This window comes from Ruegeria sp. C9, assembly GCF_056537585.1.
This window is the reverse complement of sequence record NZ_JBQFRU010000006.1, coordinates 54454-164800: the sequence shown is the minus strand read 5'-3', so window position 1 is coordinate 164800 and position 110347 is coordinate 54454. Positions and strand designations below refer to the sequence as shown.

The following is a 110347-nucleotide window of genomic DNA, read 5'->3' as shown; positions in this document are numbered from 1 at the left end:
CGAAGAATGTCAGTCGCTCTGCGGGCGAGCGGGGAACAAACACTGCGTCGATGGTTCGGCGTGAATGCACAAGAGGCAGTAGCCAAGTTCGAAAGATGCGAAAATAGCGCTCGAACTTGCCGACGCCACCGATGCCGTGTTTTTCGACTTCCGTGATCAGAGTCCGCCAGAAAGCGCGCGTTTCGGCATCTGTGGCTTCCAAAACCTGGTTCAGCAATGCGCCCCGTCGGGTACTTCGCCGCGAGCCGGTGAGTTCAATGAATTCGGGATGGGTCAGCACCTTATAGGCCGCGATCCTGAGCTTAAGGCAGGCCAGCTGGGCCGGTGAAAGATCCAGAACGACAATGCGCGCGGGATCGAGTGTCAGCATTGCCAGCGCATTATCCCCGGCAGAGCAGATGGAGACTAATGTCTTGTTCGCACAATCGCCCAGGGCGGAGGTGAGAACATCCGCGTCTTCCCACAGTTGGGCATAGCGGATATGGTCGAAATCCGCCTTTTTCTCAATCTCACTGCTACCCATCGCAGCGTTCCACCGCACCGCTTGCCCCGTCGACCCGGATCATCTCGCCATCTTCGATCCAGTTTGTGGCGCCTTTCAGGCCAACCACGCAAGGGATACCCAGTTCGCGCGCGACAATCGCAGAATGTGACAACAGAGACCCCCGTTCGACGACGATGGCGGATGCGTTCGAGAATACGGCGATCCAGCCCGGATCGGTGTGGCGCGCCACGAGTATATCTCCGGGGTTTAAGGCCTCGGTGCGCGGGTCGCGGATCACGCGCGCGCGCGCCTTGATCTGACCTGCAGAACAACCTGTGCCGTGCTTCATCCGTGCAGTGTCCGCCTCCGCTTCTGCGTTCTCGGACCAAACCGGGGCGATGGCGGGGCCACGGATTTCGATGCGTTCCGGCGGATCTGGGCGTCGGGACGAGGCTTCGTCTTCCAGTTTGCGCTGCGCAACGATGCCTTTCAGATCAGGTGACAGGCTATAACCTTCGACTGCTCCGAGAACTTCATGTGTTGTCAGGAAGAATACATCCTTTGGCGATGAAAGCAGGTCACGCGCAGCGAATTCGCGGCCGATGCCCAGAAACACGCGCCGCGCATAACCAAATATGCGCGTGCGTTCAAAGCGCAGGTTTTCACGGTCGCGCACCCGCGCCTTGGTCCAGCCTAAAATCCATTTGGCGAAGTACCTTTTGAGTGGGTTTGACGGAAACAGAGCCTTCCAGTCCGGTTCATCGCCGTCCTGACGCCCGGCAGGTGGACGTTCAGCGCTGGCTGCAATGGCCAGCAACAGACTGGACGGGTCATCGCGTAACGGAACGCTTTCCAGCTTGAGCTCTTCCGTACACCGGTCGCCGAACTTTTCAAGATACGCATCAACCTCGGCTTCGATTTGCCGGTGTCCTGACAAAACCGACAGATGTGCATTGGCCTTCAAAGGAGCGGCAAGCCCTGCCTGCCGAACCAACTCTCCCATCCGGGCGATGCGTTGCGCGGGTTCCGCCGAAACGATATCACCTTGCCCGATCATGAGGTCGTTGTGCAGGGTCAACCCGGCCTCGCCCAGCCACTTTTGCAGCAGGTTGCGCGAGCCGCCAAAGGCAATCATGCACAGGAAATCGTTGATCAGCGGGGCATCCCACCGATCCAGCAGAGTGCTTTCAATGCGCCGGTATTCCGCAGCCAGTTGGGTCGCGTTAGAGGCATCCACGTTCAGCCCCGTCTGTAATATGTCGTTCAGCCTGCGGTAAAAATCACGCCGGGTCTGCGGTAGGCGGATGGCCTGCCAGATCAGGCCGCCCGCAACCTTGGCCAGTTTCGCGTACTCCACGAACTTGCGCCAGCCGGTGGTGGGGGGTGGGGCAAGAGCATCCGTGACCTCACGCGGCATCGGTTCAGAAACGCCCATCATCGTTTCCATATAGTCGCGGTTCAGTGAAAACCCGGGCAACAGTGCCAGCGCGCGATACCAGTTGATCAGATTGTAATAGGCGCGCCCGTCCACCCGCCCCAGTAAATTGTCAAACACAGTGGGGTTCAGCGCGACCGTGTGCCGGGACACGCCCAGCAGCCTAACGAAAGCTCGATATACCTGAGAATACACGTGCAGGGCAAAGGAATAAGTCAGCGGACTGACGATGCCCGGATAGCTTTCGACGATATTGGAATTGTCGAAAATGGTAAGCGTCTGATCTTCGAGCGGGGCAGGGCGCAGGGCCGTGGTGATCGGGCGGGCCTGCAGAATATGCAGCCCTTGCGCATCAATGGCCCATTCGATGTCCTGAGGAGAACCGAATAACGCCTCGGCCTTTCGGGCGAGGGCCGCGATGGATCGCGCCTCCGTGACGGTCAAATGTGCAGGGGCGTCAGGAGCGCTTTCCGGTACGCCATCTGCATCGATGACCCAGTCTTCCCCGTCCGCTTCCCCTGACACAAGCTGCTCTGCAAGCCCGTCAATCGCTGAGATCACGACCACATCGCGCCGGCCACTGACCGGATCGGCGGAAAAGGCTACCCCGGCCGCTTTGGCATCGATCATGCGTTGCACGATGATCGCGGGGGCCTCGGCCTCGCCGCCGGATTTGACCGCGCGGTAGGTTTCGACCGTTGATGAGAAACCGGATTGCCAAACCTGCTTGGCCGCCGCGACCACACTCTTGCCGGGAGCATTCAGGACCGTTGCGAACTGTCCTGCATGGCTGTGGTCCACGCCATCTTCGGACTGGCCAGAACTGCGTACCGCGTAAGGCCCGGACCCGAGTGTTTCAAGCGCGGTGGACACAGCCAGTCGCAGGCCTTTTTGCGCGATCGGGCCCGATTGCCCCATACGAAACGCGTCATTTGTGATGACAAAGAATGCGGGCGGGGAAAACCCGTGCTGTGTCAGATGCGACAGGGCTGCCGCTTTGCCTCCAACCACAGAGATGTCGTTGGCATCCATTTGGTCGACGATGAAAGTCATGCTACGGCTCCGATCAGGTAGGGTAGGAAACCAGCCGTGGCATAGCAGAAAAATACCCACAGACCGGAAACAGTGTCCATCCTGTTTTGTGCTTTCACAGTGGGTGTCTGACTGTAGTGGAATGCAGCAACCCCGCAGGAGACCAGCGCCAGCGCGCCGATCAGGGCGCTTGGCCAGCCAACTCCGGTGGCGCGTCCTGTGCCGACGAGAAGCGCGTAGGATAGCAGAACGCAGCCGATCCAGATAAGTCCTGCTAGGCGCGGACCCCATAGGGAGGAATAGGTGTCGACCCCTTCAATCTCGTTTTCGGGCGCCCACAATTTCCGCCCGATCTCAAGGACGCAGCCATTCACAAAGGACAACGCCAGGAACAGCCATAGTGAGGGTGCCGCGCCGCCTGCCGGCAGCCATTCGAGGCCAGTCAGCAATAGATCGATCAAGGGCATGATTGCCATGTGGCTTAGCAGGTACAGAACCGGCCGGGCCTTCAGCCAGGCCGGGACACCGAATTCAACTGTCATCGCAGCGAGCCAGATCCAAACCGCGCCCAACAGCCACAAAACCGACGGGTGCCAGAACCAGGAAGCCGCAAGTGCAAGTGGAATGGTCAATAAGCCCAAGCTCAAAACTTCGCCTGGTGAGACCAATCCGCGTGGGATTGGCCTGTTGGGTCGGTAACGTCGGTCATCCTCGGCGTCCTTGAACTCGTCACAGACCCGCATCTGGAAGAACAGCGCCATGGCCAGCACAAAACCGGCGGCAAAGGCAGGCCACTCGGGCAAAGGGCGGTCTGCCAGACGGGCAGACACACAAATGCTGGCCGAGGAAAACACCAGCAGCAGGGGGACGGTTTTCTTAAGCGGAAAGCGCTCGGATTGGTAAATCCAAATTCGTCTCTGAAAGCTCATCTGTGGCGGGCCAGACTCTCATGGGCGCGGGTGAAATGACCGGCAGCAATCGCGGCGACTATGGAGATTTCGCCGCATAAGCACGTGGCCGCAGCAACTTCGGCTAAAGCCGTGCCACACCCGCTGCCCCGTAGACCGAGTATGTTCAGCGCTGCTGCCTGGCTTGGCAAACCGGTTCCGCCGCCGACCGAGCCGACAAGGATATTCGGAAGCGTGACCGAGCAGAATAGATCGCCGCCCCTAGGTTCCATACGCGTGACGCCCATTGCACTTTCGGCAACGCAGGCCGCGTCCTGTCCGGTTGCGATATAGAACGCAGCCAGCCCGTTGGCATAATGCGCCTGTGCGCCAAACTGGCCAGACAAATGTGCGCCCAGATTGGCGATACGGCCATAGTCCAGCATCGCCTCGACCGTCGTTCCCAGTGTCTTTTCGACAATCTCAGCCGGAAGCGTAACCGAGGCGCTGACTTTCCGCCCGCGCCCCGTCACCAACCCCAGCGCCGAGGCCTTCTTGTCGCCCGAGAAATTACCTTCGACATACCAGTTCTCAATCGCAACAGGACAGCTATCCGCGATTGCGTGGCAAAGGGCGTCGGTGGCGATGGTCACCATGTTCTGACCTGCAGCATCACCAGTGGTATAGCGGCAAATCAGGAAAACGACGTTGGTGTCAATGAATGGCTCCAGCGATACAAGCTTGCCATGACGGGTCGTCGCTTCGGCCGCAGATTTGAGCCTGTCAACATTGGTCACCACCCAATCCACAAATTGCCCCGCTCTTAGCAGGCTATCGAACACAAAGGCCGGGGTCCGCAGCACGCCTTCGTATAAAACAGCGGTACTGATACCGCCCGACCGAGTGGCGGCGTAGGCGCCCCGGGCATAAGATGCGACCAGCGCTGCCTCGGTTGTTGCGAGGGGGACATGAAAGTCGCCGTTGGCGTTCATTCCGTTCAGGCGTAAGGGGCCAATAACCCCGACTGGAAGCTTAACCGTCCCGATGAAATTCTCGATATTGGCGCCATAGGTTTCGGCATCTTCGATAGCCGCCAAATCTGCAATTTGTGCCTGATCCTTGTCGCTGGCCGTTGGTTTCAACTTTTCCCAGAATCGTGCGACCATCTCCTTGGTCGGCTTGCGAGATGGGCGTAAGGTTGAAAACTCAGCATCGCTTGGCGCCATCTGCTGAGGTATCTGGTCAGCATCAAATCGTGCTTTTATGCGTTGAAGCATTTCCCGGACATGAAACGGAATTACCAATGGCGCGCTCCAATAGATTTTCTGTGCAACGCTGTTGCAATCAAAAACCGCTGCGAGGCAAGTTATCAGTCGTTTGATCGAAATCCAGTCAAATGTTCATCGATCAAGTGTTTGATCCTAAAGGGTCTCGCATTTGTCGCAGTTGAAATTACCGGTAGGCCTGAGGACGATGATCTTGGCACGACACGCATCGCCAATGCGGGCCCCCAACTCACGCGGGGCCGGCACGTTTAGTGAACATCTCAGTCGCAGCAAAAAGGACGCGGAAAACCTACATTCGCAGCAATTTTAAATAATGTATTTCAATCCTGATAGGGGCCGGATTTGTCAAAAACGAAACAATTCAAAGAATTATCGGAAGCTCAAGCGTAACGCTCGCTCCTCTTTCGACCTGGTTGATTAAGACTGATCCGTCGTGGCGCTGCGCCACCGCAGAGACGATTGACAAACCCAGACCACTGCCTTCGGAATATTCCAACTGGGAGAACCGACTAAATGCAGCTTCGCTTTGGTCGGGCGAAAGGCCAGCGCCGTCATCAGCGACAGTAAGCCTAACGTTTCCGCCGTCAGAACGCAGCACGACTGAAATGCGGCTCAGTTTAGCGCCACCGTGCTTAACAGCATTGTCTAACAGGTTCTTTAGAGCTTCAGTTAGAAACACCTGATCACCTGATACTGTGACCGCCGTCTCTGGCATCGTGACATCAAACTCGATGCCTTTTGCAAGAATGTGAACTCCCATTTCTGCGCAGGCTTCTTCGACAACCGAGCGGAAATCAATTTCAACCATTTGATCTTGGTGCGTCGGTTGCCTGAGCCGTTCAAGTGATAGCAGTTGTTCAGCGACTGTTGCTGAGTTCTTTGCCGCTGCAACAAGCTCGATGATGCGCTTATCTCGGTCTTTATCGGTTTTCGCATCTCGAAGCGCTTCGGCCATCGACTGAACGGCGGCCGCCGGGTTCCGTAGCTGATGTGCGGCTTCGGATATGAACACCTGATGGGCATTGATACTTTTTTCCACCTGTCCAAAGAGTCGGTTCAAGGTTTTGACGACACCTTGAACTTCGGCCGGTACAGGGCGTTTTATCTCACTCAGGTCATCTGGGGAGCGCAGGTCGATTGCGTCCTGTAAATCCAGGAGGGGCCGCAGGCCGCGAGCAACTCCGAACCATACCACAAATGCCAGAGTGGCAAGTAGGATTCCCATGAGAATTCCTGCGCGGATTGACAGCTCATTTGCAAACGCGTTGCGATCCGCCATACGTTGCCAAACTGTGACCGTCGCATCTCCTATCAAATTTTCTATGGTCACACGTTCTGTCAGCTTAAGAACTCGCACCGGCTCGTCGCGATAGAGTGCTTCGAAAAACTGCGGCCTGTTCGCCTCTTGTGTAGACGGGTTCGCGGGTGCCGGAGGGTATGCATAGCCAGTCACGTAGATGCCACCCGGGCCCGTAACATGATAAAAGATCTCTCCGCCCGACGCGTCGCGGATCAAGCTGCGCGTGGTGGGCGAAAGTGCGTCACCTCCTGAAATCGCGACATCTCGTGAAATTGCAAGACCGGCAGATAGCAGGCTGTCGTCAAACAGCTCCTGAGCCGTTTCCTGGGCAATCATAAAGCGCCAAAGCCCAAGAAGGATCGCAAGCAACACCAAGGGTGTCAGGATAAGAATGAAGAGTCGTAGCCTGAGGGAGCCGTGCCTGATCACTTCTGCACCTCAAGAAGGTACCCCAGACCGCGCGCTGTCTTGATCTTAATGCCGAGATTCTGAAGGCGTTTTCGTAACCGCGACACATGAGGTTCAACAGCTGAGTCATCGACATCGGCCCCAACGCCATAGACATAATCTGTGAGTTGGCTTTTAGGAACAATTCTGCCCCGACGCTCCAACAGGCATTCAAGCACCGCTATTTCCCGCCGTGGTATATCAATGACTTCGCCCTGAACACTAACCTGACGCGATGCGCGGTCGAATTCGAGGCTACCGATGCTCTCCCGCGCTCCGTAGTCAAGCTCTTTGCGCCGAGAAAGTGCTCGGACGCGTGCTTCTAACTCGTCCATTTCGAAGGGTTTGACCAGATAGTCATCTGCGCCCATATCCAAACCGGTCACCCGGTCGCTTGTTTCGGTGCGCGCTGTTAGCAGGATCACGGGCGCACTGTCACCACGTTCGCGAAGCGACCTCAGGATGTCCAACCCTGACCGGCCGGGTAGGTTGATATCCAAAACGATCAAATCCGCGCCTTCTTGTTGAAGGTAAAGGTCAGCCGCATCTCCGTCAGTCAGTATATCTGCCGCATGACCTCGGTCACGAAGGCGATAAGCAATGGCATTGGCGAGTGGCTCATTGTCCTCGACTATGACGATCCGCATTAGGTCTCCTGCAAGTTTCGCGCAAGGTTGGCGCTCCATGATTGCCAGATGGGAGGGGGAATCAACCCCACAGTTCTATTTGCGATCACGGTAGCGCCGGGGGCGATGACGTGATTGTCTGGTCAACAGGGAGGAACCAATGACCATTTCCAACTTCACCCGTCGCGCCGTCGTGGGGCTGATCGCCGCCGCCGGTATCGCTGCACCTGCCGCTGCCGAGGTTGATTTCTCGGGCAAGACCATCGAATGGGTCATCCCGTTCTCGGAAACGGGTGGTTCGGCGAAATGGGCCAACTTCTTTGCGCCGCTTCTGTCCGAAGCTCTTCCGGGTCAACCGACCGTGGTCGTGAAATTCATGCCGGGTGCTGGTTCGACCAAAGGCGCAAACTGGTTCCAGGAACAAAGCCACGATGATGGAACCTTGTTGTTCGGCACTTCCGGTTCAACTCAATTCCCTTATCTGCTGAGCGATCCGCGCGTGCGTTATGAATACAACGACTGGATCCCGGTTATGGCGTCCGGGACGGGTGGTGTCGCCTATCTGAACGCAGAAGATGGTGCCAAGTTTGATGGCTCCGCAAATGCGTTGAAAGACACGAACTTCATCTACGGCTCGCAGGGCGCAACGCGTCTGGATCTCGTGCCGCTGTTGGCATGGCAAATGCTGGGTATGAACGTTGAGCCAGTCTTTGGCATCAAAGGCCGTGGCGATGGTCGTCTGATGTTCGAACGTGGCGAAGCTAACATCGACTATCAGACCTCATCCGGCTATTTGGGTGGATCCGCCCCGCTGGTTGAGGCCGGTCAGGCTGTGCCGATGATGACCTGGGGGGCGCTGGATGCCGATGGAAACATCGTCCGCGACCCGACCTTCCCTGATATTCCAACTTTCAAAGAGGTTTGCGAGGCAACGGATGGTTGTGAAACCAGTGGCGAGGCGTGGGACGCTTGGAAAGCGTTCTTTGTCGCAGGTTTCCCGGTTCAGAAGTTGGCTTTTCTGCCTGGTGATACACCACAGGAAGTGGTCGACGCCTACACCGCAGCGTTTCAGGCTGTGACCGAGCGCGGCGACTTTGCTGATATTTCGTCCAAACGCGTCGGTAAGTACCCGGTATTTGTGGGCGACGGTTCCAAGGCGGCGCTGCAAACCGCGACAAACGTCGACGACAATGCCAAAGGCTACGTTCTGAACTGGCTCAAAGAAGCCTACGGTGTCGAGCTGAACTAAGCCCACACACCACAGCGCGCACCCCAATGTCGGGTGCGCGCTTTTTTAAACACAAGACAGTATATGAAAGGCGGCCGCTATGGAGGTTTTCGCCACCGCTCTTCCTGCGCTCAATGATGCGTGGGGTTTGATCCTGCAACCTATCGTACTGGGGTATCTTGTTCTCGGTGTCGTTATGGGACTGGCCGTAGGTGTTTTCCCGGGACTTGGCGGTATTGCCGGTTTGTCCCTGTTGCTGCCTTTCATGTTCGGGATGGACCCAATCCTTGGTTTGGCGCTGATGATCGGGATGGTCGCCGTTGTTCCGACCTCTGACACCTTTGCTTCTGTTCTTATGGGGATCCCCGGCAGTTCCGCCTCTCAGGCAACTGTCCTGGACGGCTTCCCAATGGCGAAGAAGGGTGAGGCTGCGCGGGCGCTATCTGCCGCGTTCGCTTCATCGCTGTTTGGCGGTTTGGTCGGCGCAACCTTCCTAACAATGTTCATTCTGGTCGCGCGGCCCATCGTTCTGGCGTTTGGTCTACCAGAGATGTTGATGATCACCATCCTCGGCCTTTCCATGGTTGCCATTCTGGCTGGGCGCATCCCCTTAAAGGGCGTCGCAGCTGCTGGGCTTGGGTTGATGGTTGGCACAATTGGTGAGGCGGACGCTGGCGGTTCGCTCCGTATGGCAACCTATGACATTCCGTATCTGACAGATGGTTTGAAGCTGGTCATCGTTGGATTGGGCATCTTTGCCGTTCCCGAAATCGTCTCGCTGCTGCGGCAGGATCGATCGATTGCCAAAGGGGCTTCGCTGGGGGCGGGTTGGCTGGACGGCGTCAAAGACTGGGCCGCGAATATCTGGCTGTCTGTTCGCTGCTCGATCATCGGGGTGGTCGTTGGCGTCATTCCCGGCCTAGGCGGTTCGGTCGTCGACTGGATCGCTTACGGCCATTCGGTTCAATCGACCAAAGATAAAAGCAACTTCGGCAAGGGCGAAGTGCGTGGCGTCATCGGGCCGGAAAGCTCAAACAACGCCAAGGAAGGCGGCGGGCTGGTGCCTACGCTACTGTTCGGCATTCCCGGCTCGGGCTCGATGGCGATCTTCATCGGCGCAGTGGCTCTGTTGGGGTCTGGCGACATCGAGGTCGGTCCAAGCATGCTCAAGGACAATCTCGACATCACCTATTCGATCGTTTGGCTTTTGGCGCTTGCTAACGTCGTGGGCACCATCCTGTGCATCGCGGCTTCCGGAGGCATCGCCAAGCTGACAACGATCCGCTTCACCTATCTGGCACCTTTCCTGTTTATGCTGATCAGCTTTGCAGCCTTCCAGTCCGGTCAGAACTTCGAAGACCTTCTGGCGCTGTTCGTGATCGGCCTGATCGGGATCTTCCTGCGCCGGTTCGATTGGTCGCGTCCGGCCTTTCTTATTGGGTTCGTGCTGTCGAACCCGGTTGAGAAGTTTACCAATCAGGCGTTCCAGATTGCCTCATTCCGGTTCCGCAAAAGCTTTGGTGAGGGCATGGAGTATGTCTTCAGCCCGATCGTGATTGTTCTGATCTTGGTCACTGTGGCTTCGGTCATTTTAGGAATTCGGCAGGCTAAGATGATCATGGCCGAAGGTGAAGTCCAGTCTGGCAGCAAGCGCGCGCCGTTGATCTTCCTGCTGGTGATCATGGCCTACCTAATCGCGGCATTGATCAACGCCAACATGATCCCAGACTACAACATGACCGACAAGATCATCCCGTTGGTGATCGGCGGTGTGTCCTTGTTCTGCTGCGTGATCCTGCTGATCCAGATGATGCGGAGACCCGAGGGTGATGCAATCTTTGCCGATAAGGAAATTGCCGGTGAAGATGCGAGCGCACCGCATGGGCTTTGGTCGACGTTGGCGTGGTTTGCAGGTCTTATCGCGGCAACGTGGGTTGTTGGTTTCATCCTAGCCCTGATCGGGTTTCTGATTGCCTTCTTCCGCATTCGAGCCGGTTCAAGCTGGCAGATGACGCTGATCCTGACAGCCTGCGGCATCGGTTTCATGTGCATCATGGCAGGCGCTCTGAACCGGGATTTCCCACCGGGACTGTTGCAAGACATGGTGAGCCTGCCATGGCCACTGAAATGAATGCTCCACTGAGGTCCGGCCTGCGAAGCAGACAGGTCGGACAAAGCTGAAAACACAACAGTTTTTGACGGTTTGTAGAGGAGGGGTTCGAGATGACCCAGACAGCAATCCCGTATATTTTTATGCGTGGCGGCACTTCGCGGGGGCCCTATTTTCGTCGCTCTGACCTGCCCGTGGATATGGACACGTTGGCTGATGTGCTGGTCGCTGCCCTAGGGGCTGGGCAGGCGTTTAACATTGACGGAATCGGTGGCGGTACTGCTGTGACGACCAAGGTAGCCATGTTATCTGTCAGCGATGATGAATGGGCCGATATCGATTATTTCTTCGCGCAGGTTTCGGTTGAGGAAAAGCTGGTCGACTTCAAGCCAACTTGTGGAAACATTCTTTCCGGCGTCGCTCCGGCCGCAATTGAAATGGGTTTGTTTCAGCCTCAAGGCGATGAGACCGTGGTCCGGATACGCGCAGTTAATACGGGTGCGCGAGTGGTTGCCAAAGTGCAGACCCCGGGTGGTGAACTGGCCTATGAGGGCGATGCCGAGATTGCCGGAGTTCCCGGGCAATCTGCACCGGTACAACTGAGTTTTATGGGAGTTGTGGGTTCGGCAACGGGTGCATTTCTGCCCACCGGAAATCTGCGCGATACGGTGCAAGGGGTCGAACTGACCTGTATGGATGTCGCGATGCCTATGGCTATGGCCCGCGCCACCGATTTTGGACTAACTGGGTATGAAAGCGCGGAAGAACTGGACGCCAACCGCTCTTTCTTTGCCCGGATGGAGGCAGTTCGGATCGAAGCCGGGGAACTGATGGGTATGGGGGATGTATCGAAATCGGTAACCCCCAAATTCGGGCTGTTGGCACCAGCCAAAGAGGGCGGAACCCTTGCAGTTCGGTATTTCATGCCATGGAAAACTCACCCGACAATGGCCGTTACGGGTGCGCAGTGCATGGCGTCTTGTGCTTTGACGCCCGGAACCGTCGCTGATGGGTTGTTGGACCGACCTAAGGCAAGCCCGGCTGAAGTTGTGCTGGAACACGCTTCTGGGAAGATTGATGTGCTGGTGGACTTCTCGAATGACGGTGACTTCAACGTAAACTCTGCTGGTCTGGTGCGGACTGCGCGAAAGCTTGCAGATGGGCATGTTTACATACCCGGATCTGTGTGGAGCGGCAGTTGAAACTGGGATCTCCGTTATGTATACTAAGGTATACAATATGAAGGTGCCACGATGAACAATTATTCTGAATGCCTCGATATTGCGCGTCAGGAACTCAGGCTGGCGCAGTCGGTCCTGCGGCGGGATATTGCGGAATACCCGACGCCGATCGCCGGGTGCGATGAGCAGTTCAACCATTTGCTGGATCAAAGCGAGCGGGTCCGCAATGCGCTTGCAGCACTCGATACGCTGCATTTTGTGCCGACGCCAAGAAAACTGAACACCGGGCAGGGTTTGGAAAGTCGATGAAGGTTCACATTCTGGATGATTGGTTTGATACTCTGCAGGGCTTGCCTTGTTTTGGAAAGCTATCCGACCATGAAGTGAAGATCTGGACAGATCATGTCGAGGATACCGATGAATTGGCAGCACGGTTGCAGAAGGCCGAAGCGTTGGTTCTGTTTCGCGAACGCACCAAAGTTACCCGCGAGTTGATCGAAAAGCTGCCGAACCTGAGATTGATAAGCCAGCGCAGCGTGTATCCGCACGTTGATGTGCAGGCATGCTCGGACAACGGTGTTCTGCTGTGTTCGAACATGCATGGTGGAACGCCTTCATATGCTGCAGCCGAACTCACTTGGGCGCTGATCATGGCTGGGATGCGCGATTTACCGGCGCAGATGGCCTCGGTCAAAGCGGGGCGGTGGCAGGCCGGAGTTGGCAAGACGCTGAGAGGGCGGCAGCTGGGACTGTACGGCTATGGCCGTATCGCACGCGCTGTCGCGGGCTACGCCGAGGCATTTGGAATGAATGTAGTCTGGTGGTCCTCAGATGAAGGTCGGGTTCGGGCGCAGGCAGATGGTGTTCAGGTCGCCGCGAACCGCGAAGCTTTCTTTGCTAACAGCGATGTTGTCTCGATCCATGTTCGCCTAAAGCCAGGCACAAACGGCATCATTACTGCGTCAGACTTCGCGCACATGAAGCCGGGATCACTGTTTGTGAATACATCTCGTGCTGGCCTTATTGCAAAAGGGGCATTGCTTGGGGCGCTGAATGCCGGCCATCCCGGGAAGGCCGCAATCGATGTCTTCGATTCCGAACCCCTCAATGATCCGAAAGACCCCTTGCTTTCGCATCCAAATCTGATTGCGACGCCGCATATCGGCTTTGTGACCGAGGATGAGTTTGATCTGCAATTTTCGGACATTTTCGATCAAGTGAACGCCTACGCTGCAGGCGCTCCGGTTCACATGATCAACCCCGAGGTTTGGACCAGCGCAGGATAAGGTTGGCCGCTATCGGCGCACCGATGATTACCAACACGATCCTTGTCAGATGATGCGTGATCACAAAGCCCAGATCCGCGCCTGAGACGATGGCCAGAACTGTCATTTCTGCCTGCCCGCCGGGGGCAAAGGCCAAAAATGCCTCGACCGGTTGGCCCAGCCCCAAGGTGGTGACAACGGCAGTGAAAGCGGCCGCCAGAACGGCGAGGACAATGACATAGGCGAAGCCCGCCGCCACCACACGGCGTAGTTCGACCCATGTGACACCTACGAATTTCACGCCGATACCGCAGCCGATAAAGAACTGAGCTGCAAGGATGGCCTCGCGAGGCGGTCGGGTGTGAATGAAGTCGCCCAGTGACAACGCAGCCGTCAGGATCATTGGCCCTAGAATCGACGCCCCGAACAAGCCGATCCGCTCACCGCCTTTCCAGCCGACAAAGGCAGCAAGAACCATCAGCGCCAATTCATGTATCGGCAGGTTGCGCGCGGGCTCTCCGATTGGGTTGGTGAGTTGGGCGTCGTAAAACACCGTAAGAAACAGAGGGGCCAGCGTTACAATAATCAGAACGCGGGTTCCGTGGATCAGGGACAGCGTTCGCGGGTTAGCGCCAGCCTCGGCCCCGAAGATGATCATATCCTGCAATCCGCCGGGCATGGCCGCGTAAAACGCGGTCGTGGTATCAAAGCCCCAGACCTTGCGGAAGAATGGCACTCCGACCAGCGCGATCAGCAGGATAAAGAACGGGATCAGTGCAATCGACGCTGCCATCTTCGGCAGTTCTGCAAATAGGGCTGGGGTAATCGAAGCCCCCACAGCCACGCCGAGTATGGTGCGCGCCGCAATCGAGACCTGACCAAAGCCTTCCATTGGAGCATGAGCCAGAGCCGCGATCAGACACGCGCTCATCGGGCCGAACAGAAAAGGCAATGGCAGATCCAACGCCCAGAATAGCCCTGTGCCAAGAAGTGCCAAGCCCAGTGTTAAGGCCCGCTTTGCGAGGAGAGAAGGTGTTTTGTTCTGGGTGGGCAAAGTGCAGCTTCCGACAATATTGACTCACTATGTATCCAAATGTATACAAATGGACGCAAGAAGACAAGTGAGCTCGCGATGACCATTCAGGACGACCCCGTACAGCCTGGCCCGCAAGGCAATTCGGCGTATCAACGCCTGTTGGATGAGATTCGCGAGGGCACCCTTCTGCCCGGCGAGCGCCTGCGCGAGATTGAGCTGTCTGAACGGTTGGGTGTCAGCCGAACACCGGTGCGCGAGGCGATCCGGCAGCTGGAGACCGACGGCCTGGTCACGCATGTACCGCGGCAGGGAGCGACCGTCCGCAGTCTGGATTACGCCGAGGTGATGGAACTCTATGAGATGCGCGCAGTGCTCGAGGGCACTGCGGCCCGTCTAGCAGCGCGTGCGGCGTCGGATGTCGAATTGGACGAATTGGATGTTTTGAATGATCGTTTGGCAGAGGCTGGCACAGGTCCAGACGCGGCTCGGATCAACCGGATATTTCACGCCACGCTTTTGGATGCAGCCAAGAACCGATTTCTCGCGAAATCCATGTTGTCCTTGCAGAAGGCGCTGCTGATCCTTGGGCCGTCGCAATTGTTGGACGGAGATCGGGCAGAAGCGGCAGTCGCTGAACATCGGCGTATAATGGCCGCGCTGAAGGCCCGTGATGGCGCGGCGGCCGAGACAGAAATGCGCGGGCATATTCAGGCCGCACAACGAATGCGTATCCGGGCGTTGCAGGAACGCGATCGGACAACCGACGAAAATCACTAGGTAGACAGGATATGGCCACCCAAAAGGAAGCTTACGATATCGCTGTGATCGGTGGCGGGAACGCTGCTTTGTGCGCCGCGATGACCGCCGCCGAAGCCGGTGCCCGCGTTCTGATACTGGAAACCGCGCCAAAACCCTATCGCGGAGGAAACTCGCGCCATACGCGCAATTTTCGCTGCATGCATGGTGGCCCTTTGGGCCCGTTGATCGAGGAGTATAGCGAAGACGAATATCTCGCGGACTTGATGAAGGTCACCGGCGGCAAAACTGACGAGCATCTGGCCCGCCTTGCGATCCGCACTTCCGAGGAATGCCTGCCATGGATGGAAGAGCACGGTGTCAGGTTTCAACCCTCTCTTTCCGGAACACTTTCTTTGGCGCGGACAAATGCCTTTTTTATGGGAGGCGGGAAGTCTCTGGTGAATGCTTATTACCGAACTGCGGCGGGTTTGGGTATCGATGTTTTGTACGAAGCCGCCGTCACGCATTTGGAGCTGAACGGGGATCGGATCGAATGGGTCGACTATACCTATGAAGGTCAAAACCACCGGATAATGCCAAAGGCAGTCATCGTCGCCTCGGGCGGGTTTCAGGCCGATACGGATTGGCTGACCCGTGCATGGGGTGAGCCTGCAAAAAACTTTCTGATCCGAGGCACTCCTTATAACCGAGGCGTGGTCCTGGCTGATCTTCTGGATCAAGGCGTCGAGAGTGTTGGCGACCCGACCCAATGCCACGCCGTTGCTATCGATGGGCGTGCACCGAAATTTGACGGTGGTATTGTGACCCGTCTGGATTGTGTGCCGTTTTCGATCGTCGTGAACAAGGATGCCGAGCGCTTCTACGATGAGGGCGAGGATGTCTGGCCCAAGCGCTATGCAATCTGGGGGCGCTTGGTGGCAGCCCAACCAGATCAAGTTGGCTATGTGATCATCGACGCCAATTCGTTGAATCTGTTCATGCCGTCGGTGTTTCCACCGCTGAAGGCAGATACGTTGGAAAAACTGGCCGGGATGATGGGCCTGCCTGCCGGAAAGTTGACCGCAACAATCGCTGAATTCAACGCCGCCTGCGGAGATACAAGCGCCTTTCATCCGATAGAGCTGGACGGCGTTTCAACATCTGGCTTGAACCCGCCCAAGACCAACTGGGCGCGTCCGATCACCGAGCCGCCATTTTACAGTTATTCGCTGCGTACGGGCGTAACCTTCACCTATTTGGGCCTCAAAGTCGACGATGCCGCGCAATGTTCGAGCGTCGACGGCAAGATCAAAAACATGTGGGCGGCTGGCGAAACCATGGCGGGCTCGATCCTTGGGCAAGGTTATCTAGCCGGTTTCGGCATGACCATCGGAACCGTCTTTGGACGCATCGCAGGACGTGAGGCCGCCGCTTATGCAAATTGAATTGATACAGGAAGCCCGCCGTCAGGCTGAAATTTGCAACGCCTGCCGCTATTGCGAGGGCTATTGCTCGGTCTTTCCGTCGCTTCATGCGGAACGCGCGTTCTCGGATGGGGACATCACGCAACTGGCCAACCTGTGCCACAACTGCCGCGGCTGCTACTACGCCTGCCAGTACACAGCCCCGCACGAGTTCGACCTGAATTTGCCGAAGGCTCTGGCCGAGGTACGGAGGGACAGCTGGGAAAGCTTCGCATGGCCGCAGCCGCTGGCGCGCCGATTTCACACCCATGGCGGGGCGATTGCGCTGGCACTTGTGGTCGGATTTGCCCTGTTGTTCTGGGCAATTCGCGCGATAGGTTCCAGCGGAGGGGACGGGTTTTATGCAGTTCTGTCGCATAATGCGATGGTTGCGATTTTTGCTCCGGCATTCTTGCTGCCACTCTTTAGCATTGCCATCAGCCTAAGGCGCTATTGGGCCGAGGTGGGGGGAAAACCCATCAAAATGGCGGACCTGCTGGCCGCCTTCAAACGAGCGGGCAAAATGCAGGATCTTGCCGCAGGTCATGGTGAAGGCTGTAATTTTGAAGACGAAGACCGGTTCAGTCAGGCGCGACGTCATATTCACCACGCGATCATGTATGGCTTCCTGCTTTGCTTCGCGTCGACCTCGATTGCAACGGTTATGCATTATGGCTTTGGAATGCATGCGCCGTACGGGTTCTGGTCTTTGCCCAAACTATTCGGAATCTCCGGCGGTGTGTTGTTGACAGTGGGTTGCTGCGCTATGGCAATTCTCAAGCAAAGGTCCGATCGCAAGCTCGGTGATGCTTCGGCATGGGGCGGCGATATCGGTTTCATCCTGTTGCTGGGATTCGTCGGTTTTAGCGGACTTGCTCTTTACGCTTTCGGATCAACGGCTTTGATGCCCGCGTTGCTTGCTATTCATCTTGGATCGGTCCTGACATTCTTCCTGCTAACGCCCTACACCAAGATGGCCCACGGTTTCTATCGGCTTGCTGCTCTTATCAAGGATGCGCAACGGAGAAGAGATAGTTACTAGGCTGCGGCGACCCTGTCGCCCCTTGGGAAGCGGTAGAAAAGTAAACTTAAATCGCAGCTTGAGGTCTGACTTTGGGATCAGACAGGGCGGTCCCATCTTGGTGTCGTTGAAGCAAATTGCCCTCCCGTATGTAGAGCGCAATCACGATCATGATGCAGCCTTGCGACCGGCACCTCTAGATCGCGCAGCCCGGGCCGATAATGGCCCGGGCCACCCCCAGTTTGCTTTAGCTGGCCAGGCCGCAGGAGGAAGAGTCGCTGTTGTTGGTGGTGTCTGTCTCCGTCACACCATCGGCCGGATTGGCATTGACGGTGATCTTGAAGGGGATCTGCTCGCCACCTTTGACCTCGTCCGGGAATTCGAGCGATAGCGTGGTCTCATCCCCGTTTGGCCCCAGTGCTGGTGTCGGCAGATCGACCACCACGCCGCTCTGGAAGAAATCGACCCGCGTGGTCGAAGGCCCGGCAGCCCCTGCACCAATGTTACGCACGATGATCCTCAACTTGCGCGGCTCCTCACAATACCAAGCCGGGAAGGGTGGCGGGCCGGGCGGGAAGGGCTGCACCGGGATTAGGTCCGGTTTGTCCTCGGGTGGAGGCGGCGGCGGAGGTGGCGGTGGCGGGGGCGGTACCTTTTTGATCAGCCGAGGCACGACTGGTTCGACATCGATGGTTTCCACTTCGCCTTCACCATGGGCGGCGGTGTAGACCGCGACCACGTCCAGCGGTGTTTCGCTGTCGATAAAGACAAACCCTTTCAGGAAACAGCATTCGGCCACCCGCAGGTGTCGTGCCACATCCTCGCAATCGATCTCCATCGATTCCCAGGGACCGAGTTTGTTCTTCGTTCTGGCCGAGACATTACCCGGTTTTTCGTTTGGCAAGGCCGACGACACCCGTTTACGAAAACGCACAGCATCTCCGCTGCCGTTTCCGATGTTGATTGCCGTGTGATAGCGGCCCTGGGACAAAATGCGGCCCTTGGAACAGCCGCAGACGAACTTGACAGCGTAACGATAGGTCATCTTCGGTTCTTCCTCCTCGCAGCAAGGGGTGTCATCTTCGGCGCGGTTCACCTCCATTCGGCGAAGGGCGACGTTGTTGTCACCAAGCGCCAGTCGATCGACAGGCAGACTGCCTGCGATCGTCTCGACATTACTGCGGTCTTCTGGCGTATCCACGCTGGCAAGAATGTATTCCTCGCACAGGTCCTCGGGGCACCATGGGATCGGGCCGACGATCACTTCGTCGCCACAATGCACTGATTGGCCGATAGGTTCGCCTACGATCAGCGGATCCCAGTCATCCGGCCATGTGGTGCCCTTGCCTTCGGTCGCGCGGGCTAATGACAAAGTCACTGATTGGGCTGGGTAGTTGCCGCGATTGCCGATCCGGACATACAGATAATTCTCGACGCAGCGGCGCGGAGTCTCGTGGTCGGTGCCGCCGTCAGGGCGGTGCCGATTCCAGATGCCGGGAGCATTGTTGCCCGGTTGGTGCCAAGGGTATTCACCCTGTCGTCCGTCATCAATGAAGACGTCAACATCAGGCGGGGATCCGTTGTAGAGCGCCTGTTTCTCAAAGCCCCAGCGTACCACTTTGTGTGCCCAGCCTCCGGCTGCACCGTCGAATTGAGCGGTGTTCTCGTCTGATTCCTGCAAGGCGCGGGAAAAACCTTCGACTGTGTTGGGCACGATCCCGGCCAAAAGCGGCACCGCCTGCAGGATCAGATAGATCGTGTAGCGGCTGGCATGCAGCCTGTCGTCGAGTTCTGTGGAATCACCTCCGAGAGATCGATAGATTCGGCCCAAAGTAGTGGCATTGATCTCGGTCGACCGATATCCGCCCACGTCCATCGTGCCACCCCAGCCCCAACCCGAGGCGACCGACCGGTCCCATCGCCGGGTGATTAGGTTGCTGAAGGGGAAGGTACGGAAACGATCCGGCGCAATACCTTGAGGATCGTAGAGTATTGCCGCCAGCGCGTCACCAAAGCCATGACAAAAGCCGAAATTGGGCCAATTGAGATGATCCCATAGCACCGCGTGCCCGAATTCATGCGCCGATACGCGCGAGTCTGTGGCCATGCCGACTGTGGAGCCATTTGCCGCAAGCGCATAACGAAAGCGTAGCACACCATTGCCTATGGCATTGCCTGGCGCCTGAGCATTCACCGGTCCTGCAATGGGATTGAACCAGCGGTGATCAACATCCACTGGGAAGGTCACCCCGTCGAAATAGCTGGGCAGATCGAAGCCCAAAGACTGGACGAAGCGATACAGGAAATCATGGTTGTAGTACGCACAGACCGCCGCGAAATCGTCGCTGTCGGCGGGATAATCAAAGATCGATGCGGCACCGGCGTTTTCAGTCGGTGGGGCGATGTTTGGTGTGTCGAGATCCCGTACCGCCACCAATTCGCCGCTTAGTTCCACCGGTGCGCCACCGCCCGGTAATATCAACCGTTCCAGCGCCACCAGTTCGCGTTGCGCATCCAAAAGCGCAACCGGGGCCGTCGGATCAAGCTCTGAATCTCCTGAAAGTGATATCGGGTCGTCTGTGAAGACGTAACCCGAAACACACCCCACCAATGGCCGGATGTAAAGCACCGCGCCGGTTTCCCAATCGACCAATGCTCGCCAGTTCAGCTCTCCGTAGTCGGGAATTTTGCAGCCAAAATGCACAAGGCTTACGAAACGCCATTCGCCGTCCTTGATGCCCTTTGGTACACGACCAATCTCTGGCAGCGGGGTTAACTCGGCCCCTTCGATCTCGCCCGGTTCTTTGTGTGGCAGGCGATGTTCTGCGTCGTAGCGATAGACAAAGTCCCGGGTGTCATTAACCTTGAATTTTGTGAACTTGGCCCCTTTCACAGCTTCGCGCAGAACCGTGCCAGCTTGTTTGTCGCGGCCAGCAGGCGGAGTAGGGGCGTTGCTGAGTTCGATATCGGCAGCAACACTTGAGGACGAACCGGTGACCACATTGTCTGGGCCGGCCATGCGCAGTGTCAGACCGCGCTCCCAGACCGGGATGCCGTGATGTGTCTGACGAAATGTGTAGACCAGAAAGGACTGTACTGCCTTGGCTTCTTCCAGCCGCAGCTTGCTGCCCTCCTCGCGATTATACTTGCCTGAAACACTCTCGCCGAGCCTGTCAAGAAAATCGGGCTTTATCCGGTAAAGCCCCGCCACTTCGGCGGCATAAGCCTGCGCCACATCCAGCGCACTGGTTCCTTTAGAACGCCCTCCAAGAGGGTCGCCATGATGCTGAAGTCCAATGATTGCGCCGTCTGGCGCGCGTTCAAATACTGTTTCGGGCATGTCTGCCTCCGTTCAAAATCATTCTAAAACGCTGGGCCAGAAGCCCCGGATCGCCCGGCCGAACGGCAGAAAAAAGAACTTGTTGTAATAAAAAAGAATAACGAAGCGCGATGGCCGGAGAGACCCAGCGGCGATCCTGCCAACAAAGCTATCGTAGCATTTATTGCCGATTCCCGCAAAAATCTGCCAGCTAAGCCTGAAGACACGATCACCTTTGTTTTGCTATCGCCGCTCACCCGAGGCTCTCGGTCAAGGCGGAGCTGTAGCTGTAGGTATGTAACGGTTAGCGCCGTGCAACTGGCATCGAATTTGCAACGCCATCACGGATGTAATCACTGTGTTGCTGAAGAAGAGGGTCATCAGACTAGGAAGCCATGAATATCCTCTACGCGGACATTCACATTGATGGCCTAGAATGGTGCGACCGGATTTTCGGGAAATACCGTCCTATCGCACCGCTGCATTGCCTGACCAGTCGTTCGCGACAACGCTTGGCATTTGGGGCGCTATTAGAAATGGTGGCGCGGAATTGCGAGCGCGGCGAGATGAGTTTTCCGCATTCCTGTTGCATAAGCTACATCAGCTTTGTTTGGGCATACCCAAGCAACCATCTTGGGTTGGTGCACAAAGATGGTAACCTGATCTGCAAGACGATTGCAGGAGAAATGCCATGAACAATTCGTCGCAGCTTTGGGGCACCATGTCAGTGCGCGATCATCTTCGACCGAGCGCTTTCGTCGCCGAGTTGGTGCTTTTCGAGACACTGGTGATCCCCCGGCCACCGCAAGGAGCGACTTGGCCTGCAAAATGGAACCCGGTGCGCCAGGACAAGATACTAAGCTGGATTCCCAGAGATCGTTTGATGGAGGTTTCCTGGGACAACGCGCACCACATGGAGTGGAAAAAACGAAAGATCGCTACGGACGCCGAAATGGATGTGGCCGATCTTCAGCAACAGCCCGGATTCGAAGCAGCGCTAAAGGAAGAGGATTTCGATGCGCCTGCGTTTCACCTAACCCGTCGGATTCTTCAGGATTTCGTGGATGCCAAACGGAACCGGGCGCTAATCAAGGGAATACCTCTCACCGAGGTCGCAGTTATCCCGGCCTATGATGGCCCTCAGGCTTTCCTTGATGACACTCCAGAGCAGGAACCTTTGCTGCGCGCGTTTGGTTGGGAATTTCTGGTTCCACATCACGAAACTGCTGAGGGCAAGACACGCTCTCATCAAGACCAGATCAAGGCCGCGCTTGATCTTTGCGCAATGCCTGAGGTGCAGGAACACCGCAACGCCTTGCGTGCCTGGACATCGGTCGAAGCTTTGAGAGGAACCAGCAAACAAGAGGCGCGCGAGCGCATGGAGACGCTGGTTAAGGCCTACGCAAAGGCTGTTGCAGCCACCAAAATACCAGTCAGATTGAAATGGGGCGCGGGCATCGCTGAATTCATTGGTGCGATCGCAGCTCTGTCCATCAATCCTGCCTTCGCACTGCTCGGACCGGCGATCAAATTGGGCGAAACAGCAGTCGAGCCCCATGTTGAAAAGGCGGCAGAGATTCCCGATGCCATAAAACCCGCAGGATTAATCCATGCCATGCGAGAAGAGTTCACAAATGCTCAGGTCGCACACCTGAACTTTGACGACGCTCAACGGACCAGGATTGAAGATCACTGGCCCAATGGTTCCCCATATCTGTTCCTTTAGCGGATGATGAGAATCCCATCATCAGCATAAAGGCATACGCATTGGGCGTAATCACTGGTCAGTTGCGATAACTCGAAACAGACGAATTGGACTGGTTGACCAGTTTGAAATGCGACCAATCAAACGTGATATTAAAGACAACGTTCCAAAGCATCGCTGCCAAGGAGAAGAACACCCCAAGCATCAATGATTTCTGCGCGTCGATATGTGTGATTAGCGGAAGTATTAGGGCAATACTTATAAGCGCAAAGATCTCGAACAACACCGCGTGCACAATCCGACCGGCAAAGCTCATGAAAGTTCTCCTCAATTCATATCGTTGGGCAAGTAACGGACTGTTGTTGCGATCCATAAAGATGCCTACCATACTGATAATAGATAGATGGAAAGAGGGTTCTGATGCGCGCGTCATTCGAGCAGTTGGCGGCGTTCGTTACTACCCATAACGAAGGTTCCTTTTCCGCCGCAGCCAGAAAACGCAACAAAGCACAATCGGTGATCAGCACTTTGGTCGCCAATCTGGATGTCGATCTGGATGTCGAGCTTTTCGATCGCAGCCGAAGATATCCCTCGCTTACCAAAGCAGGAGAGGCGTTGATCTCACCGGCCGAAATTCTGTTGGAACAGCGCAGCCGTTTTCTAGCGGTTGCAGATGCCTAGTCCATGACATTGGAAAACCGCGTTACCCTCGCCATGGCGCCGCACATCAAACTGGCCAATCTGGGAGAGATCATTCGCAGCTTCAGAGAAGAATTTCCTTCTGTCGATGTGGAGATACGTGCCTTTACTGCCGCTGAGATTCAGCGATTGATCGTCGATGGTGTGGTGGATTTGAGGGTTATTCTGGAACCTGAGGGCATCCCCCAGGCACTAGACTTTTGCTCATTGGGCACGCTCAGGCTGGTGTGTGTCAGCCATCCCGAAGGTCCGCTTGCTCAAATGTCGTCAGTCTCTTGGGAAGAATTGCGACTACATCGTCAGATATTATTGAAGGAAGCCGATAATCCCAACAGCGCTATCCTTAAGGCATCGTCGTCTATTTGGCAGGTCAGCACTGCATCGGAAGCCATTGATCTTGTGCAGGCCGGCCTAGGGTGGTCGGCGCTGCCATTGCACGCGGTGGACGTCTTTGTTCAGACCGGAGCGTTAAAAATCCTGCCACTGCAATTCGAGACCAAGAACTACGCCGAACGCTCGGTGGATATGATCTGGTCTTTCGAAAGGCCTATAGGTCGAGCGACGGTAAGGCTTAAGGAGTTGCTCGCTGAAAAAGCCGTTATTCAAAATTCCAACGTGACTTAAGCCTCATTTCGAAGCTCCTCGGCGAATGAGGTAATGGTGTGTTTTGGCGCTCCAAGAATCCCACGGGTTTCTCTGTCCACTTGCTCTTCCCGCAACTGTTGCGCAAACGTCAAAACGTGTTCGATGAAAACGGCCTGCTCTTCCGGCAGCCCCATTTCATCAAGAGCATCCATGGGTAACTCAACCACCTCCGCCTCGGGGGCGAAAGAAGCGAGAAATTCTTTGGCCGCTTCGGTATACGTGACGGCCTGTTGACCCTGCACGGCAAATTCCATGTTTTTGGCAGCATCGTTACCGATGGCATTGTGGACGAGTTCTGCAAGATCGCTGGAATTGGTGAACCAGATTGGATGAATGTGATTTCCGATTACGGCCAATTGATTGTCCATCAATAGCTTGGGCAATGAATCCAAAAAAGAAGGAGCAAAAGAAAAGAGTATAAGGAATGCCAGATGCTTTGATGGCATTGATCCCGCCCGTGCGTATCGCGTTGGTGCCATAGGCCATGCCCTCGGTCGAAAACTGCGGATAAGCGTAGTCGACCCCTGCAATTTGCATGATGTGCTGAACATCGACCTCTTTTACTGCCGAGATAATGTTAATTACGCCTTCCCGCTCTGTGTGGAATGGTGCGGTGGTGTCCAGAGATTCGGTATTCAGCGTAATGTACAGCGTCTCAGTGCCGTGAAGGGCTGATCTCAGGCTGGCCAAGTCCGACACGTCGCCCTGGATAAGCCGAACCTGCGTGGGAAGCATTGATTTTGCCGCCTCAGGATCACGCACGATGGCAGTTACTTCTGCACCTTTCTCAACAAGTTTCGCGGTCACGCGATGCCCCAAATGGCCTGTGGCACCGATGATTGTGATCTTCTTGGTCATAGTGGCATCTCCTGTGTTCTGCCACGCTTCGACAAGTCAGGATGCGATGTGTTTAGTTATGATCTATCTAGATGATAGATACTATTCACAGGGCGATAAGACGAAACCAGCAGCGCCATCGCGTTAGTATCGGTCACTAAACTCTTGAACATCCGTTCCGACCAATGCAGCGCGCCGGAAGTCAAAAGAAAGACCTCGGGAACAACGATCCATTCCCCAATCCAGACGCCACCCGATCGTTCATGCTCATGATGGCTCAGTTCACCTATTTGTCCGGCCCGTTGGCGTCCCAGCCGAGCGACGGCCTCCCCAAATTCCGATGCGCGTTGATTTCGTTTGTGGGCCATCGCTGAAGACGATCCTTTGCCAGGTTCATGAACTTCGGCGAATTCACCGATGTCGGATGATGACAGTTGATTGACGTTGTGGGCGATTTTGCACAGCGTCCCGCAAAGCGAGCCAAGGGCGGTGACGATGTCAGCGATACCGTCACGAGCGTTCTGCCAGTGCGGTTCGACGACGTTCAGACCGAGTGAATGAGCAACATCCTGTTTAATCTGGCGACCAATGCCATTTTCATATTCGCGCAAGTCTCCGACGGGGCCACCAATCTGAACATTCAATCCACGTTTTGCCGCCTCTTGAAGTGCCTCAGACCGCCGACCCAGTTCAGATCTCCAGACTTCAAGCTTCGTCGCAAGGCGAATGGGCACAGCATGCTGACCATTGGTTCTTCCCATCATCATTGTGTCTGGATGGGCGGAAATATGATGAGCGATCGCAGCCATGACATCGCCGAGGGTGCTTTGTATTTGCTCAAGCCCCAGTTTCATCTGCATCGCCAACGCCGTGTCCATCACATCCTGCGTGGTCGTACGATAGTGCACATGGGCCGAGTGTTCTGGCAATAGTTGGCGCAACTGTTTGGCCAGTCCTACGATGGGGCGGCCAACAAACATCATCTCTTTCCGCAATTCCTCATGGTTCAGATCGCAGATCGAAATCTCCTCAATTGCTTCAGCAGCCTCAATCGGGATTAGAGCAGCCGCAGCTTGATGCGCCGCAAGAACCTGTTCGACCTTAAGCCAGGCGGATATCGTGGCGTGCTCAGACCAGATCGACCGCATATCGGCGCTGGAAAAGCAATCTCGGTAGATACTGTATTCAAGCATCTTCGAGCCCTCCACGAGAGATGCGGCGTTCTTTGACGATACCTCGGATTCGGAACGCCATGGCAGCAAAGCCGACGATGATGAACGCAAGAGCTATGGGGCGTTCGACAAATATCAGTGCGCCGCCTTCGGACATCAGTAGGGATTGGCGAAAGGTTTCCTCGGCACCCTTAGCCAGCACAAAGGAAATTACGAACGCTGCAACGTTGAAGTCGTATTTCCGCATCAGCCAGCCGGCGAACCCCGCTACGGTCATGACGGTTACGTCAAACATCGATCCACTGGCTGAATAGGCCGCTACAAACGCGGTTAGGAAGATCAGTGGATACAGCACATTGGTCGGAATCTTCAGGATCAGGCGGGCAACTTGTGTGGCGCCGAAATAACCGATCAAGCCATAAGCCAGAATACCCAGCATGCCGCATGCGAAAAGTTTGTACACCAGCTCCTTATCCGTCAGGAATAAGGTCGGACCAACCTGAATGCCGTGGATCAGGAAAACGCCCAGCAATATTGCCCCGATGGTCGAACCTGGAATGCCCAGCGTCAGCAATGGAGCCATTGATGGACCGGACACAGCATTATTAGCAGCCTCAGGTGCGGCAACGCCTTCTAGTGCCCCCTTGCCCCACATCTCGGAGTTGTTTGCGCGGCGTTTGCCTTCTCCATAAGAGATGAACGCCGCGATCGCCGATCCCAGGCCGGGCAATACTCCGATGCCTGCGCCGATGAACCCACCACGCAATGCGTGCGGAAGACAGGGTTTGTATTCCGCCCAGGTCAGACTGTTGCCATCCGCTGTGGTTTCATTCTCTTTGGTCTCTCCGGTAGCCTTGCGGCGGGATTCTAGCTGCGCGAATACTTCGCCCAATACAAAAACACCTATCATCAGGGGTACCAAGCCGATGCCATTGGATAGATCGAACGATCCGAATGTATAGCGCTCTTCGCTTGAAATCGGGTCCAGCCCGACCATGGCGATCAGAATGCCCATCAAGGCCGATGCCAGACCCTTGACGATGGAATTGCCAATGACAGAACCGATTACGACAAAAGCGGCAAAGTAGATGGCGAAAGTCTCAGGCGGGCCGAGTTTCAGTGCGACGGCCGCAATGAAACCTACACCGATGACCAGCAGGACATCCCCCATCAGGTCGCCGATGACGGACGAGATTGTCGCAACTTTCATAGCTTTTCCTGCTTTGCCCGCTCGTGCCAACGGATAGCCATCGATCTGAGTCGCTGCACTGGCCGCTGTTCCGGGTGTGTTGAACAGGATTGCTGCGATCGAGCCGCCGTACCGACCGGACTTGCCGATCACATACAGAAATGCCAACGCAAAGATCGGCGACATATAAAAGGTGATTGGAAGCAACATCGCGATAGCCGCAGAGGCAGTCAGGCCAGGTGTCGCACCAACCACCATCCCAACCGCCGCAGCAAGTACGATGGCAAAGAGCAATGTAGGGTCAGTCACCACCGACAGAAGTGCAGGAAAGATCTCCATGATGTTTTAGCCCTGAATCCAGCTGAGAAGGTCGAAAACTTCGCCATATGGCGGGTACACACCCAGCAGGACAAAAAAGATGAGATGGAAGACCAGCGGGCAAAGAACGATCGACAAAACCAATCCGATCCGACTGCGTACGCCGAAAATGTAGAGGACGATCGGCGTCACGATCGCAGTCGGCAGCAGGTAGCCGAACCAGCGGAACGACTGCTGGTACAGCATAGCGATGATAAACAGACCTATGATCTGTAAAGTCGCGTTGCTGTCTTGATCGTCACTTGTATCACCCGCCGTCTGGCGCGTTGCGCTCAACACCATAACACCGGACAGAGCAAGTAGAGCGAGAGCAGCGGAGAACGGCACAATCCCGGCCCATGTATCGCCCGGCGATGCGGCCGGTACTTGCCAGGCCCCCCAGATTGCAAAGATTGAGATGAGGGCAAGCACCAGACCTTCTGCATAGGCACGCATGTCTTTCCTCCGAGATATCAACATGAACAAGGGGGTCGGGTGACCATTGTTCACCCGACCATGAGGACATTAGTTGGTCAGGCTTTGGACCAAGGGAGTGGCGTCCTCTTTCATTGCGGATAGGGTTGTTTTTGCGTCCGCTCCATTCTGGTAGACCGGGCCGGTTCCGCGTGAGGCAAGGAGTTCCGCAAATTCTGGCTTGGCGGCAATTTCTTCCAGCGCGGTCTCCAACGCAGCAATCACTTCTACCGGTGTGCCCTTAGGTGCAAAGACGATCACTGGGGATGATACTGCAGCGAATGGAATTCCCAGCTCACCAAAAGAGGGGACATCAGTCATGATCCCATCCCGCTCCTGACTGTTGACGGCCAGTGCCCTCAACTGTTCTTGAAAACCAGCAAGTTGCTGAACGCCAAGGAACCCGAAATCAGCCTGCTCGCCGATCAGGGCAGCCCGGGTCGGCCCGCCGCCTTTGAATGGCACATCCTGGGCGTCAATCCCGTTACTGGCCAGAAAGCCCAACCCACCGACGTGGTGGAATCCACCACGCCCCGAGTGTGCCCAACGCAGCTCGCCGGGATTGGCCTTGGCCGCGTCAATTAAATCCTGAACGGTCTGATACGGACTGTTGACTGGTACCATAAGCGACGTCTGCAATTGTCCTACCTGAGCGACAAAATCGAAGCTCTCCAATGCATCAATGTCAGTATCTCGGGTCATCGTCGACAAAAGGAACGATCCTCCGGATGTCATCATCAGAGTATACCCGTCGGGCCGTGCGCCAACCACCGCATTGGCCCCATTCAGGCCGCCCGACCCCGGCTTGTTGACCACAACAACGGGCACATCCAGCGTGCCTTCCGCCGCGGCCGAGATGGCGCGGGCATAGGCGTCAGTACCGCCCCCGGCCTTGTAGGGAACAACCAGGTTGATTGGTCGTTTTGGCCAATCCGCTGCAAAGGTTGCGGTGGCAGTCGTGGTGACGGCTATGGCGGCAATAACAGCACCAAGAAGCGTTCTGCGTTTCATGAGTAACCTCCCAAATTCGCTTGGGATCAAATTACGCGAAAACATCAATTGTAAAAAATGCAAATATGTTATCTACTCTTGCAAAAATTGAAAGTATGGATTGATGAACACCAAGGCCCTACGCGCCTTTCGCGCAACATTGTCCGAAGGCTCGCTGGTTGCCGCATCCGAGATTCTGCACCTTAGCCAGCCTGCGATCAGCCGCTTGATTTCGGGGCTCGAGGCCGAACTCAAGCTGACGCTGTTTGACCGCAGCGGCCGCAATCTGACCCCGACACCCGAAGGGTTGGCGTTCTACCGCGAGGCAGGCCGTATCCTGGACAACCTTGATGAAGTTCCTCGGATCGCTGCCGAAATCCGGGCAGGTCGCACGGAAACTCTGAGGATTGTAACCATGCCCCGAATTGCGCAGTCGCTGTCAGCCCCGGCCGTAGCGCGATTCATGAAGACCAGCCCCGGCACCAATATCAACCTTGATGTCCGGGCAAGACGTGAAGCGGGGAAATGGTTGGCCGGACGAGAATACGATATCGGTATTGGTGCTTTGCCCGTCGATCATCCGGGCATTGTCACTAAACCTTTGTTGAGAGTGAGAGCACAAGCGGTCTTACCATTGGATCATCCTCTTTCCATCCGAGAAGAAATTACGGCGAGTGATCTCGCGGAAGAAACTATCATACGCTTGATGCACGGTCTGTTGTTGCGCGACCAGTTGGACGATATTTTTCACTCTGCTGGTGTCACACCAAAGCAAACTTGCGAAGTGGCAGCATCTCAACTCGCGTGCTCGCTTGTTGCAGAGGGTGCTGGTGTAACTGTTGCGGACGAGTTGGTCGTCGCCCAAACCAATTCGGACAAACTAGCACTTGTACCGGTGACGCCTGAGCGCTGGATGACGTTTGGCCTGCTTTACCCGATCGTGGATGCGAAGTCCGATGCCTTGCTTTCATTCGAAAAGGAGTTGTTTGGCGTGGTCAACGCGTTGGCTCAACTAAGCCCGACGCTTGAACGTGTTCGATGACCCTGTTTGCCGGATTCCATGTTTCGACAGATTAGGAATTGCGGGAAAGATGTAATGATTGCAGTTTTCTACCCATTATTTCCCATCAGTCAGCTCATTGCTGCCTATCGTGGCGTAAGTAAAACTATGACGTGGTTGATCAAATCAGACATTGCTGCAAGGCGCGATACTGTCCGCAAGAAGACTGCTCACAGCAAACGAAGGACTTTGAAACTTCGGCGGCACCTGACTTCAGCCGCTCATTTCGACCAGAAAATCGATCATAGCGCGGGTCTTTGCGGGCAGGTTGTCGCGGCTGGCATAGATCACATGGACTCCGATAGAAGGCGGGCTGAAATCGGGTAAGATCGCCACCAATGCCCCGGCATCCAGTTCAGCCTGACAGGAGAGCTGAGGCAGACGTGTAATCCCACGACCAGCAAGGGCCAGCACCTTTTCGGTATGACCATCGTTGCATCGAATACGAGGAGCGATTGGAACCGCGATTGCCTCACCATCTGGTCCTGGGTAGGTCCAGTTTTGGGTGGCCCCGTGAAACGAAAAATCAATTAGTTGATGCCCCTTTAGGTCATCGGGGTGGCGGGGCGTGCCGTTTCGTTTCAGATAGGCGGGGGAAGCCACTGTAAGACCTTGTGTGCGAAAAAGTTCGCGTGCAATCAAATCGGACGGAGGCAAATCACCGATGCGCACCAGCAGATCGATGCCTTCACCGATCATGTCGGCCCGGCGCTCGGATATGTCAATGTTCAGATCAACTTCGGGGTATCGCTGCAGAAATTCGGGCAACCGATCGTTCAGCCATCCATGTGCAAAAACCACAGGAACGCTCATCCGAAGCTCTCCAAAGGGTCTGTCGCCGATGGAATGCAACCTGTTTTGTACGGCGCGGGCGTCATCCACAATCCGGCGGGCGTTTTCATAGTATATGCGCCCGGATTCCGTCAGGCTGATCCGACGCGTGGTCCGATTCAATAACCGGGCGCCAAGCCGGGCCTCAAGCCGTCCGATTTCTTTACTGACATGGCTAGGCGTATGGCCCAGCAGTTTTGCGGCGGCACTCATGCCTTCCTGTTCCACTACTGTGCAGAACAGAACCACGCCGTCGAACAAATCCTTATTATGATCCATTTGGAATAAATTACCTTCCAGATGAGCTATTAAGCATCAATACAAGTATAGTTACATTGGTTGCAGTGTAATGAAAGGCCAAACCATGTTGGATATAAGAAACTTCGATCACATTGGTATCCGCATCAGCGACCGCGATACATCAGTCGCCTTCTATGAGTTGCTGGGATTCGAGTTGATCGCGGATGGCGGCTATGACCATGGCCATCCGTTGGTGATGCTGCATCCGTCCGGGATCAACATCAACCTGTTAGGCCCCGCTACAGCAAAAGCTGGTGAAAACGTCTTGATGGATGAGGTCGAGAAGTTTCCCGGCATCACGCACCTGGCCGTCAAGGTAAGGGACGCCGAAGCAACCGAGGCCTTTGTTACCGAACACAGCATAGCCATCACAGGCCGTCGAGAATTTCGCGGTACCAAGACAATTTTCATCCGCGATCCGGATCGTAATGTCCTGGAACTTGTTGGTCCCGGACCATCTGTCGCGCGACTGATCGCCGAGCATGTGCACGGTTGAACCCCCATCATTAATGGAGATGCTCCCATGACCACTTTCATCAAACCGTTCGCCGCAGCCCTGAGCTTGACGATCAGCGCCGTAGCACTCCCAGCAACCGCAGAAATACCTATGATCAAAACAGTGGATGGTGTCGCAACATACCCAGACGGCTATCAAGGCACGCCTGTCCGAGCCGCAGATAATGACCCGTTTCTGTCACCGACCAACTCGGCGCTGATCCTTATCGACTACCAGCCGCCGATTTTGGCTGGGGTTAAGAATATCAACCACGAAGAGCTGATCAACAATACCACGGGTCTGATAAAGACCGCCGTGATCTACGACATCCCGATCATATTCAGCCATGTAGCCGTAGGATTGAACGGCTATGATCCTATGATCGAAGATTTGCGCGAACTGGCCCCGAACGCGGTATTTGTTGACCGGACCAATGTGAACGCTTGGGAAGAGCCTGAATTTGTAGCTGCAGTTGAAGCAACGGGCCGAAAGAAGCTGATAATGGGCGGTCTTTGGACGGATGTATGTCTGGCTTATCCCGCGATTGAGGCCGAGTTGGCCGGATATGACGTCTACGTTCCGGAAGATGCCGTTGGATCGATCACTCAGACCAGCCACGCAAACGGCATGCGCCGCATGATCGAGGCTGGTGTTGAACCTATAACATGGAATGTGGTTCCAGCCGAACTGCAACGCGACCACGCGCGCACCGATAAACTGCAGGCCGTCACTCGCGTGTTTATGGAGCATCTTTTCAAAGTTGACCCGGACTCAACCTGGTAAATTCAACATCTGTCAGGGGCTTCGGTCCCTGACGAATTCTGCTTGAAATCAGGCTTTGCCTGTTTGCACTTGAGCAATTTCTAGAAAGCCGGCGTCGGTTACTATGGGGAACCTGATTGGGACAGCTCCCCGCTGCTGATTGCGGTTCAGCAACAATTTGTCCTTCCGGGCACAAACACCAAAATCGAGAACAGCCCGAACCCACCATTTGCTTGAGGTTGCCATTGTGACGGTTGGGTCCGTCAAATCAGGCATTCGCGACATTGGCAATTTAATGGTCCGAACTCACACCATAGGCAATTTTGCGCACCCTCGGGGCTGTATTCTATGTCGGCTGAATGGCGGAAACAGCTGAGCCCTCCACAGTTACTCGATGCATCAGGCGTCGAAATCCGTGATAGTCGTTGATGGCCTTGTGCCATGTCGCTCGGTTGTCCCACATGGTGATGTCTCCAGTCCGCCATCGGACGCGGCATTGGAATTCAGGTTGTTTGCAATGTTCATAGAGCATGGCAAGGATTGCATCGGACTCCTCACGGGAGAGGCCCTCGATGTGCGTGGTAAACACCGGGTTCACGAATAATCCGCGACGCCCACTCAAGGGATGCGTGATGACTACTGGGTGGCGTGCGTCTTGAACGGCGTTTTCTGCGTTGCTCAGACGCCCGCTCGTTGCAGCCTCGCTTTCTTGCGCAGCTGCACCAAAGACATGCCGCGATGAATGAATGGCTGTAAGCCCATGCAGAAACTGGCGCACCGGCACGGACAGTGCGTCATAGGCTGCGCCCATTGAAACAAAAAGCGTGTCCCCGCCGTATGGCGGCATTTCGATGGCATGGAGAATAGAACCCATGGCGGGTTCTTGATCGTACGAATGGTCGGTATGCCAACCTTCGCCGACCGCTTCTCTTTGATCCTTTTCCTTAAGCACCATGGCGATCTCAGGATGGCCATCGACAGGTCTGAAGAATCGATTGACATTGATCGGACCGAAGCGACGGGCAAATTCCAGGTGATCGTCTGGGCTGACCTGCTGATCTCTGACGACGATCACAGAGTACTTTGCAAACGCGGCGTGAATATCTTCAAACTGGGTACTGTCGCGGATGTCAGCATCCATGATCTCAGCTCCCAAACCGCCTGTCAGTGGTCTTATGTCCATTATTCTGCTCCTTGCTCTAGTGGCGGAAGTTTAAGGGTGGCCAATGATCGGAGAAACTGAACTATCTGGACACAGTTTTGTTGGTGCTGCGTAAAACCTGCATCTGAACTGGCTCGATCATTTCGTGTACAGTGCGCTGGTTCAGCATAAGTGCGTTTACGTTGTTCAAACTTAACCTTCGATAACATCGGTCCCCGCATTTCGATCAACCTGCACTACGGATAAGCCTGCCTCTTACTGCAGCGCTAGCACGTTGGTCAGACGAATGCTATTTGCGCGGTCAAATGGATTTTGGCGAGCAAGGATTAGGAAGCTTGCAATTGATGCTCCTTTGCGAAATTTATGGCTGTTTCACTGATCATGGCTGAATGGGTGTGGATCGCTTTGGTGCTGGATCCGGATGATGCCCAGAGGTCTCAAAACTCTGATGTTTCTTATGCAGAAAGGGGTAGGTGATTTGTCGGCAGCGCAAAGGCTCTTTCATGTGCCGTGGTTTTTTGACGGGCTCATTGGGCTTTGAACGGTTTTAAGCTTTCTTGAAACTGTTCGATGAATTCGAGTGTCACTAGTGACGGTTGTTTCAATATTGGGCGCACAAGCGATAGTGTATGTGGAAGCAATGGCTTGAACGGCCTATAGCTCAATCCACGCGTTGAATACTGGACGGCGTCCAACTCGCTTACCACGGAAACTCCGACACCTTTTAGTGCCAACTCACAAGCTGCGGTGAACTGCCTGACTTCGATGTGGGAATTCAACTCTACGTTGGCGCTCTGAAACGCTTTGGAAAGCCGCCCAAAAAAGTCGCTGTCGCGTCGTGTATGGATAATTTTAGCCGTTGTAATATCCGCTGGTGTCACCTCGGAGAGGCTTTCCAATTCATGCCCGGTGGGAAACACGCAAACTGTGCGGACATTGATGTTTCTGCTTTCAACGGCCGGGTGACCGGTAAAGCTGTCCGTGATCCCGAAATCATACTGCTCACCTATCATCCACTCGAGAATCCGTTCCGGTCGGTCTGGTTCAATCGTCAGGGTGACGCCGGGACGATCCTGCAAAAACTTGGCGACGACATCGGGAAGATGACTTGTGGCGAACCCCGGTAAGCAAGCGACGCGGATGTGACCCGCTTTGCGCAGTGTGATGTCCTGACTGACATCCGAGATTTGCTTCATCAATTCCAGAACGCGCTCTACGCTGGGTTGCAGATATCGTATCTCCTGCGAGGGTACCAAGCGACCTTCGCGACGATCAAAAAGCTGAAAGCCAAGTGATTTTTCCAGATCAGAAAGCAGTCTGCTGACTGCAGGCTGACTTATCCCAAGATCCGTAGCTGCAGCAGTGACCGACCCATTGATGGAAACGGCCATGAGCGCTTCCAATTGCCGGATCCGCAAAGTTTGACTCATATTTTGAACCTGGTTCGTTGTTTCCCTGGTTGGTTTATAATGTAATGTTATGTTTTTCTCAAAAATTAAATGCTTGAATTATAAAATTGTAACGTTAACGTCGTGAAATCGTCATGTGTGCTGATTACGCGTTGCGGTCGGTATTCAACGAAGCATCAACCCCTGATGCATGGGAGGAATCATGAAAAAGAATTTTCTAGGCGCTCTCGCCTTAGCAACTGCTCTGTCGCCGGTGGCGGCTATGGCGCAAACCGAAATTCAGTTCTGGCATGCCTTCACCGGTCGACTAGGCGATCTTGTGAAGGCTCAGGTTGAAGAGTTCAATGCCAGCCAAGATGAGTTCACTGTAGTAGAAAGCCATAAAGGCAACTATTCGGAAACCTTGAATGCGGGTATTGCTGCTTTCCGAGCAGGTGAACAACCACATATCCTGATGGTTTTCGAAGTAGGCACGGCAACGATGATGTCGGCCGAAGGGGCTATCAAACCAGTGTATGAAGTGATGGCTGAAAGCGGTGCATCATTCGATCCTGATGCCTACATTGGTGCCGTCAAAGGCTACTATACGACCACTGACGGGGACATGCTGTCGCTGCCCTTCAACTCGTCCACACCCGTTCTCTGGGTCAATCGCGATGCTATGGAAGCGGCGGGTGTTGACCCTGACACGGATTTGTCGACCTGGGAAAAGGTTGGTGACGTTCTTGACCAGCTTAAGGCTGGGGGTGAAGACTGTCCGCTGGTCACTGCTTGGCAAAGCTGGATCCACCTTGAGAACCTTTCGGCCTATCACGACGTCCCATTCGCATCGAAGGACAATGGATTTGCCGGTCTTGATACCGAGCTGATGTTGAACGGACCGACGCAGGTGGCGCACCTGACCGCGATGGGTGACTGGGCCAAAGATGGTAAATTCATCTATACCGGCCGCAGAAACGAAGGTGGCGCGAACTTCCGGGCAGGTGAATGCGCGCTATTCACCGAAAGTTCGGCAGGTTATGCTGGCATCAGCTCTGAGGCTGAGTTCGAATTCGACGTGCGCCCATTGCCCTATTGGGAGGCGGTCGTAAGCGAGCCGCAAAACACCATTATTGGTGGCGCTTCGCTTTGGGTGATGGAGGGTCACGATCCTGAAGAATACAAAGGTGTCGGTGAATTCCTGAGCTTCCTTTCGTCTTCGGACGTTCAGGCGAACTGGCATCAGAACACAGGATATCTTCCAATCACCGCCGAAGCTGGCGTCGCGACCCGAAATGCTGGTTTCTATGAAGAAAACCCAGGTACTGACATTGCTGTCATACAGATGACCGCCAAAGAGCCGACTGCGAATTCGAAGGGTCTGCGTCTGGGGTCGTTTGACCAGATTCGCGGCATCATCGACGAAGAGCTCGAGGCTGTCTGGTCCGGTGAAAAGACCGCTCAGGAAGCAATGGACAGTGCGAAAGAACGCGGCGATGCCCTGCTGCGCCGGTTCGAGTCTGCCAATCAATAAGTCCTAATTCGATGCGGGCCTGTTTCGGGCCCGCATCTTCTTTATTCGGTGGTTTATCGGGATGGAAAAACGCGTCACCTTTCGCGGCTGGCTTCTGCCATTGGCTCTGATCGCCCCTCAGGTCATTATCTCCGCCGTTTTCTTTTTCTATCCGGCCGGACAGGCGGTTTGGCAGTCTTTGTTCATACCTGATCCCTTTGGGCTGTCGTCCCAATTCGTGGGGTTCGGCAACTTTGAATTCCTGCTGAGCGATAAATTCTACCGTGCTTCTTTCGTGACGACGGCGGTGTTTTCAATGCTCGTGACACTGTGTTCAATGATCCCGGCGTTGTTTCTGGCCGTCATAGCGGACCGCCTGATCAAAGGATCGGGTGTTTACCGGACGCTGCTGATCTGGCCCTACGCCGTTGCCCCCGCTGTTGCAGGCGTGCTGTGGCTGTTCATGTTCAACACGCGTGTTGGTGTCGTGTCGTGGTACCTCGGCCAGCTTGGTTATGACTGGAACCACGTTCTGAACGGCACCGAGGCCATGGGCCTGGTGGTTGTAGCCTCAGCCTGGGGGCGTATCAGCTATAACTTCTTGTTCTTCTTCGCAGCGCTGCAGTCGGTCCCAAGATCGGTGATCGAGGCTGCGGCAATTGACGGCGCGCGCTTCTGGCGCCGGTTCTTCACAATCGTGCTGCCGCTTTTGTCACCAACCGCGTTCTTCCTGTTGGTGGTGAATGTTGTCTACGCATTCTTTGAGACCTTTGGCGTCATCCACACGATCACTGGCGGTGGCCCACAGCAGGCGACGACCATTCTAGTCTACAAAGTCTTCTCGGATGGGTTCGTTGGACAAGATCTCGGTTCGTCCTCCGCTCAGTCCGTCATCCTGCTTATTGTCGTTGGTCTGCTGACCGTCATCCAATTCAAATACGTGGAAAAAAGGGTGCACTACTGATGGCAGCCCAACAACACGGAATGGTCGAAAAACGTGGCATGGGGATCTGGTTGACCCATGCCATGATGATCCTTGGCGTCTTAATCATCTTTTTCCCGATCTGGCTGGCGTTCGTGGCATCGACTGTGACCCAGCCGGAAATCGTGTCGCCGCCCATGCCCATTCTTCCCGGCGATCAATTCTGGGAAAACTATAAGGCCGCGCTGTTTTCCGGCGTGAACGTCCCGGTCGCCACAATGTTGTTCAACAGTCTCGTGATGGCCATCGGAATCGCAGTGGGCAAGATCATAATTTCGCTGCTGTCAGCTTTTGCGATCGTCTATTTCCGTTTTCCCGGGCGAACGACGTTCTTTTGGCTGATCTTCCTAACGCTGATGCTTCCGGTCGAAGTTCGTATTGTGCCGACGTTCGAAGTTGTCGCCGGGTTCGGCATGCTCAACAGCTACTATGGGCTGATCTTCCCCTTAATCGCCTCGGCCACGGCAACGTTCCTGTTCCGGCAGTTCTTTCTGACGATCCCGGATGAACTGGCCGAAGCTGCACGCGTCGATGGTGCCCGCCCGATGCGGTTCTTCATTGATATCGTGGTCCCCATGAGCCGAACGAATATCGCGGCGCTATTCGTGATCCTTTTTATCTACGGGTGGAATCAATATCTCTGGCCGCTGCTCATCACTACCGATCCTGAAATGAACACCATCGTGATGGGTATCAAACAGATGTTCCCATCCGGCGACGACGTGGCGGAATGGCCGGTCATCATGGCCACTTCGATTTTGGCAATGATCCCGCCGGTCATCGTAGTGGTGTCTATGCAAAAGCTCTTTGTCCGCGGCCTTGTCGATAGCGAGAAATAAAAAATGGCAACAGTAAACTTAGAGAATGTCAAAAAGAGCTTTGGCCCGACGGACGTTATCCATGGCATCGACATAGATATTGCGGACGGTGAATTCATTGTGATTGTTGGCCCTTCGGGCTGCGGAAAATCCACGCTTTTGCGAATGGTTGCGGGCCTTGAAACCGTAACGTCCGGTGAAATCCGGATTGGAGGAGAACGAGCCAACGACAAAGAGCCGATGGATCGCGATATCGCGATGGTGTTCCAGAATTATGCGCTCTACCCACATATGTCGGTGCGCCAGAACATGGGGTATGGGCTAAAAATCGCGGGGCTTCCAAAAAACCAGATTGACCAGAAGGTGACTGAGGCCGCCAAACTGTTGCAGCTGGAAGCTTTGTTGGACCGCAAACCCCGGCAGCTTTCAGGCGGTCAACGCCAAAGGGTGGCAATGGGGCGGGCAATTGTTCGCGAGCCGGCGGTTTTCCTGTTTGATGAACCACTCTCAAATCTTGATGCCAAGCTGCGTGTTCAGATGCGTTTAGAAATTCGCGAGCTTCAGGAAAAGTTAGGAATTACATCGCTTTACGTGACTCACGATCAGGTCGAAGCGATGACGATGGCAGACAGGATGATCGTGATGAACGGAGGCATCGCTGAGCAGATTGGGACGCCATTGGAGGTATATGAAACACCAGGAACCCTTTTCGCGGCTCAGTTTATTGGTAGCCCTGCAATGAATATCTTTGATGCTCAGCGTGAAAACGGAACGGTTAAGATAGGGGGCTTAGAGATTGGTCCATCCACGGGGCCTGATACCCCACTAAAGCTTGGAATCCGACCAGAGCATCTGTTTCTGGACAACAATGGTCCGTTGGAAGCCGCTATTCAGATGGCGGAACCGCTAGGCGCAAACACCTTGTTGCATGGCCAGCTCACGGATGCAGGCGACGCGATCACGATAAGCCTTCCGGGTGTCCACCCAATAGAAGGCCGGCATCCGAGCATGCGGTTCTCAGTTGCCTCAGAGCACATGCATCTGTTTGACCATTCATCCGGCAAGAGGTTGGAAGGCTGATGGTCTTTCCACAGGTTGAAGCCTTTCGTGGTGGCAAAAACCTGATCCGGGTTGTGGGGCATCGAGGTGCGCGGGGTGTGCTGCCCGAAAACAGTATGATTGGCTTTGACTTTTTGCTCTCTATCGGCGTCCCGCTGCTTGAGTTTGATGTTGTCCTGACGGCCGATGACGTACCGGTCATAACCCACAACCATCGGCTGCATGCTCCCAGCTTTCGTGACGCAAATGGCCTGTTTCTGACCGGAGAAGAGCCGAAGGTCTCGTCATTGACGTTCGAGCAAATCCAGCAATTTGATATCGGGCGGTTGGATGGTCATTCGGCTTATGGCCAACGGTTTCCGGACCAGGCTCTACTGGATGGCATCCGTGTTCCAAAGTTGCACGATTTGCTGGATTTGGTTGATGATCCAAAATACGGTGATGCCTATCTGATGCTCGAACTGAAGTCGGATCCGGATTTGGCTCACGATGCGCTTTACAGGAAGAAATTTGTCGGGCGGGTTCTTCAAGAAGTACGTGACAAAGGATTGTCGTCGCGCGCGGTGCTCCACAGTTTTGATTGGAACCTGTTGGAGGAGTGTCAGCGGCAGGCTCCTGACATGCCGTCTTCCTACCTGACGCAGCTTCCGGAAAACGCGGCGGATGTCGGTGAGGATTCCTCGAAAGCGGTTTGCCCTGACTTTCGTGGTCGTCGTGATGAAATTCCAAATTTGGTCAAGCAAGCAGGCGGTTCGCTTTGGTGCCCATACTACACGGATGTAACGGCTGAAAATGTGGCGCGCGCAAAAGAACTGGGCCTATGTGTTGCCGTGTGGACGGTCAATTCGCACGAAGAAATAGGCAGAATGATCGACCTGCGCGTGGATGCAATTGTATCTGATTATCCTGGGCGGGTTCAAAGGCATCTGTCGGATTTGGGCATGAGGTGGAGTGTCGATTGCCGGTGAGCACCGCGCCACAAAAGCTGACGCCGTTCATGTTCTTTTCAGTTGCAGTTGGGAAGGATCAGACACATCAACTAGCCTAAATTTGCAAAAGAACCATCGTCTAAAGTACCGTGCAATTGTTAGGTAGCCGCATTGGATCATGCCGAAAGGCTGGCCAATGGATGCGATTAAGATCAGTGTGCAGCAGAAATTGCTTCGCTTGGAGAGGTCGGCGTGAACAGTGTGTTACACTAACAAAAAACATACCGAGAAAAACAAATCTATCCTTGAAGTGGCGCATTCAACTAGAGGGGCGCAGTTTGTGAAAACTCAGTGTCGTATTGAATTTGCGGTGAATGAGCCGATATCCCCCGCTTCATCGAGATAATAATTTGGACCTGCAACCAACGGAAAACCGGATACTCGGGACAAATGCCCAATCAACGAAGCTTTAGTGTTCAATGTAGGCTGAATGTCCGTCTTGCAACCTGATGAAGCCGTCTTGAGGTTCGTTCAATTCAAATACCTCTTGTGCGGATAGGCCCAGGAAGATTCCTCGAAACACGCGGGATGTTAATCCGTGGCCAACAATTATCACTGTTCCTTCGAACGAGCTGCTCGAATACCATGAGGAAACACGATTGTGCACGTCAGCATAGGACTCTCCACCCGGGGGTGGATAATTCCAGCGATCAGAGCATCGCGCTTCCCATTCCTTGGGAAACTGTCGAGTGATCTCTTTTTCAGTCAATCCTTCCCATTGCCCGAAACTGCATTCCACCAAACTGGTCTCGTACTCGATGATTTCTGGCGGCAGACCTAGTTCCTTGATCACGATTGATGCTGTCTGTGCAGCTCGGCCAAGCGGGCTCGAAAATATTGTAAGCGAATGATCGAAAAAAAGGCGGCTTCGTAGTTTACTTGCGTTTGCCAATGCTTGACGAATGCCTCGTTCGGTCAGGGGCGAGTCCCGACGTCCTTGCCTCCGTTTTTGGGAGTTCCATTCGGTCTCGCCGTGACGAAGCAAATAGAAGGTTGGGCTGATGTTCTGGTCTCGCACTTGTTGACTATTTTATTCATCGACGCAAAGCGAAGTAATTCTGATTTTTTTAGTTTAAGCAGTATCTCGTCTAAGCAGGCAACTGTTGTCGAAAAAAGCAACCAATCCTCTGGTTGACACAATTGATAACACGAATGAAGGGCCGCTACACGACCTGTGCGTTAAATGAGGCGTCGCTCATTTTGATCCTTTAAGGGCTCTCCGCCGACTTGGTTTGCGCTTAAATTCGATGACATCTTCTCGGATGCGTGGACATGATGGAAGAACTTATAGGCGAAAATCGCAAAACTTGCGCGTAGTGGGTATTGGGGTCGTATCAAAATCAACGGCTTCGCTAAGGCCGAATGGCTGAATACTGTGTCGCTCGATATTCGTATCGGCGACTGACCCTGCTCTCAAAGCGCGTTCAGAAAAGGGCTCAACTGCGATTGATATATTCCGAGATAGCTGCCCGACTGCCGTGTTTCCAGATCGTAGTTAGCCAGAAGGCAAAAGCTCTGGGAAAGTCTGCGCCGAGGGCGCAAGCATCGCTATAGTGTTGCTGGCCGACCCAGAGTTTTGGATCGTCTTTGGACGCCAGCGAAGCTTTCTGTAGACTCTCCCATTGGGGGTCATTGGGGGCGATTTCGGAGCCATCTTCACGGTATCCTGCACACATCCGGCACCAGAAAGCTTCGGCCAGCGCGAGCCCGCTTATGGAAAAGCCTGCCGCAAGTGCATCGCGAAGTGACGGCAGCAAGAACCCGGGGTGTCGCGCCGATCCATCGAAAGCAACCCGGCGCGTCGTGTCGTGAATGGCCGTATTTGCAAATCGCGTCTCAACCTGCTCAAGGTATTCATTTGCAGTCGCACCGGGGACGGCTGCGACATGAGGCAGAATTTCTTCTTCTTGGACCTTTCTGAAAAACGCCAGGATATCCCGGTCCTGCATGCAATCCGAAATTGTCGGGACATTAAGTATTTCGCCGACATTAGCAAGCAACTGGTGACCGCCGTTCAAAATGCGCAGTTTCATCGTTTCATAGCTTTGGACATCACGCGTCAGCGTGACGCCAACCTGTTCCAGGGGTGGGCGCCCGGCGCAGAAATCGTCCTCGATCACCCATTGGCGATAGTTCTCGTGCGATACGGGTGCTTGGTCATCGACGCCAAGTGCGTGGCATTGTGATATCACTTGGTCTGTTGTAGCGGGCACGATGCAATCCACCATTGAATTGGGGAATGCGCCGTTCTGGTTTATCCAGTCGGCCAGAGCAGGGTCAGACAGGCGTGCTAGACCGACAACGCAATTCCTCAGGATCACGCCATTATCCTTAAGGTTATCGCAGCTCAGCGCGGTGAAGGGTTTGATGCCCTGCGCCCTGCGCTGCTTGAGCGCCGCAATGATCGCACCGAAGGCCGTGCGCGGCTGGTTTGGATTTGCTGCATCATGAAGAATTTCTTGGTGATCTGTGTCGAGGGCACCCGTGTTGGCATCTCGGTAATATCCACCTTCGGTCACTGTCAAAGACACAATCTTGATGGAAGGCTCGGACATCTTGCGGATCAACGCTGCATTGCCTGCCTCGACCGGAAGATAGTCGATCATCGGACCAATTACCTGGGCGGACATCCCTTTCGGGTCCAGTTCGATCAATGTCGTCAAGCAGTCCTGCGCCAGCAGACGCCCTCGCATCTCGGAATCGTAGCTTCGCACACCGGCTCCGATGATTGCCCAGTCGTGGGCCTGACCTTGCTGCATCAACTGATGGATATACCAAGCCTGATGCGCGCGGTGAAAATTCCCAAGACCGATATGGACAATGCCGGGCGTCAGATCCGAGCACCTGTAAGATGGGGTCCTGACAGTTGTCGGCAGGTTTGAAAGGTTATCTCGCCTTAGATGTACTGCAGGATTTGCGTTTGCCACAGGATTCATCAGCTCATCCAGTTTCCGCCATCGACGTTATATGTCTGGGCGACAATGTACCTGGCTTCGTCAGAGGCCAGAAACACAGCCATCCCGGTCAGATCCTCTGCGCGACCCATCCGCCCATAGGGAACAGCTGCCGCCACTTCGCGTTTCTTTTGGCCGAGCGGTTTATCTTCATGTTTTGCAAAGAACGCATCAACGCCGTCCCAATGCTCGCCATCAACAACACCCGGAGCAATTGCGTTCACGTTGATTCCATGAGCGATCAGGTTCAGCCCTGCCGATTGGGTCAGCGATATGATCGCCGCCTTGCTGGCGCAGTAAACCGCGACCAAAGGTTCCCCCCTTCGCCCAGCCTGAGATGCCATGTTGATGATCCGACCTTTGGTCCCGTGCTCGATCATGTGCCGGGCGACCGCTTGCATCGTGAACAAAGCACCCGAGACGTTGATGTCAAACACGCGGTTGTAGTCTTCCCGCTCAATCTCAACGATTGGGGCGGCGGTGAAGATTGCCGCATTGTTGATCAGAATGTCGACAGGGCCGAAATGTGTAGCGGCTCTTGCGACGGCCTCATCTATGCTTTGTTGGTTTGTCACGTCCATCTCGATGGCGAATGCAACCTGACCCAATTCTGCGGCGGCGTCTTTCGCACGCTGGATGTCGATGTCGGCGATGGCAACACGCGCGCCTTCTGCAACATAAGCTTTGGCAAAGGCCAATCCGATGCCTCGCGCAGCCCCGGTGATCAGGGCGGTTTTGCCTGCCAAGCGTGTCATTCGATCCGCAAGCCTTTCGCGTCAAACCGATGGATGACATCTGCACGCGGTGTCAGGTGAATTCGATCCCCATGGCGGAAGCCGACCTCACCATCTGCGCGGACGGTAATGGTTTCGGCCAGGCCGGTCTCGTGGACGTGAAAAAAGGTGTCCGATCCCAAGTGTTCTGAAACGCTGACGATCCCGGACCATTCACCTTCAGTTTCCGAAACCGCGATGTGTTCCGGGCGAATACCGATTGTTTGTGCACCGTGTTTCGCCGCCTCTGGTCCTTCGATGAAGTTCATTTTGGGCGAGCCGATGAACCCTGCAACAAACAAGTTGCGCGGCGTCCGATATAATTCAAGCGGGCTGCCGACCTGTTCGATCACACCGGCCTGAAGCACGACGATCTTGTCGGCCATTGTCATGGCTTCAACCTGATCGTGCGTCACGTAAATCATCGTTGTCGCCAGACGTTCGTGCAGTTCGCTGATCTCTAGCCGCATGCCGACGCGCAGCGCCGCGTCTAGGTTTGAAAGGGGCTCGTCGAACAGGAATGCCGCGGGCTCACGAACAATGGCGCGACCAATGGCAACGCGCTGGCGTTGCCCACCGGAAAGCTGTCCCGGGCGGCGGTCGAGATAATCGCTCAGGTTCAGGACGCTTGCCGCGCCTTCGACTCGCTTGTCGATTTCGGCCTGATCCAGCTTGGCCATACGCAAGGGAAAGGCGATGTTCTTGCGCACACTCATATGCGGGTACAAAGCATAAGACTGGAACACCATTGCCAGACCACGTTTGGCGGGCGGTACGTCGGTTGCATCCGCGCCATCAATGTCGATGGAGCCCGAAGTGATGTCCTCTAGCCCAGCAATGAGCCGCAACAGCGTGGACTTGCCACAACCAGAGGGCCCGACGAAGACGGTGAATTCACCGTCCTCGATAGTCAAATCTAGTGGTGGAATGACCTCTACGTCACCGAAGCTTTTGGTCACTGACTTGAGTTGGATACGTCCCATAGTCGTCTTCCTTATTTCACAGCGCCGAAAGTCAGGCCGCGGACAAGTTGTTTCTGGCTGAACCAGCCAAGGATGAGGATTGGTGCGATCGCCATGGTCGATGCCGCGCTGAGCTTGGCGAAGAACAGGCCTTCGGGGCTGGAATAGCTGGCGATGAATGCGGTAAGCGGCGCTGCGTCAACGGCAGTCAGGTTGAGCGTCCAGAATGCCTCGTTCCAGGCAAGAATGAAGTTCAGTAGCACGGTCGAGGCGATGCCGGGCACGGCCATGGGTGTCAACACATAGAGGATTTCTTCTTTCAGCGTGGCACCATCCATCCGGGCGGCTTCCAGAATCTCACCGGGGATTTCACGGAAATAGGTGTAAAGCATCCAGACGATGATCGGCAGGTTGATCAGCATCAGCACCACGACCAGCCCTCCGCGCGTGTCCAGTAGACCCAACCGGATGAACAGCAGATAGATCGGGTAGAGAACACCCACCGCGGGCAGCATCTTGGTGGACAGCATCCACAGCAGGATGTCCTTGGTACGCTTGGACGGCACGAAGGCCATGGCCCATGCTGCGGGCACTGCGATGATCACGCCCAGAATGGTTGATCCACCTGCGATGATCACCGAATTCCACAGGAACCGCATGTAATCCGAGCGTTCCTGTACGATTGCATAGTTCTCGAGCGTCCAATCGAAGTTCAGGAACAGCGGTGGGCTGGCGATCGCCTGAGCCTCGGTTTTGAAGCTGGTCAGGATCGTCCAGAGGATCGGGAAAAAGATCAGTAGACCAACGGCCCATGCAAGGGCGGTGTTCAGCGATTTACGACGGGATGTGACGGCGCGGGCCATGGTCGTTCCTCCTCACGCGTCCAGGTTTTTGCCGACGATGCGCATCAGGAAGATGGCAACGATATTGGCAAGGATGATGGCGTAGACACCTCCGGCTGATCCAAGGCCGACATTCTGGCTTTCCAGCACGCGCTGGAATATCAGGTAGGTGAGGGTTCGGGTGCCGAAGGCGCCGCCGGTGGTCACGAAGATTTCGGCGAAGATCGACAGAAGAAAGATCGTCTGGATCAGGATCACGATGGTTATCGCGCGGCTCAGATGTGGCAGGACGATGTGATAAAAGCGTTTCAGGACTGGCGCACCATCCATTTCGGCTGCTTCCAGCTGTTCACTGTCCAGTGACTGAATTGCGGTCAGCAGGATCAGAGTCGCGAAGGGTAGCCACTGCCATGAGACGATCATGATGATCGAAGTCATCGAGGCCTCGGATAGCCATGAGATCGGCTCGGCCCCGAAAAAGCGCCATAGATGGGCCAGCAACCCATTCACAGGATCCATGAACATGTTCTTCCACACCAACGCAGACACCGTGGGCATGACAAAGAAGGGAGCGATCACGAGGATACGGACAACGCCCTGACCCCACATGGGTTGATCCAGCAGCATCGCTAGTAGAATGCCTAGAATTACGGTGATCACCAAGACGCCGCCTACGATCATCAACGTCGCTTGCACCGCGGGCCAGAAGGAGCTGGACGAGACGAACCGGACATAGTTGTCGAACCCGACCCAGCCCAAGTCGCCACCGCGAAGGGGCAGATACTTCTTGAAGGAAAAATACAGCGTCATCGTCAGGGGCACGAGCATCCAGCCAAGTAGCAGGACCACTGCGGGTGCCATCATCAGGCGCGCGACGGATCGGGAATGTTGAGTTGCCATGACGCAAACCCTCTCTGTTCAGGCATAACCAAAGCCTGCGAGAAAAACGCGAGTTGTGGAAGGGTAGAGCGGGGGGCAGACCTCTGCCCGCCCGCCGGGGAGGGATGCCTCAGTAGCCTGCGGCTTCCATTTCTTCGGTGGTGAAGGCCTGCGCTTTGGCGAGTGCTTCGTCCACTGACTGCTGTCCGGCATAAACTGCCGAGAACTCCTGACTTACTTGCGTAGCGATACCGGCAAACTCGGGGATCGCGACGAACTGGATACCCGTGTATGGCGTCGGCTGTGCGCAGCAATTCTGTGGATCGGCCATCAGGATCGACTCTAAGGTCATGTTCGCAAAGGGAACTTCCTTGTAGTTCGGGTTCTCATAGAGCGAGGTTCGCGCGCCCGGCGGCACATTGGCCCAGCCTTCATTTTCGGCCACCAACTCAATGTAGTCTTTCGAGGTCGCCCATTCGATGAATTGCTTTGCCGCGTCCTCTTGCTGCGTGCCCGCTGGGATCGCTAGCGCCCAGGCCCACAACCAATTGGCGCGTTTATCTACGCCTTCCGAGTTCGGTGCCAGTGCAAAACCAACCTTGTCTGCCACTGTTGAGTCGTCAGGATTGGTCACGAAGGATGCCGCGACGGTTGCGTCGATCCACATGCCACACTTGCCCTGCTGGAACAACGACAGGTTTTCATTGAACCCATTGGTGGCGAAGCCTGCTGGGCCAGATTCATTCATCATGTCGACGAAGAAAGTGAGCGCTTCTTTCCATTCCGGCTGATCGAACTGGGGCTTCCAATCCTCGTCAAACCAGCGCGCGCCGAAGGAATTGCCTGTCACGGTGATAAAGGCGCCGCCTTCACCCCAACCAGCCTTGCCACGTAGGCAGATACCGTTGATGTCATTGTCCCGATCCGTCATTGCAGCGGCAGCTTCGCGGATGAATTGCCAGGTAGGCGCGTCGGGCATTTCAAGGCCGGCCTGTTCCATCAGGTCAGTGCGGTACATGATCATCGAGCTTTCACCATAGAATGGCGCTGCGTACAGCGTCCCTTCATGGCTTAGGCCCCCCGCCATTGCGGGCAGAATGTCCCCGACATCGTAGTCTTCGGACAAACCATCTAGCGGAACCAACCAGCCATTCGCGCCCCAGATGGGCGTCTCGTACATGCCGATGGTCATGATGTCGAACTGACCGCCCTTGGTCGTGATGTCGGTGGTGACGCGCTGACGCAGCACGTTCTCCTCCAGCGTTACCCATTCGACGTCGATACCGGTCGCTTCGGTGAATTTGTCAGTATAGCCCTGCATCCGGATCATGTCGCCATTATTCACGGTGGCGATCGTGATAGATTGCGCGTGGGCTGCGGCCGTAGCGACGAATGTCAATGCAGTCGCCGCGCGAAGTGCGTGCTTCAGATACATCCCTGTCCTCCCTGAGCTTGGATGTCGTGCAGAGAGCGTAGAGCGTAAATTGTCGCGCCGTCAATAAAAACTTTACGCGCGTTAAAATTATCGAGTTATGCCGAATTCCTTAATACGAGCCGCGCAGGGAAAAGGGTTTCTGTTCGTGTCTCAAATTCTCCCCCATTTTCAATGAGTTCGAACAGCGTTTCGACACTTCTTCCGGCCACGTTGTCGTAGTCATGCGCAGCTGTGGTCAGAGAAGGGCAGGTGAATTTTGCGAACGGATGATCGTCATTTGAGGCCACGCGCAGCGTGCAATCGTTCTTGCGTCCGACCCGAATCCCCTGTTCGTAACAGGCCGCAAGAAAGCCAATTGCGAGTCGGTCATTGCTGCATAGAACTGAATTCGTCCTCAATTGACGCTCGTCCAGAACTTTCAACGCGCCCCGGTGACCGATTTCTTCAAATGCCCAGCCTATGCCGTCGACTTTGATGATATGAGGCTCGAACCCGAGACGCTCCATCACCTCAACATAGGCTTTTCGACGTTTGTTGGCGTTCGGATTCGCAGGCGTACGCATTTCAAAGAAAGATGGCGGTTCGCCCGTGCGGGTCATGTATTCGACCGTTTGTGACACAAAACTGAAATTGTCCGATCCAACAAAGGCAGCCCCCAAACCATCCAGGTTACTGTCAAATAAGACCGTTGGCACGTTGGCACAGAATTTCTCGATCGCGGATCGGTCCGAGATACGCCCCAAAGGGGCTAGCAAAACCCCGGCGGGTTTCAGGGATTGCAGGCCGTCCAGAATTTCGTTCTCGAGCTTTTGCTCGCCATGTGAGCTGAAGAGAGACGGTCGATAGCCCGCCGCGATGCAGGATTGTTCCAGATACCGTGCGATTTCTGCAAAGAAAGGGTCAGACAAATAGGGTACGACGATGCCGATATTCTTGGTCAGCTTTCGGTTCTGGTTCACCGCATAAATGTTAGGGCGGTAATCAAACCGTTCGAGCGCTTCTTCGATGCGCGCCCTTGTCGTCGGGCGAACACTTTCGGGATCATGGAAATATTTGGATACTGTGGGCCGCGAAATGCCGCTGAGGGCCGCGAACTCTTCCATATTCTTAATCTTGGTCATGCTAGTCTGCCTGCGGATCATAGCCGCCTTGATTTTATCGTATCTTTACATATTCTTTGCGCGCGCTAAAAAATCAATAGCCAGACGGTCTCCGAGTAGTTGAACGGGGCGAGGGGTTTGAGTGTATCTCGGGATCGATATCAGAACTTCGGCTGTCAAGCTTGCCTACGCGGATAGGGACCGGATTCTCGCGACATCTTCGGTGGGGATACAGACATCTTCACCCCAGCCCGGCTGGTCTGAGCAGCACCCGGACCTTTGGTGGAAGGCGACAGTAGACGCTTTGAACCAACTTGTAGGCCGAATTGGATTGTCCGAAATCAAGGCCGTCGGATTGTCCGGTCAAATGCATGGTGCCGTTTTGCTGGACCGCGATCTGCGTCCGATCCGCCCGGCGATCCTTTGGAATGACAGCTGATCAGCACGCGAGTGTGATGAACTGCGTGCGGCCGAACCACAGATTGGACAGATTGCGGGTGTCCTGCCCTTGCCAGGCTTTACCGCACCTAAGATTGCAGGGCTTAGACAACATGAGCCCGAACATTACGGTCGACTTGCCCATATCCTGCTGCCCAAAGACTACATCGGCTTATGCCTGCATGGAGAATTGGCAACCGATACGTCCGATGCGGCCGGAACAATGTGGCTCGATCAGGCGTCGCGCAAATGGAATGCCGCTGTCACCGAAGCCACATTTGTAAAGCCCGACTGGTTACCGCCAGTATTCGACGGTCAAACGGTTGTTGGGAAAGTGACCGCACGTGCTGCGGCAGAGACAGGGCTGAAACCCGGTATTCCCGTCGTGGCTGGAGGAGGGGACGCGGCAACAGGGGCGGTGTCATTGGGTGCTACCGAGCCAGGGCGTGGGTTCATCTCACTTGGGACATCCGGTCAGCTATTTGTGGCTAATCGAAGTTATAAGCCTAACCCTGAACGCTATGTTCATGCTTTTGCACACACGCTGCCCGATCGTTGGTATCAAATGGCTGCGATGCTGAACGGGGCAAGGCCCATTTCATGGATTGGGGATCAGTTGGGGCTAACTTCTACCGAAGTTGTCGCGCTTGCTGAAACGGTCAACGGTGATCGCGTTCCGATTTTTCTGCCCTATCTGACGGGCGAACGCAGCCCGCACGGAGACCCACGTATTCGGGCCAGTTTCTTTGGACTGGAGGATTCAACAACACGTGCTGACATCTGCCGCTCTGTAGTTGAGGCAATTGCGTTTAGCTTTGCCGATGCAGCGCTCAGTTTTGGTGACACAATTGACGACCTGCCCGAATTGGCCGCCATAGGAGGCGGCAGCCGATCAGAATTGTTGCTTGGTTTGATTGCAACGGTGATTGAAAAACCCATTGTACGATCTGATGGGGCGGATTCCGGTCCGGCATTTGGCGCAGCCCGGCTCGCGGCGTGTGGTCTCGGCGTGTTGACGAAAGCCGATTTGGCATATCAGCCGCCCACAACAGAAAGGTTTGAACCCACTGAAATGGCTGCACTTTCCGAGCGGTTGATGAAATTCCGCCGACTTTATTCTGCGGTTAAAGGTATAAATTGATCGCACTAATAATCATCAGTATTTAGATCGTCCCCCGCGCTAGATGGACCTGCGTTGGTGAAGCAATAGGCATGACATGGATCGACGTATGGGTGATAACTACGTCTGGGAGGTGCAGATCATGCCGTCAATTTTCGGTAGGATTAGGTGCTGCGGATCTGAGTTTTGGGCTGAGCTATGGCTATCTTGACCACAATGAAATGCGTGATGTTAGCGACCCAGAGCCCCTCAGGAACAAATCTGCACCATTACAGCAAGAGCGAAAGGGGTTGCGAAGCAAAAACTCGTTATCGGCATAGCCATAGATTAATCCATGTTTCTTGGCGGTTGTTGATAGATACTCGTGGCCCTCAATCTTGTGCTAAGGCGGTAGCACATACTCCCTAGCTGCGCGAACCGCTTGCCGTGATTGGTAGTCTTTTCGGGCGCTCGGAAGAACTCTTTCCAACACTTTTGACTGCGAAGCATTTTTTCGATAGGCAGTTTCAATTACTCGACCGAAACGTGTTTCGCACCACAATCAGCGAATCCGCGAATTAGTCTTGCCGCGTCTTCTTCGTTGTCCGGTACAAGCGGCTGCAGCCTCGCCGAGACGGGAATCCCCAGCCTCACGAGTTCAGCCATCGCATTGAGTCGCTCGGAGACCGCCGGAAAGCAACACTTCTCTGCAGCTAGTGGTGATCGAGGTCTTTCGGGACCCGTCGTGTGAAGTAGAAAACCTCTGCATTCACAAATGAGAAGGGAACGGTTTTGTTCTCCAGCATGTACTACGCCCTTGGTCAGCTCCAGTTAAAGCTGAAGGGAAACAGTAGCTTACCTGTTGGGAATGGTGCCCGGGGGCGGAATCGAACCACCGACACGAGGATTTTCAATCCACTGCTCTACCCCTGAGCTACCCGGGCACGGGAATGGCGTTTGCCATTGGGTGGAGGCCTTCTATGACTTGCCACAGGCAGTGTCCAGAGGCTTTTTGACATTTTTTCAATGCGGGCGAGACGTGGGGCTTTCGGTTGGTTCCGAGGTCGTCTCGGCGTCTTCTTCACGTTGCGATGGCACCGCATAAGAACCGTTTAGCCATTTTGCCAGATCGATATCCGCGCAGCGTTTGGAGCAGAATGGTCGAAAGGCCTGCTGGGTATCTTCTCCGCAGATCGGGCAGCTCATTTCAGGATCTCCGTCAATGGGATACGACCACGTTTGCGCTGTAGTTCGAAATGGCCAAGCGGGGTCCAACCGGCCAAAATCGTCTCGTCAGGATCGGACTTGAATGCCGACCGCAAGGCCGATTCGAAACCCCTCCGGTCTTTCTTGGGCATCGGTGCAAGGTCCAGAGTGATCTGCCCCCCCAACCCGCGCACGCGCAGGGCGCGCGGCAGGGCTTTGGCGCAGGCGAAGTTAGCTTTGGTTCCCGCCGCGAGAGATGTGTCGGCGCCGGTGTTCACATCCACCGCAACCAGCGCGCGGGTCGGTTGGATATAGAGGTGTCCTCCACCGGGAAGCGCTTCGGAAATCCCCTTTGCTGCATCGAGCGCATCAACGACACCGTGGTCCTCAAATCCGCCGGATGCGGTCACGACCTCGGCCGGGTCCGTCCAATCACGCCAGGCCAGGATATGCGGACCATCGCCCTCGCTCAGCAATTCTGGTTCACTGCCCGTATCAGCCAATACCTGCTCGGCAAGTACCAGCATGGCTGAGATATCTTCAGCGATTTCATCTGCATCCGCCGCCTGACAGCACGAGCGCAGGATCAGGCCGTGCGTGCTGTTTCCCATTTGCTCATGCGCGATTTCGAGAAGTTGGTCGCGCATATCTTCATCACGGATTCGGCGCGAGATGTTCAGGCCGGGCGCGTCAGGTGTCACGATCGCAAAGCGGCTTTTGAACAAAATACGATTCGAGACGGGTATGGCTTTGCCGGGCTCGGCATATCCAGTCACCTGCACCAGTAGCAAAGCACCGGGCGACAACCCTTTGACTTGCCTCAGAAAAGCCGGGCCGTCGGGTGTGGTGAGAAACATGCCGCCCTGACCTTTGACCGGGCGATCGGCGCGGGCGCGGTAGATCGTACCTGGCGCAGGGGCATCTGTGGCGATCAGGAAATCGTCGAGAACACCATCCACCATCAGAGCTGCAGCTTCGCGTCCCTGAATATGATCCAGAATGATGGTACGACCCTTCATGAAACCTCGCGATATAAGGGATAGCCGATGCCTTGCAGCAGTGCAGCAGTTTCGGACAGGGGTAGGCCGACAATACCGGTGAACGAGCCTGAAATCCACGGGATGAACGCACCGGCAGGACCTTGTATTGCATAGGCTCCGGCCTTGCCCTGCCAGTCATCCGTCGCAAGATAGGCATTGATTTCGCTGTCGGACAGACGTTTCACTTTTACCTGAGAAACCACATCACGCTGGAGGATTTTAGCCCCGCTCCGCACAGCGACCGAAGTGATCACCCGATGGCGTCGGCCGGACAGGGCGTGCAGAAACTCTGCAGCTTGTCCCGCGTCTTCGGGTTTGCCAAGAATGCGGTGACCCAGTGCGACCGTAGTGTCAGCACATAAGGTGATATCATCGCTATCAGCTTGAACAGCCTGAACTTTTTGCCGGGTAATGCGGCTGCAATAGGGGGCTGGCAGTTCTCCATTCAGCGGCGTTTCATCGATATCCGGCGGACGGATCGCATCGGGCCGAACGCCAAGCTGCGCCAGCAGGTCCAGCCGCCGCGGGCTGCCCGATCCGAGGATAAACGCCATGTACGAAGCGTTACTTGAAGCGATAGTTGATCCGACCCTTGGTCAGATCATATGGGGTCATTTCGACCTGAACTTTGTCGCCGGCCAGAACACGGATGCGGTTCTTGCGCATCTTGCCTGCCGTATGTGCGATGATCTCATGGCCGTTTTCCAGCTCGACCCGAAACGTCGCATTAGGCAGGAGTTCCTTCACGACACCGGGAAATTCGAGCGTATCTTCCTTGGCCATGTTGTCTCCATCATTAGGTTGCACCTGCAGAATCTGCAGATCGTGCGCTTAAATGAGCCTATTTCGGCCTTATTTCAAGGGCGAAGTCACCTAAAGGGGTGATATTGTGACTGAATCGACCCGAGCGTCTTGCTCGGTCCAGTGCGTGCGGTTCAACACCCACCCGTCTGCGCGGACGTTTGCAATTGTGGACAGGTCGGCCTCGGCATAGGTCCAGCCGGCGGTATTCAGCGTGCCCTCGGCAAGCACTCCCGTCGGTGGGAACCCGATATCGGGCGGGCCAAACACGCCACCCATGCCGGTATTCATGTCGACTGCTTCGGACCATTCATTGCCGCCAACTAACGATGACATTACCGTAACGCATTGATTTTCAAGGGCACGAGACATGGCGCCGATCCGCACACGCCAATACCCGGACAGGGCTTCGGTGCAGGATGGTACGAGGATCAAGTCGGCCTCGCTCAGGGCCCGACCCAAGAGAGGGAACTCACTGTCATAGCAGATCAGAACGCCGATTTTACCCAATGCGGTATCAAACAGTTTCAACGAACCGCCCGGGGCGATGTCCCAGGCCTCGCGTTCAAACCGTGTCATGATCTGCTTGTCCTGATGATCGAGACGACCGTCAGGAGCGTAGAACACTGCGCGGTTCACCGGGCGCCCTGGTCCGTCGATGACCGGGGCGGAAGCCCCCAGAATGTATGTGTTATACATCTTTGCAAGGCGCGAATGCACAACTTGTACATCTTCCATCCGGTCGGAAACCGCCCGGATTGAGCGTTCGAGATCGCCGGCCACCTTAGGGCCGTCGAGCGTCGACAACTCCATTGCGCCGTATTCGGGAAAGACCAGAAGGTCGGCACCTTGTCCTGCGGCCTCGGAAACCCATGCCTCAAGCTTGTCTTCATATTGAGCCCAACTATCGAGCCAATCGAGGTCGTAGGCGGCGGTGGCGATTTTCATTCCCAAGTCCTATGTCTGGTCGCTGCGCGACACTAGAACAGCAGATCGTCCAGGGCTACTGCAATCGCGGCACGGGTGATTCTGAAACCTATGTTGCGACTTACTGTTTCGAGGCGGGTGTGTGTTTATTGGCAGGTTTTCTCGGCCGCCGGTGCAGAGATTGCATCGAATGGCTGATCAGAGGTCGATTTGACCTATCGAAGAACCTGAACGAAACAGGCAAGGAACTCCACCTCGGGCATCAGTTTTTCAAGTTCCTCAAGCGTGCGAAGGGGCAGTATTACATCAAGAACATTGGCCCCGGGGATATCGACTCACAGAAACAAGGCGTTGTCATTTGTAACGGCATCGTGCACCAAGGATGCGGCCAGAAGGGCAAATCCGGGGATCAGGTATGTCCTCGATCTGGTCGGTCAGGCTGGTTTGCGAAATCCCGAAAAAGCGGTGAAACGCTTTGTCCAGACCTTCGTGAATCTCGAACCCTTCATCGAAAGCGAGGAAGGCGAACCCCAGTGTAATCAGCAGCCAGATAATATGCTTGCGTTGCAGGAAAACCTGAAAATTAGCCAAGGCGACTTAATGGACGCGATCAGGCTGTCGCAAAACGGTCACTACCACGCGCTCTGATCGTCGGTAAACTGCGGTTCAATCGGGGCTTCAAGTTCATTTTGGGTGTGGATGTCGGGCTTGATTACCGGATCGGATCACTCGGGATTTTCCGCACGGAACAGGGCCCATGCGTCCTGCGAGGTGCCGTCCGGCTTGGTGCATATACCCACCTGACCCGAACCAGTGTCTTTGATCTTGTAGCTGCCGCCGATCTCAAGGCAGTAGGCTGCTGCGGGGTTCACCACCTGATGCGTTTTTCCATGTGCCTTGCGGTACAGCTCCCATGCATCGGCGGACGTACCGTCGCTCAGTGCGCAGCGAGACGTGGTCAGGTCATATTCGCCTCCAATTGAGCCACAGTACACGGCGGCGGGATTTGCAAGGCCGACCGGCTTGCTGCCATCCGCGCCCGCATGGTGTTCGCGAAAATAGGTCCATGCATCGATCCGGGTGCCGTCGGGCAATTGGCAGATACCGCTCTGACCGTCCGGACCGTCATGGATACCGTAGAGCCCGCCTTGCGCGATGCAATATGTTGCCGCGGGATTGGCCAGACCGGTGTTGGCAGAGCTTGCGGCGGGCAGGGCCATTGAAAAGGCCATCGTCAGGGTCGCAATCGTGCCTGCGGAATTCAATAGACGCTTTGTCATGGTCACCTCGCAACATTGTGGACAGGGCAGGTTCTGAGGATTTTCGCCGTTTTGCAGATCGATCCGGTCCTGCACGGATACTTGGATCAGAGTTGTTCCACCTTGATCGAGTCTGCGGGATAAAAGGCCAAGTGATCCTTGATTTCGGCCACCGCGTCGATCGGGTTTTCATAACTCCAAGCGGCGTTTTCGGTGACTGAGGATTTGTTTACGATCGAGAAATGCGTGGCGTCTCCCTTGCCTGCGCATTGGGTGACTTTGTTGGTCCGATCTAGAAAGGCCATCGCAATGTCCGCACGCGGGAAGTAGATAACCGGGTCTTTGTCGCCTTCCAGAAGTTCCAGCGCGTTGTTGGTTTCACCCAAAATCGCGCCGCCTGAGCGGACGCTCCATTTGCCCGGTGCTTTGCGGATCGTGATGGTGTCTGTCATTCCTGTTCCTTCCCTCGTCGTGTCAGGGCTTCTCCTCTGCCCAAACTATGTAACAATCCGGTGTCAGACCGGTGCGGTTGCGGCATCCAACCACAGTTGAGCGGCGTCGCCCAGCCTTGGCCGGACTTTTTCCGCCACGTCGCGGTGATAGGCGTTCAGCCAAGCACGTTCCTCTCGTGTCAGCATATCGACTACAATCAAACGCCTGTCGATTGGGACATAAGTCAGCGTACGCCAGTTCAGCATGGCGCGTTCGTCGTCACCGTTGGGCAGGTTTGGGGCCTCTTCCACTACGACAAGGTTCTCAAGCCGGATGCCAAAAGCACCCTCGCGGTAATATCCCGGCTCGTTCGACAGGATCATACCCGGCTCAAGCGGGACATGGCTGACCCGAGACAGGCGCTGAGGGCCCTCATGCACGCTGAGATAGGTACCGACCCCATGACCGACCCCATGGTTGAAATCCTGCCCGGCCAGCCATAGCGGCAGCCGCGCTACGCATTCGATATCGCGTCCTGCCAAGCCAACAGGCCAGCGTAGCATCGACATGGCGATCATGCCTTTGAGGACGCGTGTAAAGCAGGCCTTCTCCTCATCCCCAACATCGCCGATTGCAATTGTGCGGGTGATATCGGTGGTGCCGTCCAGATATTGCCCACCGCTGTCCAGCACCAGCAGGTGACCGTTTTCCAGCCTGCTGTCGGTTTCCTCGGTCACGCGATAATGCATGATGGCCCCGTTCGGCCCGGTGCCCGCGATGGTGTCGAATGAGATATCCTGCAGCGCGTTGTCCCGGCGGCGGCTTTCTTCCAGCCGCGTTACTACCTGTGTCTCGGTCAGGGTGCCGGGCTTCTGCGCGTCCAACCAACACAGCAGTTCGATCACCGCTGCGGCATCTCGCAGATGTGCCTCGGCCGTGCCTGCGATTTCGGCCGGGTTCTTGCGGGCTTTGGGCAGGGCGCAGGGATCGCCGCCATCGACCATACGGTCCCCCAACGCATCCGCTACGATCTGCGGAACCGTTCCCGGATCGACCTGTACCTTGCCTTCAAGTGCCTCAACCGCTGTCAGGAACGCGTCGGGTTGGTGTTGGGTGACCTGCGGGACCAGATGATCCTTCAGCCCGTTCAGTTTGGCAGCGGCCATGAACAGATCCACCCGCCCATCACCGTGCAGGATGGCAAAGCCATGGGCCACAGGGTTGTATGCGATGTCCGCGCCGCGGATATTCAACAACCACATGATCGAATCCGGCAAGGTGATCACCGCTGCCGCGCGATCTGCGCTCTGCAGGTCACTCGCGAGGCGCTTGATTTTGCTCTCGGCGCTTTCACCTGCAAATTCAATCGGATGTGCCCTGACAGGATTCATCGGAGGGTCGGGTTGATCCGCCCAAATTCGGTCTACAAGGTTATCACAGCGCACCAGTTCGACGCCGCTGCCTTCAAGCTCTTTCTGTGCAGACGAAATCTGTCCCGCAGCGTGGAGCCACGGATCAAACCCGACTTTGCCGCCATTTGGCAATTGCTCTTTCAACCAGGCGCTCAGGCTGACATCTGGCCATGGGACCGGCGTGTAATCCTGTGCGACCTGGGCCTTTACCTGAGTGCGATAGCGCCCGTCGATGAAAACCCCGGCAATGTCCGTGAGCGCCGCGCAAAACCCCGCAGAACCGGTGAATCCGGTAAGCCAGGCCAGCCTTTCATCCCGAGGGGCCACATATTCACCCTGATGCGCATCCGCACGCGGGATCAGGAAGCCCTGCAGGTTTTCGCGCGCCAGCTCGTCCCGCAAAGCGGCCAGTCGTGGTGGGCCTTGCTCGGGGCGTGCGGTCACTTCGAAACTCTGGAACATGGGCGGCCTCATTCGTCGGTCTTGCTGCGCGCAAACCTGCGGCCTGCGGTAGGAAATGTCCAGCGCCCCGGCGCACACTATTCTTCTGTCTCAAGAAAGCGTTGAATGGCCTGGATATATGGGTTGTAGGCCTCATTTCCAGGCAATGGTATCTGGTTGCCGGTCTCAAGGATCACAAGCGAGGCATTGGGGATTCCAGCCGCCAGTTTGCGCGCCTCGGACAGGGGGTGAACGGCTGTGTGCCGCCCGTGCAGAACCAGCGTGGGGCATTGCACCATCGGAAGAAGTTGCAGCACCGAGGTGCTATTGGCGATGTCACGGTAGTGAAGTCTTTCCTCGCTTGAATAAAGTGTCTGCAATTCATTGACCATGTGCCGAACGCTATCCAGCGGACCTTCTGGAAAATAGCTGAATTCAGCGCCCATAGCATAGCCGCTGCCCGGCGTGTTCCAGCCTTCCGCGATCAGTGACCGGATCGAGTCGGGTTGTTTGGTATCTTCTCGGTAATCTCGCCCTTCTGCCCATCCGCCGGAGACAACCAGCTTGTCAATCCGCTCGGGGTGCCTTGCGGCGAAGTGTAGGGCAGGGAAGGTGCCGCCCATTTCACCGAGAATGGAAAAGCGGTCAAACCCCGCTGCATTCACGACGGTCAGGATTTCTTCTATTCTGCGGTCATACACCGCCTGATGATCGATGTTTGAGCTGACGTCATTGTCCTTGTTGTAGCGTAACAGGCGGAAACGGTTTGCCATGTCCTGTAACCGGGTACGCTCGGACGGGATGCGCCATTCCGCCTCCAGATCGTGCACGACCGAACCGATGCGCAGCACCGGCAACCCATCACCGGAAAGCGTGTATGGAACAGCGCGGCCCTTCGCACCGCGCGCGTAACGCAGCCGTTGCGTATGGTTTTCTACGCCTGAACTGGTGTCGGCGTCGCAGGTAACATCCGCCGCCATTTGCAACCCGCGCCGTACGACTGTCCGAATGATCCGTTGCGCTTTGCCATCATCGCCGACTGCTTTACGCGCTGCTGCAATTCGTGCGCTGATGGTAGAATCCGAGACAAAGCGGCCACTCCATACCCGCGCGATGATCTCGTCCCGGGGCACCAGCTTACCTGGGTGCTGGGCCAAGAGGACCAACAGATCGAATACCTGAGGTTCGATTGCGACGGGCTCACCCCGGCGGGTCAGGACGTGTCGATCCACATCCAGAATACAGTCTGCAAACTCATAGCGCATGGGGCAAATACACTCCGTTTCTCGCGGAACGACAAGGTTCAACAACAATCTCAAGGGTTTCTAGGGCGTATCTCAGGACCAGCTACAAGCAGGCCGGACAGGGTTGGGACACTATCCAAGCAGATAAACAGGAGAACGAATGATGTTCCTGCCCTTCGATATAGCGCTTATGCGCTATCCGTTACGCCACCATAAGCAAAGTCGCCTTCAGCGGTGCAAAAACTGGCTTGGATGGCACTAAGTCTGCACTGTCGAAGCAGGGCCGTCAACTGGCCCGCTTCATCCCCATCACGCGCGCGCGGGCGCGCGGGTCGCTGTCGAACAGTGCGGCCAACTGCTCGGTCATAGCACCTGCAAGCTGCTCGACATCGGTGATCGTCACGGCGCGGTCATAATAGCGCGTCACGTCATGGCCGATCCCGATGGCCAGCAATTCCACCATCTTGCGTTTTTCCACCATCGCAATCACGTCGCGCAGGTGTTTTTCCAGATAGTTCGCCGGGTTCACGCTGAGCGTTGAATCATCGACCGGAGCGCCATCCGAGATCACCATCAGGATCTTGCGGGCCTCACGCCGCGCGAGCATCCGGCGATGCGCCCATTCCAGCGCCTCACCGTCGATGTTTTCCTTCAGCAGGCCCTCTTTCATCATCAGCCCCAGATTGGGTCGCGCGCGACGCCATGGGGCATCGGCGCCCTTGTAGATGATGTGGCGCAGATCGTTCAGACGCCCCGGTTGCTGCGGGCGGCCATCGTTCAGCCACGCCTCGCGCGCCTGACCGCCTTTCCAGGCCCGGGTGGTAAAGCCCAGGATCTCGACCTTGACGTTGCAACGTTCCAGCGTCCGCGCCAGGACATCTGCACAGATCGCGGCAATCGAGATCGGACGGCCCCGCATCGAGCCGGAATTGTCCAGAAGCAGCGTCACCACCGTATCGCGGAATTCGGTATCTTTTTCGACCTTGAAGCTTAGTGGCGTGGTCGGGTTGGCCACGACGCGCGCCAGACGTCCGGCATCCAGAATGCCTTCCTCGCGGTCGAACTCCCAAGACCGGTTCTGCTGCGCCTGCAGGCGGCGTTGCAACTTGTTAGCCAGACGGCTGACCGCGCCCTTCAAGGGCTCCAACTGCTGGTCCAGATAGGCGCGAAGGCGTTCCAGCTCGGCCGGTTCGGCCAGATCTTCAGCTGCGATCTCTTCGTCGTGGGTGTTCAGATAGACCTTGTAATCCGGGTCCGCCTCGGACGCAGGTGGCGGGGCTGGCGGTTCTAGCGGAGCCTCGCCCTCGGGCATTTCAGCCTCATCACCCATCTCATCCTCGGCCATCTCGTCCATCGAGACCTGAGCCTGAGACTGGTCCTGCTGTTCTTCCTGAGTTTGTTCAGGGGTTGCATCGGCGTCCTGTTCGTCCTGATCATCCTGCCCGGTGCTGTCGGGATCGGGCTGCTCTTCGGCGTCATCTTCGGCCTGATCTTCCTGTTCGTCGTCCAGTTCATCCGGGTCATCACCCAGCTGATCGCCGTAACCCAGGTCTTTGATCATCTGTCGGGCGAATTTGGCAAATTCGGCCTGGTCCGAGAGGATTTCGTCAAGATTTTCCAGCGTCCCGCCGGCCTGTTCCTCGATAAATCCGCGCCACAGGTTCATGACATTCTCGGCGGCAGGCGGCATGTCGCGGCCCGTGGCCAGATGCCGGATCAGATAGCCCGCCGCCACAGCCAATGGCGCATCCGCAGGCTGTTTGCACTGATCATAGCCGCGCCGGATCGCCTCATGCCCGATCTTGACGTCGATATTCGACGCGGTGCCGGGCATGTCCCGCGCACCCATCGCCTCGCACCGGGCGGTCTCCATCGCCTCATAAAGATCCCGCGCCATATCACCTGGAGGGGCATATCGCGCATGGGTCGCGTCATCATGATACTTGCGTTGTAAAGCTAATGCGTCTGCCGTCCCGCGCGCCAACAGAACCTCTTCGCGCGTCATCCGGCGTGAGACCTGCGGCAAACGCATCGACTCGCCCGACAGGCCCGATGGATCAACAGTGTAGCTCACCGACAATTCGGGGTCGTCGGCCATAACTTTAGTAGCCTCGGCCAGAGCCTTCTTGAACGGATCAGCAGGATTGTCGTTCTTCTGCACCATGTTCAATCGCCCTTTGTGTTGCAGTGACCCGCCGCATCAATGCGAAACCGGATCCCCCTTCATCTGGCCAAAAATACCTCCGCCGGAGGCATTGCGCCCCGCAGGGCGCAATTCATATTGCTTAGCCCAAGCTCGCGCTCGCCGCGCTTTCCGGCAGTTCCTCATCAAAGCAGCGCTGATAGAACTCAGCAACCGTCTGGCGCTCTAGCTCGTCACATTTGTTCAGGAACGACAGGCGGAAGGCATAGCCGATGTTGCGGAAGATTTCTGCGTTTTGGGCCCAGTTGATCACGGTCCGGGGGCTCATGACGGTCGACAGATCGCCGTTCATGAAGGCGGTCCGGGTCAGGTCGGCGACGGTGACCATCTGGCTGACGGTCTTGCGGCCCTCGGCGGTGTTGTAATGCGGCGCTTTCGACAGAACGATCATCGTCTCGGCATCGTGGCTGAGATAGTTCAGCGTCGAAACCAGCGACCAGCGGTCCATCTGCGCCTGGTTGATCTGCTGCGTGCCATGATAGAGGCCGGTGGTGTCGCCCAGACCCACGGTGTTGGCGGTGGCAAACAGGCGGAAGTTCGGGTTCGGTGTGATGATCTCGTTCTGGTCCAGCAAGGTCAGCTTGCCGTCATGCTCCAGCACGCGCTGGATCACGAACATCACATCCGCACGGCCCGCGTCGTATTCGTCGAAGACGATGGCAACGGGGTTGCGCAGCGCCCAGGGCAGGATGCCTTCGTGGAATTCAGTGACCTGCTTGCCGTCGCGCAGTTTGATCGCGTCCTTACCAATCAGGTCGATCCGGCTGATATGGCTGTCGAGGTTCACGCGCACGGCAGGCCAGTTCAGACGGGCTGCAACCTGTTCGATATGGGTCGATTTCCCGGTGCCGTGATAGCCCTGAATCATCACCCGGCGGTTATGGGTAAAGCCCGCAAGAATCGCCAGCGTGGTTTCGGGATCGAACTTGTAGGTCGGATCGATCACCGGCACGCGGTCGCTGCGTTCGGCAAAGCCTTTGACTGCCATATCGCTGTCAATGCCAAACACCTCGCGAACCGAAATGTCCTCGGTGGGTTTTGCGTTGATGTCGATTGATCCGTCAGCCATGCGCCTTGTCCTTATCCTTTGGCCCGTTCACCGGGTTTGAACCCGTGTGTGGTGCAACATATTGCGGGCAAGGGCAAGGGAAAGAGGTGACCGGATCACGTTAGCCAGATGTTTCTTTGAAACTGGCCTTATGTTGGCGCGGGTTCTAGTGAAAATCCCGGCTTGGGAACAGACGCTTGGCCTGTTCGCGCGGATGGCGGGCGCTTGGGCCGTTCTGCCGGGGGCGCGGGGTGTCATCCGCTTGCGGTTGGGTGATGCCGATGGCCTCATCCAGCGGATGCCCAAGCTCGGACAGTTTATGCGACATATCGGTGATTTCCTGCGCGATCAGATGCACGACGATCCCCTCGCGCTGCAGATACCCGCGGACCTGCAGCAACCGCCCGCCCATCACGATGCGGCGAAAGCGTTCATAGACCTTGGGCCAGACAACCACATTGCTGACCCCGGTTTCATCTTCAAGCGTCAGAAAGATCACGCCCGAGGCGGTTCCCGGCCGTTGGCGTGTGATCACCAGCCCGCAGACGCTGTAGCGGCCCAGCGGGATGTCCTGCAGCGTGGCATGCGGCACAAGGCCGGGGATGGATGGGCGCAACAGCTCCATCGGGTGCGAGCGTAGGGTCAGACGGGTCGAGACGTAGTCTTCGACAACCTCCTCGCCCAGATGCATCACCGGCAGGTTGACCTGCGGCTCATTGATGCTTTCGCCATCGATAGGGTCATTGAACAGCGGCAGAGCGGTCCGGCTGCGGATGGCTTTGACATGCCACAGGGCGTCGCGCCGGGTCAGGTCCATGCCGGAGTACGCATCCGCCTCGGCCAGACGGGTCAGCACATCCGGGCGCAATCCGGCCCGCAGCCACAGCGTTTCGGGGTCCGGATACCCATTGCCCCGCGCGGCCACGATCCAATCCGCGTCCTCCTGCTTGAATCCCTTGATCTGACGAAAACCCAGCCGCAGGGCCAGCGCCCCATCGGCACGGCGTTCCAGCAGATTGTCCCATTCCGAGGCGTTGACGCAGACCGGACGGATCTCGACCCCATGCTCGCGCGCGTCGCGCACGATTTGGGCGGGGGCATAAAACCCCATGGGCTGCGAGTTCAGCAGCGCGCAGGCAAAGATCGCCGGGTGGTGGCATTTCATCCAGGCCGAGACATAGGCCAGCATGGCAAAAGCCGCTGCGTGGCTTTCGGGAAAGCCGTAATCGGCAAAGCCTTCGATCTGGCCAAAGCAGCGGTCGGCGACCTCGGGCGTATAGCCATTGTTCAGCATCCCTGCGATGAACTTGTCGCGATAGGTGCCAATCGTGCCCATCCGCCGGAACGAGGCCAGCGAGCGGCGCAGGTGGTCGGCCTCTTCCGCCGAAAACCCTGCACCAACCACGGCGATTTGCAGGGCCTGTTCCTGAAACAGCGGCACGCCCAGCGTGCGCCGCGTCACCTCTTCCAAGGCAGGGCCGAAGGGTTCGGATTTTTCCAGCCCGTTGCGCCGTCGGATATAGGGCTGCACCATATCGCCCTGAATGGGTCCGGGGCGAACGATGGCGACCTCGATCACCAGATCATAGAACTCGCGCGGTCGCATCCGGGGCAGGAAATTCATCTGCGCCCGGCTTTCGACCTGAAACACGCCCACCGCATCGGCGGCACACAGCATGTCATAGGTCCCCGTGTCCTCTTGCGGGACGGTCGCGATGCTGAGGGTTTCGCTGTTGTGCTGCTGCATCAGGTCAAATGCCTTGCGGATACAGCTGAGCATCCCCAGCCCCAATATATCCACCTTCAGAATGCCAAGTGCGTCGATATCGTCCTTGTCCCACTCGATCACGGTGCGGTCTTCCATCGCGGCATTTTCGATCGGGCAGAGCTCATCCAGCCGCTGCTTGGTGATGACAAACCCGCCCACATGCTGCGACAGGTGGCGGGGGAAGCCGATGATCTCGCCAATCAGGCGAACCGTCTGCATCAGGCGTCGGTCCTTGAGGTCGAGGCCCAGTTCCTGCAGCCGCTCGGCATCAACGCCGCCATTGCTCATCCCCCAGATCTGGCCGGACAGGCCCGCGGTGACGTCCTGAGACAGGCCCATCACCTTGCCCACCTCGCGGATTGCCGCGCGGGATCGGAAATGGATGACCGTGGCACAGAGGCCCGCGCGGTGGCGGCCATATTTCTCGTAAATCCATTGGATCACCTCTTCGCGCCGCTCGTGTTCGAAATCCACGTCGATATCCGGCGGCTCGCCCCGGTATTTCGAGACAAAACGCTCGAACACCATGGCGATCATGTCGGGGCTGACATCGGTGATGCCCAGCAGATAGCACAGGATCGAATTGGCGGCCGAGCCCCGCCCCTGACACAGAATGCCCTGCGAGCGGGCGAATTGCACAATGTCATGCACGGTCAGGAAATAGGCCGGGAAATCCAGATCGGCGACCAGGGCCAGTTCTTTCTGCATCAATTGCAGCGCACGCTCGGGCGGGCCACCCGGATAGCGTCGTTTTAGCCCCTCGCGGGCCAAACGTTCCAGCCGCGCCAGCGGGGTTTCAGTGCTGGCGATCTCGTCTGGGTATTCGTAAGACAGCTCGCTCAGGTCAAAGCTGCAGCGGTCGGCGATTTCCAGCGTGCGGCGTAGCGCGCCGGGGTGGTCCTGAAACAGCCGGGCCATATCCGCGTAGCCTTTCAGCCGCCGCTCGGCATTGGGCAGGGCGCGGGTGCCGATCTGGTCAATCGTGATGTGTTCGCGCATGCAGGTCAGCACATCGGCCAGTTGGCGGCGGTTGCCACGGTGCATCAGCACATCGCCTACCGCCACCATGGGGGCCGAGGCCCGCAGCGCCGCCTGCGCACAGGCCGCCAGATAGGCCCGGTCGCTACCGTCATAACGCGGCACCGCCCCCAGAAAGACCGCATTGGGGAATTGCCGCCGGACGGTCTGAATATCGGGGATGGCCTGTTTCAACCCCGCCTGAGGCAGCGCGATCAGTATCATCCCCTGACAGGCCGCCAGCATGTCCTGCAAGCCCAAATGGCACTCCCCTTTCTCGGCCCGTCGCTTGCCCAGGGTCAGCAGGCGGGTCAGTCGCTGATAGGCGACGCGGTCGCGGGGCAGGGCCAGCCAGTGCACCGCGCTGTCGCGCAGAATCAGACGGCAGCCAACGATCAGCTTGGGCAGGGCGGGTACGTCCGGTTTGTCGATTGGCTGCACATGCCCGACCTCTTGTCGGGACGAAGAATCGAGGCGGTGCTGCGAGCGGATTTGAACTGCGCCTTCCGCCTCGCGCCGCAGTTCTTTCAACGCGCTCCAGCCCCGGACCACCCCGGCCAGTGAGTTCCGGTCGGTGATCGCGATGGCCTTCAGGCCCAGCTCTGCCGCGCGGGTCACCAGCTCTTCTGGGTGTGAGGCTCCGGTCAGGAAGGTAAAGTTGGTGGTCACGCCCAGTTCGGCATAGCCGGGGTCCTGCGCGTGTGAGCTGGGCGGGGTCGGTTTGCTCATGCGAATTCCCCATGCACGAACCATCCCGGATTCTGCGGCGTGTAATACAGCCACAATCGCCGCCCCTGCCGGGTTTCAACCTGCCAGTAATCGCGCAAGCCTGTGCGCCAGTTCTCATCCTCCAGCCACCATTCGGGGCAGATGCGTTCGGGACCGGTTGAGCGGCCTGTGGTCAGCGACATCCGCCGCCAGCGAAAGCGGCGCGGCGGGTGCGGGCCTGATCCGGCGATAGGTTCTGGCGGAAACAGCTGCAGAGGGCGAGGGCGCAGGGCGACCCAACCACCCGCGGGGTCGGAATAGGCGGCGGGCGAGATGATGAAGCTGCGTTCGGGGATATGGCTTTGCGCGGGCAGCAGGCGGTGGATTTGTTCCAGCCCGATCCGGGTGCCGATGCGGGTGATCAGGTCATCCAGTTGATCTTTGCCCCGGCTTGCGGCGCGGCTGATCTGGCGCACCGGCAGGGGTTCCACCAGCGTAGCCTCCAGCCGCAGTTGATCGACGCCAAAGCCTGCATCCACCTCGGTCAATCCACGCTCGAACAGGGGCAGGATGCGATATGGATCACGCAGAGGGCGAGCCAGCCGCAGTTCGACCTGCTGATGATCCTGATCCACCCGGCGCAAGGTCATGCACAGCTTGCGCGCGCCCATTTCCTGCGCTTTCAGCTTGTCGCAGAGCCGTTCCAGCAGCCGTTCCGCCCCGGCCATCATGTCGGACAACAGCCCAATGGGCTCGGGCAGGGTCATGCGCACGCCGTAATGGGGCGGATCGGCCAGCGGGGTAATCTGTTCGGGCTGATCCCCCAACGCCTGATCCAGCCGCATCAGTACCTCGGGGCCAAAGCGGCGTGTCAGCGGCGCGCGCGGGGTTTGCGCCAGTTCGCCAATCCGGCGCAGGCCCAACCGTTGCAGCGCGACCGAGGTATCCTCATCCAGCCGCAGCGCTACCACCGGCAGGGCGCGGATGGCCTTCAGCGTATCCTGGGTCGCGACCCCTTCGCCATAATGCGCCAAGGCCCAGGCCGCACCGCGTGTGGGGGCAAGGCCGATCTGCACCGCCAGCCCGGCCCGGGCCAGACGCCTGCGCATATCGGTCAGCATCATCTCTTCCCCGCCCGCAAGATGCGCCGATCCTGTGATGTCCAGAACCAGCCCATCCTCACCTTCCAGCCCGACCCAGGGGCAATAGCGCGTGGCCCAGCGGCGCAGGGCGTGCAGAAACCGTTGATCTCCTTGCGGGTCGGCGGGATGGCTTTGCAGATCGGGACAAAAGGCGCGGGCATCAGAATAGGGCATGCCGCTGTGCAGGCCCTGCCGCTGGGCCTGTACATTCAGGCAATACACCCGGTTTGCATTGTTCTGTTTCAGCGTCAGAACAAACGGCCCATCGACCGGGCGCACACGCAAAGCCCGGTCACTTGCCAGCCGGGGAAACCAGAGTGAAACGATGCGGCGCTGCATCCCGCCGAACATATAAAACCCCCAAATGTTCTATATTTGTTCTTATATGTTCTTGACCCTCAAAGAGTCGAGTCCTTGAGGGCCAGATCGTCAGGGATTCAGAGCCGGGCGCTTACTTCAACGCCCGTGCCAGAAAGGCTTGTGTGGTCTGGTGTGTCGGGTGGTCAAACACCGCTTCGGGCGGGCCTTCTTCGATGATCCGACCGCTGTCGAGGAAACAGATCTTGTCGGCGGCCTCGCGGGCAAAGCCCATTTCATGCGTGGCCATCATCATCGTCATGCCCTGTTTCTTGAGCATCAGCAGAACATCCAGCACCTCGCCCACAAGTTGGGGATCGAGGGCCGAGGTGATTTCATCAAACAGCATGACCTCAGGCTGCATGGCCAAGGCGCGCACGATGGCAACGCGCTGCTGCTGCCCGCCCGACAATTGGTCGGGATAGTTGTGCATCCGGTCGGCCAACCCGAACCGGGCGAACAGCGCTTCGACCTCGGGCTGCAATTCAGCGCGCGTGAGCCCACGCACCCGGCGGGGCGCGAGCATGACATTCTCAAGCGCGGTCATATGCGGAAACAAGTTGAAGCTTTGGAACACGATCCCGATCCGGGCGCGCACCGATTGCGGGTTCAGACCGGGGATCGAGATATCCTCGCCATCCAGAAAGATCGCGCCGTCTTCGATGGGTTCCAGCAGGTTGATACAACGCAGCAGAGTCGACTTGCCCGACCCGGATGCGCCGATTAAGCAAACCATTTGGCCCTCATCAACGGTGAGATTAATCCCTTCACAGACCGTGCGGTCGCCAAAGCGTTTCACCACGCCCTGAAGTTCCAGTTTGGGCATCAGCGCCTCTCTCGCATTTGGCGGGCCATCAGGTGATCGGCGTAGCGTGTGGCGGGGATGGTGACGATCAGGAAGATGATCGCCGCGCCCACATAGGGGGTGAAATTCGCCAGCAGCGACTTGAACACTCCGGCCTGACGGAAGATTTCGACCGGGCCGATAAAGCTGAGCAGAGAGACATCCTTTTGCAGCGCAATCAGCATGTTCATCTGTGAGGGCACCACGTTGCGGATCGCCTGCGGCAACACCACGTCGCGCATCACTTGCCGTTCCGACAGACCCAGCGACAATGCGGCGGCGCGTTGGCTGTGGTGAACACTATCGATGCCGGAACGGAAGATCTCGGCCACATAGGCCGAATAGGTCAGGATCAGCGCCAGCGAGCCCCATATGTAAGGCGAATTCCACGGGCGCGGCAGGCCCAGCCCCGGAATGCCGAAGCCGATCAGATAGACCGTCAGGATCACAGGCACGCCGCGAAAAATGTCAGTGAACGCCGCGCCAAAGATGCGCAGCGGAAACAGGGCGGGCGATTTGGCATCCCGCGCCAAGGCAATCAACAGGCCAAGCACGGCGATCGCCGGTGCGGACCACAAAAAGATCATCACGTTGATCCGAAACGCTTCAAGCAGTTTCGGGAAGGTTTTGACAAGCGTCTCGCCGTTAAAAAAGCTCTGCTGAACCTTCGACCAGCCCGGAGCCAGCGGCACCAGAAAGTAAATCGCGGCCACAACTGTGACCGTGCTTATCGTGGCGATCACCAACGACCTGCGTCGTTGGTGCGCCTCGTACCGTTCGCGGCGGGTCATCCCCGCCGCCTTATGATCTGCCATGTTACTTGATCAGAGGGACACCAGTGGTGTCCTGCAGCCATACGGCTTCGATTTCGGCCAGTTTGCCGTTAGCTGCCAGTGCCGCCAGCGCCTCGTCCACGCAGGCTTTCAGCGGGTTGCCTTCTTCCATCAGCATGCCGAAATGATCCGGATTGTCATTTTCATCCGCCGGGAACTGACCGATGACCTTTGAGCCTTCGATCATCACCGCGCTGAGGAACAGGGCGGTGGGCAGATCGAACAGGGCCGCATCAATCTGGTTGGCCGACATGGCGGCGTTAACGTCAGCATTGTCGCCATACAGCAACGGGTCGCTGTCGGGTTGGATGATGCTGGCCAGTTTCGGCACCGCCGTGGTCGAGCCGACGGCCCCCCATTGCAGGCCTTTCAGCGCTTCAAGCGTCGGGGCAGTGTCGGTCGAATTGGGGCTGACCAGAACTGCCATCGGGGCGGTGTAGTAAGGGGTAGAGAAATCGACCACCTGATCCCGTTCAGGCGTGATCGAATATTGCTGCATGTTGACGTCAAATTCCTTGGCGCCGGGCTGGATCGCCTCGTCGAAGGACGAGCGGACCCAAACGACATCATCAGCTGCGAACCCCATTTCTTCAGCCACGGCATAAGCAACGGCTGCCTCGAACCCTTCGCCGCTTTCTGGCGCGTCGTCGATCACCCACGGATAGTAGGCCGGGTTGCCCGTTGCGATGGTGAATTTGCCGTCTGTCAGCGTTTTGCCAGCAGCGCATTGTTCTTGCGCATAGGCCGCTGTTGACAAAAACAGAATTGAAGTTGCCGCGATCGAGAGTGTCTTGGACATCCGATACAAACCTCCTGTTGGATTGGGTTGCGGTCAAAGTAATTCTGCCTAACCCGACTGTCCAGCGGATGCTTGATCGTCGACCTGCGGGACGGGTTGGCGTTCATGTGTCCGATGCCTTGTGCCGGCCTCTTGGCCTGCCAGGAATCCCAGTGACGGCACAGGGAGGAAACCTGTTGCATAAGTGACCGCACGCTCGGCCAACGGCCGGAATGCGGCGCAGGAACTGGCAATATTCTGCCGGGGAGCAGCTGAGCTCTTTTCTTTTTCCTAAAGATATTATTAAAACTGATTCACCACTCAAACCGGCAAAGAACCTTCTTGCAATACAATGCACGCAATACCGATACGATCTGGTCGCGCCTGCCCGGCGTCGCGCGAATTGCCGTTGTTTTGGGACTTTTCAGTCTGATCTCGGCCTGTGCTAAGAATCCGAATGAGGTGGACTTGGATCCTGAACGTCAGGCCATGGCGTTGCAAGAGGTCTCAAGAAAACATGCGCTGGGACAAAGGGTGTGGTGTGTGCCCTACGCACGCAACCTCAGCGGCATCGAAATTCGTGGCAACGCCAAGGATTGGTGGGGCAAGGCCCGCAATGGGTTTGACCGGGGTAATGAACCGGAGGTCGGTGCGGTGATGTCGTTTCGGGCCACCAGAGGGATGCCCCTGGGACATGTGGCTGTCGTGTCCGATATTGTCACCGAGCGGGAAGTCATTGTGAACCACGCAAACTGGCTCCGGAATAAGGTGTCGTTGCAGATGGGCGTGAGGGACGTGTCCAAAAACAATGATTGGACGCTTGTCCGGGTTGAAAGCCGGCCGGGCAGTTACGGCAGTTCGTACCCGGTGAACGGGTTTATCTATCCGAATTTTGGTGAGTAATCTGAGCTCTCCGCGCCCCCGCCAGAAGCTGGTACGGTGAAGCCGAGCGCCCGACGTGCCGCTGTCATCCGGGCGCGTGTGTTCGGTGGCGGGTATGTTTACTTTGACACATGATCAATGACTGCAGGGCAGCGCAAAGCAGCCACTTGAAAACCAGGTGGCTTCCTCATCTAACGATATCCGTCTGGGTCGTTAGGGGTGTGTAGCAATGTGCCTTCAAACGCGTCGAGATCATCAGTCATTTGCAGCCAAGGCAATTTGCTTTGCTTGTTGACGTGAAAAGTCGGTTTGAAATCTTCCGGGTTTTCGAGCGACGCTGCGTAAAGGTGCATACCACCAGGATAATGATCGGCTTCAAATCCAATAGGTGATCCGCACGTCCCGCAAAAGTGCCTGAAAACGCCTTTGGAACTTTCATAAGTGCCGGGTTTATCGCCGGTCCACTCAAAGTTCTCTATCGGCACGCCTAACCAGGCAACCACCGGCGCGGCACAATTCCGACGGCAATCATCGCAGTGGCAATAGCATGCCCATGTTTGACTGCCCTGGTAGGCCCAGCTCGTTCTTTTACACAGACAATACCCGTGCGTCGCCATTCGATTTCCCTCCCAACCTCCTGAAACATAGGACGCAGGTAAGTTTTGAGATGGATATTTTGGGACGTTTCATCAGCAGAAAACGTCGGCGCTCAGGGCCAATTTGGACTCTTTCCCGCCATTTGAATGAAAATTGAGTATCTTTGGCATCAGCTCATACGCTTGGCTGATGTCCTCATGAAAAGAAACCCGCCGAAATTTGGCGGGTTTCATGTGGTTCAATGGTAGTTCGTTGCCTAGATCAGCCGAACACACGCCCCAGCGCGCCGTCTACGGCGTCGGTGATCTGATCGATGTCGTCCGCTGTCGCGATCAGCGCCGGTGAGAAGCACAGCGTGTTGTTGCGGCTGGGGATCGAGCGGTTGGTGGCACCGATGATGACGCCCTGCGCCATACAATCTGCGACAACGGCCTGAACGCGCTTTTCGTCCATCGGGTCCTTGGTGGCCCGATCGGTCACCAGCTCAGCGCCAAGGAACAGACCCTTGCCGCGCACGTCGCCGATGACTTTGTGCTTTTCCATCAGCGCCTGCAGGTTGCCCATCATGCGATCACCCATGTCGACGCAGTTCTGCAGCAGGTTTTCATCCTGAATGATGCGCATGTTTTCAACCGCTGCCGCCGGACCGGCAGTGCAGCCACCAAAGGTCGAGATATCACGGAAATAGTTCATCGGGTCTGCCGCGTCGTCTTTGAACATGTCAAAGACTTCCTCGGTGGTGACCATGCAGGCGATCGCGGCATAACCCGAGGCAACGCCCTTGGCCATGGTCACGAAGTCCGGCTTGATGCCGTACTGCTGGTAGCCGAACCACGTGCCGGTCCGACCTACGCCGCAGACAACCTCGTCAATGTGCAGCAGGATGTCGTATTTCTTGCAGATCTCTTGCACGCGGGGCCAATAGCCTTCAGGCGCTTCGATGACGCCACCGCCTGCGGTCACGGGCTCAAGGCACAGGGCACCAACAGTGTCGGGGCCTTCGCGCAGGATGACCTCTTCGATCTGATCTGCAGCCCATTCGCCAAAGTTCTCTTCCGGTGCGCCGTCCAGCTCGTGCTTGCGGTACTCCATGCAATGAGGCACGCGCACGAAATCGGGTGCAAAGGGACCGTACTGCGCGGTGCGCTCGTCCTGACCACCTGCCGACATGGTCGCCAGGGTGGAGCCGTGATAGTCGCGGTCACGGTACAGGATTTTGGTTTTCTTGCCGCCATATTTCTTGTGCGCGATCTGGCGGATCATCTTGAACGCCTTCTCGTTCGCCTCAGAACCTGAATTGGTGTAGTACACGCGGCTCATGCCCGGCATCTTGTCGATCAGCATTTCCGCGAAATTCGAACCGGGGATCGAGCCTGCGGTGTTGGCGAAGTAGCACAGCTTCATCAGCTGGTCATAAACCGCCTTACAGATAGATTCGCGGCCATAGCCCACGTTCACGGTCCAGACACCGCCTGATACGGCATCCAGGTGCTCTTTGCCCTTTTGGTCCCACACGCGCATGCCTTTGCCTTCGACAATGATACGGGGATCGTTGGTCTCAAACGGCTTGTGCTGGATCAGGTGATGCCAGAGGTGGGCGCGGTCGGCTTCGACGACGCGGGAAAGATCGTTTTCGTTGAACGTGCCGTCCATGACATGTCCTTTCAAAAGTGGGGCGCGCGGGGAATCAGTAGGTCCCGGCGGGCGCAAAGTGACGTGATACTGCAGATCAACGCGAATGGTGCGCGTGAAGTAGGGCCAGATTAGCCCATAGGATATCTCCAGTGTAGCTCAAACGCGTATTAATACGGGTTTGTTATGACGTAAACTTTGTGCTCAATACGACAATCTGACGAGTTTGGGAGGATCGCCGGATGACAGCCACACCTATCTACCAGCAACATCTGGATAAAACCCCGGCGAATTTCACGCCGTTGTCTCCGCTGAGCTATCTTGAGCGGACGGCGGCAGTGTATCCGGATTACCCATCCGTTGTGTATGGCGAGCGCCGGTATAGCTGGGCAGAAACCTATGCGCGGAGCCGACGTCTGGCCAGCGCGCTGACTACGCGTGGCGTAGGCGTGGGCGATACAGTCTCGATCATCGCGGCCAATATCCCCGAGCTGTATGAGGCACATTTTGGCGTGCCCATGGCAGGGGCGGTGCTGAACGCGATCAACACGAGGCTGGATGCGCCGATCATCGCCTTCATTCTGAACCATGCCGAAGCCAAGGTTCTGCTGGTCGATCCCGAGTTTTCAGGCGTCGTGAAACAGGCGTTAGCGCAGGTGGATCACAACATTCTGGTGATCGACATCGAAGACGCCAGTTTTGACGGTGGCGAGCGATTGGGAGATCTGACCTATGAGGCTCTGTTGGCCGAGGGTGATCCAGAGTTCGACTGGTCTTTGCCCGCAGATGAATGGGATGCGATCACGCTGAACTATACCTCGGGCACCACCGGCAACCCCAAAGGTGTAGTCTATCACCACCGCGGCGCGGCGCTGAATGCAACATCGAACATTCTGACCTGGGGGATGCCGCAGCATTCGGTCTATCTGTGGACCTTGCCGATGTTCCACTGCAACGGCTGGTGTTTCCCGTGGACGATGGCGGCCAATGCGGGAACCTCCGTCTGCCTGCGCGCCGTACGGGACGAACCGATCTATCGCGCCTTCCGAGAAGAGGGCGTAACTCATTTCTGCGGCGCGCCGATCGTGCTGAACATGCTGGCCAATGCACCGGATCACCTCAAGGATTTCACGCAGCAGATCAAGGCGATGACCGCTGGCGCTCCGCCGCCGGCCAAGGTGATCGAAGCGATGGAAGGGATGGGTGTTGAGGTTACCCATGTCTATGGGTTGACCGAGACTTATGGTCCATCCGTCGTCTGCGCGTGGAAGGACGAATGGAACGACAAGGGTGCAGAGGACCGCGCCGCGCTCAAGGTGCGTCAGGGTGTGAAATACGTGGCATTGTCTGGCTTGATGGTCGCAGACCCTGAAACCATGGAGCCTGTTCCTTCGGATGGCGAAACCATGGGTGAGATATTCATGCAGGGCAACATTGTCATGAAGGGCTATCTCAAGAACGCTGAGGCGACAGACAAAGCCTTCAAAGGCGGGTGGTTTGCCTCGGGCGATCTGGGCGTGATGCACCCGGATGGCTACATCGCGCTGAAGGATCGGTCCAAGGACATCATCATCTCGGGCGGCGAGAATATTTCATCGGTCGAGGTTGAGGATACGCTTTATAAACACCCGGCTGTTATGGAGGCGGCGGTGGTGGCCCGCCCGGATGAGAAATGGGGTGAAACGCCGTGTGCATTTGTTGAATTGAAACCGCAGGCAGAGGCGAATGAGGCGGAGATCATCACTTTCTGCCGGGATCATATGGCCCATTTCAAAGCACCCAAGACGGTTGTGTTTGGGGCGTTGCCCAAGACGTCGACGGGGAAGATTCAGAAGTTCATCCTGCGCGACCGGGCGCGTGAATTGGCTTAATCGAAGATCGACAGATCAAGTGGCAGCATCTCGCCCATCCAGATAGCGCGATCCCGGTGATCAGCCAAGTGATCGCCGGTTTCTGGATGGGTAAAGATGGTCAGCCCTTGCCGGTTCAGGATCAGCCAGGGAAAGACCTGATCAAAGGCTTCGGCTGGAAAGCCCAGCTGGCAACTCCATCGCGGATGCGGGCCAACATTGCGCGCATGCATGTGGCCCATCTGGACAGCGGGAAACAGACGCGCGGCCTCTTCACAGACCTGCCGTGCCGTGTCCTGAGTGTCGGCGTCGAAATAGACATGGGCGTGGTAGCCGGTGATCTTGGGCATGGGGTTCTCCATCTGTCGTTGCATAGAAACCTAAGGACGGCGCGAGGATTTGTGCACCCGCACCGCCACACAGACTCTGTGCGCCGGTTCAGAGCGGAGCGTGCAGGTCAGGATGGGCTGCGGCAAAGGCCGAATGCTCGGCACAGACGGCCTCGACTGCTGTCAGGCGTGGCATATCGGATAGATCAACTTCCCACCGGTGCGCATTATAAAGCTGCGGGATCAGGCAGATATCGGCCAGACCGGGGGTGTCGCCGGTACAGAACGGGGATTGATCAAAGCCACCCAGAAGCGTTTCAAACGCCAGCAGGCCCGGCCGGATGAAGTGACGCATCCAGTCGCCGGGCATGTCGCCTGCACCTTGGGTGAGCGCGGTGGCATGTTTGGCAACCGACAGATTGCAGACCGGATGGATATCCACCGCGATACTGTGCGCCAATGCCCGCGCCGCGGCTCGCTTGGCCGGATCGGTTGGCAGCAAACCCAGTTCGCGGGTCTCATCCAGATAATCGATGATCGCCAGCGATTGGGTCAACCGAACCCCATCGATATCCAGCACCGGGACCAGACCTTGCGGGTTGCGGTCCAAATGATCCGGGGCGCGATGCGCCCCGTTCACCAGATCCACGACGACCGGGCGGTAGGTGATCCCAGCCAGATTCAGTGCAATCCGCACCCGGTAACTGGCGGACGAACGCCAGTAATCAAACAGAACCACTTCGGACATACGATGGTTAGCCTTTGCTTAGTTCCTTGGCATGCAGCCAGTCGGCATGCTGAGGGGCTCGTTTGGTGCGCGACCATTCTTCGAGCATATCCCATTTGACCGAATCCAGCCGGGCCAGCATGGCCTCTTCCTCGGGGTCGGGGCAAGCCAGTTCCACCCGGTGACCGTTCGGATCGAAGAAATAGATCGAATGAAAGATCGAATGATCCGTGACACCCAGAACCTCGACGCCGTTGGCTTCGAGATGGTCCTTGAATGCGATCAGCTCATCACGGTCCTTCACCTTGAATGCGATGTGCTGCACCCAAATCGGCGTGTTGGGATCGCGCCCCATTTCCGGCTTGGTAGGCAGCTCAAAAAACGCCAGCACATTGCCATTTCCGGCATCCAGAAACAGGTGCATGTAGGGATCAGGTTCATGGGTGGAGGGCACATGGTCTTCGGCAATCGCCAGAATGAAATCCATGTTCAGCATCTTGCCGTACCATTCAACGGTCTCTTTCGCGTCCTTGCAGCGATAGGCGACGTGGTGAATCTGTTCGATTTTCATGGGCTTACTCCTGTTTCAGGGCTGCGGCATCCAACGCCTGCTTCAGCACCGCGTTGTCGCCGATGTGGTTTGCCAGAACCAGCACAAGGCGCGCGTTGAACGCATCGCTTTCGGCTTTCTCAAGCCCTTCATGGGCGGCCACCAGATCGGCATAGAAATCGTCTGCCTGGGTCAGATTGGATGAGAGGATCAGATCAGCCATGTCGCTTACTCCTTGCCTGTGGCGCGGCGCACCGCGTGCCGGAATGCATTTTCTTCGTAGGTGTCGCGGCGGGCGGCCACGTGCTGATCGGGACGGATCAGATAAACCGCTCCGCTGGCATCGCCTAAATAGCGGCGCTTCAGCGTTAGGGTCGGGTCGTCTTTGACCGAGAGTGCCAGGCGTTTGACGATGATGCCATCGACCTCGATCTCATCTGGTGCATCGGCGTCGATGGTCAGCAACGTGAACTGTCCAGCCAGTTTAGGCAGTAGAAAGCCTTCACCCAAAGGCGCATCGGGACAGGACGCTCCGGGACGCGTCTGCGTCGGCCCGTTCAACGCATCCGCCGAATTCAACGACGAGCCGTCATAGACGCAAGGTACGCTCAGGCGGCCAGAATTCACCATCGGGCGGGCGAAGTCATAGTGCTCGCTCAAGTCCAGCACCGCATCGCGCAGGATGCGTGACATCTGCGATTTCGGGGTGATGAAATCGGTCGAGCGAGTCGAGTTCAGGATATTCTCGTCCGCGCCGTGAATGCGTTCCTGATCGTAACTGTCCAGCAAAGATTCAGGGGCGTTGCCCTCAATCACCAGTTTCAGTTTCCAGCACAGGTTGTCGGTGTCTTGTACGCCCGAGTTTGCGCCCCGTGCGCCAAACGGGCTGACCTGATGCGCGCTGTCACCGGCAAAGATCACGCGGCCATGGCGGAATTGCTCCATCCGGCGGCACTGGAAGGTGTAGATGCTGACCCATTCCAGCTCGAAATTTACCTCCTCGCCCAGCATGGCCTTGAGGCGCGGGATCACGTTTTCCGGGCGCTTTTCGCGTTCCTTGTCGATATCCCATCCCAGTTGCAGATCGATGCGCCAGACGCCATCGGGTTGTTTATGCAGCAACGCAGATTGGCCTTTGTTGAAGGGCGGATCGAACCAGAACCAGCGTTCCGAAGGGAAATCGGCCTCCATGATCACATCAGCGATCAGGAAGTTGTCTTCGAACACGCGGCCCACAAAATCCTTACCCATCATGGCGCGCATGGGTGAGCCCGCGCCGTCGCAGGCGATGACCCAATCCGCCTCGATGGTGTATGAACCCTCAGGCGTTTCGACCTCAAGCTTGACGTGATCGGGGTGGGTTCCAACGGCTTCGACCTTGTTGCGGCCGCGGATTTCGATCGGTGCACCCTGCGCTTGCAATTCGCGGACGCGGTCGACCAGAAACTGCTCGAAATAGTATTGCTGAAGGTTGATGAAGGCCGGGCGCTGATCGCCGCTGTCGGGCTGCAGGTCGAACTCGTAAACCTGACGTTCGTCGAAGAACACTTTGCCCTTGTTCCAAAGAACGCCTTTGTCCACCATCGGCTGCCCGCAACCCAGACGGTCGAGGATTTCCAGCGGGCGTTTGGCAAAACAGATGGCGCGGCTGCCGAAGCTGACCTTGTCGTTGTCGTCCAGCACCAGCACCTCGACCCCTTGCTGGGCCAGATCGATGGCGGCGGCCAGACCCACCGGACCGGCCCCGACAACGATGACCTTGTGGCGCACGGGCGCTGGCGCGGATTGATCCGGGCTGGCCTCGTAGGCATAAAGTGGAACTTCAAAAATCTTGTTCACTCTCTCTCTCCCATTTCTGGCGCATCGGGCGCACCTCATCTGTTCCCCGGCACAGTTGCGCCGGAGGTCTTGCGTTAGAGTTTCACCGTCAAATCCGGGCCGCCACGATCTGGATCAAATCCGGCCCGGAATTCTTAGCCCTGCAGGGCCTCCCACATCTCCAGATCGCGCTGGGCGGTCCAGATACGGGGCGTGTCGATGCCGCGGGCCTCGTCATAGGCGCGGGCAACATTGAAGGGCAGGCAGTGTTCGTAGATCGCATAGTCGGCGAATTTCGGGTCGCATTCTGCGCGCACGGCGTCCCATGCTTCTTTCAGCGAACCGCCACGCGCCGCGACCTTTGCTGCCGGGCGGTAGGTGCTTTCCACGAAATCGCGGGTGTTTTCGATGGCCGCGTTGACCATGTCTTTACCGACCAGAGCGTCGCCGCGCCCCGGCGCGATAGCGTCTACGTCGAACCACTTGATCTCATCCAGCGTATCGCCCCAGTCACTGAAATGCCCGTCGCCGCAATAGCAGGCCGAGTGGTATTCGACGATGTCACCGGTGAACATGACATTCTGATCGGGCACGTGGATGACGATATCGCCAGCGGTATGCGCACGGCCCAGATGCATCAGGTCGATCCGGCGGTTGCCCAGATAAACCGTCATTGTGTCGCTGAAGGTGGTGGTGGGCCATGTGAGGCCGGGGATGCTTTCGTGTCCTTCAAAGAGACGCGGGAAGCGTTGGAATTCGCTGTCCCAGTCTTCCTGACCGCGTTCAACCACCATGGCGCGCGCCATATCCGACATCAGGATCTGTTGCGCACCAAAGGCGCTCGCGCCCAGCACGCGTACTGCGTGGTAATGGGTCAGCGCCACATGGGTGATCGGCTTGTCAGTCACCGACCGCACGCATTCGATCACCTTGTTGGCCAGACGCGGGGTCGCCTGCGCCTCGACAATCATCACGCTGTCATCGCCGATGATCACGCCCGAGTTCGGGTCGCCTTCGGCGGTGAAGGCATAGAGCCCTTCGCCCACCTCGGTGAACGAGATTTTCTTTTCCGACATGTCCCCCTGGGACGCAAATGCCTTGGCCATATCAGTGATTTCCCTTCTGGACAGCGACTGGCTTTGATGATGTTGTCGCCATATGTTTGAACGTCGATTTTTGCCTTATTGGGCAACCGCTTGTGTTGTCATTGCCTGCGCCATCATCCTGCTGTGGATGGGCCGCGAACCGATTTGCAAATGCGGTTATGTCAAGCTGTGGCATGGTGAAACCTTCAGTTCCGAAAGCTCGCAGCATCTGACCGATTGGTACACGCCCAGCCACATCATTCATGGCTTTCTGTTTTACGGTCTTCTGTGGCTGGTGGCGCGCCGCCTTGCCGTTGGCTGGCGGTTGTTCATCGCCACCTTGATAGAAGTCGCGTGGGAGATTTCCGAGAACACCAATGCCGTGATCGAACATTGCCGCGCGGTCACGATCTCGCTGGATTACTACGGCGACAGTGTCGTCAACTCGATCGCCGATATTGGCGCGATGATGCTGGGGTTCTGGTTGGCGCGTCGCCTGCCGATCTGGATGACGGTCACCATTGCGCTGGGATTCGAGATCCTGACCACCACGCTGATCCGCGATGGTCTGACGCTGAACGTGCTGATGCTGCTTTATCCCATCGAGGCCGTTAAGGACTGGCAGAGCGCGCTCTGAATATGCGGACTGGACCTGCATCAATCTCTGGCGAATGGATTTTCGAGTGCGGGCAGCACAGTGCCGGTGCAATCGCCGAACCCGATGGAATAGCCGTCGCCCTTGGCTGCGCCGGTCAGGGTCAGCGTGTCGCCGTTCTCGATGAAGGTGCGGGTCTCGCCTGTGTCCAGCGTCAGCGGCTCTTTCCCGCCCCAGCTGAGTTCCAGAAGTGATCCGCGCTCTGGCTTGTTCGGTCCCGAAATGGTGCCGGACCCCAACAGGTCGCCCGTGTTCATCGGACACCCAGACGTCGAGTGATGCGCCAACTGCTGCGCCGCCGAGTAGTACATCTCGCGATAATTGGTCCGTGCGATGGTCGTGGCGTCTTTATTCTCGGGCGCCATCGTCACGGCCAAATCGATGTCATAGAGCATCGGGCCGCAATCCTTCAGGTGGTCCAGCAGGGCAAACTCACGGTCGGGCGTATCGCAGCGGAACGGTTCCAGCGCCGCTTTGGTCACGATCCAGGGGCTGATCGAGGTCGCGGTCGCCTTGGCCTGAAATGGCCCCAGCGGCTGGTATTCCCAGGCCTGAATATCGCGTGCGGACCAGTCGTTTAGCAGGACATAGCCAAAGATGTTGTCATCGGCTTCCTGCACTGAAATTGGGCCGTCAGACGGTGTGCCCACGATTGCACCCATCTCTAGTTCGATATCAAATCGACGGCTGGGCAGGAAAGCAGGCAGGTCCTGATCGGGCGATTTCAACTGACCCCAGGGGCGACGGATATCCGTGCCTGAAACGACAACAGACGACGCGCGGCCGTTATAGCCGATGGGGATGTGCAGCCAGTTCGGCGGCAACGCGTTTTCCGGGCCGCGGAACATGGTGCCCACGTTCTGGGCATGGTGGCGGCCCGCGTAGAAATCGGTGTACTCGCTGACGGCAAAGGGCATGTGCATCTCGGCCTCGTCCTGCGGGATCAGCAGACCTTCGATCTTGTGCTGTTCGTCCGAATCTTCAGCCAATAGCGTAGATAGGCGGTCGCGCAATGCAGCCCATACGGCAGGGCCTTCTTCCATCAGCGGATTCCAGAAGGGCAGATCGAACAGCGGCTCATCCGAAAGCGCGATTAATCCATCAGCTTCGGCAGCAGTCATGTCGAAGATCATGTCGCCGATGGCAACGCCGCAGCGGGGCTCGGTGGTTTCGGTCGAGAACACGCCATAAGGCAGGTTGTTCAGCGGGAAGGGGTGGTCGGCGGAATTGGCTGATGCGACCCAGGATTTCTTCAAAGGCATATTGCGTCCTTATGTCTTTCGGTTACGAGGCGGCGCGCAGGGATTTGAAGCCCAGCAGGGCTGCCGCCAATATCATGAAGCTGCCACCGATCCGGTCGAGCCAAAGCCTTGCCGGCCCCTGCAGGCGCCGGGCCAGCCAACTGGCAGTGGAGCCATAGGCCATCAGAAACAACCCGTCTATGATCAGATATGTGGCCGAGAGGATGGCGAATTGCGGCCAGAAAGGCAGCGCGCCATCGATGAACAGCGGAAACAGAGCGGCGAAGAACACCACTGCCTTGGGATTCGCGGCAGAGGTGATGAAGCCCTGCATCCAGAGCGCCTTGCGGCTGGCACGTGGCGCATCGTTGGTTTCGGCAACGCGTGCCTTCACGATTTGCTTGACGCCGAGATAGATCAGATAGGTCACGCCCAACCACTTGATCACGGTAAAGGCGGTCCCGGACGTAGCGATCAGGGCAGCCAGACCCAGACCGGCGGCCAACATTTGAAAGAAATTGGCCGTCAAATCCCCCGCAGCGGTAAAAAAACCTCGCCGCAGCCCATTGGTTGCCGAGTTCGACAGCATCAGCAACTGGCTTGGCCCCGGTGTGCTCATCAGCAGCAACACCGTCGCCACATAGGTGATCCAGATATCAAAACTCATCTCGTCTCCGGTGATCCTTCAACTTGTCACTTGTCGAATAATAGTTGATTTTGTAACTAACAAGGATGACCCAGCCTAAAAATGACCAAAAAGATGAGTTTGATTTGCGAAATTTCCTGCCGTTCCTGTTGAATCAGGCGGCCGAGGAAAGTTCGCTTGAGTTTCAGCGCGTTTACAAGGATCGCTACGGAATGCTGCGAACTGAATGGCGGGTGCTGTTTCATCTTGGCAATCATGGTGAGATGACCGCACGCGACATTGTTGAGCGTGCCAAAATCCACAAAACCAAGGTCAGCCGTGCGGTCAGCCGATTGCAACAGCGCCGATATTTGCAAAGGTTGCGGGATGAAAATGACCGGCGGGTTGAGCGGCTATCGCTGACCTCGGCTGGCCAGAAGGTTTATCGCGAGTTAAGCGGTATCGCGCAGGATTATGATCAGAAACTGGCATCGCGTTTCACCACGGGTGAGGCCGCTTTGCTGCGCATGATGCTGCGACGTCTGGCCGGAATGGATTAGGGTACTGGTAATCCGGTACAGCTGCCCCCAGATCAACGTCATAACGGACACAGGAACGACACATGACAGCGCCGGATTCCCCAACGGCAAAATCCCATGATCTGATAGATTGGTTGGTGACCCGAGGCCTGGAAGGGGCCGACAAACAAGAACTTTTGGACGGGTATTGCACCCGTTTGGTTGATCTTGGTGTTCCCTTGATGCGCTTTCATGCGGCGCAACCGGCCTTGCATCCCGTCTATGGCGGAACGGGCTATAGCTGGTACCGCAGTAAAGGAAGTAATCTGGAAACCTTCGAGTATTCCGAAGAGCCCAGTGAAGTTTGGACACAAAGTCCGCTATATGCCGTATTGCACGAAGATATCGATGCTATCCGTGAACGGCTGGTCGACCAGAACGAACCCAGCCGCTTTCCTCTGCTAAACGAGTTGCGGGAAAACGGAGCCACGGACTATTACGCGACTGGCATCAGCTTTGATGTGCCGGCTCAACGCAATCCCTATGATGCGAAAGAGGCAATCGACGGCGTCTTGATGTCCTGGTCTAGCAATGCGCCGGAAGGATTCTGCGACGATGATCTGGATGTGATCAATACGGCGCTACCGCATCTGGGGCTGGCTCTGAAGTCAGCCTCGAACGCGCGGGTGTCGAAAGATTTGATGCGGGTTTATCTGGGGCGCGATGCCGGTCGTCGGGTCTTGTCCGGTGAAATCCGTCGCGGGTCACTGCAGCAGATTGATGCGGTGATCTGGAACTTCGATCTAGAAGGGTTCACCAGCCTGTCAGAAGAGATGCCAGGGATCGAAGTTATAGATATGCTGAATGACTACCTGGGTGTGGTGGTCGATGTTGTTCATCAATGCGAAGGCAACATCCTGAAGTTCATGGGCGACGGTGTCATGGCGATGTTTGATGTCGGCGAGATCGATGCCGATGCCCGCGCTGCGCTGGCTGCGGCGACCATGCTGCAAGAGCGTATGGCCGAATTGAACACTCAGCGGAGTTCACGGGGACAACCGGTTTCGAACTATACGCTGGCATTGCACTCTGGTGAGATCCTCTATGGAAACATCGGCTCCGAAAGTCGGCTGGATTTCACGGTAATTGGTCCGGCGGTCAACCAGACGTCCAGAATTGCGGGGATGCATCGGTCACTGGGGCAGCGCATCCTGATTTCCGACGATGTAGCCCGCGCGGCGCATCCTTGTGATCAGGACCTGATTTCGGTCGGGCGCTATATGTTGCGGGGTGTGGCTGAACCAAAAGAGTTGTTTACCATCTACAGAACAGCTGGCTAGATCTGGCCATTGTACAGCTGCTTAATGCGGTAGCTTGAGGCCAGAGGTCAACACCACTATTTTTCAACGCTGACCAATCCAGAATAATCTGTCTTGGCAACGCTGCGAATGGCGTCTGAGATAAAGCTGAATGCGCGATGGTGGCCACTGGAGGCGCGCCAGACAAGGCCAATCGACCTATTCAGGCGGCCGGGCCTATAGGGCACAAGTGCCACGTCCCCGCCAAATTTGGGCACTTCGGACGCCACATAAAGTGATGGAAGGAATGAGATTCCGATATTCATAGCGGTCATCTGACGAATGGCATCCAAACTGGTGCCTTCATAGTCATACAGCAGATTTGCGCCGACCTCCTTGGTCAGGTTTTCGATCTGGCTGTGGAGGGTGAAGCGCCGCGACAGGACCAAAACGTTTTCCCCCTTTAGATCTTCGTCTTCTACGTATTCCTTTTTTGCCAGCGGATGGCTGAGGGCCACAGCCAGATGAAGAGGCTCTCGCAGTAATCGCTGAACAAAAACATCGGCCGATTTCACCGGCAGTTGCGTCAGAATAACGTCGTGCATTCCGCTCAGCAGTTCTTGCAGCAGTTCTGAGGGGGGGCCGTCACGCACGATCAATCTCAGATCCGGGTGGTTCTGATGCAAATGCAGAAAAACGCGCGGCAACAGATAGGGCCCCAGCGTTGGGGATGAGCCGAGGCGAAAACTTCCTGAAAGTTCGGATTTCATCCGATTGTGTGTTTCTTGCAGGGCCATCACATCAGATAGTATGCTTCGGGTTTGCTCAAGAATTTCTCGTCCTTCAGGCGTCAGCATCGCTCCGGCGCGGCCTCGTTCGACGAGGTTCAGACAAAGCACAGATTCCAAATTAGCAATCTGCAGGCTAAGGGAAGGCTGGCTAATGCCGATACGCTCGGCGGCTTTCCTGTAGTGGCCAGTGTCGGCCAGCGTACGGAAATAGGACAGTTGTTTCAATGTCAGCTGGATGTCGATCAATAGGTTTTTCCAATCAAATATTGTTGAATAATAGGCTATCCTATTTTGTTGGAATATCCAACAATTGGCGCAGTCTCTTGTTTCAGAGCACTTGGTGTTGGTGTGTTCGCTCGGAGGACGTCATGAACATTCAAAACAAATCTATTCGATCTGAACACTCCTGCGGGCATACGAGATCAGTTGATCTGCGCAGATTGAGGTCGCAGGGTGTTCTTTCCGAACGTGAAGTCAAATGGTGTCAGACTAACGGTGTCGAGGTCGCTTACGACCCGATTCAAATAGGCTGGGTCCCACTGGAATGTGAGGATGACATCCTGGGCACATTCGAGCGTCCGAATCCCCGGCCATTTCACTTCCGTGCATGGGATCTGAAGGACTCGGCAGTGTATGCGGCGATGCTTTCCTCTGAGCGCCTGTGGCGCTATCTGCCGGAGGTCTATCCAGGCCCAATCAGTGCGGACGATGCCGCCCAATTGATCGAACTGGGTTACGAAAATCATCATCAGGTGTTGGCCATCGAGAAAGATGGGCACGCAATCGGACAGGTTCGTATGCTAGAAAAGGGATCGGGCAGCGCCGAAGTCAGCTATTGGTTGGGTGAGACGCATTGGGGCAAGGGGTACGCCAGTTCGATCGTCGCACAGTACTGTGACGAATATTTGCGCCAACGCCCCAAGGTTTACCGGGTGATCGCGGTTGTGCACACAGACAATTTGGCATCTCAAGCTGTTCTCCGGAAATGTGCGTTTACCGACTCTGCGCGCGACGGAGAGTGGCTTACACTTGAGCGGCTACGTAGAGCATCTTAAGGCACTTGGATTTACTTTGGTTAGCTGTGCATACGCTGCCACGCGGCTAGAAATCGATCTCTACACCCGGCAAGCTCAGTTCCTTCATCATGTCGCGCAGTTCCTGGCGTGCGGCGATGTTGGAGATATTGAGCTGCTTGACCCCGATATCCTTGAGGTCCAGCAAAGTCAGTCCGCGCGGGAACAACTCGCGGAAAATCACTCGCTCGGAAAAGCCCGAGGCGACGCGGAAGCCGATGCGCTGTGACAGCATTTCGATCGCGCGTTGCATCTTTTCCTTGTTGACCATGCGCTGGGTCCCGACCCGGTTGCGCACCACCACCCAATCGATGGGTTTCAGCCCGGCCTGTGCACGCAATTGGCGCGCGTTCCAGACCATCTCGGAATAGACCGAGGGGCCAAGGATTTTCTCACCTTTGGAATCGATCCGCGCCAGCAGGTCAAAATCGATGAAACTGTCGTTCAGCGGTGTAATCAGCGTATCGGCCAGCGAATGTGCAACCTGGCTGAGTCGAGTGTGCGAACCGGGGCAGTCGATCAGGATGAAATCGCTATCGCTTTCCAGTTCGGCCACGGCGGCCGAAAGGCGGTGGTCATAGATGTTTTCACCGGGTTGCAGAGCGCTGGCGTCAATCTCGGGCAGGTCGTGGTGGCGTGGGCTGGGCAGAGACAGGTCCGAGCCGTTCAGGAAGTTCAAGCGGTTCTCGAAATACCGGCCCAGACTGCGCTGCCGCAGGTCAAGATCGAGTGTGCTGACCTTGTGCCCCAGCCGTGCCAATGCGGTGGCCACATGCATCGACACGGTTGATTTGCCTGCGCCGCCCTTTTCGTTCCCGACCACAATGATATGTGCCATGCCTGTATTCCCAAGTCCCGCCGTGTTTGCCTACACGTTGTTAGCAGCCACTATATGTTGTGTAGGCCGGGAAGGGAAGAACCTCGGGCCGTCTTGAGCGCTATTATCAAGCCTCAAATTGGAAAAGTGCTTGGTACTTGGGGGTTAGGGTAAATCCTTGCCAAACACACACCCCTGTTTCACTGTCCATCCTATGGATTTGTGATCGAGGGCAGCCATTGGATCATCTATTTCTGAACGTTTTGAACGTGGTCCTGCCTGTCCTGATTTGCGCTGGAATCGGTTACGCTCTGGCTGTGATCAGGGCCCCTTATGACAACAAGGTTATTGGCGGGATCGTCTCGCGGGTCGGGTATCCGACGCTAATAATCTCGCACCTTTCAACCACCCAGATTGCGGTCGGCACCTTTCTTGATGTCATGATGGCCGCCGCTTTGGCGATTGCAGGTTTTGGGCTGTTGGGGCTTGTCGCGCTCAAACTGATGCGGCTGCCGGTGCGGGCATTTCTGACGCCACTGATGCATGGCAATGTCGGCAATATCGGCCTGCCCATTACCCTTTTGGCGCTGGGCGATGCGGGAATGGCCTATACGATGGCATTTGTGGTGGTTGTGCTGATCAGTATCTTCACGATCGGCATGTGGATTCCGGCCGGAGAGTTCTCGCCCAAGAAACTGGCGACTTCGCCGATTATTTACGCGGTCGCACTGTCGCTGGTGTTGATGGCGACGGGCACCAGCCTGCCGCAACCGGTGGCCAAATCCTTTGATATTCTGGGTGGGCTCTCGATCCCGCTGATGTTGCTGACGCTGGGCCACACGCTGGCGACCCTGCGGATCAAAAGCCTTGGCCGAGCCGTTTTGCTGACAGCGCTGCACCTGCTGATGGCTGCGGTGATTGCCAGCGCGTTGGTCTGGAGCTTCGGCTTCACCGGGGCTGAGCGGGGCGCGGTGATCCTGTGCTGTTTGATGCCATCCTCTGTCGCGACCTATTTGTTTATCGATCAGCATGCGCCGGAATACGGACCCGATGTGGCCGGGTTCATTCTGATTTCGACTCTGTCCACGATCCTGGTGCTGCCATTGGCGCTGTCCTACTGGATCTAATAGGCGCTGGGCGCGCAGCGCGCTAAAAACAGTATCTATCAGCAAAAAACCGTTTAATAATAGGCACAACACGGTGCCCGAAGGGCCAGCGCGCTATTCCTGAACGGGGGACAGGCAGATGCCAAAAGACGTCACTGAGGACACATCCGGCGCGGGAGGGGCACGTCTGGTTCTGGTGATGACCGCGCTGTGCATGATGGTTGTTGGCTTCAACACAACCGCCGTTGCGACGATCCTGCCAAATCTGAAGGCCGAGTTCGATCTGTCGCCTTCCAGCCTGCAATGGGTGATGGCGATCTATACAGTGGTTAGCGCGACCCTCGTTACCATCGTCAGCCGACTTGGCGATATCACCGGCAAGATGGGCGTCTTCTTTGCCGGAATGATCGTGTTCGGTCTTGGCTCGGCCCTTGTGTTGTTTTCACAGGATGCAGCCATGTTGCTGGCAGGCCGCGGGGCCCAAGGTGCCGGGGCGGCAGCGCTGTTTGGCACCTCGCTTTCGCTGCTGACTGCTGCCACGCCCGAGGAACAACGGGCCAGCGTCACCGGTGCCTGGGGCGCGATCGTCGGGCTGGCAATTGGTGTTGGTCCGATCGTTGGCGGCGCGTTTGCGCATTACCTCAGCTGGCGGGGCGTGTTTGCCACCGATCTGGCGCTGCTGATCGTGGCATTTGTGGTCGGCTTGCGGGTCAGCAAAGAGCATTACGTTCCCGATACCCGTCTTGCTGGCGCAAAGTTTGATCTGGCGGGCGCTGTTGCGTTGGTGTTGCTGCTTGGTCCGTTGTCCTTTGCGCTCAGCAATGGGGAAAGCCACGGATGGGTCACAAGATCGACCCTGATCCCGCTTGCTGTGTCGGCTGTGGCAGTGATTGCGCTGGTCATCACCTCGCGCCGCAGCGCAGACCCCCTGATCGAGCTGCGGTATTTCCGCCACCCCCGCTATTTCATGGCGGCGGCAGGGATGTTCATCACCGGCTTCGCGCTGTTCAGCTTTTTCGTCTATTTCAACGTCTTCGTGCAATCGCCGGATGCATTCGGCCTGTCTGCCGTCGGGGCCGGGGTGGCGATCCTGCCACTAAGCCTCAGCATGTTCGTCGTGTCGGTGGTCGCCCCGCGCTTTCTGGCACCTTACAGTTTTCGATGGCCGGTGATCCTGGGCATGGGGTTCATGACATGTGGGTTCATGCTGTTGACGACAACGACGAACACAACAGGCATGGGTGCGATTTGGTGGAAGCTGGTGATTATCGGGATCGGGCTTGGCATCGGTTTTTCGTTATTGCCGCGTCTCGGGCTGCGCTTGTTGCCGGAAGAACATATGGGGCAGGGCTCGGGCGTAGTGAATGCGTTCCTTTATTTTGGTGCCACCCTTGGTGCCGTGGTCGGAGGTCTGGCCGAAGCAATCACTACCCGACGCGGCCTGTCCGAAGTGATCAACGCCTTGCCTACCGGGTCCGAGCAACGGGCCGACCTGGCCCATGCACTGACACATGGCACCGCCAGTCAGGTGCAGCAGCTTATAGCGGCGCTTGATCCGACCACGGGCGAAGCGTTGGCGCGCGCCTTGCGAGATTTGCAGGATGATGCATTTAACAGTGCCATGCTTGTCGCCGCTATCGCTGCGCTTTTGGGGATGATCCTGGCTGCCGTAATGCTGCGAGGCCCCGTGCCTCCACCGCACAGCGCGGTTGATCTGACAAGGGACTGATCGTCGGTGGGGCCACTTGTGACCGGCACTCAATCGGCCTAGGCTTTTGTCATGTGTGGAAAGTTTGCAGCCGGTCACCTGACGCAGCGGGAAATGCTGGCGATTACCGAGTATTTTCTCTACGGCAAGGTCTCGCCTGATCTGCCCGAGCAGCTGCCTTCGGGTGGTTATAATGTGTCCCCCACCAATCGGGTTGGCATGGTCCGTTGGGACGGCGATCAGGCCGAATTGGCTACTGCGCGCTGGCAAATCAAGGATCCGCGCAGCAAGAAGCCGATGATCAATTCGAAGATCGAAAATGTCAGCTTCTGGCAGCAATACTGGAACAATGGGCGCTGTCTAATTCCGGCACTTGGTTACTATGAGTGGCCCAAGGATCACGGCCATGATTGCCCTGTCTACATCACGGTTCAGCGCAATGCCCCGGTGATGTTTTTTGCGGGGTTTTACCGAACGGATGATGGCAGCCATAGCTGTACGATCCTGACCCGGCCACCCAGCCCGCAGATCGCGCATATTCACAACCGCATGCCAGTGATCCTGACCCCGGATGAGATCGAAAACTGGCTATCGGGCGTCACAACTGCGCAAGAGGCGCAGCAGTCGTTGGGCACGCAGTACGAAGGCCGGTTCGAATATCACACCGTCAAACCCATCAAACGCGGGGCCGAGGGTGAGGACATGATCGAGCCTTACACGCCCCCCGTCCAGACCGGGTTTGATTTCTGAGCCTGCAGTAATCACGGCAGGAGAACAAAAAAGGCCGCCCAAATGGACGGCCTTTCGCATTTCAACCAGGTCGGGATTAGAAGCCCAGACCTTCGTATTTCTTCTTGAACTTCGACACACGGCCGCCTGCGTCCATCAGACGCGACGAACCACCGGTCCATGCGGGGTGCACGGAAGGGTCGATTTCCAGAGCCAGCTGGTCGCCTTCGCTGCCCCAGGTGGATTTCATCTGAACCACAGAGCCATCGGTCATTTTGACGTTGATGACGTGATAATCGGGATGGATGTCTTTTTTCATCTTTCCGCTCCTTACGCCTCGGCGCCAGCCTTGGGCTTGTAGTTGGTGACTTCTGCGATACGCGCGGATTTACCACGGCGCGAGCGCAGGTAGTACAGTTTGGCGCGACGAACGCGGCCACGGCGGACAACGGTGATGCTGTCGATATTGGTCGAATGCAGCGGGAACACACGCTCCACGCCTTCGCCAAACGAAATCTTGCGAACGGTGAACGAACCGGCGATGCCGCTGCCACCTTTGCGCGCGATGCAGACGCCTTCATAGTTCTGCACACGGGTACGCGACCCTTCGGTCACTTTAAAGCCGACACGGATGGTGTCACCGGCTTTGAAATCGGGGATGTCTTTCCCCAGGGCGGCAATCTGTTCCGCCTCAAGCTGTGCGATCAGGTCCATCGCAGTTACTCCTATCTGCTCGTGGTTGGTCCACGAAGTTTGGGCACGGCCTGAGAGCTCTTGGTCTTCACCGGGTCCTGCGTACAGCCCGCCAGAGGTCAGATCGAATGTTCCTTTTGGCTCGGTCCGCCCTGTCGCGCCGGTGCCGAAGAAAGCTGGGCGTCACGTCAGGATGCAAACCAAAACACCGGAGTCGCATAACGCCACACCGGATTGCGCTGCTTTACGGGCTTTGCGGGCGGGGATCAAGCCTTATTCTTGGTGAAACAGGTGAGTTTTTGCCACCCGTCAAATCCACCGTTGCCTTGTTCACCAGATCAGGCATTCTGGGGTTAATTATAAGAGCAGATTTTTGATACAGGATCATAAGATGCGCAAAGCACTTCTGCTGGCCGTTATGGCGCTTGCACTTGTCTCATGTGGTCGCCGCGGCCCGCAACCTCAGGCGGTTGAGCCGCAGGCCTTCGCGGACACGACCCCGCCTTCGATCATCTACCCCGCCTTTGGTGACGCTGACCCGCACCCGTGGGAGGGACGTCATCCCGGCCATTACCCGGTGCATGGGCTGGATGTCTCGCGTTGGCAGGGGCCGATTGATTGGCGCACCGCGCAGAAGAATGGTGTCAGCTTTGCCTTCATCAAAGCCACCGAGGGCGGAGATTTTACCGACCCGATGTTCGACGAGCACCGACGCGGCGCACAAGCTGCCGGAGTGCCGTGGGGGGCCTATCACTATTATTATTTCTGCCGTCCGGCCCATGAACAGGCGCGTTGGTTCATCCAGAACGTGCCCAAAGGGGCCGACCTGCCGCATGTGCTGGATATGGAATGGACGCCCCATTCCAAAACCTGCACCTTGCGCCCTGATGGCCGAACCGTTCGGGCCGAGGCGCAGCGGTTCCTTGATATTCTCGAGCGCCACTATGGCCGACGCCCGATTGTCTACACGACGGTAGATTTCTACGGCGACACCGATATCGGACGACTTCCCAAAACTGAGTTCTGGCTGCGCTCGGTCGCGGGCCACCCGCGCAACGTTTATCCAGGCTCGGTCTGGCGGTTCTGGCAATACACCGGCACCGGGCTGGTGCCGGGGGTTCAGGGTAAGGTGGACATCAACACCTTCAACGGCACGCCGGAAACCTGGGCGTTGTGGAAGGCAACCCGTTAGTCTTAGCCCTTATCTTCTGATTTTCGATAGGCGTCCCACAGATCGGGCCGCCGTTCGCGGGTGATCTGTTCCGACATTTCATGACGCCAATCCGCAATGCGTCCATGGTGGCCTGACATCAGGATCTCGGGGATCGGGCGGCCTTTCCAGTCGGCGGGGCGGGTGTATTGCGGATGCTCCAATAAGCCAGAGGAAAAGCTCTCCTCCTCGGCTGAGGCCTGATTGCCCAGAACGCCCGGGATCAGCCGCACGGTGGCGTCGATCAGGGCCTGCGCGGCGATTTCACCCCCGGTCATGACAAAATCACCCAAGCTGATCTCTTGCACGCCGTAATGTTCCAGCACCCGCTCATCGACGCCTTCGAAACGACCACATAGCAGGGTCATGCCATCGCAGCGAGCCAGGTTTTGCATCATTTTCTGATCCATCCGACGCCCACGTGGGCTGAGGTAGATCAACGGCCAGTTGCCCCGGATGCCCGCCATCGTATGCTCAATGGCCTCACCCAGCACATCGGCACGCAGCACCATGCCCGCACCGCCGCCCGCAGGGGTGTCATCCACATTGCGGTGCTTGCCGATCCCGAATTGGCGCAAATCCACAGTTTCCAACTGCCATAGCCCTTCTTGCAGGGCCTTGCCGGTCAGGCTTTCGCCCAGAACACCGGGGAAGGCAGATGGGAACAACGTGATGATCTTGGCCTTCCACACCCCGTGCAGATCGGGCGTCGGCGTCATCAACTCGCGCGGCTTCAACGTTGGACGGATGGCTTTGCGGCCATGGGACTTTCCGGGTTTATCTGTCATCTCGAGCCGATCAGATCATTCTGGGTGCTTTGAACCAAAGCCGTCTTTTGATCGATCAGCGCAGCATCGTCCAGATCGGATCGGTTCATTTCCAGCATCTGCTGCAAGACATCCTCGGGCAGGCGTGGGTTTGATCGGGTCGGGCCTACCAATTCGGCGGCTTTGTCCGCAGGCAGGTCAAGGAATTCAGCAAAAGTGCTTCCAAGCCCATGTCGCTGGCCCTGCAGATCTTCCAGCCATTCGGTGCGGACCGAGACCGAGGGCAAACGGTCGCGCACAGCCGCAGCGGCAATCTGAGGCGACGGCACCGGTTCAAGCCGGGCGCGGAAAGTCTCAAAATCCTGAATTAGGCGCGAGCGTTGAAGATCATGTGCCCACAGGCTGCGCAGCCAGCTTCCGCGTTGGCGCAGCGAGTAGTAGATCGTGATATGCACCTCTTCCCCGGCAAACCGGTCGCGGATCAGGCCGACAAGGCACGAGGCGAGCTCGGGCGCGGCCTCATATCCCACCGCGACATTGCGGCTGGGGCGCAGGCCTGAGAAATTCTCTTCGCTCAGAACCAGCCCGCGCTTCTGGCCAAATTCCAGTGAATTCAGGAAGTGACGCATCTGATCCTTGAAATCGCTCAACGCGCCGGGGGTGCCGTAGACGGAATAGCGAGTGGCTGCTTCGGACAAGCCGGTTTTGCGGGTCCGATAGGGCAGGACCAACGCATGGTGCGGCCAGATCAGTGAGCGGTTTTCGAACAGAAAGGACTGTGCCGCCGTCGTCCCGGTCTTGTGCAGACCCAGATGCAGCAACACGCGGCGCATTACAGCAGGCCCTCGGGCGGATCAGCGATGATGCGGCCCTTGTCCAGATCAACGGTCGGAACGGATTCGAGTGTAAACGGCAGCAGCACGGTGGCCTTTAAGCCCGGCCCATGCAGTTCCAACAGATCCGCCGCACCGTGATTTTGCACCGATTTCACTCGGCCCAGCAGCGTGCCGCCGGTGTCATAAACCTCAAGCCCGATAAGGTCGGTGTGGTAAAACTCATCATCCGGCAGCGACGGCAATTGATCGCGCCGCGCATAAAGGCGCAGGCCATTCAGCGCATCCGCCGCTTCCTTCGTCTCAATGCCACCCAGCCGAGCGGCAAAGCCGTTCTTGATCGCGCGGGTCAGGACTACTGGATAGCGCTCTTTACCTTCTTCGTCTGTCAGCGGCGAATAGCCCTCGATATCCTCGGGGACGGCACAGAAACTTTTCAGCCGCACCTCGCCGCGCACCCCATACGAGCCCGCGATGCTGCCTACGCAGATCAGATCACTCATTTCGACCATCCGTCACACATAGCCCGTCCCGCCATTGTCCGATCACCTCGCACGCCTCGCGCTGGTTCGAGCGTTCGAAGAATACGCCCACAATAAATGCGATCGCCAGCAGGATGGGAAGCCGTAACAAACCGAACATGACTAACGCACCTCGATCGACAGAGAGGCGTCGCGGCATTCCCAGCCGACCTGCTCCAGCTCCGGCGTATCGGATTGGGCCTCGGGCCAGCCCAAGCAGAAATATCCGATCAACCGCCAGTCCTCGGGGACATCCAGATCGCGCACCATCTGGTCCGGGTCGAGGATCGAGACCCAGCCCAGGCCCAAGCCTTCTGCCCGCAAGGCGAGCCAGAAGAGCGTGATGGCTGAGACGACGGAATAACGCCGCATTTCGGGCATAGTGCCTGCGCCGAGACCTTGACCTTTGTCGGTGGCATCGTCGCAAAACACGGCCAGCTGCACCGGAGCTTCTTTCATCCCGGACAGTTTCAGCTGGCTGTACAGCTGCGCCTTTTCGCCGGAATACCCGCTCAGCGCCCGCTCGTTGGCCGCTTGGAAATTCTTCAGCGCCGCGTCGCGCGCGGCCTGACTTTCGATGCGGATCACGCGCCAGGGTTCGCTGAGCCCAACAGAAGGGGCCAGTCGAAACGCGTCGAGGCAGCGCGTAAGCACTGCCTCGTCAATTGCATCGGTGCGAAACCGGCGCACATCACGCCGGAGCCGCATCAACAGATCGAACTGCGTGCGAAAATCGTCGGAAAAGGCCTGATCCTGCACGCGCCCGACTGCTTATTCTTCTGCAGCTGCTTCTTCAGCCGGTGCAGCAGCTGCTTCGGCAGCTTCAGCAGCCTTGGCAGCTTTCTCTTCCGCGCGTTCCTGAGCTTTCTTGCCCGGAGTACCCTTGTTGGGGTTGTTGCGCTCGGCCTTGTCACGGGCGCCAGCAGCTTCCAGCATACGTGCGATCCGGTCGGTGGGCTGTGCGCCCTGATCCAGCCAGTACTGGATGCGTTCCATGTTCATTTTCACGCGCTCTTCGCTGTCTTTCGGCAGCAGCGGGTTGTAGGTGCCCAGTTTTTCGATGAAACGACCATCGCGCGGCATACGGCTGTCAGCCGCAACAATGCGATAGAAGGGACGCTTTTTCGAGCCGCCGCGGGCGAGACGAATTTTCATTGCCATGGTGGTATCTCCTTTAGATGGCGTTTACCGGGATCGTTTCCGGTTAATTCTGATGTTTCTTGTGGTGTCGGATGACTTCCTGAATGATGAAATTCAGAAAAGCCTTGGCGAAATCGGGGTCCAGATCGGCCTCTTTCGCCAGGTCTTCTAACCGTGCGATCTGCGCAGCCTCGCGCGACGGATCGGACGGGGGAAGGTCGTGTGCGGCCTTGAGCTTGCCAACGGCCTGCGTGTGCTTGAACCGCTCGCCCAGCGTATAGACCAGGATCGCATCCAGCCGGTCGATGCTTTCTCGATGGTCTTTCAACAGCGCAGCAGCCTGTGTCACGGGGTTGTTCATTGGCCGGTCCTTTCGGTGGTCAAATCAATCTGCGGATGACGCCAGATCTGAGCGTGCTTGCCCAAAAGCTCGGCTCTCTCAATCTCCAGCGTTGCGCCCAGCCGTTCGGCCAGCGCGCGCGAGCGATCATTGGCATGGGCGATGTAAGAAATTACACCGTTAAGCCCCTGATGCCGCGCTGCATAGTCGCGTGCAGCCGCGGCGGCCTCAAAGCCCAGACCTTTGCCTTCGGCCTCGGCCATCAGCGTCCAGCCCAGCTCGGGCTCCGCCCAGCCGGGTACGTAGATCATGCCTGCCCATCCCACGAATGCGCCGCTGGCCTTTTCAGTCAGATGCCACAGACCATAACCGCGCAGCGCCCAATGACCCAATCTGTTCGAAAGAGAGCTCCAGCTTCCAAGAGCGTCCTTGGGACCACCAACCATATGGCTGCGCTCGGTCGCGTAGAACGCGGTCATCGCAGGCAGATCGTCCAGATGCGGCGCGCGAAGGATCAGGCGATCGGTTTCGACGGTGGGTATAGTGAACGAGGTCATGCGTATGCCTCCACGCCACCATTTACCAGATCGGCAGGCGCCGAATGACGCCAGACCTGCATCGCCCCGAAAGCCGGGTGTTCGAACATATATTCAAACTGCGCGCCCAGCCGTTCCGCGACAGCCTTGCTGCCCAGATTATCCGGATCGATCAGCGAGATTGCGGTTTCCCAGCCCAGCACGTCATAGGCATGTGCACGTGCAGCCAGTGCCGCTTCGGTCGCATAACCCTTGCCGGTGGCGTGGTTCATAAGGGTCCAGCCAATTTCGGGCTCGGGCCAGCCGTGAGGGTTCCACAAGCCAACATGGCCTACATAGGTGCCGGTGTCTTTTTCCTCGACACCCCAGAAGCCATAACCACGCATCGCCCAGTGGCCTAACAGCATCGCAACAGCGCGCCATGTCTCATCCGGGCGTTTCGGGCCGCCGACGAATTTCGAGGCGTCGCTGGCAAAAAACTCTGCCTCAGCCTCAAAATCGGCCTCGCAAGGGGCCCGCATGATCAGGCGTTCGGTTTCCAGCGTTGGTATGGCCATGGCAAGTGTCATGCCTGCACCTCGCCGTATCGCCAGACATGCTGGGTTGGACCAAAGGCGCTTTCGGCAACGGCGTCGCGCGTTGCACCCAGACGCTGTGCCAATGCGTTCGAACGCGTGTTGGATTGCGAAACGTAACTTACGAACTGACCGGACCCGAGCAGATCGAAGCCAAAATCGCGAACGGCGCTGCACGCTTCGGTCGCGTAACCTTGCATGCGGAACTTGCTATCGAACATATAGCCAAGCTCGGGCTCGTGATCGTCCCATTCGAGGCCCAGAATGACGAAGCCAATGACCTGATCATCGTCTTTAAACGTGACGGTGAACAAGCCGTGACCATGCAAAAGCCAGCCTGATGTGTAGTAGGAAAACTCAGTCCAGGCGTCTTGCTCGGTATCGCCAAAGCTGTCCTTGCAGATCGATGTCCACACCGGCAGGTCGTCCAGAGTGGGTGCACGCAGAACCAGCCGCCGGGTCTCAATGACCGGCAGGGCCGCGCGATACTGCGCTGCTGCCATCGCCGCCTTTCCGGACGGGGGCTGGGTGCAGCGTGCTGACGTCACTTTTTCTTTCCAAAACCGCTCAACCCCGGGGGCAGGCCCATGCCGCCACCCAGTCCGGGCAGACCGCCGGGCATCTTACCGCCCATCGCTTTGGCGGCTTGTTCCAGCGCCTTGGGGTCCATGCCCGCAGCCATTTCCTCGGGGCTTGGGCCACCTTTGCCGAACATGCCTTTCATGGCCTGTTTCAGCATCTTGCCTTTGCCCATTTTGCCCATCTTTTTCATCATGTCGGACATCTGCCGGTGCATCTTGAGCAGCTTGTTGAGGTCGCTGACCTCCATACCCGAACCGGCGGCGATGCGTTTCTTGCGGCTGGCTTGCAGCAGTTGCGGGTTGGCGCGTTCGCGTTTGGTCATCGACTGGATCAGCGCGATTTGCTGGCGCAGGATTTTATCGTCCAGACCGGCCTGATCCATCTGCTTGGCCATCTTGTTCATGCCCGGCATCATGCCCATCATGCCCTGCATGCCGCCCATCTGGATCATCTGCTCCAGCTGCATTTTCAGGTCGTTCATGTTGAACTGACCTTTGACCATGCGCTTCATCATGCGCTCGGTCTGTTCCATCTCCATCGTTTCCTGGGCTTTTTCGACCAGAGCAACGATGTCGCCCATGCCCAGAATACGACCGGCGATCCGGTCCGGCTCGAAGGTTTCGAGCGCGTCCATCTTCTCGCCCAGACCAACAAAGCGGATCGGCTTGCCGGTGACCGCGCGCATCGACAGCGCCGCACCGCCGCGCCCGTCACCGTCCATACGGGTCAGGACCACGCCCGAGATGCCGACCTTGGCATCAAACTCTTCGGCCACTTCAACAGCGACCTGACCGGTCAGGCCGTCGACCACCAGCAGCGTCTCGCGCGGGTCGACCACGTTACGAACCTGCTCGACCTCGTCCATCAGGACTTCGTCGATATGCAGACGGCCCGCGGTGTCGAGCATATAGACGTCATAGCCGCCGAGCGTTGCCTGTTGCTTGGCGCGCTTGGCGATATCAACCGGCGTCTGACCGGGTACGATCGGCAGCGTATCTACACCAATCTGCGTGCCCAGAACCGCAAGCTGATCCATCGCCGCTGGGCGATAGACGTCCAGCGAGGCCATCAGGACCTTCTTGCCCTCTTTCTCTTTCAGGCGTTTCGCCAGCTTACCGGTGGTGGTTGTCTTACCGGAACCCTGCAGGCCGACCATCAGGATCGGGGCAGGCGGGTTGTCGATCTTCAGCGCACCGGGGTCTTCTTCGCCGCGCAGTGTATCGACCAACGCGTCGTGCACGATCTTGACGACCTGCTGGCCGGGCGTGATCGATTTGGTGACAGCTTGACCGGTCGCCTGTTCCTGTACTTTCTTGACAAACTCGCGCGCCACCGGCAGCGAGACGTCGGCCTCAAGCAGGGCAACGCGGACTTCGCGCAGGGCGGTTTTCACGTCTTCTTCAGACAGGGCACCCTGTTTGGTCAGCCGGTCAAAGACGCCGGAAAGGCGTTCGGATAGATTTTCAAACATGCCTTCGGCCTCCTTAGCCGGTTATCTGGTGGCGTGCCCTAGATAGGACGCGTCGGTTAAATGCACAAACGCCCCCACGGGCGAAACTCGCTGGTGGGGGGCGATCCCTGAACGACTCAAGGGACCGGAAGATCAAACGCTTCCGGATGTTGGCGGCGATTTAGGCCGATTGGCTGGCAGAGTCAACCTTGCGCGCCGGAAGCCAATCGTTGACCGCATCCACCAGCCGATGCGCGCCGCGCCCGCTGGAATAAGCCTCGACAATGGGATGCCGCCCGGCGCTCATGCCTTCATCCAGTATCAGGACAGGGCGATAGAGGGTCGATGTGCCATTGTCGCTACGTGAGGTCGTGCTTTCGGTTTCCGCGTGCGAGAGGTGCGAGAGCTCATGTTCCACGGCATCATATCCAAAGACTGACTGTCTGCGGATCAGGATGCTGTTATTATTGCGATCCAGTATGACCTGCACGCGCCGGACAAAGGCGCAAAATGCACCAAAACCCATGCCTCCGCCGAATAGTGCGAAGAAAATGCCGAACAAGATACCCTCGCCACCTTCACTGGCCAAGAAGACGCCCGCGCCGACAAATGCCAGAATGAAGAAAACCAGCGTGATGCCGATGAACCATGGCGTATTGGACAGGATCAGTTGGCTCGGAGTGTTGCGCGTCACTTTCATGGCGGCACGCTAGCACCGAATGCCGCGCCTGTCGTGGCTTGAATTTACCTGTCGGTTGGGCGATGAGCGCGCCATACGAGGAGGTTCCCATGGACGCATCATCTGCCTTTCAGGATACATTACCGCTGAGCTCAGATGCGCTGCTGGCGCAGTTGGATGAATGGGGGCTGTCTTATCGGTTGCATACTCATATCCCGCTGCGCACCGTCGAGGATGCCAAGGGGGTGGAAGGCCAGTTCATGGTGCCGGGTGAAAACGCGCTGCGGCTCAAGAACCTGTATCTGCGCGACAAGAAAAAGCGGAACTATCTGGTGACGCTGGAACAGAGCCGCGAGATCGACCTCAAGGCGCTGGGCGCAGAGCTGGGAATTGGCAACCTGTCCTTCGGCTCGGCGGACCGGCTGTTTCAGAACCTCGGCATCCGCCCTGGCGCGGTCAGTCCGCTGGCGATGATCAACGGCGTTGAGAACAACGTTATGTTCTTCATGGACGCCGCCGCGCAACAGGCCGATGTCATTAACATGCACCCTTTGGTCAACGACCGAACCGTCGTTTTGTCGCGCGAAGACCTGATGGCGTTCTTTGATAAGATCGGGTGCGAGGTGACCTGGCTGCCTTGATCACCCCTCAAGCGCTTCGTTCAAAGCGGCAGCGACATGGGCGGCAGAGGGATTGACAAACAAGTGGCCATCCGCCTCGAACACCGGATCGTCCAGATGGTCGGGGAAGGCCAGAGGCAACTCAGTACAGGCCAACAAAATCGCAGTTCCAGGCGCGGCGTGTTTATTGCAGAAGGCCAGCAGGCGCGCATGTGCGGTGTCAGACGCACCGCCGTAGAAATCACTGTCGATCATCGCCTGCATCTCGGCAATCTCGGGCTCGGGCAGGCGGGCGTTTGCGGTGATGCTCTCGGCGGCCAGCCGGTCGGCGTAGTTACGGGCTTGCATGGTGACTGTCGTGCCAAGGACCAACGCTTTGGTCGCGCCGGTCGAGGCGGTCGCGTGGGCAGTTGCGTCAAAAATGCTGAGAATCGGCATCGAGACACCCTCGCGGATCGCATGAAGACGCGCGTGTGGCGTATTGGATGCGATGATGCCGAAATCACAGCCTGCGTGTTCCAAAGTCAGCAGGGCCTCTCGGAACACCGCGTCGAAGGCGGCCCAGCTTTCCTCATCACCGGCCACGCCGCGCAAGGCGCGGGTTTTGGCTTGGGTGACGGATTCGATGGTCATGGGTGGGATGGGCAGCGGCGATCCGTGGCCGCGTTCAGCGAAATACCGACCCGCGCCTTCAGCAATCGCCCGGTAGTAATCGACAGTTGAGGCCCAGCCGACACCGCCCAGTATTCCAATCTTCTTCATGTGAAACGCCCAGTCTGCCGATTTGCCTCGGTGCAGACTGGACGGTTCAAGGGGGTCAGGTCAATCAGGCCGCCAGTTCGGTGACAGCTCTCTGCGCATTGGACAGGGTTGTTTCGGGGTCCAGTGCCATGCGATCTGCGGCGATGACCTCGACATCATGGATGCCGATGAAGCCCAGAACATGGCGCGCATAGGTGGTGGCAAAGTCGATTTCGGAGCCCACCGCCGTACCGCCTGATGCAACAGCAAGGATGGCGCGTTTGCCTTCCAGCAGACCTTTCGGTCCTTCTTCGGAATAGGAGAATGTCAGACCGGCACGGGCGACCAGATCAATCCAGGCCTTGAACGCGGCGGGAACTGAGAAGTTGTAGATCGGCAGGCCGATGACGATCGTGTCGGCCTTTTGCAACTCGGACACCAATTCGTCCGACAGGGCCAGCAGGTCTTTCTGTACCGCGTCACGCTGGTCGGCGGGGGTGAAATTGGCGCCGATCCAGTCCTCGGTCAGCAGGGGCAGGGGGGTGGCCAGATCGCGGCGGATGATACGCCCGGCGTTCAGGTGGCGAACCACGCGGTCGGACAGATCGCGGGTGGCAGATCCAGTGCGGCGGGCCGAGGCGTCGATATGCAGGATGGTTTTGGTCATTTCGAGGCGTCCTTTGTTGCGGAATTAGCTTCTGTTGCCCCAATATGGCTGTTGCGTGCATGAACAAAACTCGGATATATCAACAAGCATTGTTAGAATTTGCACATTGGATCAGATGCAATGGACAATTGGGATGAAGTGAGAACCGCCTATCAGGTGGCGCGCATGGGAACGGTCAGCGGCGCGGCGGATGTGCTGGGTGTGCACCACGCCACCGTGATCCGCCATATCGATGCGATCGAGGCACGGCTGGGCGTCAAACTATTCCAGCGTCACGCGCGTGGGTACACACCAACCGAAGCGGGAGAGGACCTGTTGCGGGTCGCGCAGGCAACCGAAGATCAGTTCAACCAGCTGGTCGGTCGCATGAAGGGGCGCGGAGAAGATGTCTCGGGCGAGATCGTGGTCACCTCACTGGCCTCACTGGCCCCGCTCATCGTACCGACGCTGACCGAGTTCCAGCAGACCCACCCGGGATTGATCGTGCGCTATCTGACCGGCGACCGCCTGTTCCGGTTGGAATATGGCGAGGCGCATGTGGCGATCCGCGCCGGGGCCGCGCCGGATCAACCGGACAATGTGGTGCAGCCGTTCATTCCACAAGAGGTCGGACTATTCGCCAGCAAGGCCTATCTCGCGCGCCACGGCAAACCCGCGGACGTTGCAGATTTCGCCAATCACCACTTCGTCGGCAATGATGACGAAAACAGCCGCGCGCCGTTTTCCCGCTGGCTGCGTGCCAACGCGCCGGAGCAGGCGATCACTTTCCGCTGCACCAATAATTTCTGTATGCGAGAGGCTGTTCTGGCCGGTGCAGGCATCGGCTTTATGGCCCGTTGGGAGGCCGCGCGCGATCCCGATCTGGTCGAGGTGATGGCACCGTTGCCCGAGTGGTCTGGCAAGCTGTGGTTGGTGACTCATGTGGATCTGCACCGGACCACTAAGGTGCAGGCTTTCCTATCCTTCCTGAAAGATCAATCCAAGGGCTGGCTGCCGTGACACCGCAGGCGCGCGGCCATCTGGCCATGCTAACATTCTCGGCTTTGGTGGCGGGCAGTTTCTCGCTTGGCTCAATGGCGGCAAATGAGATCGCACCGTCGGCGATCACGGCAGCGCGCTTTGCGATTGCGGCGGTTGTGATCGGCATCGCTGCGATTGCCACAACGGGCATTCCGCGCAGCGCGGCTCGGGCACCATGGCGCTATCTGGTTCTTGGCGGATTGTTCGGAGCCTACTTTGTCCTAATGTTCTACGGATTGAAAACCGCTCCCCCGGTCAGCGCGGCGGCGGTCTTTACGCTGACCCCGGTCATGTCGGCGCTGGCCGGGTGGGTGCTGCTGCGCCAGATCACCACCCCACGCATGGCGCTGGCCCTGACGGTCGGTGCGGTGGGTGCGCTGTGGGTGATCTTCAGAGCGGATTGGCAAGCCTTTCAGGCCTTCGAGATCGGAGGCGGCGAGATCATCTATTTCTGGGGTTGCGCCGCGCACGCCGTCTATACGCCGATGATACGGCGATTGAACCGGGGCGAGCCTGCGGTGGTGTTCACCTTCGGTACGTTGGTTGCGGGGTGTTTGATCCTGACGGTCTGGGGCTGGTCCGATATCCGTGCAGTAGATTGGGGCAACCTTCCCGGGATTGTCTGGGTGACGCTGCTTTACATCTCGTTGTTTGCGACCGCCGCCAGTTTTGTACTGGTTCAGTTTGCAGCCCTGCGTTTGCCCGCGGCAAAGGTCATGGCCTACACTTACCTGACACCCAGCTGGGTGATCCTGTGGGAAATCGCTTTGGGACGACCAGCGCCGACAGCGTTGGTGTTGGTTGGTGCCGGGCTCACCGCTGTTGCGCTGTTGTTGCTGCTGAAAGGAGAAGACGCGCCTGCAAACACTCCGGTGCGCTCGAATTGAAGCTTGTGATTTCTACCTGATGTGGCAGCCTGCCTGTCACCACCAAGGAGCTGGGCCATGAAAACAATGTCACTTATTCCCGCATTGCTGGCGCTGTCCGCCTGTGCCCCCGGTGGCGCGAAAGACGGTGCAGAGGCGGACCTGCAAGCCAGCTGCGAAGCCCTGGTGGGCGCCGAAACCGGCACAGGGCCTGATGGTGTCAAAGCGATGTCGACCCAGTCCAGCCCGACAGGCTCGGTCACCAGCGTATTCGTGGCAGGGGCCGAGGCTCCGTGGCTCTGTCGTGCCGACCCAACGGGGGTTGTGACTGGGGTGGAATATAGCCGCGAGGGCTGAGCCTGCCGTTTGGATCGTCCCGACGGGTCAGACTGGCGAACCGCCCGGGTCGACATATCTCAGGATCAGGAGGACGCCAATATGTTCAAACACATCATGGTCCCGGTCGACCTGCACTTGCCGCCCGAGGTCAAGAAAGCCACCGAGGTTGCCGCGCAATTGGCCAAATGGCAGGGCGCCAAAGTGACCATCGTCAGCGTCACCGGCCCGCAGCCTGGGGATAGCCACCTGACAACAGACGCGATCAAACAAGAATTGCTGACCTGCGCCAGTGAAATTGCGATGCAAAGCGGCACAAGTGTGGACACACGCAACATTCACTCGGTTGATGTCGCGGTCGAGATCGACAAGGACCTGACCCACGCAGCAGAGGAAATGGGGGCCGATCTGATTGTTGTGGGAACCCACGCACCCCGGATCACAGACTATATCCTGTCCAGCCACGCGGGATATCTGGCCAAACACGCCAGCATGTCGGTCTTAGTTGTGCGTTAGGCCTCATCCGGGGGCAGTTCAACTTCTAGAAACCGCTCGAACGCATCCAGATTGACCGGTTCGAACTGTCCGAACCCCTGCATCCAAACCGAGGCCGCACGAAGCGCGTCGGGTTCAAGTTTGCACCACTTCACCCGTCCGCGTTTTTCCTGAGAAATCAGACCTGCTTTGGTCAGGATCACCAGATGCTTTGAAATCGCGGCCAGCGACATTTCGAACGGTTCGGCCACGTCGGTGACGGCCATGTCATCTTCCAGCAGCATCGCTAAGATGGCGCGGCGGGTGGGATCGGCGAGGGCTGCGAAGACAGTGTCGAGGTCGTTGGACATGGTTCCGCTGAACCATAGCCTGTGAGTTTGGTCAACCATTTGGTTGAATATGCGGATTCAGGCTTATCCGCCCGGTCAGCGAATTATACGCCATCGGCAGGTTTCGCGTGGTCTGTAATATTAATATAAAAATCATATACTTAGCGACGTTCATGCTGCGGCTTCATTGCCGTTGACTCTGCGCCTTCAGCCCCTTAGCACCCTACCCAAGACTGTGCGAGGGAAACGCCCGTGACCGAAGATGACCAAAAGCAGCGTATGGCGCAGCTGGAGGCCAAGATCGAAGCGGCGAAAAAGGCCAAAGCGCCGAAACCTCGTGCGGATGCTGACGTATCCGGAGGCGAGCTTGCCTGGAGGATGGTCATCGAAATGGTTTCCGGTCTGGGGATCGGATTTGGCATCGGATACGGGCTGGACAGCCTGCTCGGGACGATCCCGATCTTTCTGGTGCTGTTCACATTGCTGGGCCTTGTCGCGGGCGTGAAGGTTATGCTCCGCAGCGCGAAAGAGGTTCAAGAGAAACAAGCGGCCGCAAGCGCGACCGAGAAGGACGAGAGGGACTGAACGTGGCAACCGAGACCACCGCAGAAAAAGGCAGCAGCCTGGCTTTCCATCCAATGGACCAGTTTATCGTCAAGCCGTTGTTCGGCGACGGTGCGATTGCCTGGTACACGCCCACCAACGTGACCCTGTGGCTGTTCCTGGCGATTGCGGCGATCTTTGTCCTGCTGGTTCTCAGCACGTCCAAGCGCGCCATTGTTCCGACGCGGATGCAGTCGGTGGCCGAGCTGGCCTATGGTTTCATCTACAAGATGCTGGAAGACATCTGCGGCAAGGAAGGCGTAAAGTACTTCCCCTATGTCATGACCCTGTTCATGTTCATCGTCTGCGCGAACTTCCTGGGCATGTTGCCCATGTCCTTCACCACCACATCGCATTTCGCCGTGACCATCCCGCTGGCGCTGGCCGTGTTCCTGACCGTGACCGTTTTGGGTTTCGTCAAGAACGGCGCTGCGTTCCTGGGCTTGTTCTGGGTCTCCAGCGCGCCGCTGGCGCTGCGCCCTGTTCTGGCGATTATCGAGCTGATCTCGTACTTCGTACGCCCGGTCAGCCACTCCATTCGTCTTGCCGGTAACGTCATGGCAGGCCACGCGGTTATCAAGGTGTTCGCAGGCTTTGCCGCGATTGCCGTGATCTCGCCCGTGTCGGTTCTGGCGATCACCGCAATGTATGGCCTTGAGGTCCTCGTGTCCTTCATTCAGGCCTACGTCTTCACCATTCTGACCTGTGTGTATCTGAAAGATGCGCTGCATCCGTCGCACTAAGGTCCGAACCCCCAACATCGAAACTTCCAAATCGTAAGGAGAATTCTCATGGAAGGCGATCTCGCACACATCGGCGCAGGCCTGGCAGCAATCGGTTCCGGCGCAGCCGCAATCGGGGTGGGCAACGTTGCAGGCAACTTCCTGGCCGGCGCCCTGCGCAACCCTTCGGCGGCTGCTTCGCAGACCGCAACCCTGTTCATCGGTATCGCGTTCGCAGAAGCGCTGGGCATCTTCGCATTCCTGGTCTCGCTGCTGCTGATGTTCGCCGTATAATCTGCGGAACCTGATCCTTACGCGCAGGTGGGCCCAAGCCATAGCGGCCCATCTGTTGTAAAGACAACGTTCCGACGGAGGACATCATGGCGACTGAACCCATTGCTGAAGAAGTAGTAGGCACATGCGTTGATTCCAGCGGCTACGCCGTCGGGATGCCGCAGCTCTGCTTCGATTGGTTCCCCAACCAGATTTTCTGGCTGGTCATCACGCTGGTCGTCATCTTTCTGGTCCTGTCCCGCGTGGCTCTGCCCCGCATCGCGGCAATCCTGGCTGAACGCCAGGGGACCATTACAAATGACCTGGCTGCGGCCGAAGATCTGAAGGCCAAAGCGGTCGAGGCCGAAGAGGCCTATAACAAAGCGCTGGCCGATGCCCGTTCTGAGGCTCAGCGTATCGCAGCGGAAGCCCGCGCCGAAATCCAGGCCGTTCTGGATGACGCGATTGCCAAGGCGGATGCGGAAATCGCTGCAAAGGCGACTGAATCGGAAAAGGCAATTGCCGAAATCCGTGCAGGTGCGCTGGAAAGCATTCAAGTGGTTGCCAAGGATACGGCGGCTGAACTGGTCACAGCACTGGGCGGCGAGGCGGATGCCAAAGCCATCAACAGTGCAGTAGATGCGCAGACGAAAGGATAAGTGACATGCGGAACACTCTTGCCCTTACCCTGACCGTTGGTGCCGCCAGCCCCGCGCTGGCCGCAAGCGGCCCGTTCTTCTCGCTTGCCAACACTGACTTTGTCGTCACTCTGGGCTTCATCGTCTTTATCGCGGTCCTGTTCTACTTCAAGGTCCCCGGTATGATCGGTGGTGCGCTGGACAATCGCGCCGAAGGTATTCAAGCCGAGCTGGACGAAGCCCGCGCCCTGCATGAAGAAGCACGCAGCCTGTTGGCCTCGTACGAGCGCAAGCAGCGCGAAGTTCAGGGTCAGGCCGAAGCTATCGTTGCCGCGGCCAAGGAAGACGCGGTTCTGGCAGCTGAACAGGCTAAGGTCGATCTGGAAAAATCCATCGCGCGCCGTCTCGCGGCAGCGCAGGATCAAATCGCATCCGCCGAGGCATCTGCCGTCAAGGAAGTCCGCGATCAGGCCATCACCGTAGCGGTTTCGGCAGCCAACGCCGTGCTGGCCAAACAGATGACCGCAACGCAGGCGAACAAGCTGATCGATGCATCCATCGCGGATGTGGGTGAAAAGCTACACTGATCGCCTGGATCATATGATTTGAAAAACCCGAGGGCTTCAGGCTCTCGGGTTTTTTCTTTTCGTGGCTTCCAGTTTGAAGGATCAGACCTCTCCAGTCTCGTGCTTCAAACGCTGTTGCGCGATCTCTTCATTGCGCAGGGCCTTCTGCTGATCGGCCATGCAGCTTTTGACAAAGTTCAGATGATCTTCGACCGCCTTCCGTGCCCCTTTCGGGTCGCGGTCCTGCAGGGCTGTGTTGATGGCTCGGTGCTGGTCCAGAATTGCGTCGCGGGTGGTGCGTTGCTGGAACATGATCTGTCGGTTGTAGAATACGCCCTGCCGCAGCAGATCGAACATCGACCGCATCATATGCAGCATCACCACGTTATGACTGGCCTCGATGATCGCCATATGGAACTGGGCGTCCAGATGCGCCTCTTCTTCGGCTGCATTGCGGGCGTGGGCGTCTTCCATCTTGTCCAGTATGGTCTGCACCACCTTCAGATCGCTGCCCGAGCCCATGCGGGCGGCACGCTCAGCCGCTAGACCCTCCATGTCACGCCGGAATGAGAGATAGTCGAACACTGCCTCGTCGTGATTGCCGAACAACCGGATCAAAGCTGGCGCGAAGGCCGAGCCCAGAACCTCGGCCACATAGATGCCCGATCCGGCCTTGGCAGTCAGCAATCCCTGCTCCTGGAGGTCCGAGATTGCCTCGCGCAGCGACGGGCGCGACACGCCCATCCGCTCGGCCAGCTCCCGTTCTGAGGGCAGGCGTTCTCCGGGGCGCAGAATGCCGCGTAGGATCAGCAGTTCGATCTGGCGCACAACAGCCAGTGACAGTTTTTCGGTTTGAACTTTTTGAAAAGGCATCTGGCTACCACTTGGAATTGGTCAAGTCACTTGACCACGTTTGTAAGGGGCGTTCAAGTCGCTCACAGAGGTTGAAACATTAGGTCAGAATTATTGACATAAGAGGCGCATTGCCTAATCTGCGACCCAAGGGCGGAGGAGGCCCCCTACGATGGATCAGCTCTACGCCACCCGAACCGCTCGGATGAAGGCTTCCGAAATCCGCGAATTGCTGAAACTGCTGGGCGAGCCCGGTATCATTTCCTTCGCAGGCGGTATTCCCGACCCCGCTTTGTTTCCAGCAGAGGCTTTCGCCGAAGCGTTTCAAAATGCGCTTAGCCCAGATCAACAGGCGCAGGCGCTGCAATACTCGGTCAGCGAGGGCTATGCCCCGCTGCGTGAATGGCTGGCCGACCATATGCGTGGGATCGGCGTTACGTGCGGCATCGACAACATCCTGATCACCTCAGGCTCGCAGCAAGCGCTGGATTACTTGGGTAAGTTGTTCTTGTCACCGGGTGATACTGCGTTGGTTGGGTGGCCCACATATCTGGGCGCGCTCAATGCGTTTGACGCTTATGAGCCGCGCTTTGACCAGCTTAGCATCAATGGCAATCGTGGGGCTGCCGAATACCAGGCCGCCGCCGGCAACAGCCCGATCAAATTCGCTTATCTCTCCGCCGATTTTGCAAATCCGACTGGTGAGACGGTCGATCTGCGGGGCAGGGAGGCGCTGCTCGATCTGGCAGATGAATTGGATTGCGCAGTGATCGAGGACGGAGCCTATCAGGCGCTGCGCTATGACGGCGATCCGATCCCTCCGATCCTCGCGTTGGAACAGGCGCGCAAGGGATCGATCGAGAACTGCCGGACGATCTATTGCGGCAGCTTCTCGAAAACTCTTTCACCGGGGTTGCGGCTAGGTTGGGTGGTTGCAGCAAAACCGGTGATCTCGCAACTGGTGCTGCTGAAACAGGCGGCTGATCTGCATTCTTCTACGATCAACCAGATGGCGGTGTATCAGGTGGCACGGGATCGCTTTGACACTCATGTCCCCATGCTGCGCCAGACCTATGCCGCGCGCCGCGATGCGATGCTTGAGGCGCTCAAAGAGCACATGCCCAATGGCGTCGACTGGACCCGACCCGAGGGCGGCATGTTCATTTGGGTCACTCTGCCCAAGGGAATGAACGGCGCCGACCTGCTGGCGAGGGCGCTGGAAACGGTCAAGTTGGCCTTTGTCCCCGGTCAGGCCTTCTATCCCGACGACACCGGGTCGAATACCATTCGACTGAGTTTCTCCAACTCGGATGAGGACACGATCCGCGAGGGTATACGCCGGTTAGGAGAAGTGTTGCGCGCCTGAAACGGGGAAAGGTTTCATTAACCATATTGTCGCTAATAAAGCAGCATGATCCGCGTGCTCGCTTTCCTGTGCCTCGCCGCCTGCTCGGGTGGTACACCCTATTTTCGCGACTTGCCCGCAACGCGCGTCGCGGTGAATGGCAGTATCTTCGACGTCCGCGTCCGCAATGAACTGGCCGAGGCCGTCCGCGTGAACCCGCAATACGCGCCGCGTCTGGGTCCGATCCGCGATCGGGCTGCGCTGGCCATGGCGCAGGTCTCGGGCTGTCCGCTTCTGGATGTTCTTGGCGATGCGGCCGTCACTGTGGGCGTGCTGGGCTGCGACCAGGAACTGGGGGAAAAACTGATTTTCGGCGCACTCCTTCGCCGTCCCTATGAATGCGTTGATTACGGATATTACGAAGACTACGGATATCAGGTCTTTGAATGCTCGCCTTACTGAGATACGCGGGACTCCGCGTAGTTTTGCCAAGATGTTGTGGATAACTTGGTCCAATCTCCCATATCCTGCGCAATCACGTTGACACCTCCCCCATCCGTTGCGCAGACTTCTTACCCATAGGAATCACACCAAGAGCAGCCATTGCGCTTTAGCAAACTCAAACTGACCGGCTTCAAAAGCTTCGTGGACCCGACCGATCTGATCATCGCGGACGGGCTGACCGGAGT

Annotated in this window: 117 protein-coding genes, 1 tRNA gene and 1 pseudogene (2 of these 119 running past the window's edge); 44 read left to right on the top strand and 75 right to left on the bottom strand. The window is 57.1% G+C overall.

The features are described from left to right. The 6 genes from ACR0NE_RS16580 to ACR0NE_RS16555 form a co-directional block, all read right to left on the bottom strand. Positions 1 to 523, bottom strand: the 5' end (the start) of a protein-coding gene (locus tag ACR0NE_RS16580; protein WP_170597552.1) for a DUF3419 family protein. The gene continues 578 nt to the left of window position 1, outside the view; 523 of the gene's 1101 nt are visible here — the first part of the coding sequence; it begins with the start codon at positions 521 to 523; its stop codon lies beyond the left edge, outside the window. Next, complete coding sequence (locus ACR0NE_RS16575) at positions 516 to 2972, bottom strand: PEP/pyruvate-binding domain-containing protein (RefSeq protein ID WP_170597550.1); 2457 nt, start codon at positions 2970 to 2972, stop codon at positions 516 to 518. The genes ACR0NE_RS16580 and ACR0NE_RS16575 overlap by 8 nt, the downstream gene beginning before the upstream one ends. Next, positions 2969 to 3880 carry a UbiA family prenyltransferase gene (locus tag ACR0NE_RS16570; RefSeq protein ID WP_170597548.1) on the bottom strand — a complete coding sequence of 304 codons (912 nt, stop codon included), beginning with the start codon at positions 3878 to 3880 and terminating at the stop codon, positions 2969 to 2971. Before ACR0NE_RS16570 ends, ACR0NE_RS16575 begins: the two co-directional genes overlap by 4 nt. Further along, positions 3877 to 5115 carry a hydroxymethylglutaryl-CoA reductase gene (locus tag ACR0NE_RS16565; protein ID WP_480459752.1) on the bottom strand — a complete coding sequence of 413 codons (1239 nt, stop codon included), beginning with the start codon at positions 5113 to 5115 and terminating at the stop codon, positions 3877 to 3879. Before ACR0NE_RS16565 ends, ACR0NE_RS16570 begins: the two co-directional genes overlap by 4 nt. Before the next feature lie 370 nt (positions 5116 to 5485). Then, positions 5486 to 6796, bottom strand: a complete 1311-nt coding sequence (locus tag ACR0NE_RS16560) for a sensor histidine kinase (protein WP_480459750.1) — start codon at positions 6794 to 6796, stop codon at positions 5486 to 5488. 53 nt (positions 6797 to 6849) lie between these two features. Beyond that, a complete protein-coding gene (locus ACR0NE_RS16555; protein WP_170392736.1) occupies positions 6850 to 7518 on the bottom strand; it encodes a response regulator transcription factor in 669 nt (222 codons plus the stop codon). 139 nt (positions 7519 to 7657) lie between these two features. On the opposite strand from ACR0NE_RS16555, the gene ACR0NE_RS16550 reads away from it, so the two are divergent. From ACR0NE_RS16550 to ACR0NE_RS16530, 5 genes are all read left to right on the top strand, one after another. Beyond that, the gene (locus tag ACR0NE_RS16550) at positions 7658 to 8746 is read left to right on the top strand and encodes a type 2 periplasmic-binding domain-containing protein (protein ID WP_170402506.1); all 1089 of its coding nucleotides are present in this window, start codon (positions 7658 to 7660) and stop codon (positions 8744 to 8746) included. A 79-nt stretch (positions 8747 to 8825) separates the two neighbouring features. Next, positions 8826 to 10856, top strand: coding sequence for a tripartite tricarboxylate transporter permease (locus ACR0NE_RS16545; RefSeq protein WP_170513284.1), 2031 nt, complete (start codon positions 8826 to 8828; stop codon positions 10854 to 10856). Positions 10857 to 10948: 92 nt separating this feature from the next. After that, on the top strand, positions 10949 to 12037 hold the full coding sequence (locus tag ACR0NE_RS16540; protein WP_170597544.1) for a 4-oxalomesaconate tautomerase: 1089 nt from the start codon (positions 10949 to 10951) through the stop codon (positions 12035 to 12037). A 51-nt stretch (positions 12038 to 12088) separates the two neighbouring features. After that, on the top strand, positions 12089 to 12325 hold the full coding sequence (locus ACR0NE_RS16535; RefSeq protein ID WP_170513062.1) for a hypothetical protein: 237 nt from the start codon (positions 12089 to 12091) through the stop codon (positions 12323 to 12325). Next, a complete protein-coding gene (locus ACR0NE_RS16530; RefSeq protein WP_170597542.1) occupies positions 12322 to 13302 on the top strand; it encodes a D-2-hydroxyacid dehydrogenase family protein in 981 nt (326 codons plus the stop codon). The genes ACR0NE_RS16535 and ACR0NE_RS16530 overlap by 4 nt, the downstream gene beginning before the upstream one ends. Here ACR0NE_RS16530 and ACR0NE_RS16525 read toward each other — a convergent pair. After that, entirely contained in the window at positions 13271 to 14335 is a 1065-nt protein-coding gene (locus tag ACR0NE_RS16525; RefSeq protein WP_170424977.1) for an AbrB family transcriptional regulator, read from the bottom strand. The two genes, ACR0NE_RS16530 and ACR0NE_RS16525, sit on opposite strands and share 32 nt — an antisense overlap. Positions 14336 to 14413: 78 nt before the next feature. On the opposite strand from ACR0NE_RS16525, the gene ACR0NE_RS16520 reads away from it, so the two are divergent. From ACR0NE_RS16520 to tcuB, 3 genes are read left to right on the top strand one after another with little or no spacing between them, the layout of a single operon-like run. Beyond that, positions 14414 to 15094, top strand: a complete 681-nt coding sequence (locus ACR0NE_RS16520) for a GntR family transcriptional regulator (protein WP_170597540.1) — start codon at positions 14414 to 14416, stop codon at positions 15092 to 15094. 11 nt (positions 15095 to 15105) lie between these two features. Then, positions 15106 to 16500 carry an FAD-dependent tricarballylate dehydrogenase TcuA gene (tcuA, locus tag ACR0NE_RS16515; RefSeq protein ID WP_170597538.1) on the top strand — a complete coding sequence of 465 codons (1395 nt, stop codon included), beginning with the start codon at positions 15106 to 15108 and terminating at the stop codon, positions 16498 to 16500. Continuing rightward, complete coding sequence (gene tcuB / locus ACR0NE_RS16510; protein WP_170597537.1) at positions 16490 to 17560, top strand: tricarballylate utilization 4Fe-4S protein TcuB; 1071 nt, start codon at positions 16490 to 16492, stop codon at positions 17558 to 17560. Before tcuA ends, tcuB begins: the two co-directional genes overlap by 11 nt. Positions 17561 to 17786: 226 nt before the next feature. Here the strand turns inward: tcuB and ACR0NE_RS16505 are convergent, their stop codons facing one another. Beyond that, complete coding sequence (locus tag ACR0NE_RS16505) at positions 17787 to 20879, bottom strand: hypothetical protein (protein ID WP_480459747.1); 3093 nt, start codon at positions 20877 to 20879, stop codon at positions 17787 to 17789. Between the two features lie 670 nt (positions 20880 to 21549). Between ACR0NE_RS16505 and ACR0NE_RS16500 the strand changes: the two genes are divergently transcribed. Further along, the gene (locus ACR0NE_RS16500; RefSeq protein ID WP_170597535.1) at positions 21550 to 22584 is read left to right on the top strand and encodes a hypothetical protein; all 1035 of its coding nucleotides are present in this window, start codon (positions 21550 to 21552) and stop codon (positions 22582 to 22584) included. 58 nt (positions 22585 to 22642) lie between these two features. Here ACR0NE_RS16500 and ACR0NE_RS16495 read toward each other — a convergent pair whose 3' ends face one another. Then, on the bottom strand, positions 22643 to 22879 hold the full coding sequence (locus ACR0NE_RS16495) for a PACE efflux transporter (protein WP_170597533.1): 237 nt from the start codon (positions 22877 to 22879) through the stop codon (positions 22643 to 22645). Between the two features lie 104 nt (positions 22880 to 22983). Between ACR0NE_RS16495 and ACR0NE_RS16490 the strand changes: the two genes are divergently transcribed. Both ACR0NE_RS16490 and ACR0NE_RS16485 read left to right on the top strand, forming a co-directional pair. Beyond that, entirely contained in the window at positions 22984 to 23244 is a 261-nt protein-coding gene (locus ACR0NE_RS16490) for a helix-turn-helix domain-containing protein (protein ID WP_170597531.1), read from the top strand. A gap of 3 nt (positions 23245 to 23247) precedes the next feature. After that, entirely contained in the window at positions 23248 to 23886 is a 639-nt protein-coding gene (locus ACR0NE_RS16485) for a substrate-binding domain-containing protein (RefSeq protein WP_170597529.1), read from the top strand. On the opposite strand, the gene ACR0NE_RS16480 is transcribed toward ACR0NE_RS16485, so the two are convergent. The 6 genes from ACR0NE_RS16480 to ACR0NE_RS16455 all read right to left on the bottom strand — a co-directional run bounded on the left by ACR0NE_RS16480 (position 23883) and on the right by ACR0NE_RS16455 (position 28947). Beyond that, positions 23883 to 24161, bottom strand: a complete 279-nt coding sequence (locus tag ACR0NE_RS16480) for a hypothetical protein (RefSeq protein ID WP_480459744.1) — start codon at positions 24159 to 24161, stop codon at positions 23883 to 23885. The two genes, ACR0NE_RS16485 and ACR0NE_RS16480, sit on opposite strands and share 4 nt — an antisense overlap. A gap of 16 nt (positions 24162 to 24177) precedes the next feature. Continuing rightward, on the bottom strand, positions 24178 to 24765 hold the full coding sequence (locus ACR0NE_RS16475; RefSeq protein ID WP_480459743.1) for an SDR family oxidoreductase: 588 nt from the start codon (positions 24763 to 24765) through the stop codon (positions 24178 to 24180). Between the two features lie 56 nt (positions 24766 to 24821). Continuing rightward, positions 24822 to 25937 carry a lyase family protein gene (locus tag ACR0NE_RS16470; RefSeq protein ID WP_170597527.1) on the bottom strand — a complete coding sequence of 372 codons (1116 nt, stop codon included), beginning with the start codon at positions 25935 to 25937 and terminating at the stop codon, positions 24822 to 24824. Continuing rightward, complete coding sequence (locus ACR0NE_RS16465; protein ID WP_170597525.1) at positions 25930 to 27444, bottom strand: tripartite tricarboxylate transporter permease; 1515 nt, start codon at positions 27442 to 27444, stop codon at positions 25930 to 25932. Before ACR0NE_RS16465 ends, ACR0NE_RS16470 begins: the two co-directional genes overlap by 8 nt. Before the next feature lie 6 nt (positions 27445 to 27450). Further along, positions 27451 to 27918, bottom strand: a complete 468-nt coding sequence (locus ACR0NE_RS16460) for a tripartite tricarboxylate transporter TctB family protein (RefSeq protein ID WP_170565254.1) — start codon at positions 27916 to 27918, stop codon at positions 27451 to 27453. 69 nt (positions 27919 to 27987) lie between these two features. Then, the gene (locus ACR0NE_RS16455; protein ID WP_170597523.1) at positions 27988 to 28947 is read right to left on the bottom strand and encodes a tripartite tricarboxylate transporter substrate binding protein; all 960 of its coding nucleotides are present in this window, start codon (positions 28945 to 28947) and stop codon (positions 27988 to 27990) included. A gap of 103 nt (positions 28948 to 29050) precedes the next feature. On the opposite strand from ACR0NE_RS16455, the gene ACR0NE_RS16450 reads away from it, so the two are divergent. Further along, positions 29051 to 29968: a LysR family transcriptional regulator gene (locus ACR0NE_RS16450; RefSeq protein WP_170597521.1), complete on the top strand. Its 918-nt coding sequence runs from the start codon at positions 29051 to 29053 to the stop codon at positions 29966 to 29968. A gap of 231 nt (positions 29969 to 30199) precedes the next feature. Here ACR0NE_RS16450 and ACR0NE_RS16445 read toward each other — a convergent pair whose 3' ends face one another. Next, a complete protein-coding gene (locus tag ACR0NE_RS16445) occupies positions 30200 to 31096 on the bottom strand; it encodes a LysR family transcriptional regulator (protein WP_170597519.1) in 897 nt (298 codons plus the stop codon). Positions 31097 to 31166: 70 nt separating this feature from the next. On the opposite strand from ACR0NE_RS16445, the gene ACR0NE_RS16440 reads away from it, so the two are divergent. Together ACR0NE_RS16440 and ACR0NE_RS16435 are read left to right on the top strand one after the other, a co-directional pair. Continuing rightward, complete coding sequence (locus ACR0NE_RS16440) at positions 31167 to 31613, top strand: VOC family protein (protein WP_170597518.1); 447 nt, start codon at positions 31167 to 31169, stop codon at positions 31611 to 31613. Positions 31614 to 31640: 27 nt separating this feature from the next. Then, positions 31641 to 32396, top strand: a complete 756-nt coding sequence (locus tag ACR0NE_RS16435; RefSeq protein ID WP_170597516.1) for an isochorismatase family protein — start codon at positions 31641 to 31643, stop codon at positions 32394 to 32396. Between the two features lie 325 nt (positions 32397 to 32721). Here ACR0NE_RS16435 and ACR0NE_RS16430 read toward each other — a convergent pair whose 3' ends face one another. Both ACR0NE_RS16430 and ACR0NE_RS16425 read right to left on the bottom strand, forming a co-directional pair. After that, positions 32722 to 33558, bottom strand: coding sequence for a TauD/TfdA family dioxygenase (locus ACR0NE_RS16430; RefSeq protein WP_170597514.1), 837 nt, complete (start codon positions 33556 to 33558; stop codon positions 32722 to 32724). A gap of 506 nt (positions 33559 to 34064) precedes the next feature. Next, complete coding sequence (locus tag ACR0NE_RS16425; RefSeq protein WP_170597512.1) at positions 34065 to 34967, bottom strand: LysR substrate-binding domain-containing protein; 903 nt, start codon at positions 34965 to 34967, stop codon at positions 34065 to 34067. A 181-nt stretch (positions 34968 to 35148) separates the two neighbouring features. Here ACR0NE_RS16425 and ugpB point away from each other — a divergent pair, with 181 nt between their 5' ends. The 5 genes from ugpB to ACR0NE_RS16400 all read left to right on the top strand — a co-directional run bounded on the left by ugpB (position 35149) and on the right by ACR0NE_RS16400 (position 40265). Beyond that, on the top strand, positions 35149 to 36459 hold the full coding sequence (gene ugpB / locus ACR0NE_RS16420; protein ID WP_170597510.1) for a sn-glycerol-3-phosphate ABC transporter substrate-binding protein UgpB: 1311 nt from the start codon (positions 35149 to 35151) through the stop codon (positions 36457 to 36459). Between the two features lie 61 nt (positions 36460 to 36520). Beyond that, a complete protein-coding gene (gene ugpA, locus ACR0NE_RS16415) occupies positions 36521 to 37402 on the top strand; it encodes a sn-glycerol-3-phosphate ABC transporter permease UgpA (RefSeq protein ID WP_170597508.1) in 882 nt (293 codons plus the stop codon). Between the two features lie 20 nt (positions 37403 to 37422). Next, positions 37423 to 38259, top strand: a complete 837-nt coding sequence (gene ugpE / locus ACR0NE_RS16410; protein ID WP_170392936.1) for a sn-glycerol-3-phosphate ABC transporter permease UgpE — start codon at positions 37423 to 37425, stop codon at positions 38257 to 38259. 3 nt (positions 38260 to 38262) lie between these two features. After that, positions 38263 to 39318 (top strand): sn-glycerol-3-phosphate ABC transporter ATP-binding protein UgpC, encoded by a 1056-nt coding sequence (gene ugpC / locus ACR0NE_RS16405; protein WP_170597506.1) that lies wholly within the window; start codon positions 38263 to 38265, stop codon positions 39316 to 39318. Continuing rightward, positions 39318 to 40265: a glycerophosphodiester phosphodiesterase family protein gene (locus tag ACR0NE_RS16400; RefSeq protein ID WP_480459740.1), complete on the top strand. Its 948-nt coding sequence runs from the start codon at positions 39318 to 39320 to the stop codon at positions 40263 to 40265. Before ugpC ends, ACR0NE_RS16400 begins: the two co-directional genes overlap by 1 nt. 430 nt (positions 40266 to 40695) lie before the next feature. Here ACR0NE_RS16400 and ACR0NE_RS16395 read toward each other — a convergent pair whose 3' ends face one another. The 8 genes from ACR0NE_RS16395 to ACR0NE_RS16360 form a co-directional block, all read right to left on the bottom strand. Beyond that, a complete protein-coding gene (locus ACR0NE_RS16395; RefSeq protein ID WP_170565226.1) occupies positions 40696 to 41304 on the bottom strand; it encodes a histidine phosphatase family protein in 609 nt (202 codons plus the stop codon). 418 nt (positions 41305 to 41722) lie between these two features. Beyond that, positions 41723 to 43222, bottom strand: coding sequence for a mannitol dehydrogenase family protein (locus tag ACR0NE_RS16390; protein WP_170597504.1), 1500 nt, complete (start codon positions 43220 to 43222; stop codon positions 41723 to 41725). Then, entirely contained in the window at positions 43222 to 43995 is a 774-nt protein-coding gene (locus ACR0NE_RS16385) for an L-iditol 2-dehydrogenase (RefSeq protein ID WP_170597502.1), read from the bottom strand. Before ACR0NE_RS16385 ends, ACR0NE_RS16390 begins: the two co-directional genes overlap by 1 nt. Beyond that, positions 43992 to 44996, bottom strand: coding sequence for an ABC transporter ATP-binding protein (locus tag ACR0NE_RS16380; protein ID WP_170392707.1), 1005 nt, complete (start codon positions 44994 to 44996; stop codon positions 43992 to 43994). Before ACR0NE_RS16380 ends, ACR0NE_RS16385 begins: the two co-directional genes overlap by 4 nt. Before the next feature lie 11 nt (positions 44997 to 45007). Next, a complete protein-coding gene (locus tag ACR0NE_RS16375) occupies positions 45008 to 45838 on the bottom strand; it encodes a carbohydrate ABC transporter permease (RefSeq protein WP_010443328.1) in 831 nt (276 codons plus the stop codon). 12 nt (positions 45839 to 45850) lie between these two features. Next, positions 45851 to 46717, bottom strand: a complete 867-nt coding sequence (locus ACR0NE_RS16370) for a carbohydrate ABC transporter permease (protein WP_170392706.1) — start codon at positions 46715 to 46717, stop codon at positions 45851 to 45853. Between the two features lie 109 nt (positions 46718 to 46826). Further along, on the bottom strand, positions 46827 to 48131 hold the full coding sequence (locus tag ACR0NE_RS16365) for an ABC transporter substrate-binding protein (RefSeq protein WP_170392705.1): 1305 nt from the start codon (positions 48129 to 48131) through the stop codon (positions 46827 to 46829). A gap of 95 nt (positions 48132 to 48226) precedes the next feature. Beyond that, positions 48227 to 49252 (bottom strand): LacI family DNA-binding transcriptional regulator, encoded by a 1026-nt coding sequence (locus ACR0NE_RS16360; protein ID WP_170565216.1) that lies wholly within the window; start codon positions 49250 to 49252, stop codon positions 48227 to 48229. 121 nt (positions 49253 to 49373) lie between these two features. On the opposite strand from ACR0NE_RS16360, the pseudogene ACR0NE_RS16355 reads away from it, so the two are divergent. Next, positions 49374 to 50078, top strand: a pseudogene (locus ACR0NE_RS16355) (FGGY family carbohydrate kinase); the annotation flags it as partial. Further along, the gene (locus ACR0NE_RS16350) at positions 50055 to 50810 is read left to right on the top strand and encodes a xylulokinase (protein WP_480459801.1); all 756 of its coding nucleotides are present in this window, start codon (positions 50055 to 50057) and stop codon (positions 50808 to 50810) included. The pseudogene ACR0NE_RS16355 and the gene ACR0NE_RS16350, both read left to right, overlap by 24 nt. A gap of 489 nt (positions 50811 to 51299) precedes the next feature. Here the strand turns inward: ACR0NE_RS16350 and ACR0NE_RS16345 are convergent, their stop codons facing one another. The 19 genes from ACR0NE_RS16345 to ACR0NE_RS16255 all read right to left on the bottom strand — a co-directional run bounded on the left by ACR0NE_RS16345 (position 51300) and on the right by ACR0NE_RS16255 (position 70249). Then, entirely contained in the window at positions 51300 to 51434 is a 135-nt protein-coding gene (locus ACR0NE_RS16345) for a hypothetical protein (protein ID WP_480459737.1), read from the bottom strand. A 203-nt stretch (positions 51435 to 51637) separates the two neighbouring features. Beyond that, positions 51638 to 51712: transfer RNA gene (locus ACR0NE_RS16340), tRNA-Phe, on the bottom strand. Between the two features lie 79 nt (positions 51713 to 51791). Next, positions 51792 to 51974 (bottom strand): DNA gyrase inhibitor YacG, encoded by a 183-nt coding sequence (locus ACR0NE_RS16335; protein WP_170513305.1) that lies wholly within the window; start codon positions 51972 to 51974, stop codon positions 51792 to 51794. Beyond that, positions 51971 to 52993 (bottom strand): ribonuclease E/G, encoded by a 1023-nt coding sequence (locus tag ACR0NE_RS16330; RefSeq protein WP_170597498.1) that lies wholly within the window; start codon positions 52991 to 52993, stop codon positions 51971 to 51973. The genes ACR0NE_RS16335 and ACR0NE_RS16330 overlap by 4 nt, the downstream gene beginning before the upstream one ends. Further along, positions 52990 to 53568: a Maf family protein gene (locus ACR0NE_RS16325; RefSeq protein WP_170597496.1), complete on the bottom strand. Its 579-nt coding sequence runs from the start codon at positions 53566 to 53568 to the stop codon at positions 52990 to 52992. Before ACR0NE_RS16325 ends, ACR0NE_RS16330 begins: the two co-directional genes overlap by 4 nt. 10 nt (positions 53569 to 53578) lie before the next feature. Next, entirely contained in the window at positions 53579 to 53797 is a 219-nt protein-coding gene (infA, locus tag ACR0NE_RS16320; RefSeq protein WP_005978431.1) for a translation initiation factor IF-1, read from the bottom strand. A 90-nt stretch (positions 53798 to 53887) separates the two neighbouring features. Continuing rightward, positions 53888 to 54763 (bottom strand): carbon-nitrogen hydrolase family protein, encoded by an 876-nt coding sequence (locus ACR0NE_RS16315; RefSeq protein WP_170402459.1) that lies wholly within the window; start codon positions 54761 to 54763, stop codon positions 53888 to 53890. Between the two features lie 333 nt (positions 54764 to 55096). Next, positions 55097 to 55333 (bottom strand): hypothetical protein, encoded by a 237-nt coding sequence (locus ACR0NE_RS16310; RefSeq protein ID WP_170597494.1) that lies wholly within the window; start codon positions 55331 to 55333, stop codon positions 55097 to 55099. Positions 55334 to 55467: 134 nt separating this feature from the next. Next, positions 55468 to 56022, bottom strand: a complete 555-nt coding sequence (locus ACR0NE_RS16305; RefSeq protein ID WP_170597492.1) for a DUF333 domain-containing protein — start codon at positions 56020 to 56022, stop codon at positions 55468 to 55470. A gap of 86 nt (positions 56023 to 56108) precedes the next feature. Continuing rightward, positions 56109 to 56453 carry a DUF427 domain-containing protein gene (locus ACR0NE_RS16300; RefSeq protein WP_170392698.1) on the bottom strand — a complete coding sequence of 115 codons (345 nt, stop codon included), beginning with the start codon at positions 56451 to 56453 and terminating at the stop codon, positions 56109 to 56111. Between the two features lie 63 nt (positions 56454 to 56516). After that, positions 56517 to 58307, bottom strand: coding sequence for an aminopeptidase P family protein (locus ACR0NE_RS16295; RefSeq protein WP_170597490.1), 1791 nt, complete (start codon positions 58305 to 58307; stop codon positions 56517 to 56519). Positions 58308 to 58384: 77 nt separating this feature from the next. After that, positions 58385 to 59551: an alpha/beta hydrolase gene (locus ACR0NE_RS16290; RefSeq protein WP_170597488.1), complete on the bottom strand. Its 1167-nt coding sequence runs from the start codon at positions 59549 to 59551 to the stop codon at positions 58385 to 58387. A 265-nt stretch (positions 59552 to 59816) separates the two neighbouring features. Next, a complete protein-coding gene (gene cobT, locus ACR0NE_RS16285) occupies positions 59817 to 61694 on the bottom strand; it encodes a cobaltochelatase subunit CobT (protein WP_170513326.1) in 1878 nt (625 codons plus the stop codon). Positions 61695 to 61815: 121 nt separating this feature from the next. Continuing rightward, positions 61816 to 62802 carry a cobaltochelatase subunit CobS gene (gene cobS / locus ACR0NE_RS16280; RefSeq protein ID WP_010437533.1) on the bottom strand — a complete coding sequence of 329 codons (987 nt, stop codon included), beginning with the start codon at positions 62800 to 62802 and terminating at the stop codon, positions 61816 to 61818. A gap of 145 nt (positions 62803 to 62947) precedes the next feature. After that, on the bottom strand, positions 62948 to 66295 hold the full coding sequence (locus ACR0NE_RS16275; RefSeq protein WP_170597486.1) for an error-prone DNA polymerase: 3348 nt from the start codon (positions 66293 to 66295) through the stop codon (positions 62948 to 62950). Continuing rightward, on the bottom strand, positions 66292 to 67767 hold the full coding sequence (locus ACR0NE_RS16270) for a Y-family DNA polymerase (RefSeq protein WP_170425078.1): 1476 nt from the start codon (positions 67765 to 67767) through the stop codon (positions 66292 to 66294). The genes ACR0NE_RS16275 and ACR0NE_RS16270 overlap by 4 nt, the downstream gene beginning before the upstream one ends. 100 nt (positions 67768 to 67867) lie before the next feature. Then, on the bottom strand, positions 67868 to 68599 hold the full coding sequence (locus ACR0NE_RS16265) for an amino acid ABC transporter ATP-binding protein (RefSeq protein ID WP_170392692.1): 732 nt from the start codon (positions 68597 to 68599) through the stop codon (positions 67868 to 67870). Beyond that, positions 68599 to 69432, bottom strand: a complete 834-nt coding sequence (locus ACR0NE_RS16260; RefSeq protein WP_010437538.1) for an amino acid ABC transporter permease — start codon at positions 69430 to 69432, stop codon at positions 68599 to 68601. The genes ACR0NE_RS16265 and ACR0NE_RS16260 overlap by 1 nt, the downstream gene beginning before the upstream one ends. A gap of 1 nt (position 69433) precedes the next feature. Next, a complete protein-coding gene (locus tag ACR0NE_RS16255; RefSeq protein ID WP_170402438.1) occupies positions 69434 to 70249 on the bottom strand; it encodes an ABC transporter substrate-binding protein in 816 nt (271 codons plus the stop codon). 321 nt (positions 70250 to 70570) lie between these two features. On the opposite strand from ACR0NE_RS16255, the gene ACR0NE_RS16250 reads away from it, so the two are divergent. Next, on the top strand, positions 70571 to 71131 hold the full coding sequence (locus ACR0NE_RS16250; protein WP_170392689.1) for a CHAP domain-containing protein: 561 nt from the start codon (positions 70571 to 70573) through the stop codon (positions 71129 to 71131). A 170-nt stretch (positions 71132 to 71301) separates the two neighbouring features. Here ACR0NE_RS16250 and ACR0NE_RS16245 read toward each other — a convergent pair whose 3' ends face one another. Both ACR0NE_RS16245 and ACR0NE_RS16240 read right to left on the bottom strand, forming a co-directional pair. Then, positions 71302 to 71727 (bottom strand): GFA family protein, encoded by a 426-nt coding sequence (locus tag ACR0NE_RS16245; RefSeq protein WP_223116959.1) that lies wholly within the window; start codon positions 71725 to 71727, stop codon positions 71302 to 71304. Between the two features lie 241 nt (positions 71728 to 71968). Beyond that, entirely contained in the window at positions 71969 to 73360 is a 1392-nt protein-coding gene (locus ACR0NE_RS16240) for an aminotransferase class III-fold pyridoxal phosphate-dependent enzyme (RefSeq protein WP_170597484.1), read from the bottom strand. Positions 73361 to 73581: 221 nt separating this feature from the next. Between ACR0NE_RS16240 and ACR0NE_RS16235 the strand changes: the two genes are divergently transcribed. Then, the gene (locus ACR0NE_RS16235) at positions 73582 to 75210 is read left to right on the top strand and encodes an acyl-CoA synthetase (RefSeq protein WP_170597482.1); all 1629 of its coding nucleotides are present in this window, start codon (positions 73582 to 73584) and stop codon (positions 75208 to 75210) included. On the opposite strand, the gene ACR0NE_RS16230 is transcribed toward ACR0NE_RS16235, so the two are convergent. The 6 genes from ACR0NE_RS16230 to ACR0NE_RS16205 all read right to left on the bottom strand — a co-directional run bounded on the left by ACR0NE_RS16230 (position 75207) and on the right by ACR0NE_RS16205 (position 79719). Next, positions 75207 to 75539, bottom strand: a complete 333-nt coding sequence (locus tag ACR0NE_RS16230) for a DOPA 4,5-dioxygenase family protein (RefSeq protein WP_170402428.1) — start codon at positions 75537 to 75539, stop codon at positions 75207 to 75209. The two genes, ACR0NE_RS16235 and ACR0NE_RS16230, sit on opposite strands and share 4 nt — an antisense overlap. 88 nt (positions 75540 to 75627) lie before the next feature. Continuing rightward, complete coding sequence (gene maiA, locus ACR0NE_RS16225) at positions 75628 to 76266, bottom strand: maleylacetoacetate isomerase (protein WP_170597480.1); 639 nt, start codon at positions 76264 to 76266, stop codon at positions 75628 to 75630. 7 nt (positions 76267 to 76273) lie between these two features. Beyond that, positions 76274 to 76816, bottom strand: coding sequence for a VOC family protein (locus ACR0NE_RS16220; protein WP_170392683.1), 543 nt, complete (start codon positions 76814 to 76816; stop codon positions 76274 to 76276). A 4-nt stretch (positions 76817 to 76820) separates the two neighbouring features. Beyond that, positions 76821 to 77018 (bottom strand): DUF2783 domain-containing protein, encoded by a 198-nt coding sequence (locus tag ACR0NE_RS16215; protein ID WP_170392682.1) that lies wholly within the window; start codon positions 77016 to 77018, stop codon positions 76821 to 76823. 5 nt (positions 77019 to 77023) lie between these two features. Further along, positions 77024 to 78634 carry an FAD-dependent oxidoreductase gene (locus ACR0NE_RS16210; RefSeq protein WP_170597478.1) on the bottom strand — a complete coding sequence of 537 codons (1611 nt, stop codon included), beginning with the start codon at positions 78632 to 78634 and terminating at the stop codon, positions 77024 to 77026. Positions 78635 to 78768: 134 nt separating this feature from the next. Further along, positions 78769 to 79719, bottom strand: a complete 951-nt coding sequence (locus ACR0NE_RS16205) for an MBL fold metallo-hydrolase (RefSeq protein ID WP_039541551.1) — start codon at positions 79717 to 79719, stop codon at positions 78769 to 78771. 52 nt (positions 79720 to 79771) lie between these two features. Between ACR0NE_RS16205 and ACR0NE_RS16200 the strand changes: the two genes are divergently transcribed. Further along, positions 79772 to 80335, top strand: coding sequence for a DUF2585 domain-containing protein (locus ACR0NE_RS16200; RefSeq protein ID WP_170597476.1), 564 nt, complete (start codon positions 79772 to 79774; stop codon positions 80333 to 80335). Between the two features lie 20 nt (positions 80336 to 80355). On the opposite strand, the gene fahA is transcribed toward ACR0NE_RS16200, so the two are convergent. Next, positions 80356 to 81615: a fumarylacetoacetase gene (gene fahA / locus ACR0NE_RS16195; protein WP_170513345.1), complete on the bottom strand. Its 1260-nt coding sequence runs from the start codon at positions 81613 to 81615 to the stop codon at positions 80356 to 80358. A gap of 22 nt (positions 81616 to 81637) precedes the next feature. Next, the gene (locus ACR0NE_RS16190) at positions 81638 to 82261 is read right to left on the bottom strand and encodes a LysE family translocator (RefSeq protein WP_170597474.1); all 624 of its coding nucleotides are present in this window, start codon (positions 82259 to 82261) and stop codon (positions 81638 to 81640) included. Positions 82262 to 82326: 65 nt separating this feature from the next. Here ACR0NE_RS16190 and ACR0NE_RS16185 point away from each other — a divergent pair, with 65 nt between their 5' ends. Continuing rightward, positions 82327 to 82779, top strand: a complete 453-nt coding sequence (locus ACR0NE_RS16185) for a MarR family winged helix-turn-helix transcriptional regulator (RefSeq protein WP_170392676.1) — start codon at positions 82327 to 82329, stop codon at positions 82777 to 82779. 62 nt (positions 82780 to 82841) lie between these two features. Beyond that, a complete protein-coding gene (locus tag ACR0NE_RS16180; RefSeq protein WP_170392675.1) occupies positions 82842 to 84077 on the top strand; it encodes an adenylate/guanylate cyclase domain-containing protein in 1236 nt (411 codons plus the stop codon). Positions 84078 to 84133: 56 nt separating this feature from the next. Here ACR0NE_RS16180 and ACR0NE_RS16175 read toward each other — a convergent pair whose 3' ends face one another. Beyond that, on the bottom strand, positions 84134 to 85072 hold the full coding sequence (locus ACR0NE_RS16175; RefSeq protein WP_255611813.1) for a hydrogen peroxide-inducible genes activator: 939 nt from the start codon (positions 85070 to 85072) through the stop codon (positions 84134 to 84136). Between the two features lie 122 nt (positions 85073 to 85194). Between ACR0NE_RS16175 and ACR0NE_RS16170 the strand changes: the two genes are divergently transcribed. Beyond that, entirely contained in the window at positions 85195 to 85881 is a 687-nt protein-coding gene (locus ACR0NE_RS16170) for a GNAT family N-acetyltransferase (RefSeq protein ID WP_170392674.1), read from the top strand. Between the two features lie 46 nt (positions 85882 to 85927). Here ACR0NE_RS16170 and ACR0NE_RS16165 read toward each other — a convergent pair whose 3' ends face one another. Continuing rightward, on the bottom strand, positions 85928 to 86737 hold the full coding sequence (locus ACR0NE_RS16165; RefSeq protein ID WP_170392673.1) for a division plane positioning ATPase MipZ: 810 nt from the start codon (positions 86735 to 86737) through the stop codon (positions 85928 to 85930). 218 nt (positions 86738 to 86955) lie between these two features. Here ACR0NE_RS16165 and ACR0NE_RS16160 point away from each other — a divergent pair, with 218 nt between their 5' ends. The 3 genes from ACR0NE_RS16160 (at position 86956) to ACR0NE_RS16150 (ending at position 90280) form a co-directional block, all read left to right on the top strand. Next, positions 86956 to 87843 (top strand): AEC family transporter, encoded by an 888-nt coding sequence (locus ACR0NE_RS16160; RefSeq protein ID WP_170392672.1) that lies wholly within the window; start codon positions 86956 to 86958, stop codon positions 87841 to 87843. Between the two features lie 118 nt (positions 87844 to 87961). Further along, a complete protein-coding gene (locus ACR0NE_RS16155) occupies positions 87962 to 89551 on the top strand; it encodes an MFS transporter (RefSeq protein ID WP_170597472.1) in 1590 nt (529 codons plus the stop codon). A gap of 51 nt (positions 89552 to 89602) precedes the next feature. Beyond that, positions 89603 to 90280: an SOS response-associated peptidase gene (locus ACR0NE_RS16150; protein ID WP_170597470.1), complete on the top strand. Its 678-nt coding sequence runs from the start codon at positions 89603 to 89605 to the stop codon at positions 90278 to 90280. 76 nt (positions 90281 to 90356) lie between these two features. Here ACR0NE_RS16150 and rpmE read toward each other — a convergent pair whose 3' ends face one another. Beyond that, positions 90357 to 90578, bottom strand: coding sequence for a 50S ribosomal protein L31 (gene rpmE, locus ACR0NE_RS16145; RefSeq protein WP_170392669.1), 222 nt, complete (start codon positions 90576 to 90578; stop codon positions 90357 to 90359). A gap of 11 nt (positions 90579 to 90589) precedes the next feature. Beyond that, positions 90590 to 90973, bottom strand: coding sequence for a 50S ribosomal protein L19 (gene rplS / locus ACR0NE_RS16140; RefSeq protein WP_170328369.1), 384 nt, complete (start codon positions 90971 to 90973; stop codon positions 90590 to 90592). 370 nt (positions 90974 to 91343) lie between these two features. Here rplS and ACR0NE_RS16135 point away from each other — a divergent pair, with 370 nt between their 5' ends. Continuing rightward, entirely contained in the window at positions 91344 to 92144 is an 801-nt protein-coding gene (locus ACR0NE_RS16135; RefSeq protein ID WP_170392668.1) for a glycoside hydrolase family 25 protein, read from the top strand. 2 nt (positions 92145 to 92146) lie between these two features. On the opposite strand, the gene trmD is transcribed toward ACR0NE_RS16135, so the two are convergent. From trmD to ACR0NE_RS16075, 12 genes are all read right to left on the bottom strand, one after another. Further along, a complete protein-coding gene (gene trmD / locus ACR0NE_RS16130) occupies positions 92147 to 92950 on the bottom strand; it encodes a tRNA (guanosine(37)-N1)-methyltransferase TrmD (protein WP_170392667.1) in 804 nt (267 codons plus the stop codon). Next, complete coding sequence (locus ACR0NE_RS16125) at positions 92947 to 93762, bottom strand: hypothetical protein (RefSeq protein ID WP_170597468.1); 816 nt, start codon at positions 93760 to 93762, stop codon at positions 92947 to 92949. Before ACR0NE_RS16125 ends, trmD begins: the two co-directional genes overlap by 4 nt. After that, entirely contained in the window at positions 93762 to 94265 is a 504-nt protein-coding gene (gene rimM / locus ACR0NE_RS16120; RefSeq protein ID WP_170392665.1) for a ribosome maturation factor RimM, read from the bottom strand. Before rimM ends, ACR0NE_RS16125 begins: the two co-directional genes overlap by 1 nt. After that, the gene (locus ACR0NE_RS16115) at positions 94258 to 94404 is read right to left on the bottom strand and encodes a hypothetical protein (RefSeq protein ID WP_170392664.1); all 147 of its coding nucleotides are present in this window, start codon (positions 94402 to 94404) and stop codon (positions 94258 to 94260) included. The genes rimM and ACR0NE_RS16115 overlap by 8 nt, the downstream gene beginning before the upstream one ends. A 2-nt stretch (positions 94405 to 94406) precedes the next feature. Continuing rightward, positions 94407 to 95042 (bottom strand): 5,6-dimethylbenzimidazole synthase, encoded by a 636-nt coding sequence (gene bluB / locus ACR0NE_RS16110; protein ID WP_170597466.1) that lies wholly within the window; start codon positions 95040 to 95042, stop codon positions 94407 to 94409. Between the two features lie 12 nt (positions 95043 to 95054). Next, the gene (gene rpsP / locus ACR0NE_RS16105; RefSeq protein WP_010437590.1) at positions 95055 to 95444 is read right to left on the bottom strand and encodes a 30S ribosomal protein S16; all 390 of its coding nucleotides are present in this window, start codon (positions 95442 to 95444) and stop codon (positions 95055 to 95057) included. A gap of 43 nt (positions 95445 to 95487) precedes the next feature. Beyond that, complete coding sequence (locus ACR0NE_RS16100) at positions 95488 to 95784, bottom strand: chorismate mutase (RefSeq protein ID WP_170392662.1); 297 nt, start codon at positions 95782 to 95784, stop codon at positions 95488 to 95490. After that, the gene (locus ACR0NE_RS16095) at positions 95781 to 96320 is read right to left on the bottom strand and encodes a GNAT family N-acetyltransferase (RefSeq protein ID WP_170513361.1); all 540 of its coding nucleotides are present in this window, start codon (positions 96318 to 96320) and stop codon (positions 95781 to 95783) included. The genes ACR0NE_RS16100 and ACR0NE_RS16095 overlap by 4 nt, the downstream gene beginning before the upstream one ends. After that, complete coding sequence (locus tag ACR0NE_RS16090; RefSeq protein WP_170402397.1) at positions 96317 to 96868, bottom strand: GNAT family N-acetyltransferase; 552 nt, start codon at positions 96866 to 96868, stop codon at positions 96317 to 96319. The genes ACR0NE_RS16095 and ACR0NE_RS16090 overlap by 4 nt, the downstream gene beginning before the upstream one ends. Next, a complete protein-coding gene (locus tag ACR0NE_RS16085) occupies positions 96865 to 97377 on the bottom strand; it encodes a GNAT family N-acetyltransferase (RefSeq protein ID WP_170597463.1) in 513 nt (170 codons plus the stop codon). The genes ACR0NE_RS16090 and ACR0NE_RS16085 overlap by 4 nt, the downstream gene beginning before the upstream one ends. 41 nt (positions 97378 to 97418) lie before the next feature. Further along, positions 97419 to 98927, bottom strand: a complete 1509-nt coding sequence (gene ffh, locus ACR0NE_RS16080) for a signal recognition particle protein (protein WP_170597461.1) — start codon at positions 98925 to 98927, stop codon at positions 97419 to 97421. A gap of 160 nt (positions 98928 to 99087) precedes the next feature. Further along, positions 99088 to 99606 carry a hypothetical protein gene (locus tag ACR0NE_RS16075; protein ID WP_170392657.1) on the bottom strand — a complete coding sequence of 173 codons (519 nt, stop codon included), beginning with the start codon at positions 99604 to 99606 and terminating at the stop codon, positions 99088 to 99090. An 89-nt stretch (positions 99607 to 99695) separates the two neighbouring features. Between ACR0NE_RS16075 and ACR0NE_RS16070 the strand changes: the two genes are divergently transcribed. Beyond that, positions 99696 to 100226 (top strand): prolyl-tRNA synthetase associated domain-containing protein, encoded by a 531-nt coding sequence (locus ACR0NE_RS16070; RefSeq protein ID WP_170597459.1) that lies wholly within the window; start codon positions 99696 to 99698, stop codon positions 100224 to 100226. Here the strand turns inward: ACR0NE_RS16070 and ACR0NE_RS16065 are convergent, their stop codons facing one another. Then, complete coding sequence (locus ACR0NE_RS16065) at positions 100227 to 100967, bottom strand: aspartate/glutamate racemase family protein (protein ID WP_170597457.1); 741 nt, start codon at positions 100965 to 100967, stop codon at positions 100227 to 100229. Positions 100968 to 101031: 64 nt separating this feature from the next. Then, on the bottom strand, positions 101032 to 101613 hold the full coding sequence (locus ACR0NE_RS16060; RefSeq protein ID WP_170597455.1) for an NAD(P)H-dependent oxidoreductase: 582 nt from the start codon (positions 101611 to 101613) through the stop codon (positions 101032 to 101034). A gap of 120 nt (positions 101614 to 101733) precedes the next feature. On the opposite strand from ACR0NE_RS16060, the gene ACR0NE_RS16055 reads away from it, so the two are divergent. The 4 genes from ACR0NE_RS16055 (at position 101734) to ACR0NE_RS16040 (ending at position 104351) form a co-directional block, all read left to right on the top strand. Further along, positions 101734 to 102612: a LysR family transcriptional regulator gene (locus ACR0NE_RS16055; RefSeq protein ID WP_170597453.1), complete on the top strand. Its 879-nt coding sequence runs from the start codon at positions 101734 to 101736 to the stop codon at positions 102610 to 102612. Further along, the gene (locus tag ACR0NE_RS16050) at positions 102609 to 103520 is read left to right on the top strand and encodes a DMT family transporter (RefSeq protein ID WP_170597451.1); all 912 of its coding nucleotides are present in this window, start codon (positions 102609 to 102611) and stop codon (positions 103518 to 103520) included. Before ACR0NE_RS16055 ends, ACR0NE_RS16050 begins: the two co-directional genes overlap by 4 nt. A 57-nt stretch (positions 103521 to 103577) precedes the next feature. Then, positions 103578 to 103856, top strand: coding sequence for a hypothetical protein (locus ACR0NE_RS16045; protein WP_170597449.1), 279 nt, complete (start codon positions 103578 to 103580; stop codon positions 103854 to 103856). A gap of 81 nt (positions 103857 to 103937) precedes the next feature. Then, positions 103938 to 104351: a universal stress protein gene (locus tag ACR0NE_RS16040; protein WP_170597447.1), complete on the top strand. Its 414-nt coding sequence runs from the start codon at positions 103938 to 103940 to the stop codon at positions 104349 to 104351. On the opposite strand, the gene ACR0NE_RS16035 is transcribed toward ACR0NE_RS16040, so the two are convergent. Next, positions 104348 to 104680, bottom strand: coding sequence for an ArsR/SmtB family transcription factor (locus ACR0NE_RS16035; RefSeq protein ID WP_170392649.1), 333 nt, complete (start codon positions 104678 to 104680; stop codon positions 104348 to 104350). The two genes, ACR0NE_RS16040 and ACR0NE_RS16035, sit on opposite strands and share 4 nt — an antisense overlap. Positions 104681 to 104911: 231 nt before the next feature. Between ACR0NE_RS16035 and ACR0NE_RS16030 the strand changes: the two genes are divergently transcribed. The 5 genes from ACR0NE_RS16030 (at position 104912) to ACR0NE_RS16010 (ending at position 107482) form a co-directional block, all read left to right on the top strand. After that, complete coding sequence (locus ACR0NE_RS16030; protein ID WP_170392648.1) at positions 104912 to 105244, top strand: AtpZ/AtpI family protein; 333 nt, start codon at positions 104912 to 104914, stop codon at positions 105242 to 105244. A gap of 2 nt (positions 105245 to 105246) precedes the next feature. Continuing rightward, the gene (locus tag ACR0NE_RS16025; protein ID WP_170597445.1) at positions 105247 to 106005 is read left to right on the top strand and encodes a F0F1 ATP synthase subunit A; all 759 of its coding nucleotides are present in this window, start codon (positions 105247 to 105249) and stop codon (positions 106003 to 106005) included. A gap of 48 nt (positions 106006 to 106053) precedes the next feature. Then, on the top strand, positions 106054 to 106278 hold the full coding sequence (locus ACR0NE_RS16020; protein ID WP_005981269.1) for a F0F1 ATP synthase subunit C: 225 nt from the start codon (positions 106054 to 106056) through the stop codon (positions 106276 to 106278). Between the two features lie 86 nt (positions 106279 to 106364). After that, positions 106365 to 106916, top strand: a complete 552-nt coding sequence (locus ACR0NE_RS16015) for a F0F1 ATP synthase subunit B' (protein ID WP_170597443.1) — start codon at positions 106365 to 106367, stop codon at positions 106914 to 106916. Between the two features lie 5 nt (positions 106917 to 106921). Beyond that, positions 106922 to 107482, top strand: coding sequence for a F0F1 ATP synthase subunit B (locus ACR0NE_RS16010; RefSeq protein WP_170597442.1), 561 nt, complete (start codon positions 106922 to 106924; stop codon positions 107480 to 107482). A gap of 81 nt (positions 107483 to 107563) precedes the next feature. On the opposite strand, the gene ACR0NE_RS16005 is transcribed toward ACR0NE_RS16010, so the two are convergent. Continuing rightward, positions 107564 to 108334, bottom strand: a complete 771-nt coding sequence (locus ACR0NE_RS16005; RefSeq protein WP_170392644.1) for a FadR/GntR family transcriptional regulator — start codon at positions 108332 to 108334, stop codon at positions 107564 to 107566. A 151-nt stretch (positions 108335 to 108485) separates the two neighbouring features. On the opposite strand from ACR0NE_RS16005, the gene ACR0NE_RS16000 reads away from it, so the two are divergent. The 3 genes from ACR0NE_RS16000 to ACR0NE_RS15990 all read left to right on the top strand — a co-directional run. Then, positions 108486 to 109679 (top strand): aminotransferase-like domain-containing protein, encoded by a 1194-nt coding sequence (locus ACR0NE_RS16000; protein WP_170392643.1) that lies wholly within the window; start codon positions 108486 to 108488, stop codon positions 109677 to 109679. 45 nt (positions 109680 to 109724) lie between these two features. Next, positions 109725 to 110120 (top strand): hypothetical protein, encoded by a 396-nt coding sequence (locus ACR0NE_RS15995; protein WP_170392642.1) that lies wholly within the window; start codon positions 109725 to 109727, stop codon positions 110118 to 110120. 141 nt (positions 110121 to 110261) lie between these two features. Continuing rightward, on the top strand, positions 110262 to 110347 hold the start of the coding sequence (locus tag ACR0NE_RS15990; protein WP_170597440.1) for an AAA family ATPase. It continues 3370 nt past the right edge of the window; only the first 86 of its 3456 coding nucleotides appear in the window; its start codon is at positions 110262 to 110264; its stop codon lies beyond the right edge, outside the window.

What these genes read in the sequence shown, in the direction of transcription:
- ACR0NE_RS16575 (WP_170597550.1), bottom strand. Translation starts at nt 2,972, where the DNA reads ATGACTTTCATCGTCGACCAAATGGATGCCAACGACATCTCTGTGGTT.
- ACR0NE_RS16570 (WP_170597548.1), bottom strand. Translation starts at nt 3,880, where the DNA reads ATGAGCTTTCAGAGACGAATTTGGATTTACCAATCCGAGCGCTTTCCG.
- ACR0NE_RS16565 (WP_480459752.1), bottom strand. Translation starts at nt 5,115, where the DNA reads ATGCTTCAACGCATAAAAGCACGATTTGATGCTGACCAGATACCTCAG.
- ACR0NE_RS16555 (WP_170392736.1), bottom strand. Translation starts at nt 7,518, where the DNA reads ATGCGGATCGTCATAGTCGAGGACAATGAGCCACTCGCCAATGCCATT.
- ACR0NE_RS16550 (WP_170402506.1), top strand. Translation starts at nt 7,658, where the DNA reads ATGACCATTTCCAACTTCACCCGTCGCGCCGTCGTGGGGCTGATCGCC.
- ACR0NE_RS16545 (WP_170513284.1), top strand. Translation starts at nt 8,826, where the DNA reads ATGGAGGTTTTCGCCACCGCTCTTCCTGCGCTCAATGATGCGTGGGGT.
- ACR0NE_RS16540 (WP_170597544.1), top strand. Translation starts at nt 10,949, where the DNA reads ATGACCCAGACAGCAATCCCGTATATTTTTATGCGTGGCGGCACTTCG.
- ACR0NE_RS16535 (WP_170513062.1), top strand. Translation starts at nt 12,089, where the DNA reads ATGAACAATTATTCTGAATGCCTCGATATTGCGCGTCAGGAACTCAGG.
- ACR0NE_RS16530 (WP_170597542.1), top strand. Translation starts at nt 12,322, where the DNA reads ATGAAGGTTCACATTCTGGATGATTGGTTTGATACTCTGCAGGGCTTG.
- ACR0NE_RS16520 (WP_170597540.1), top strand. Translation starts at nt 14,414, where the DNA reads ATGACCATTCAGGACGACCCCGTACAGCCTGGCCCGCAAGGCAATTCG.
- tcuA (WP_170597538.1), top strand. Translation starts at nt 15,106, where the DNA reads ATGGCCACCCAAAAGGAAGCTTACGATATCGCTGTGATCGGTGGCGGG.
- tcuB (WP_170597537.1), top strand. Translation starts at nt 16,490, where the DNA reads ATGCAAATTGAATTGATACAGGAAGCCCGCCGTCAGGCTGAAATTTGC.
- ACR0NE_RS16505 (WP_480459747.1), bottom strand. Translation starts at nt 20,879, where the DNA reads ATGCCCGAAACAGTATTTGAACGCGCGCCAGACGGCGCAATCATTGGA.
- ACR0NE_RS16500 (WP_170597535.1), top strand. Translation starts at nt 21,550, where the DNA reads ATGAACAATTCGTCGCAGCTTTGGGGCACCATGTCAGTGCGCGATCAT.
- ACR0NE_RS16495 (WP_170597533.1), bottom strand. Translation starts at nt 22,879, where the DNA reads ATGAGCTTTGCCGGTCGGATTGTGCACGCGGTGTTGTTCGAGATCTTT.
- ACR0NE_RS16490 (WP_170597531.1), top strand. Translation starts at nt 22,984, where the DNA reads ATGCGCGCGTCATTCGAGCAGTTGGCGGCGTTCGTTACTACCCATAAC.
- ACR0NE_RS16485 (WP_170597529.1), top strand. Translation starts at nt 23,248, where the DNA reads ATGACATTGGAAAACCGCGTTACCCTCGCCATGGCGCCGCACATCAAA.
- ACR0NE_RS16480 (WP_480459744.1), bottom strand. Translation starts at nt 24,161, where the DNA reads ATGGAATTTGCCGTGCAGGGTCAACAGGCCGTCACGTATACCGAAGCG.
- ACR0NE_RS16475 (WP_480459743.1), bottom strand. Translation starts at nt 24,765, where the DNA reads ATGACCAAGAAGATCACAATCATCGGTGCCACAGGCCATTTGGGGCAT.
- ACR0NE_RS16470 (WP_170597527.1), bottom strand. Translation starts at nt 25,937, where the DNA reads ATGCTTGAATACAGTATCTACCGAGATTGCTTTTCCAGCGCCGATATG.
- ACR0NE_RS16465 (WP_170597525.1), bottom strand. Translation starts at nt 27,444, where the DNA reads ATGGAGATCTTTCCTGCACTTCTGTCGGTGGTGACTGACCCTACATTG.
- ACR0NE_RS16460 (WP_170565254.1), bottom strand. Translation starts at nt 27,918, where the DNA reads ATGCGTGCCTATGCAGAAGGTCTGGTGCTTGCCCTCATCTCAATCTTT.
- ACR0NE_RS16455 (WP_170597523.1), bottom strand. Translation starts at nt 28,947, where the DNA reads ATGAAACGCAGAACGCTTCTTGGTGCTGTTATTGCCGCCATAGCCGTC.
- ACR0NE_RS16450 (WP_170597521.1), top strand. Translation starts at nt 29,051, where the DNA reads ATGAACACCAAGGCCCTACGCGCCTTTCGCGCAACATTGTCCGAAGGC.
- ACR0NE_RS16445 (WP_170597519.1), bottom strand. Translation starts at nt 31,096, where the DNA reads ATGGATCATAATAAGGATTTGTTCGACGGCGTGGTTCTGTTCTGCACA.
- ACR0NE_RS16440 (WP_170597518.1), top strand. Translation starts at nt 31,167, where the DNA reads ATGAAAGGCCAAACCATGTTGGATATAAGAAACTTCGATCACATTGGT.
- ACR0NE_RS16435 (WP_170597516.1), top strand. Translation starts at nt 31,641, where the DNA reads ATGACCACTTTCATCAAACCGTTCGCCGCAGCCCTGAGCTTGACGATC.
- ACR0NE_RS16430 (WP_170597514.1), bottom strand. Translation starts at nt 33,558, where the DNA reads ATGGACATAAGACCACTGACAGGCGGTTTGGGAGCTGAGATCATGGAT.
- ACR0NE_RS16425 (WP_170597512.1), bottom strand. Translation starts at nt 34,967, where the DNA reads ATGAGTCAAACTTTGCGGATCCGGCAATTGGAAGCGCTCATGGCCGTT.
- ugpB (WP_170597510.1), top strand. Translation starts at nt 35,149, where the DNA reads ATGAAAAAGAATTTTCTAGGCGCTCTCGCCTTAGCAACTGCTCTGTCG.
- ugpA (WP_170597508.1), top strand. Translation starts at nt 36,521, where the DNA reads ATGGAAAAACGCGTCACCTTTCGCGGCTGGCTTCTGCCATTGGCTCTG.
- ugpE (WP_170392936.1), top strand. Translation starts at nt 37,423, where the DNA reads ATGGTCGAAAAACGTGGCATGGGGATCTGGTTGACCCATGCCATGATG.
- ugpC (WP_170597506.1), top strand. Translation starts at nt 38,263, where the DNA reads ATGGCAACAGTAAACTTAGAGAATGTCAAAAAGAGCTTTGGCCCGACG.
- ACR0NE_RS16400 (WP_480459740.1), top strand. Translation starts at nt 39,318, where the DNA reads ATGGTCTTTCCACAGGTTGAAGCCTTTCGTGGTGGCAAAAACCTGATC.
- ACR0NE_RS16390 (WP_170597504.1), bottom strand. Translation starts at nt 43,222, where the DNA reads ATGAATCCTGTGGCAAACGCAAATCCTGCAGTACATCTAAGGCGAGAT.
- ACR0NE_RS16385 (WP_170597502.1), bottom strand. Translation starts at nt 43,995, where the DNA reads ATGACACGCTTGGCAGGCAAAACCGCCCTGATCACCGGGGCTGCGCGA.
- ACR0NE_RS16380 (WP_170392707.1), bottom strand. Translation starts at nt 44,996, where the DNA reads ATGGGACGTATCCAACTCAAGTCAGTGACCAAAAGCTTCGGTGACGTA.
- ACR0NE_RS16375 (WP_010443328.1), bottom strand. Translation starts at nt 45,838, where the DNA reads ATGGCCCGCGCCGTCACATCCCGTCGTAAATCGCTGAACACCGCCCTT.
- ACR0NE_RS16370 (WP_170392706.1), bottom strand. Translation starts at nt 46,717, where the DNA reads ATGGCAACTCAACATTCCCGATCCGTCGCGCGCCTGATGATGGCACCC.
- ACR0NE_RS16365 (WP_170392705.1), bottom strand. Translation starts at nt 48,131, where the DNA reads ATGTATCTGAAGCACGCACTTCGCGCGGCGACTGCATTGACATTCGTC.
- ACR0NE_RS16360 (WP_170565216.1), bottom strand. Translation starts at nt 49,252, where the DNA reads ATGACCAAGATTAAGAATATGGAAGAGTTCGCGGCCCTCAGCGGCATT.
- ACR0NE_RS16345 (WP_480459737.1), bottom strand. Translation starts at nt 51,434, where the DNA reads ATGGCTGAACTCGTGAGGCTGGGGATTCCCGTCTCGGCGAGGCTGCAG.
- ACR0NE_RS16335 (WP_170513305.1), bottom strand. Translation starts at nt 51,974, where the DNA reads ATGAGCTGCCCGATCTGCGGAGAAGATACCCAGCAGGCCTTTCGACCA.
- ACR0NE_RS16330 (WP_170597498.1), bottom strand. Translation starts at nt 52,993, where the DNA reads ATGAAGGGTCGTACCATCATTCTGGATCATATTCAGGGACGCGAAGCT.
- ACR0NE_RS16325 (WP_170597496.1), bottom strand. Translation starts at nt 53,568, where the DNA reads ATGGCGTTTATCCTCGGATCGGGCAGCCCGCGGCGGCTGGACCTGCTG.
- infA (WP_005978431.1), bottom strand. Translation starts at nt 53,797, where the DNA reads ATGGCCAAGGAAGATACGCTCGAATTTCCCGGTGTCGTGAAGGAACTC.
- ACR0NE_RS16315 (WP_170402459.1), bottom strand. Translation starts at nt 54,763, where the DNA reads ATGAAAATCGCCACCGCCGCCTACGACCTCGATTGGCTCGATAGTTGG.
- ACR0NE_RS16305 (WP_170597492.1), bottom strand. Translation starts at nt 56,022, where the DNA reads ATGACAAAGCGTCTATTGAATTCCGCAGGCACGATTGCGACCCTGACG.
- ACR0NE_RS16300 (WP_170392698.1), bottom strand. Translation starts at nt 56,453, where the DNA reads ATGACAGACACCATCACGATCCGCAAAGCACCGGGCAAATGGAGCGTC.
- ACR0NE_RS16295 (WP_170597490.1), bottom strand. Translation starts at nt 58,307, where the DNA reads ATGTTCCAGAGTTTCGAAGTGACCGCACGCCCCGAGCAAGGCCCACCA.
- ACR0NE_RS16290 (WP_170597488.1), bottom strand. Translation starts at nt 59,551, where the DNA reads ATGCGCTATGAGTTTGCAGACTGTATTCTGGATGTGGATCGACACGTC.
- cobT (WP_170513326.1), bottom strand. Translation starts at nt 61,694, where the DNA reads ATGGTGCAGAAGAACGACAATCCTGCTGATCCGTTCAAGAAGGCTCTG.
- cobS (WP_010437533.1), bottom strand. Translation starts at nt 62,802, where the DNA reads ATGGCTGACGGATCAATCGACATCAACGCAAAACCCACCGAGGACATT.
- ACR0NE_RS16275 (WP_170597486.1), bottom strand. Translation starts at nt 66,295, where the DNA reads ATGAGCAAACCGACCCCGCCCAGCTCACACGCGCAGGACCCCGGCTAT.
- ACR0NE_RS16270 (WP_170425078.1), bottom strand. Translation starts at nt 67,767, where the DNA reads ATGTTCGGCGGGATGCAGCGCCGCATCGTTTCACTCTGGTTTCCCCGG.
- ACR0NE_RS16265 (WP_170392692.1), bottom strand. Translation starts at nt 68,599, where the DNA reads ATGCCCAAACTGGAACTTCAGGGCGTGGTGAAACGCTTTGGCGACCGC.
- ACR0NE_RS16260 (WP_010437538.1), bottom strand. Translation starts at nt 69,432, where the DNA reads ATGGCAGATCATAAGGCGGCGGGGATGACCCGCCGCGAACGGTACGAG.
- ACR0NE_RS16255 (WP_170402438.1), bottom strand. Translation starts at nt 70,249, where the DNA reads ATGTCCAAGACACTCTCGATCGCGGCAACTTCAATTCTGTTTTTGTCA.
- ACR0NE_RS16245 (WP_223116959.1), bottom strand. Translation starts at nt 71,727, where the DNA reads ATGGCGACGCACGGGTATTGTCTGTGTAAAAGAACGAGCTGGGCCTAC.
- ACR0NE_RS16240 (WP_170597484.1), bottom strand. Translation starts at nt 73,360, where the DNA reads ATGGACGGCACGTTCAACGAAAACGATCTTTCCCGCGTCGTCGAAGCC.
- ACR0NE_RS16235 (WP_170597482.1), top strand. Translation starts at nt 73,582, where the DNA reads ATGACAGCCACACCTATCTACCAGCAACATCTGGATAAAACCCCGGCG.
- ACR0NE_RS16230 (WP_170402428.1), bottom strand. Translation starts at nt 75,539, where the DNA reads ATGCCCAAGATCACCGGCTACCACGCCCATGTCTATTTCGACGCCGAC.
- maiA (WP_170597480.1), bottom strand. Translation starts at nt 76,266, where the DNA reads ATGTCCGAAGTGGTTCTGTTTGATTACTGGCGTTCGTCCGCCAGTTAC.
- ACR0NE_RS16220 (WP_170392683.1), bottom strand. Translation starts at nt 76,816, where the DNA reads ATGAAAATCGAACAGATTCACCACGTCGCCTATCGCTGCAAGGACGCG.
- ACR0NE_RS16215 (WP_170392682.1), bottom strand. Translation starts at nt 77,018, where the DNA reads ATGGCTGATCTGATCCTCTCATCCAATCTGACCCAGGCAGACGATTTC.
- ACR0NE_RS16205 (WP_039541551.1), bottom strand. Translation starts at nt 79,719, where the DNA reads ATGGCCAAGGCATTTGCGTCCCAGGGGGACATGTCGGAAAAGAAAATC.
- ACR0NE_RS16200 (WP_170597476.1), top strand. Translation starts at nt 79,772, where the DNA reads ATGTTTGAACGTCGATTTTTGCCTTATTGGGCAACCGCTTGTGTTGTC.
- fahA (WP_170513345.1), bottom strand. Translation starts at nt 81,615, where the DNA reads ATGCCTTTGAAGAAATCCTGGGTCGCATCAGCCAATTCCGCCGACCAC.
- ACR0NE_RS16190 (WP_170597474.1), bottom strand. Translation starts at nt 82,261, where the DNA reads ATGAGTTTTGATATCTGGATCACCTATGTGGCGACGGTGTTGCTGCTG.
- ACR0NE_RS16185 (WP_170392676.1), top strand. Translation starts at nt 82,327, where the DNA reads ATGACCCAGCCTAAAAATGACCAAAAAGATGAGTTTGATTTGCGAAAT.
- ACR0NE_RS16180 (WP_170392675.1), top strand. Translation starts at nt 82,842, where the DNA reads ATGACAGCGCCGGATTCCCCAACGGCAAAATCCCATGATCTGATAGAT.
- ACR0NE_RS16170 (WP_170392674.1), top strand. Translation starts at nt 85,195, where the DNA reads ATGAACATTCAAAACAAATCTATTCGATCTGAACACTCCTGCGGGCAT.
- ACR0NE_RS16165 (WP_170392673.1), bottom strand. Translation starts at nt 86,737, where the DNA reads ATGGCACATATCATTGTGGTCGGGAACGAAAAGGGCGGCGCAGGCAAA.
- ACR0NE_RS16155 (WP_170597472.1), top strand. Translation starts at nt 87,962, where the DNA reads ATGCCAAAAGACGTCACTGAGGACACATCCGGCGCGGGAGGGGCACGT.
- ACR0NE_RS16150 (WP_170597470.1), top strand. Translation starts at nt 89,603, where the DNA reads ATGTGTGGAAAGTTTGCAGCCGGTCACCTGACGCAGCGGGAAATGCTG.
- rpmE (WP_170392669.1), bottom strand. Translation starts at nt 90,578, where the DNA reads ATGAAAAAAGACATCCATCCCGATTATCACGTCATCAACGTCAAAATG.
- rplS (WP_170328369.1), bottom strand. Translation starts at nt 90,973, where the DNA reads ATGGACCTGATCGCACAGCTTGAGGCGGAACAGATTGCCGCCCTGGGG.
- ACR0NE_RS16135 (WP_170392668.1), top strand. Translation starts at nt 91,344, where the DNA reads ATGCGCAAAGCACTTCTGCTGGCCGTTATGGCGCTTGCACTTGTCTCA.
- trmD (WP_170392667.1), bottom strand. Translation starts at nt 92,950, where the DNA reads ATGACAGATAAACCCGGAAAGTCCCATGGCCGCAAAGCCATCCGTCCA.
- ACR0NE_RS16125 (WP_170597468.1), bottom strand. Translation starts at nt 93,762, where the DNA reads ATGCGCCGCGTGTTGCTGCATCTGGGTCTGCACAAGACCGGGACGACG.
- rimM (WP_170392665.1), bottom strand. Translation starts at nt 94,265, where the DNA reads ATGAGTGATCTGATCTGCGTAGGCAGCATCGCGGGCTCGTATGGGGTG.
- ACR0NE_RS16115 (WP_170392664.1), bottom strand. Translation starts at nt 94,404, where the DNA reads ATGTTCGGTTTGTTACGGCTTCCCATCCTGCTGGCGATCGCATTTATT.
- rpsP (WP_010437590.1), bottom strand. Translation starts at nt 95,444, where the DNA reads ATGGCAATGAAAATTCGTCTCGCCCGCGGCGGCTCGAAAAAGCGTCCC.
- ACR0NE_RS16100 (WP_170392662.1), bottom strand. Translation starts at nt 95,784, where the DNA reads ATGAACAACCCCGTGACACAGGCTGCTGCGCTGTTGAAAGACCATCGA.
- ACR0NE_RS16095 (WP_170513361.1), bottom strand. Translation starts at nt 96,320, where the DNA reads ATGACCTCGTTCACTATACCCACCGTCGAAACCGATCGCCTGATCCTT.
- ACR0NE_RS16090 (WP_170402397.1), bottom strand. Translation starts at nt 96,868, where the DNA reads ATGACACTTGCCATGGCCATACCAACGCTGGAAACCGAACGCCTGATC.
- ACR0NE_RS16085 (WP_170597463.1), bottom strand. Translation starts at nt 97,377, where the DNA reads ATGGCAGCAGCGCAGTATCGCGCGGCCCTGCCGGTCATTGAGACCCGG.
- ffh (WP_170597461.1), bottom strand. Translation starts at nt 98,927, where the DNA reads ATGTTTGAAAATCTATCCGAACGCCTTTCCGGCGTCTTTGACCGGCTG.
- ACR0NE_RS16075 (WP_170392657.1), bottom strand. Translation starts at nt 99,606, where the DNA reads ATGAAAGTGACGCGCAACACTCCGAGCCAACTGATCCTGTCCAATACG.
- ACR0NE_RS16070 (WP_170597459.1), top strand. Translation starts at nt 99,696, where the DNA reads ATGGACGCATCATCTGCCTTTCAGGATACATTACCGCTGAGCTCAGAT.
- ACR0NE_RS16065 (WP_170597457.1), bottom strand. Translation starts at nt 100,967, where the DNA reads ATGAAGAAGATTGGAATACTGGGCGGTGTCGGCTGGGCCTCAACTGTC.
- ACR0NE_RS16060 (WP_170597455.1), bottom strand. Translation starts at nt 101,613, where the DNA reads ATGACCAAAACCATCCTGCATATCGACGCCTCGGCCCGCCGCACTGGA.
- ACR0NE_RS16055 (WP_170597453.1), top strand. Translation starts at nt 101,734, where the DNA reads ATGGACAATTGGGATGAAGTGAGAACCGCCTATCAGGTGGCGCGCATG.
- ACR0NE_RS16045 (WP_170597449.1), top strand. Translation starts at nt 103,578, where the DNA reads ATGAAAACAATGTCACTTATTCCCGCATTGCTGGCGCTGTCCGCCTGT.
- ACR0NE_RS16040 (WP_170597447.1), top strand. Translation starts at nt 103,938, where the DNA reads ATGTTCAAACACATCATGGTCCCGGTCGACCTGCACTTGCCGCCCGAG.
- ACR0NE_RS16035 (WP_170392649.1), bottom strand. Translation starts at nt 104,680, where the DNA reads ATGTCCAACGACCTCGACACTGTCTTCGCAGCCCTCGCCGATCCCACC.
- ACR0NE_RS16020 (WP_005981269.1), top strand. Translation starts at nt 106,054, where the DNA reads ATGGAAGGCGATCTCGCACACATCGGCGCAGGCCTGGCAGCAATCGGT.
- ACR0NE_RS16015 (WP_170597443.1), top strand. Translation starts at nt 106,365, where the DNA reads ATGGCGACTGAACCCATTGCTGAAGAAGTAGTAGGCACATGCGTTGAT.
- ACR0NE_RS16010 (WP_170597442.1), top strand. Translation starts at nt 106,922, where the DNA reads ATGCGGAACACTCTTGCCCTTACCCTGACCGTTGGTGCCGCCAGCCCC.
- ACR0NE_RS16005 (WP_170392644.1), bottom strand. Translation starts at nt 108,334, where the DNA reads ATGCCTTTTCAAAAAGTTCAAACCGAAAAACTGTCACTGGCTGTTGTG.
- ACR0NE_RS16000 (WP_170392643.1), top strand. Translation starts at nt 108,486, where the DNA reads ATGGATCAGCTCTACGCCACCCGAACCGCTCGGATGAAGGCTTCCGAA.
- ACR0NE_RS15995 (WP_170392642.1), top strand. Translation starts at nt 109,725, where the DNA reads ATGATCCGCGTGCTCGCTTTCCTGTGCCTCGCCGCCTGCTCGGGTGGT.